General features: G+C 42.3%; 85 protein-coding genes, 1 other RNA gene, 1 pseudogene and 1 riboswitch (2 of these 88 cut by a window edge). Of the genes and pseudogenes, 49 read left to right on the top strand and 38 right to left on the bottom strand.

The genetic code is table 11. The features are described from left to right. From AC3IRT_RS11275 to AC3IRT_RS11200, 16 genes and pseudogenes are all read left to right on the top strand, one after another. A protein-coding gene (locus tag AC3IRT_RS11275) for a RagB/SusD family nutrient uptake outer membrane protein (RefSeq protein WP_489393353.1) crosses the window boundary here: on the top strand, nt 1–651 show its final stretch. Its footprint begins 1,347 nt before the window's first position; the window shows 651 of its 1,998 coding nt (coding positions 1,348–1,998); its start codon lies off the left edge, out of view; it ends in the stop codon at nt 649–651. Nucleotides 652–939: 288 nt separating this feature from the next. Continuing rightward, nucleotides 940–4,128, top strand: a complete 3,189-nt coding sequence (locus AC3IRT_RS11270) for a glycoside hydrolase family 2 TIM barrel-domain containing protein (RefSeq protein WP_489393352.1) — start codon at nt 940–942, stop codon at nt 4,126–4,128. 7 nt (nt 4,129–4,135) lie between these two features. Continuing rightward, nucleotides 4,136–6,148 (top strand): alpha-L-arabinofuranosidase C-terminal domain-containing protein, encoded by a 2,013-nt coding sequence (locus AC3IRT_RS11265; protein ID WP_489393351.1) that lies wholly within the window; start codon nt 4,136–4,138, stop codon nt 6,146–6,148. A 20-nt stretch (nt 6,149–6,168) separates the two neighbouring features. Further along, complete coding sequence (locus AC3IRT_RS11260) at nt 6,169–8,562, top strand: beta-L-arabinofuranosidase domain-containing protein (RefSeq protein ID WP_489393350.1); 2,394 nt, start codon at nt 6,169–6,171, stop codon at nt 8,560–8,562. After that, nucleotides 8,562–9,563: a glycoside hydrolase family 43 protein gene (locus AC3IRT_RS11255; RefSeq protein ID WP_489393349.1), complete on the top strand. Its 1,002-nt coding sequence runs from the start codon at nt 8,562–8,564 to the stop codon at nt 9,561–9,563. The genes AC3IRT_RS11260 and AC3IRT_RS11255 overlap by 1 nt, the downstream gene beginning before the upstream one ends. A gap of 26 nt (nt 9,564–9,589) precedes the next feature. Beyond that, a complete protein-coding gene (locus AC3IRT_RS11250; protein ID WP_489393348.1) occupies nt 9,590–11,494 on the top strand; it encodes a glycoside hydrolase family 43 protein in 1,905 nt (634 codons plus the stop codon). Between the two features lie 108 nt (nt 11,495–11,602). Continuing rightward, nucleotides 11,603–14,035, top strand: a complete 2,433-nt coding sequence (locus AC3IRT_RS11245) for a glycoside hydrolase family 2 TIM barrel-domain containing protein (RefSeq protein WP_489393347.1) — start codon at nt 11,603–11,605, stop codon at nt 14,033–14,035. Nucleotides 14,036–14,103: 68 nt separating this feature from the next. Next, nucleotides 14,104–15,240, top strand: coding sequence for a glycoside hydrolase family 88/105 protein (locus AC3IRT_RS11240; RefSeq protein WP_489393346.1), 1,137 nt, complete (start codon nt 14,104–14,106; stop codon nt 15,238–15,240). Between the two features lie 8 nt (nt 15,241–15,248). Further along, nucleotides 15,249–16,490 (top strand): annotated as a pseudogene (locus tag AC3IRT_RS11235) (DUF2264 domain-containing protein). A gap of 299 nt (nt 16,491–16,789) precedes the next feature. Beyond that, the gene (locus AC3IRT_RS11230) at nt 16,790–17,017 is read left to right on the top strand and encodes a type II toxin-antitoxin system HicA family toxin (RefSeq protein WP_489393345.1); all 228 of its coding nucleotides are present in this window, start codon (nt 16,790–16,792) and stop codon (nt 17,015–17,017) included. Next, a complete protein-coding gene (locus AC3IRT_RS11225) occupies nt 17,002–17,394 on the top strand; it encodes a type II toxin-antitoxin system HicB family antitoxin (RefSeq protein WP_489393344.1) in 393 nt (130 codons plus the stop codon). Before AC3IRT_RS11230 ends, AC3IRT_RS11225 begins: the two co-directional genes overlap by 16 nt. A gap of 147 nt (nt 17,395–17,541) precedes the next feature. After that, nucleotides 17,542–18,417: an AraC family transcriptional regulator gene (locus AC3IRT_RS11220; RefSeq protein WP_489393343.1), complete on the top strand. Its 876-nt coding sequence runs from the start codon at nt 17,542–17,544 to the stop codon at nt 18,415–18,417. A gap of 69 nt (nt 18,418–18,486) precedes the next feature. Continuing rightward, a complete protein-coding gene (locus tag AC3IRT_RS11215; protein WP_489393342.1) occupies nt 18,487–19,638 on the top strand; it encodes an iron-containing alcohol dehydrogenase in 1,152 nt (383 codons plus the stop codon). 1,274 nt (nt 19,639–20,912) lie between these two features. Beyond that, entirely contained in the window at nt 20,913–21,425 is a 513-nt protein-coding gene (locus AC3IRT_RS11210) for a hypothetical protein (RefSeq protein ID WP_489393341.1), read from the top strand. A gap of 232 nt (nt 21,426–21,657) precedes the next feature. Next, nucleotides 21,658–22,326 (top strand): DUF6624 domain-containing protein, encoded by a 669-nt coding sequence (locus AC3IRT_RS11205; RefSeq protein ID WP_489393340.1) that lies wholly within the window; start codon nt 21,658–21,660, stop codon nt 22,324–22,326. 129 nt (nt 22,327–22,455) lie between these two features. Next, nucleotides 22,456–22,734, top strand: a complete 279-nt coding sequence (locus AC3IRT_RS11200; protein WP_489393339.1) for a CBU_0592 family membrane protein — start codon at nt 22,456–22,458, stop codon at nt 22,732–22,734. On the opposite strand, the gene AC3IRT_RS11195 is transcribed toward AC3IRT_RS11200, so the two are convergent. Then, nucleotides 22,727–23,323 (bottom strand): TetR family transcriptional regulator, encoded by a 597-nt coding sequence (locus AC3IRT_RS11195; protein WP_489393338.1) that lies wholly within the window; start codon nt 23,321–23,323, stop codon nt 22,727–22,729. The genes AC3IRT_RS11200 and AC3IRT_RS11195 overlap by 8 nt on opposite strands. A gap of 184 nt (nt 23,324–23,507) precedes the next feature. Here AC3IRT_RS11195 and AC3IRT_RS11190 point away from each other — a divergent pair, with 184 nt between their 5' ends. The 11 genes from AC3IRT_RS11190 (at nt 23,508) to AC3IRT_RS11140 (ending at nt 39,171) form a co-directional block, all read left to right on the top strand. Further along, nucleotides 23,508–26,783 carry a SusC/RagA family TonB-linked outer membrane protein gene (locus AC3IRT_RS11190; protein WP_489393337.1) on the top strand — a complete coding sequence of 1,092 codons (3,276 nt, stop codon included), beginning with the start codon at nt 23,508–23,510 and terminating at the stop codon, nt 26,781–26,783. A 12-nt stretch (nt 26,784–26,795) separates the two neighbouring features. Beyond that, the gene (locus AC3IRT_RS11185) at nt 26,796–28,592 is read left to right on the top strand and encodes a RagB/SusD family nutrient uptake outer membrane protein (protein WP_489393336.1); all 1,797 of its coding nucleotides are present in this window, start codon (nt 26,796–26,798) and stop codon (nt 28,590–28,592) included. Next, nucleotides 28,586–29,434: a metallophosphoesterase family protein gene (locus tag AC3IRT_RS11180; RefSeq protein ID WP_489393335.1), complete on the top strand. Its 849-nt coding sequence runs from the start codon at nt 28,586–28,588 to the stop codon at nt 29,432–29,434. Before AC3IRT_RS11185 ends, AC3IRT_RS11180 begins: the two co-directional genes overlap by 7 nt. A gap of 5 nt (nt 29,435–29,439) precedes the next feature. Next, the gene (locus AC3IRT_RS11175; RefSeq protein WP_489393334.1) at nt 29,440–29,619 is read left to right on the top strand and encodes a hypothetical protein; all 180 of its coding nucleotides are present in this window, start codon (nt 29,440–29,442) and stop codon (nt 29,617–29,619) included. Between the two features lie 1,454 nt (nt 29,620–31,073). Further along, nucleotides 31,074–32,591, top strand: a complete 1,518-nt coding sequence (locus AC3IRT_RS11170) for an ankyrin repeat domain-containing protein (RefSeq protein ID WP_489393333.1) — start codon at nt 31,074–31,076, stop codon at nt 32,589–32,591. A gap of 16 nt (nt 32,592–32,607) precedes the next feature. Further along, nucleotides 32,608–33,081, top strand: coding sequence for a DUF2271 domain-containing protein (locus tag AC3IRT_RS11165; RefSeq protein ID WP_489393332.1), 474 nt, complete (start codon nt 32,608–32,610; stop codon nt 33,079–33,081). Between the two features lie 10 nt (nt 33,082–33,091). Beyond that, on the top strand, nt 33,092–35,308 hold the full coding sequence (locus AC3IRT_RS11160; RefSeq protein ID WP_489393331.1) for a PepSY domain-containing protein: 2,217 nt from the start codon (nt 33,092–33,094) through the stop codon (nt 35,306–35,308). Then, entirely contained in the window at nt 35,308–36,303 is a 996-nt protein-coding gene (locus tag AC3IRT_RS11155) for an FAD:protein FMN transferase (protein ID WP_489393330.1), read from the top strand. The genes AC3IRT_RS11160 and AC3IRT_RS11155 overlap by 1 nt, the downstream gene beginning before the upstream one ends. Nucleotides 36,304–36,432: 129 nt before the next feature. After that, entirely contained in the window at nt 36,433–37,566 is a 1,134-nt protein-coding gene (locus AC3IRT_RS11150; RefSeq protein ID WP_489393329.1) for a DEAD/DEAH box helicase, read from the top strand. 19 nt (nt 37,567–37,585) lie between these two features. Beyond that, nucleotides 37,586–38,500, top strand: a complete 915-nt coding sequence (locus AC3IRT_RS11145) for a hypothetical protein (protein ID WP_489393328.1) — start codon at nt 37,586–37,588, stop codon at nt 38,498–38,500. Next, complete coding sequence (locus AC3IRT_RS11140) at nt 38,497–39,171, top strand: ABC transporter ATP-binding protein (protein ID WP_489393327.1); 675 nt, start codon at nt 38,497–38,499, stop codon at nt 39,169–39,171. The genes AC3IRT_RS11145 and AC3IRT_RS11140 overlap by 4 nt, the downstream gene beginning before the upstream one ends. Before the next feature lie 56 nt (nt 39,172–39,227). Here the strand turns inward: AC3IRT_RS11140 and AC3IRT_RS11135 are convergent, their stop codons facing one another. From AC3IRT_RS11135 to AC3IRT_RS11095, 9 genes are all read right to left on the bottom strand, one after another. Then, complete coding sequence (locus tag AC3IRT_RS11135; RefSeq protein WP_489393326.1) at nt 39,228–41,075, bottom strand: RagB/SusD family nutrient uptake outer membrane protein; 1,848 nt, start codon at nt 41,073–41,075, stop codon at nt 39,228–39,230. A gap of 30 nt (nt 41,076–41,105) precedes the next feature. Then, entirely contained in the window at nt 41,106–44,237 is a 3,132-nt protein-coding gene (locus AC3IRT_RS11130) for a SusC/RagA family TonB-linked outer membrane protein (RefSeq protein ID WP_489393325.1), read from the bottom strand. A gap of 291 nt (nt 44,238–44,528) precedes the next feature. Further along, complete coding sequence (locus tag AC3IRT_RS11125) at nt 44,529–44,762, bottom strand: hypothetical protein (RefSeq protein WP_489393324.1); 234 nt, start codon at nt 44,760–44,762, stop codon at nt 44,529–44,531. Nucleotides 44,763–46,124: 1,362 nt separating this feature from the next. After that, nucleotides 46,125–46,268 (bottom strand): hypothetical protein, encoded by a 144-nt coding sequence (locus tag AC3IRT_RS11120; protein WP_489393323.1) that lies wholly within the window; start codon nt 46,266–46,268, stop codon nt 46,125–46,127. A gap of 73 nt (nt 46,269–46,341) precedes the next feature. Beyond that, nucleotides 46,342–46,605 (bottom strand): hypothetical protein, encoded by a 264-nt coding sequence (locus tag AC3IRT_RS11115; protein ID WP_489393322.1) that lies wholly within the window; start codon nt 46,603–46,605, stop codon nt 46,342–46,344. Nucleotides 46,606–46,748: 143 nt separating this feature from the next. Beyond that, nucleotides 46,749–47,609, bottom strand: coding sequence for a glycoside hydrolase family 16 protein (locus AC3IRT_RS11110; protein ID WP_489393321.1), 861 nt, complete (start codon nt 47,607–47,609; stop codon nt 46,749–46,751). A 30-nt stretch (nt 47,610–47,639) separates the two neighbouring features. After that, entirely contained in the window at nt 47,640–48,920 is a 1,281-nt protein-coding gene (locus AC3IRT_RS11105; RefSeq protein ID WP_489393320.1) for a glycoside hydrolase family 2 TIM barrel-domain containing protein, read from the bottom strand. Between the two features lie 122 nt (nt 48,921–49,042). Beyond that, nucleotides 49,043–50,584: a RagB/SusD family nutrient uptake outer membrane protein gene (locus tag AC3IRT_RS11100; protein WP_489393319.1), complete on the bottom strand. Its 1,542-nt coding sequence runs from the start codon at nt 50,582–50,584 to the stop codon at nt 49,043–49,045. A gap of 26 nt (nt 50,585–50,610) precedes the next feature. After that, a complete protein-coding gene (locus tag AC3IRT_RS11095; RefSeq protein WP_489393318.1) occupies nt 50,611–53,640 on the bottom strand; it encodes a SusC/RagA family TonB-linked outer membrane protein in 3,030 nt (1,009 codons plus the stop codon). 201 nt (nt 53,641–53,841) lie between these two features. On the opposite strand from AC3IRT_RS11095, the gene AC3IRT_RS11090 reads away from it, so the two are divergent. Continuing rightward, entirely contained in the window at nt 53,842–56,739 is a 2,898-nt protein-coding gene (locus tag AC3IRT_RS11090; protein ID WP_489393317.1) for a triple tyrosine motif-containing protein, read from the top strand. 18 nt (nt 56,740–56,757) lie between these two features. On the opposite strand, the gene AC3IRT_RS11085 is transcribed toward AC3IRT_RS11090, so the two are convergent. After that, nucleotides 56,758–59,109, bottom strand: coding sequence for an ATP-binding protein (locus tag AC3IRT_RS11085; protein ID WP_489393316.1), 2,352 nt, complete (start codon nt 59,107–59,109; stop codon nt 56,758–56,760). Between the two features lie 263 nt (nt 59,110–59,372). On the opposite strand from AC3IRT_RS11085, the gene AC3IRT_RS11080 reads away from it, so the two are divergent. Continuing rightward, entirely contained in the window at nt 59,373–59,711 is a 339-nt protein-coding gene (locus AC3IRT_RS11080) for a zinc ribbon domain-containing protein YjdM (protein WP_489393315.1), read from the top strand. Nucleotides 59,712–59,902: 191 nt separating this feature from the next. Then, nucleotides 59,903–60,184 (top strand): hypothetical protein, encoded by a 282-nt coding sequence (locus AC3IRT_RS11075; RefSeq protein WP_489393314.1) that lies wholly within the window; start codon nt 59,903–59,905, stop codon nt 60,182–60,184. A gap of 64 nt (nt 60,185–60,248) precedes the next feature. Here the strand turns inward: AC3IRT_RS11075 and AC3IRT_RS11070 are convergent, their stop codons facing one another. Both AC3IRT_RS11070 and AC3IRT_RS11065 read right to left on the bottom strand, forming a co-directional pair. Then, nucleotides 60,249–60,593, bottom strand: a complete 345-nt coding sequence (locus AC3IRT_RS11070) for a hypothetical protein (RefSeq protein ID WP_489393313.1) — start codon at nt 60,591–60,593, stop codon at nt 60,249–60,251. 130 nt (nt 60,594–60,723) lie between these two features. Beyond that, a complete protein-coding gene (locus tag AC3IRT_RS11065) occupies nt 60,724–61,629 on the bottom strand; it encodes a DNA/RNA non-specific endonuclease (RefSeq protein WP_489393312.1) in 906 nt (301 codons plus the stop codon). An 84-nt stretch (nt 61,630–61,713) separates the two neighbouring features. On the opposite strand from AC3IRT_RS11065, the gene rnpB reads away from it, so the two are divergent. The 7 genes from rnpB (at nt 61,714) to AC3IRT_RS11030 (ending at nt 69,737) form a co-directional block, all read left to right on the top strand. Continuing rightward, an RNA gene (gene rnpB / locus AC3IRT_RS11060) (RNase P RNA component class A) lies at nt 61,714–62,096 on the top strand. 68 nt (nt 62,097–62,164) lie between these two features. Beyond that, nucleotides 62,165–63,520, top strand: coding sequence for a sigma-54-dependent transcriptional regulator (locus AC3IRT_RS11055; protein WP_489393311.1), 1,356 nt, complete (start codon nt 62,165–62,167; stop codon nt 63,518–63,520). A 238-nt stretch (nt 63,521–63,758) separates the two neighbouring features. After that, nucleotides 63,759–64,673 carry a hydroxypyruvate isomerase family protein gene (locus tag AC3IRT_RS11050; RefSeq protein WP_489393310.1) on the top strand — a complete coding sequence of 305 codons (915 nt, stop codon included), beginning with the start codon at nt 63,759–63,761 and terminating at the stop codon, nt 64,671–64,673. A gap of 92 nt (nt 64,674–64,765) precedes the next feature. Then, nucleotides 64,766–65,983 carry a nucleoside permease gene (locus tag AC3IRT_RS11045; RefSeq protein WP_489393309.1) on the top strand — a complete coding sequence of 406 codons (1,218 nt, stop codon included), beginning with the start codon at nt 64,766–64,768 and terminating at the stop codon, nt 65,981–65,983. A gap of 32 nt (nt 65,984–66,015) precedes the next feature. After that, complete coding sequence (locus tag AC3IRT_RS11040) at nt 66,016–67,701, top strand: GMC oxidoreductase (protein WP_489393308.1); 1,686 nt, start codon at nt 66,016–66,018, stop codon at nt 67,699–67,701. Between the two features lie 29 nt (nt 67,702–67,730). Further along, entirely contained in the window at nt 67,731–69,155 is a 1,425-nt protein-coding gene (locus AC3IRT_RS11035; protein WP_489393307.1) for a Gfo/Idh/MocA family protein, read from the top strand. Between the two features lie 12 nt (nt 69,156–69,167). After that, nucleotides 69,168–69,737, top strand: a complete 570-nt coding sequence (locus AC3IRT_RS11030) for a gluconate 2-dehydrogenase subunit 3 family protein (RefSeq protein ID WP_489393306.1) — start codon at nt 69,168–69,170, stop codon at nt 69,735–69,737. A gap of 143 nt (nt 69,738–69,880) precedes the next feature. Here AC3IRT_RS11030 and AC3IRT_RS11025 read toward each other — a convergent pair whose 3' ends face one another. The 6 genes from AC3IRT_RS11025 to AC3IRT_RS11000 form a co-directional block, all read right to left on the bottom strand. Beyond that, the gene (locus AC3IRT_RS11025) at nt 69,881–71,287 is read right to left on the bottom strand and encodes a hypothetical protein (RefSeq protein ID WP_489393305.1); all 1,407 of its coding nucleotides are present in this window, start codon (nt 71,285–71,287) and stop codon (nt 69,881–69,883) included. A 198-nt stretch (nt 71,288–71,485) separates the two neighbouring features. Then, nucleotides 71,486–72,652 (bottom strand): homogentisate 1,2-dioxygenase, encoded by a 1,167-nt coding sequence (locus AC3IRT_RS11020; RefSeq protein ID WP_489393304.1) that lies wholly within the window; start codon nt 72,650–72,652, stop codon nt 71,486–71,488. A gap of 32 nt (nt 72,653–72,684) precedes the next feature. Beyond that, nucleotides 72,685–73,548, bottom strand: a complete 864-nt coding sequence (locus tag AC3IRT_RS11015; protein ID WP_489393303.1) for a flavin reductase family protein — start codon at nt 73,546–73,548, stop codon at nt 72,685–72,687. Beyond that, entirely contained in the window at nt 73,545–74,540 is a 996-nt protein-coding gene (locus AC3IRT_RS11010; RefSeq protein ID WP_489393302.1) for a fumarylacetoacetate hydrolase family protein, read from the bottom strand. The genes AC3IRT_RS11015 and AC3IRT_RS11010 overlap by 4 nt, the downstream gene beginning before the upstream one ends. A gap of 11 nt (nt 74,541–74,551) precedes the next feature. Next, nucleotides 74,552–75,943, bottom strand: a complete 1,392-nt coding sequence (locus AC3IRT_RS11005) for an MFS transporter (RefSeq protein ID WP_489393301.1) — start codon at nt 75,941–75,943, stop codon at nt 74,552–74,554. A gap of 430 nt (nt 75,944–76,373) precedes the next feature. Beyond that, nucleotides 76,374–77,252 carry an AraC family transcriptional regulator gene (locus AC3IRT_RS11000; protein ID WP_489393300.1) on the bottom strand — a complete coding sequence of 293 codons (879 nt, stop codon included), beginning with the start codon at nt 77,250–77,252 and terminating at the stop codon, nt 76,374–76,376. A 395-nt stretch (nt 77,253–77,647) separates the two neighbouring features. On the opposite strand from AC3IRT_RS11000, the gene AC3IRT_RS10995 reads away from it, so the two are divergent. Genes AC3IRT_RS10995 through AC3IRT_RS10985 form a run of 3 tightly spaced genes read left to right on the top strand, consistent with a single transcriptional unit; the run spans nt 77,648 to nt 81,656 of the window. Beyond that, a complete protein-coding gene (locus AC3IRT_RS10995; RefSeq protein WP_489393299.1) occupies nt 77,648–78,292 on the top strand; it encodes a hypothetical protein in 645 nt (214 codons plus the stop codon). 20 nt (nt 78,293–78,312) lie between these two features. Then, a complete protein-coding gene (locus AC3IRT_RS10990) occupies nt 78,313–80,325 on the top strand; it encodes a hypothetical protein (RefSeq protein ID WP_489393298.1) in 2,013 nt (670 codons plus the stop codon). A 5-nt stretch (nt 80,326–80,330) separates the two neighbouring features. After that, entirely contained in the window at nt 80,331–81,656 is a 1,326-nt protein-coding gene (locus tag AC3IRT_RS10985; protein WP_489393297.1) for a hypothetical protein, read from the top strand. Nucleotides 81,657–81,668: 12 nt separating this feature from the next. On the opposite strand, the gene AC3IRT_RS10980 is transcribed toward AC3IRT_RS10985, so the two are convergent. The 4 genes from AC3IRT_RS10980 to tssD all read right to left on the bottom strand — a co-directional run bounded on the left by AC3IRT_RS10980 (nt 81,669) and on the right by tssD (nt 85,021). After that, nucleotides 81,669–82,850: an MFS transporter gene (locus tag AC3IRT_RS10980; RefSeq protein ID WP_489393296.1), complete on the bottom strand. Its 1,182-nt coding sequence runs from the start codon at nt 82,848–82,850 to the stop codon at nt 81,669–81,671. 188 nt (nt 82,851–83,038) lie between these two features. Further along, entirely contained in the window at nt 83,039–83,362 is a 324-nt protein-coding gene (locus AC3IRT_RS10975) for a DUF4870 domain-containing protein (RefSeq protein ID WP_489393295.1), read from the bottom strand. Nucleotides 83,363–83,487: 125 nt separating this feature from the next. Then, the gene (locus tag AC3IRT_RS10970) at nt 83,488–84,507 is read right to left on the bottom strand and encodes a hypothetical protein (RefSeq protein WP_489393294.1); all 1,020 of its coding nucleotides are present in this window, start codon (nt 84,505–84,507) and stop codon (nt 83,488–83,490) included. Nucleotides 84,508–84,514: 7 nt separating this feature from the next. Continuing rightward, on the bottom strand, nt 84,515–85,021 hold the full coding sequence (gene tssD, locus AC3IRT_RS10965; protein ID WP_489393293.1) for a type VI secretion system tube protein TssD: 507 nt from the start codon (nt 85,019–85,021) through the stop codon (nt 84,515–84,517). 314 nt (nt 85,022–85,335) lie between these two features. Here tssD and AC3IRT_RS10960 point away from each other — a divergent pair, with 314 nt between their 5' ends. Further along, nucleotides 85,336–86,301 (top strand): SMP-30/gluconolactonase/LRE family protein, encoded by a 966-nt coding sequence (locus AC3IRT_RS10960; protein ID WP_489393292.1) that lies wholly within the window; start codon nt 85,336–85,338, stop codon nt 86,299–86,301. 86 nt (nt 86,302–86,387) lie between these two features. Here the strand turns inward: AC3IRT_RS10960 and AC3IRT_RS10955 are convergent, their stop codons facing one another. The 4 genes from AC3IRT_RS10955 to AC3IRT_RS10940 all read right to left on the bottom strand — a co-directional run bounded on the left by AC3IRT_RS10955 (nt 86,388) and on the right by AC3IRT_RS10940 (nt 94,366). Then, the gene (locus AC3IRT_RS10955; RefSeq protein WP_489393291.1) at nt 86,388–87,461 is read right to left on the bottom strand and encodes a phytase; all 1,074 of its coding nucleotides are present in this window, start codon (nt 87,459–87,461) and stop codon (nt 86,388–86,390) included. A gap of 22 nt (nt 87,462–87,483) precedes the next feature. After that, nucleotides 87,484–88,488, bottom strand: coding sequence for a purple acid phosphatase family protein (locus tag AC3IRT_RS10950; RefSeq protein ID WP_489393290.1), 1,005 nt, complete (start codon nt 88,486–88,488; stop codon nt 87,484–87,486). A gap of 79 nt (nt 88,489–88,567) precedes the next feature. Beyond that, complete coding sequence (locus tag AC3IRT_RS10945) at nt 88,568–91,369, bottom strand: TonB-dependent receptor (RefSeq protein WP_489393289.1); 2,802 nt, start codon at nt 91,367–91,369, stop codon at nt 88,568–88,570. Nucleotides 91,370–91,564: 195 nt separating this feature from the next. Next, nucleotides 91,565–94,366, bottom strand: a complete 2,802-nt coding sequence (locus AC3IRT_RS10940) for a TonB-dependent receptor (RefSeq protein ID WP_489393288.1) — start codon at nt 94,364–94,366, stop codon at nt 91,565–91,567. Between the two features lie 271 nt (nt 94,367–94,637). Here AC3IRT_RS10940 and AC3IRT_RS10935 point away from each other — a divergent pair, with 271 nt between their 5' ends. Further along, on the top strand, nt 94,638–95,363 hold the full coding sequence (locus AC3IRT_RS10935) for a dienelactone hydrolase family protein (protein ID WP_489393287.1): 726 nt from the start codon (nt 94,638–94,640) through the stop codon (nt 95,361–95,363). Nucleotides 95,364–95,369: 6 nt separating this feature from the next. Next, nucleotides 95,370–96,461 carry an L-dopachrome tautomerase-related protein gene (locus tag AC3IRT_RS10930; RefSeq protein WP_489393286.1) on the top strand — a complete coding sequence of 364 codons (1,092 nt, stop codon included), beginning with the start codon at nt 95,370–95,372 and terminating at the stop codon, nt 96,459–96,461. Between the two features lie 184 nt (nt 96,462–96,645). Here the strand turns inward: AC3IRT_RS10930 and AC3IRT_RS10925 are convergent, their stop codons facing one another. The 5 genes from AC3IRT_RS10925 to AC3IRT_RS10905 form a co-directional block, all read right to left on the bottom strand. Next, complete coding sequence (locus AC3IRT_RS10925; protein WP_489393285.1) at nt 96,646–97,260, bottom strand: deoxynucleoside kinase; 615 nt, start codon at nt 97,258–97,260, stop codon at nt 96,646–96,648. 1 nt (nt 97,261) lies between these two features. Then, nucleotides 97,262–98,257: a tryptophan--tRNA ligase gene (trpS, locus tag AC3IRT_RS10920; RefSeq protein WP_489393284.1), complete on the bottom strand. Its 996-nt coding sequence runs from the start codon at nt 98,255–98,257 to the stop codon at nt 97,262–97,264. Nucleotides 98,258–98,297: 40 nt separating this feature from the next. Then, nucleotides 98,298–100,853 carry a DUF5686 family protein gene (locus AC3IRT_RS10915; protein ID WP_489393283.1) on the bottom strand — a complete coding sequence of 852 codons (2,556 nt, stop codon included), beginning with the start codon at nt 100,851–100,853 and terminating at the stop codon, nt 98,298–98,300. 839 nt (nt 100,854–101,692) lie between these two features. Next, nucleotides 101,693–101,869 (bottom strand): hypothetical protein, encoded by a 177-nt coding sequence (locus AC3IRT_RS10910; RefSeq protein ID WP_489393282.1) that lies wholly within the window; start codon nt 101,867–101,869, stop codon nt 101,693–101,695. 264 nt (nt 101,870–102,133) lie between these two features. Next, nucleotides 102,134–102,658, bottom strand: a complete 525-nt coding sequence (locus AC3IRT_RS10905; RefSeq protein WP_489393281.1) for a hypothetical protein — start codon at nt 102,656–102,658, stop codon at nt 102,134–102,136. A gap of 350 nt (nt 102,659–103,008) precedes the next feature. Here AC3IRT_RS10905 and AC3IRT_RS10900 point away from each other — a divergent pair, with 350 nt between their 5' ends. Then, nucleotides 103,009–104,139, top strand: a complete 1,131-nt coding sequence (locus AC3IRT_RS10900; RefSeq protein ID WP_489393280.1) for a DUF2891 domain-containing protein — start codon at nt 103,009–103,011, stop codon at nt 104,137–104,139. A 9-nt stretch (nt 104,140–104,148) separates the two neighbouring features. On the opposite strand, the gene AC3IRT_RS10895 is transcribed toward AC3IRT_RS10900, so the two are convergent. Beyond that, entirely contained in the window at nt 104,149–104,418 is a 270-nt protein-coding gene (locus tag AC3IRT_RS10895) for a 5-oxoprolinase (RefSeq protein WP_489393279.1), read from the bottom strand. Between the two features lie 46 nt (nt 104,419–104,464). Beyond that, nucleotides 104,465–104,561, bottom strand: a riboswitch (SAM-I-IV-variant riboswitch). A gap of 37 nt (nt 104,562–104,598) precedes the next feature. Further along, complete coding sequence (locus AC3IRT_RS10890; RefSeq protein WP_489393278.1) at nt 104,599–105,477, bottom strand: DUF72 domain-containing protein; 879 nt, start codon at nt 105,475–105,477, stop codon at nt 104,599–104,601. 83 nt (nt 105,478–105,560) lie between these two features. Between AC3IRT_RS10890 and guaA the strand changes: the two genes are divergently transcribed. The 3 genes from guaA to AC3IRT_RS10875 are packed head-to-tail and all read left to right on the top strand — an operon-like array spanning nt 105,561 to nt 109,567. After that, nucleotides 105,561–107,111 carry a glutamine-hydrolyzing GMP synthase gene (gene guaA / locus AC3IRT_RS10885; protein ID WP_489393277.1) on the top strand — a complete coding sequence of 517 codons (1,551 nt, stop codon included), beginning with the start codon at nt 105,561–105,563 and terminating at the stop codon, nt 107,109–107,111. A gap of 11 nt (nt 107,112–107,122) precedes the next feature. After that, entirely contained in the window at nt 107,123–108,385 is a 1,263-nt protein-coding gene (locus AC3IRT_RS10880; protein ID WP_489393276.1) for an ABC transporter substrate-binding protein, read from the top strand. A gap of 9 nt (nt 108,386–108,394) precedes the next feature. Further along, the gene (locus tag AC3IRT_RS10875; RefSeq protein ID WP_489393275.1) at nt 108,395–109,567 is read left to right on the top strand and encodes an RsmB/NOP family class I SAM-dependent RNA methyltransferase; all 1,173 of its coding nucleotides are present in this window, start codon (nt 108,395–108,397) and stop codon (nt 109,565–109,567) included. Between the two features lie 9 nt (nt 109,568–109,576). Here AC3IRT_RS10875 and AC3IRT_RS10870 read toward each other — a convergent pair whose 3' ends face one another. Next, nucleotides 109,577–110,053 carry a universal stress protein gene (locus AC3IRT_RS10870; protein WP_489393274.1) on the bottom strand — a complete coding sequence of 159 codons (477 nt, stop codon included), beginning with the start codon at nt 110,051–110,053 and terminating at the stop codon, nt 109,577–109,579. 137 nt (nt 110,054–110,190) lie between these two features. Here AC3IRT_RS10870 and AC3IRT_RS10865 point away from each other — a divergent pair, with 137 nt between their 5' ends. After that, nucleotides 110,191–110,982 (top strand): C40 family peptidase, encoded by a 792-nt coding sequence (locus tag AC3IRT_RS10865; protein ID WP_489393273.1) that lies wholly within the window; start codon nt 110,191–110,193, stop codon nt 110,980–110,982. Nucleotides 110,983–111,025: 43 nt separating this feature from the next. Here AC3IRT_RS10865 and AC3IRT_RS10860 read toward each other — a convergent pair whose 3' ends face one another. Continuing rightward, nucleotides 111,026–112,234, bottom strand: coding sequence for a pyridoxal phosphate-dependent aminotransferase (locus AC3IRT_RS10860; protein ID WP_489393272.1), 1,209 nt, complete (start codon nt 112,232–112,234; stop codon nt 111,026–111,028). A gap of 115 nt (nt 112,235–112,349) precedes the next feature. Beyond that, nucleotides 112,350–112,724, bottom strand: coding sequence for a DUF1573 domain-containing protein (locus AC3IRT_RS10855; protein ID WP_489393271.1), 375 nt, complete (start codon nt 112,722–112,724; stop codon nt 112,350–112,352). Between the two features lie 314 nt (nt 112,725–113,038). On the opposite strand from AC3IRT_RS10855, the gene recQ reads away from it, so the two are divergent. Next, on the top strand, nt 113,039–115,234 hold the full coding sequence (gene recQ / locus AC3IRT_RS10850) for a DNA helicase RecQ (RefSeq protein WP_489393270.1): 2,196 nt from the start codon (nt 113,039–113,041) through the stop codon (nt 115,232–115,234). A gap of 20 nt (nt 115,235–115,254) precedes the next feature. Here the strand turns inward: recQ and rlmF are convergent, their stop codons facing one another. Next, nucleotides 115,255–115,343, bottom strand: the 3' portion of a protein-coding gene (rlmF, locus tag AC3IRT_RS10845) for a 23S rRNA (adenine(1618)-N(6))-methyltransferase RlmF (protein ID WP_489393269.1). Its footprint extends 787 nt past the window's final position; 89 of the gene's 876 nt are visible here — the last part of the coding sequence; its start codon lies beyond the right edge, outside the window; the stop codon is at nt 115,255–115,257.

The raw sequence follows: 115,343 nt of genomic DNA, 5'->3' as shown, positions 1-115,343 counted from the left end.
CAAGGCTATACCGGTAGTATTACATTCCGCGCGGCAGAAGCATATCTAAACTACATCGAAGCTTGTTATGAAAAAAATGGAAGTATCGATGGTAAAGCGCAAGGTTATTGGAGAACATTACGTACTCGCGCGAAGGTTGATCCTGATTATACCAAAACGATTGCGGCGACCGAGATGAGCAAAGAAACATCGGATTGGGGCGCGTATTCTGCCGGTAATTTAATCAACCCAACTCTGTACAATATTCGTCGTGAGCGTCGTAGCGAGTTGATGGCCGAAGGCTTGCGTTGGATGGATTTGAAACGCTGGCGCGCCATGGATCAAATGGCGCAAACGCCATACCATTTCGAAGGGTTCAAATTATGGGGACCCATGAAAGACTGGTATCAAGCAAGTGCTTTGGTGTTTGGTGCATCTAATAGCAACGCGATTGTGTCTGATCCGGCGCGTAGTGCTTATCTGCGGCCATTAGAGATACAAGGCAGCTCTTTAGGATACAATGGAGCACGGTTTACTATGGCACACTACTTAGAGCCTATTGCTGCTTTACACTTTATTCTTAGTTCGCCAGATAGTTCTCCGGCAACTTCTGTTATTTATCAAAATCCGGGATGGACTACCGCTGGTGGTGCTGCACCAAATGGATTTTAAAAGATCGTTTTTATAGTTGTTTATTAGCCGTAGATCATCCGAAGATGGTCTGCGGTTTTTTTATGTATTGATCCGGTATGAAAGCATTCGCAGTGAAAATTCCACACTTGTCATACATTCGTTACTAGAACTTCACATGACATTCCGTTTCGGTCAATATACACCCTGTTTTGGGTAAAAATGACCCCCTCCATGGCACTCATTTGCTTTTATCTTAGTGCTATTAACACCTACTAGCCGATTTTCAATAGTCGACCGCGTAGCGATATGCAGTCATTTTCGATCGATATGAATAGTACATTGTATAAGAAACTTGTATTTTTTGCCGTAACTGCGCTAGCAAGCGCCACCGCCTTAGCACAATCTAGCGTGACGCTATCTGGATCTGGCGAAGCCAAAACTACGCTCACGGAGGCACAGCGTAAAGGTATTCCATGGTTGGATGAAACCATTGTCGAAGTCAATCGATTACCGATGCGCAGCGACTACTTCGTATACGAAAATCAATCTGCGGCCGACAAAGGAGACTGGAAACAATCCACCAATTATCAAAGTCTCAACGGAGCTTGGAAGTTTAAGTGGGTAGAAGCGCCAGCCGATTTGCCAGCAGGATTTGAAAAGACCAATCATGATGATAGCCAATGGCCGACGTTTCAAGTTCCGGCCAATTGGGAGATGAATGGTTATGGCTTTCCGATGTATACCACGTCCGGTTTTGAGTTTACCTATTTGATCGGTCGCCCCAATCCACCGCATGTTCCGATGGATTTCAATCCTACTGCTGTATATCGTCGGGAAGTGGAGATCGGAGATGATTGGGCTGGCAAGCAGATTACATTACACATTGGCGCTGCCAAATCCAATTTGTCGGTATGGGTGAATGGCGAATACGTAGGGTATGGAGAAGATAGCAAGTTGCCTTCCGAATTTGATCTCACTCCTTTTCTAAAAAAAGGTAAAAATGTTATCGCGCTTAAAATCATGCGCTGGGGCGTAGCCAATTACCTAGAAGATCAGGATATGTGGCGATTGAGCGGCATTACACGAGATTGTTATTTGCTAGCACGCAATAAGGAATACATCTACGATGTGGATATGGTACCTGCGTTGAATAATACCTATGATCAAGCTGTGCTACATGCCCAAGTGAAGCTCAACCAAGTAACAGATAAAGGGCATCAAGTGGCGTTCGTGCTGACGAGAGGAAAAGAAATTATCGGGCAGCAAACTGTACCGGTAGGAAATTCCCCAATCGTGAAAGCAGGTATTCGGGTGGCTAAACCCGCTTTGTGGACGGCAGAAACGCCAAATCTCTACAAAATCACTTCTACCTTGCTCGATGCGCAGGGCAATGTATTGGAAGTTATTCCGACTAGAATCGGATTTAGAAAGATTGAAATTAAAAACGGTCAACTCTTGGTGAATGGACAACCCATTTTAATAAAAGGCGTAAACCGGCACGAGACCGATCCGAAGACCGGACAAGTTATTTCACGTGAATCCATGATTAAGGATATTGAATTGATGAAGCTTTTCAATATCAACTCCGTTAGAAATAGTCACTATCCGAATGCAGAGCTATGGTTGGACTTGTGCGATGAGTACGGTTTATACGTCATTGATGAGGCCAACATCGAGTCGCACGGTATGGGCTACGATCTTTCGTATACCATGGCCAATCGTCCGACTTGGGAAAATGCACACGTTTCTCGGGTGACACGCCTGCAAGAGCGTGATAAAAACCACGCGAGTGTGGTGATCTGGAGTATGGGAAATGAAGCGGGCAATGGATATAATTTCTACAGAAGTTATGTCGCGATGAAAGAGCGGGATACCACCCGTCCGGTACAGTACGAGCGTGCGGTTGTGAATTATGGGGAATTACGTTTCGACTGGAATACGGATCTGAATGTGCCAATGTACGCCAGTCCAGATGCAATGAAAAATTATGTAAAGCGCTATCCGAACCCAACCAAACCATTTATACAATGTGAATACGCACACGCTATGGGTAATTCACTCGGTAACTTTAAGGATTACTGGGATATTATTCGGGAGAATAAAGGTCATTTTCAAGGTGGTTATATCTGGGATTTCGTCGATCAGACCTTTCAGAAAATCAATGTGAAAGGTGATACCGTATATACTTACGGAGGAGATTATGAGCCCAAAGAGGCAATCACCGACTGGAACTTTGCTTCCAAAGGCATCTTTTACGCCAATCGCACGCCTTATCCGCATGCTTGGGAGATGAAAAAAGTCTATCAAGATATTCATACCAGCTTATCGGGCGACGCAGCGATCGATATTTATAATGAGAAGTTTTTTACCGATTTGAACAATGTCAAGGCTGAGTTCGAAATCATTCGCAACGGCAAAAAAGTGTCTTCATGGACTGTTGATCAGTTATTCGTTGATCCACAAAATACGGTGACGTTACCATTCAACTGGGATAAGCAATTGGATGGAGAGACCTTCTTAAACATTACCTATCGTCTTAAAAAAGCTGAACCGTTGATTCCAGCGAATCATATTGTAGCTACGGAGCAATTGGCCTTGGGAGGAGCGTATCCTAAAACGACATCGGTAACAGCGAATGGGAAATTGTCTGCTCATCAAGATCAGTCTGGCATCGTCTTAAAATCCAAAGATGTAGACATTCTCTTTGATGCGAGCACGGGTTCTATCAACAAATTTGTGTACAAAGGAACCGCCTTGATAGAATCATCCTCTGAGTTTAAAGCCAATTTTTGGAGAGCGCCAAATGACAACGATATCGGTGCCAAAATTCCAACAAAGCTAGCTGCTTGGAAAGCAGCTACGCGGAAGACGGAACTGAAAGATATGCGCTTTGAGTTGAAGGACGATCTGGCGCATGTGACGGTACAACAGCAACTTCCATCTGTGTTCGCTACGCTGGAAATAAATTACGTGATTAATGCGGCGGGAGTTATTTCCGTTTCGCAAAAGCTAGCGGTAGATACAGCGCAGGAAATAGGCGTGTTGCCACGCTTTGGTATGCAGTGGATCTTGCCGGCCGGTTTTGAAAACGTCGCCTTCTATGGACGCGGACCGCACGAAAATTATATAGACCGCAATTTCAGCGCACACGTAAGACAATACGACCAAACAGTCGATGAGCAATATTTCCCTTATGTGATGCCGAATGAGACGGGCAACAAAACCGATCTGCGTTGGTACAAAGTGACCAATAAGAAAGGTCGTGGATTACTTATCGCGGCAGATAGTACTTTTAGTGCCAGCGCGCTGCATTACTTTGATGCAGATCTGGACGACGGCGAGAAACGTATTCAGCGCCACGCGGCCGACCTTGTTAAGCGTCCGCAAACGCAATTAAATATCGATTTGAAACAAATGGGAGTAGGTGGTATCAACAGTTGGGGAGCATGGCCGTTGACGCAATATCTGATTCCATATCAAAATTATACCTTTAACTTTCTAATCAAACCATTATAACCTTATTATGGCATTTACCGGAAAACATATTTTCTCTCGAAAAAATCTACTAAAAATAGCGCTGCTAGCGGCAGCATTGCAGGTGCAGTCCAAAGATGTATCCGCGCAGGATCAAAAAACCTTTACGGTGGATATGAATAAGCCGAAAGGCGAGATCAATCCCAATATGTGGGGCATCTTCTTCGAAGATATCAATATGGGAGCAGATGGCGGTATTTATGCCGAACTGATCAAAAACCGTTCTTTTGAGTTTTTTAGACCGATGATGGGGTGGGAAAAGCTGGGTAAAAATACCGAAGCGAGCATGACCATCTTAAATCGGCAGGAAGAAGAACATCAAGCCAATCCACGCTATCTGAGAGTAGATACACGAAAAGCAGATACCACGCTAGGTTTACAAAATGAAGGTTTCCGAGGCATAGGAATCAAAGAAGGTTTGGCCTACGATTTTTCGGTATTGTATCGTCAAGCCAATGCCGGTATTCGCGTTAAGCTAGAGTTATTAGATTCTACGGGTCAGGTGATTGCGGAGACAGCGTTTCAGCCAACCGCAGATGTGCAAAATTGGCAAAGCGCCGAGGCGCGTTTAGTGGCTACCAAAACAGATCCCAAAGGCTCTTTCCGCATGTGGTTTGAAGGCAAGGGCGTGATCGATTTAGATATGATTTCCTTATTTCCAGAAGATACCTGGAAAGGTCGTAAAAAAGGTTTACGCGCCGATATGGTACAGGCCTTGGCAGATCTAAAGCCAGGATTTATTCGTTTTCCCGGCGGTTGTATTGTCGAAGGATTTGATCTTTCGCAACGTTTCCAATGGAAGAAAACGGTAGGAGCGATTGAAGACCGTCAACTCATCATCAACCGTTGGAATACGGAATTTGCGCATCGCTTAACACCAGATTATTTCCAAACATTTGGTTTAGGTTTTTATGAGTACTTCCTGATGGCAGAAGATATCGGTGCCGAGCCGCTTCCTATTCTAAACTGCGGTATGGCTTGCCAATTCAACACCGGCGAATTAGTGCCATTGGATGAGTTGGATCCCTATATTCAAGATGCGATCGATTTGATCGAATTTGCCAACGGTTCGGTGAACACTACTTGGGGTAAAGTGCGGGCAGATATGGGGCATCCAGAACCATTCAACCTCAAATTGTTGGGTGTCGGAAATGAAAACTGGGGTCCTCAATATGTAGAGCGTTTAGCTGTATTCCAAAAAATACTGAAAGAGAAACATCCAGAAGTAGAAATCATAGCCAGTGCAGGGCCGTATTCTAGTGGTGAATATTTTGAATACTTGGATAAAGAGCTGCGCTCGATGAAAGTAGATATCATCGACGAGCATTTCTACCAAGAGCCTAAATGGTTCTTGAATAATGCGAAACGCTACGATAATTACGATCGCCAAGGGCCAAAGATTTTTGCAGGCGAGTACGCCGCACATAGTCGTGCAGCGACGCACGCGGAGCAGCGTAATAACTGGGAAGCCGCTTTGTCTGAAGCCGCATTTCTAACCGGATTGGAGCGCAACGCGGATGTGGTACAATTGGCTTCTTATGCGCCACTATTTGCACATGCCGAAGGCTGGCAATGGAATCCAAACTTGATTTGGGTGGACAATATGAAAGTGTATCCTACACCAAGTTATTACGTGCAAAAAGCTTATTCGACAAATAGAGGTACACATATCTTATCGTTACTTGATCAAGAATCTGCTGTTGCTGGACAAGATAGCGTATATGCTTCGGCCGTGTTAGATGAAGAGCATCGTAACATCACCTTGAAAATTGTGAACGTGAGTGGACAGCCGAAACAGATCGCGCTTAATCTGAATGGTTCGCAAAAGCTGGATAAGAATGCGCAAGTAGAATTTATTACAGCCAATGATCTGGGCGCATTCAATGCGGTAGGTAAAGAGCTACGTGTTGTTCCGCAGCAAACTACCTTACCAGTGAATAAGAAAAAGGTGGATTTGCCGATGCAACCACATGCTTTTTATACCATTAAGATCAAATATTAGATCTGAGCAATCGACGACTTATGTTTAGAAAACGGAATGTGTATTGGATGCTTGCTTTTGCAGCTTTGACGAGTACAACCGCTATGGCACAAGATGGAGCGATAAAGCTGCTCCCCATGAAGCAGGTGCGGTTGTTGGAAAGTCCATTTCTAGAAGCGCAATCGCTAAATCGTAATTACCTGCTGGCTTTGGATGCCGATCGCTTGCTCGCGCCCTTTTTGCGCGAAGCAGGTTTGCCCGAGAAAGCAGCAAGTTATCCAAATTGGGAAAACTCTGGTTTGGATGGCCATACTGCCGGTCATTATTTATCCGGTTTGTCCATGCTGTACGCATCCACGGGCGATAAAACCATACAGAAACGCTTAGAATATGTACTTTCTGAATTGCAGCGTTGTCAAGATGCATTCGGCACTGGATATATTGGTGGCGTACCCGGCAGTACTGCACTTTGGCAAGAGATTAGCAAAGGCGATATTCGCGCGGGTAATTTTGATTTGAACGGCAAATGGGTGCCTTTGTATAACATCCACAAAACCTTTGCTGGTTTGCGCGATGCATATCAAGTGGCTGGTTACTCAGTAGCCAAAGACATGTTGGTCAAGATGACCGATTGGGGGGTAAACGTCATCGATGGACTGAGCGATGAGCAAATGCAAGATATGTTGCGTAGTGAGCATGGCGGTCTGAATGAGGTGTTTGCCGATGTCGCTTTTTGGACTAAAAATCCAGCTCACGTTAGGTTAGCAAAACGCTTTACACAAAAATCCTTTCTAAACCCATTGTTAAGCAGACAAGATCTCCTGACGGGAATGCATGCCAATACGCAAATTCCAAAAGTAATCGGTATCGAACGCATTGCCGAGTTGGAAAATCAAGAAGATTGGCACGATGGCGCGCAATTCTTTTGGGAAACCGTGGTGCACAATCGCAGCGTGGCGATCGGAGGGAACAGCACGTACGAGCATTTCCATCCTTCGGATGATTTTTCGAGCATGGTGACCAGTGTCGAAGGACCAGAAACCTGCAATACTTACAATATGCTCAAGCTAAGTGCGCAATTGTTTCAGCGCACGGGCGATGTACGCTATGTCGATTACTACGAGCGCGCTTTGTACAATCATATTTTATCTTCACAACATCCAGAGCATGGTGGATTGGTGTATTTTACGCCGATGCGACCAGCACATTATCGCGTGTATTCGCAGCCTCAAACTAGTTTTTGGTGTTGTGTAGGCTCTGGATTAGAAAGCCATTCGAAATACGGCGAATTTATCTATGCCGAACAAGATAATGCATTATGGGTCAATTTGTTTATTCCATCGGTACTGACTTGGGAAAAGATGGGCGTGCGCTTAGTGCAGCGACATCAATTTCCGAGTACGGATACGATCAATTTTAAAATACACGCTGATAAAGCGAAAAAGTTTACCCTACATCTACGAAAGCCAAATTGGACAAAAGGGGAGCACGTCTCCCTTTTTGTCAATGGCGTACAACAAAAGATTCAGGAAAGTACAAAAGGCTACCTTGCTCTAGATCGCAAATGGAAAGATGGCGATGAGGTACAATTGGTATTGCCGATGCATGTAGAATTGGAAACATTTCCAGACAATTCCCCGTATCTCGCCTTTAATTATGGACCAGTAGTATTGGCTGGTACAAGTGCAGCGCAAGATGATATCGTCGGATTGCTGGCGGATGATAGCCGTGGTGGTCATATTGCCAAAGGCAAACAGGTTTCTGCCACAGATATCCCCTTATTAGTCGGCGATAAAGCTAATTTAGTGCAGTCGGTCGATTTGATTTCGGCGAAAGACCTTCGCTTTGCACTGCATGTGCAGAATGCAAAAGGGGAGTCGCAAACGCAAATATTGCAGCCATTTGCTCAAATTCACGATGCACGCTATCAAATTTATTGGCCTTATGCCGAATCGCAAAGTGATGCTAAAAGTTATTTTAATCGGGTAAGCGATGCTTATCTGGAGCGGTTAGAAAAGTTCACCATTGATCAAGTACGCGTAGGGCAACAACAACCCGAATCGGACCATGCGATTCAATCTTCGCGATCGACTACAGGTGCACAGAATGGCACACAATGGCGACAAGCCGATGGTTGGTTTAGTTATCAACTTCGGCAATCATCCGGCGAAGCCAAATTCTTGTATATTCAATATTTTGCCGAAGGCGAATATGACTACAACATTTCTATTAATGGCGTGCAGGTCGTGAAATTAATCGCTGATCAGCAGGCGTCGGGGTTGCAACAGCAAACCGTGGCCCTGCCAAAAGAGATACAAACCAATGCAGACCTACTTATTCGTGTAGAAGCTAATTCGGGCAACAAAACCGCGAAATTAACCAATATAAGACTACTCCGGAATAATCTATCTGATACGCCGGTAACCAATTTTTAATGATGAAATCGACAAATAAATCATACAAAAACATTCGAAATAAAGCATTCGTCACCGCGGCCTGTCTGCTAGGTGCGTTTTCGGTGGCATCTGCGCAAGACGCAAGTCAAAAGGTCGTGAAGCAATTCGTGGCAACGGGCAATCCCATTATCAAAGATAAATACACGGCAGATCCGGCTGCGCTCGTGCAAGGCGACACGCTGTGGCTTTATGCTGGCCACGATCTAGCTGGCGGACAAACCAAGTACGTGATGAAAGATTGGTTGGTCTATTCTACCACCGATATGAAAAACTGGACGGAATACGAAGTGCCATTAAAGATTACAGATTTTGCTTGGGCAAAGAGTGGAGATGCGTTTGCTGGTCACGTTACCGAGCGCGATGGTAAATATTATTGGTACATCAGTACCAATTGGTCGGGCATTGGCGTGGCGGTATCCGATTCGCCTACAGGCCCTTTTCAAGACGCTTTGGGAAAACCATTGTTGACGAACGACGATTGTTTTGCATCGAGCCATGCTTGGGCTTGTATTGATCCTGCCGTGCATATTGATGATGATGGACAAGCTTGGATATTTTGGGGCAATCGCGAATGTTATTACGCCAAGTTGAAAGATAATATGATCGAAATCGATGGGGAAATAAAGCAGATCAAATTCGATAAGCTGGATTTTACCGAAGCGCCCTGGGTTCATAAATATAAAAAGAAATATTACCTAACCTATGCCACAGGATTCCCAGAAAAGATCGCCTATGCGATGGGAGATCGGATGGAAGGGCCGTATGAATACAAAGGCCTTCTAAACGAGATTGCGGGTAATAGCAATACCAATCACCAATCTATTGTTGAGTTTAAAGGCGAGTGGTATTTTATCTATCACAATGGTGCCATACAAACCGATGGCAGTAGCTATAGTCGTTCGATATGTATAGATCGTCTGTATTTTAATAAAGATGGCACCATCAAACGTATCCAGATGACCTCCGAAGGAGTCAACTAATTTTTTTAAGACCAATATTTATTTAGATGAGAATAATTATTACCCTAGTCGCCTATTTATTGAGCAGTTCCCTGTTGCTGGCACAATCTTACAAATCTGGACCTGTCGATAAAGATTATGTTGGCTATTTGTTTGCCTATTTCAAAGGCAATGCTGTTGAAGATGAGTCTGTTTGTTTCGCTATCAGTACCGATGGCTACAATTACCGTGCGCTCAATAACAATCAACCCGTGTTGAGTTCGGCTGAGATTAGTTCCACAGGTGGCGTTCGCGATCCGCATATTTTGCGTGGTGAAGATGGAAAATCTTTCTATATGGTATTGACGGATATGACGTCGAGCAAAGGTTGGGATTCGAATCGCGGCATGATTCTGTTGAAATCCAACAACTTAGTGGATTGGGAACACAGCAAAATCCATATTCCGACACGTTTTACGGGAAATGAAGATTTGAAACGCGTGTGGGCGCCACAAACGATCTTTGATCCATCTGTCAATAAATATATGGTCTATTGGTCTATGCAGCATGGCGCTGGGGCAGATATTATCTATTACGCGTATGCAAATGCAGATTTTACCGATCTGGAAGCCGAACCTCAAAAACTGTTTGTTCCTAAAAACCAAAAATCTTGTATTGATGGTGACATCATTCTGAAGAATGGCTTGTACTACCTGTTTTACAAAACAGAAGGACATGGTAATGGTCTTCGCTTAGCGATTACCGATTCCTTGACTTCTGGAAAATGGATCGAGCAACCGGGTTATAAGCAACAAACAACGGATGCGGTAGAAGGATCTAGCGTGTTTAAGTTGAACCATTCGGACAAGTATATATTGATGTATGATGTATATGGCAAGGGCAAATACCAATTCTGTGAAAGTGTGGATCTGGACCGATTTAAAGTGATAGATGAAGATATCAGCATGGATTTTCACCCAAGACATGGCTCGATTATTCCGCTATCGCGGAATGAATTAAAAGCGGTGACCGATCGTTGGGGAACACCAGCAGGAATTCAAGTGCCTGCCGCCAAGAATCCGGTATTGGATGGCTATTATGCCGATCCGGATATTATCTACTCCCATAAAAACAAAAAATACTATATGTATCCTACCAGTGATGGATTTGATGGCTGGGGCGGTTATTATTTCAAAACATTCTCTTCGACTGATTTGAAAAACTGGAAAGATGAAGGCGTTATTTTGGATTTGAAAAAAGATGTTTCTTGGGCTGATCGTCATGCTTGGGCACCGACCATTATTGAGAAGAATAACAAAGGGAAATACCAGTATTACTACTACTTTACGGCAGCGCAGAAGATCGGCGTAGCGGTCGCAGATAGTCCACAAGGACCATTTCGCGATTCAGGTAAGCCGTTGGTGAATAGCAAGCCAGCAGGCATCCAAAATGGACAGGAAATCGATCCAGCGGTATTTTACGATCCTAAATCGAAGAAAAACTACTTGTATTGGGGCAATGGTTATTTGGCCGTCGCTGAGTTGAACAAAGATATGATCTCTCTAAAACCGAACACGACCAAAGTGATGACACCAACGGATGGCACATTTCGGGAAGGCGTATTTGTTATTTACCGCGAAGGAAAGTACTATTTCTTATGGTCGGAAGAGGATACCAGAAGTCCTAATTATCGCGTGCGTTATGGTATTGCAGATTCTCCAACATCGCCTATTCAAATTCCAGAGAATAACCTGATCCTACAGAAGGATGAAGCGAAAGGTATTTATGGTACCGGCCATAATTCTGTGATTCAAGTGCCGGGAAAAGATGAATGGTATATCGTGTACCATCGCTTCTCTTATCCAGAAGGAATCAAGATGGGCGATGCCGCAGGTTTTCACCGCGAAGTCGCGATCGACGCTTTAAAGTTTGATGAGCAGGGTTTCATCTTGCCGGTCATTCCTACTAACTAATTTTTTACAGACAAATTTTTTACAAATAACATGTACTCAAAATTAACCCGATTTCTTGTTGCGAATATCAGCATTTGCTTCCTACTGTTATATAACAGCAATGAGGTAATGGCGCAAGCCGACTTTGGTAATGCGACCAAAATAAATAAGGATTGGCAATTTAAATTAAGCGATCAGACCGATGCGGCTACAGCCGAGAAATTGGATCGCTCATGGCGCGGAGTCCAACTGCCACATGACTGGAGCGTACAGCAACCGCTAAGTCCAAGTTTAGCTAGCGCGACTGGCTATTTGCCGGGAGGCATTGGTTGGTATCGCAAACAGGTTTTCATCGATGCAGACAAGAAAGGTCAACAACTTTACATCTATTTTGAAGGAGTGTATAATCGCAGCGAAGTGTTTGTAAACGGACATTCGTTAGGCAAAAGACCAAACGGATATGTTTCGTTTATGTACGATCTCACGCCACATTTGAAATATGGCGCAGAGAATACCATTGCTGTGCGTGTGGATCATACGCAAGATGCCGATTCGCGCTGGTACACCGGCTCAGGAATCTATCGTGATGTCTGGTTGGTGCAAGCAAACAAAGTGCATCTGGAGCCTTGGGGATTGTATGTATATCCCGAAGTGACTAAAAATAAAGGCACCTTGAAAATAGAAACACCAGTACAAAACCAGTCTGATCAAGCGGTGAATTTGCAAGTAACGCATACTTTGGTGGATGCTGCTGGTAAAACGGTGACTAAGAAAACCACGAAATTAAACGTTCCAAAAAACGGTAAACAAGCAATAAATAGTACACTGGAAGTGCGCGATCCTTTGTTATGGAATCTCGATGATCCTAATCTATATACGTTGGAAACGACCGTGGTGCAAGATGGAAAAGTTGTAGATCAATCGAGCGTTCGTACCGGTTTCCGTACATACACATTCGATGCGAATAAAGGCTTTGCGCTCAACGGAACATGGATGAAAGTCAAAGGCGTTTGTCTGCATCACGATGCTGGTGTATTGGGCGCCGCAGTATATCCTGAAGTATGGCGCAGAAGATTGCTACAATTGAAATCTATGGGTGTGAATGCCATCCGGACTAGTCACAATCCGCAAGCAAGCAGTTTGTATGCTTTGTGTGATGAGTTGGGTATGTTGGTGATGAATGAAGCTTTTGATGAATGGGAATTCCCTAAACGCAAATGGTTGTCGGGTTGGAATGTGGGTACGCCGGGTTTCCAAGGCGCGTTTGATTATTTCAAAGAATGGGGCGAGCGTGATCTAGCCGATATGGTACGTCGTGATCGTAATCATCTTTCCATTTTTGCTTGGAGCATTGGTAATGAAGTAGATTATCCGAATGATCCGTACTCACATCCGATATTGGATGGTGCACAAGGCGGTGGATTTACGCAGCCCATCTTTGGTGGTCATCGCAAAGATGCGCCAGATGCCATGCAATTGGGCGATATCGCTAAGCGATTAGCGGCAGTCGTGCGTCAGCACGATCAATCGCGGCCAGTTACCGCGGGATTAGCAGGCGTTGCCATGTCCAACGAAACGGCGTATCCCGGTGCGTTGGATATTGCTGGCTATAATTATACCGAAAGTCGTTATCAAGAAGATCACACCAAATATCCAGAACGAATCATCTATGGTAGCGAAAATCGTCATGATTATGGCGCTTGGAAAGCCGTAAAAGAGAATGATCATATTTTCGGTCAGTTTTTGTGGACGGGTATCGATTACTTAGGTGAATCGGGTCGTTGGCCTTCCCGTGGATTCTATTCAGGATTGTTAGATTTTGCTGGATCTATGAAACCGCGTGGATATTTTCGTGCTTCCTTGTGGACCGATAAACCGATGGCATATCTAGGTACATATCCAGTGCAAGGCGGTGGCGCCGCTACGGATACATGGTCACAGTTAGAAGCAGAGCAAGGACAAAAACAAGATCAGGCGCCTTCTATGGATGCTTGGCCGGTGTGGAATTATAGCGAAGGACAGCAGGTACGCGTGGTAAGCTACAGTAATGCGCCAAAAGTGTATCTTACGCTGAATGGTCGTAAAATCGGAGCAGAAAAATCGGCTGATGACCGTCATGGTATTGTATATTGGGATATACCTTATGCAGCAGGTACATTGACGGTAATTGGCTTAGATGAATCTGGAAGCGAAATAGTGAAGCACGATCTAAAAACGAGCAAAAGATCTTACGCACTCAAAGTGGTTGAAGGAGCTAATCAGTCGGTTAAGGCAGATGGTGGTCTAGCACAGATTGGCTTACAGATCGTGGATCAAGATGGAGTAGTCGTGCCAATGGCGGATGATGAGATTACGTGTCACATCGTAGGATCAGGGACTCTACTTGGTATGGAAGCCGGAAATAACAGCGATATGTCGGATTATACAGACAATCAACAGCGTGCCTTCAAAGGAAAAATGATGGTATATGTACGTGCTGATGGCAAGCCTTCGGAAGAGATTCACGTGCGACTGACGGCGCCTTGGTTGCAAGCTGCAGAAGTAACGATACCGCTTAAATAAATTAAGATAAAGGATGGAGAAAGGTGAATGTAAAAAGTTCACCTTTCCTGATAATATAGATGGGGATTATGAATTGGAAGAGAATGATAGTTATTGTAGCTGCCGCAATGATTTTCGCGGGCTGCACGAACAAAAAATACGCGATTGACCAAGTCGATAAACAGGATGTCTTGGCTTCGATTCGTTTGGTGAACACGTATTGGCAGCAGAATAACAAACCGCAGAATTGGGCTTTTTGGGATGAGGCGGCTTATCATACTGGTAATATGGCGGCATATGAAGTCACGAAAGATTCCGCCTTTCTGGAGTATAGTTTGATTTGGGCGAAGTCCAATGATTGGAAAGGTGCTAAATCCGACAATATAGAAGATTGGAAATACAGTTATGGAGAAAGTGACGACTACGTGTTGTTTGGCGATTGGCAGATCTGCTTTCAGACTTATATTGATCTTTATCACATAGATAAAGATGAGAATCGTATTCACCGTGCCAAAGAGGTGATGGAATACCAGATGTCGACCCCAGCAGACGATTATTGGTGGTGGGCAGATGGTTTGTATATGGTGATGCCTGTGATGACGAAACTATATGAAGTCACTAATAATCCGATGTACCTAGAGAAATTGTATACCTATTTCCGCTACGCGGATAGCCTGATGTTTGATCAGGAAGCGCATCTTTATTATCGGGATGATAAATACCTTTATCCAAAGCACAAGAGCGCCAATGGAGAGCGTGATTTCTGGGCGCGGGGAGATGGTTGGGTTTTGGCTGGATTGGCCAAAGTACTCGCTGATCTGCCAAAAGAGTACGAGCATCGCCCATTTTTCGAACAGCGTTTTAATCAATTAGCCGCCGCAGTAGCTGCGGCGCAACAACCAGAAGGCTATTGGACTCGCAGCTTGCTCGATCCAGAGCACGCTCCCGGTCCTGAAACGAGCGGAACTGCTTTCTTTACTTATGGTTTGCTTTGGGGCGTGAACAATGGTTATCTGAATGCAGCAGAATACTTGCCTGTGATTGATAGCTCATGGCGGTATTTGCAAAACGTAGCGGTACAAGCAGACGGTTCGGTCGGTTATGTGCAGCCAATTGGAGAAAAGGCGATTCCGGGGCAAGTGGTAGACAAAAATTCTACGACAAACTTTGGTGTAGGAGCGTATTTGTTAGCTGCGACTGAATTGTTCAAATACTTAGATAAATAGGCTTGGTTATGAGGATGCGTTTTGCGGTATGGATAGGTTTTCTTGGGTTAATTTGTTCCGCTTCTTTTGCGCAAAGCAAAGTTGAAAATGCAAATGGAAGTACAGTTGGTTCAGACCGGATGTTTTGGCTAGCAGAGATGGATAAGATGGCGCGTCCAGTCATTCGTAGTTTAGCACACGATAGCTTACGAATCACGATGCCGCAGGTTACTTCCAAAAATGTAGACAACCGTGAGCATCGCATTCAGGTGCAATACTTGGAAGTGTTTGGAAGAGTACTTTCTGGTATAGCGCCTTGGTTACAGCTAGAAGGAGGGGACAAGGAAGAGCAAGCGCTACGCGCTCAATATCGTACATGGGTGCTTCAAGGATTTGAAAATGCGCTAGATTCGAATGCGCATGATTTTATGCGTTTCGATATCGGTGGGCAGCAATTAGTGGATGCATCCTTCTTGGCGCTCGGCCTGATCCGTGCGCCTTGGATTTGGGAGAATCTGTCCAATGATTCACAGATGAAATTGGTAGAATCCATCCGTACTACGCGCCGTTTTCTACCTGTTCATTCCAATTGGTGATTGTTTTCGGCGGTCAACGAAGCATTTTTAGCAAAATATGCCGACTCGTGGGACAATATGCGCGTGGACTATGCATTACGCCAATTTGAACAATGGTATGTAGGAGATAGTATGTACAAAGATGGGGAGCATTTCGCCTTCGATTATTACAACAGTTATGTCATTCATCCATATTTAGGTGCGTTAGTGGATGTGATCGGCACAAAAACCAGCACATACAACCGGATGTTTGAAGATATCAAAAAACGAAATCAACGCTACGCCGAGATTCAAGAGCGCTTGATTCACGTTGATGGCACCTACCCGGCTTCCGGTCGTTCGGTGATTTATCGTGGCGCTGCCTTCCATCATTTGGCAGATATGGCTTTCAAGGATCGTTTACCAGAAAGTTTACCCGCAGCACAAGTGCGCAGCGCCTTGACAGCAGTATTGCGCAAAACCACGGAAAGCCCTTCTACCTATCAGCATGGTTGGTTGACCATCGGCTTGTATGGCGCGCAGGAAAGCTTAGGCGATTTTTATAATAATCAAGGTAGTCCGTATTTGGCAGCAACGGTCTTTCTGCCATTGGGCTTGCCAGAAAACCATGCATTCTGGTCAGATCCCGCACAACCTTGGACGTCTCAACAAATCTGGACAGGTCAGCAAGCAGCTAAAGATCATAGTGTGCACTAAAGATCCGAATCTCAGTCCGTTTTAGTATTTGAAACCTCGTCTTTGCGAAGCCGAGGTACGAGGCTGCGGCAATCTAAAGCCATGTGTTTTTTCAGGTATCTACTTGATCAAAAACTTGATAAGCTATCAATCTTATTAACCTTCTCAACTTTATCAACCTTATTAACTTTCTCAACCTTAATAACCCCAAAAAGTCCGTTTTATCGTACCTCCGCGCGATGACGCTGGGAAGTAACGAAATAAAGTTATACTATTTCTGAAAATTTGTAAAAAGGTATATAAATGTATATCTTTGAAAAATGAAGACCAGTGAGTTTTTACGCTTAGCTAAACGCCATGCATGGCGCTTTTTGAGACAAGGAAAAGGTTCACATGAGGTTTGGGAAAAAGACAATATACAGGTAATAATTCCGAATCACCCTGCAAAAGAGCTCCCCAATGGGCTTGAAAAAAGTCTGAAAACAGATGGGTTTGTAAAAATAACTGATCGGGCTAAAAAGAGATATCACTTATGGAAAAGATCATAAAAGTAATTATTGAAAAAAATGTGGATGGATTTTGGGCGCATTCTTCAAATGTAAGTAATGTGAGTGGGTATGGTGACAGCGTTCAAGCCTGTAAAGAGAATGTGTTTGATAGTATTGAACTAGCGAAAAGCTTGGATGGTAAAAATAAATTTCCTTACGAAAAGTATAAATTGGAGTTCAATTTTGACATTGAATCTCTGTTAGAAAATTACAAGGGAATTCTTTCCAATGTCGCTTTCGAAAAAATTACAGGCATTAATCAAAAACAAATGCATCATTACGCAACTGGAATTAAGAAGCCACGTGAAGCCCAAAGAAAAAAAATAGAAGAGGGGTTACATCAATTAGGTAGAGAACTGCTAGCTATCGAGCTGTAACATGAAATTGTTTTGTTTCTCAATCTTATAAACTTTCTCAACCCCAAAGAAGTTCATGTTGTCGTACCTCCGCGCGATGACGCCATGCTGCAAGCAATTAAATCTTATTTCCTAAGTTTGCACCTCCAAAAATAGTGAGATAAAGAGATGCAGCGATTACAACTAAAACAGCAAATCCAAAAGAGAGAAGATGCTGAAATATCGTTTCGGGTATTTGATTTGGATAGCAAACAGCTGGATGATTACTTACAACCACACCAAAAGGACTTTTTTTGCCTATTTCTGGTGGAAGAAGGCGAACTTAAACTGCACATAGAAGACAGAATATTGACGCTACATAGCGGACAAATTTCCGTCATATTTCCCAATCAGGTACACTTTGTGCAAAGCCGTTCTACATCACTTTCCGGGAAAATCATTTTATTTGAAGAGGTGTTATTTTGTTCAGATATTCTCAAAAACGAATTGAGCCCATACAATGTCAACCTGACTACGCAGCTGAGCAATGTGTTTTTAGTCAAGGCTGACTTTGCTGAAGCGGTACACCTTATAGCGTTGATTCAGCGTATTTATGAAAATCCAAGTTTGGTGCGAAAAGAACAGGCACGTTTTTACATCAAGATATTTTTGCTCAAGCTGATCGAATCAGTGCACGGTCAACATCCGGTTTTGGGCAAGAAAACGCCAGATCAACTGCTGTATGTCGAATTCAAGCGATTGCTCAACGAAAACTATAAAGAGGAGCGAAGCGTACGCTATTATGCGGATCGGCTAGCGATCACACCGAAAAAACTCAATCTCATCACTAAAAAACATTGCAAAGAAACGGCGATTAATGCCATACACAATCGCATACTGACCGAGATCAAAAGGCAATTTATGTTTGCACACATTAGCCACAAAGAAATCGCTTTGGATCTAGGATTCAACTCGCCGGCGGCCTTCAACAAGTTTGTAAAAGCCAAGCTCAACGAGACGCCCACGCAGCTACAACAGGAACTGGCGCAAATGTATAACACATAGTCCCGTCTGGGTAACATCATAGGTCTGTAGCTGATCTATCTTTGAGGCATCAAAACTAAAGATAGAGAAATGAGTAAATTATTTATTGCAGGCGAGGTGTTTCATGGTGCTGGAAGTTTAGCAGAATTGAAAAACCTTCAAGGTAAAAAAGCATTCATCGTAACCGGTGGTAATTCCATGCGCAAAAGCGGGACATTGGATAAAACGGTCGCTTTTCTAAATGAAGCAGGCTTAGAAACTTTCATATTTGATGGTGTAGAGGAAGATCCATCATCAGCGACCAGTTTTAAAGGTGCTGCCGCAATGCGCGAGTTCCAACCAGATTGGATCATTGGATTGGGCGGTTGTTCGGCCATTGATGCAGCCAAAATGATGTGGGTGTTTTACGAATATCCTGATTTGGATTTCGATACTTTATTGAAGCCATTCAACGTTCCAGTTTTAAGAAATAAAGCGAAATTTGTGGCTATTCCTTCCACAAGCGGTACGGGTACAGAAACAACAGGTTTGGCAGTAATCACTGATCGAGAGAAAGGCGTTAAATACCCGATCGTGTCTTATGAATTGACGCCTGACATCGCGATCGTAGACGGCGAAGTATGTGCTTCGATGCCTGCTCACATTACGGCCAACACCGGTTTGGATGCCTTGACACACTGTGTAGAAGCATACGTATCCAATATCGACGACAATTATGCTGACGTATTAGCAAAAGGTGGATTAGAGATCGTCTTTAACAACCTGAAAGAAGCTGTTGCTAATCCGACGAATATCAACGCACGTCAGAATATGCACGACGCTTCGTTTATGGCAGGTTTAGCATTCAATAATGCTTGGTTGGGTATTGTGCACTCGCTCTCACATCAAGTAGGTGCTTTGTACGGTATTCCACATGGTGCCGCCAACGCGATTTTCTTGCCGAATGTCATCCGTTTCAATGCAAAAGTTTCCAAACGTTTTCCAGACTTAGCGAAAGTGATTGGTAAAGAAACTGCTGAAGAATTGGCTCAAGCTATTGAAGGCCTACGCGCTGATGTCAAGAATATCTCTTCTATCAAGGAGTTTGGCATCTCGAAGGAAGATTGGGAGAAAAATATTGATTACATCACACAAAATGCGCTGGTAGATCCGTGTACCGGTTTTAATCCACGTGTTCCCGTATTGCAAGACTTAAAAGATATTTACAATGCCTGCTACGAAGGCGTTGTATACGAAGGTTAATTCTGTGCTCTCGGCTTTTGACGTCATTTTAAGCGGCATGCATTTATTCAAAAATGCATGCTGCTTATGTTTAATGTCTCTCTCTTTCTGCTACCGTCTACTGTATTCTTCCCGGTCGGATGTCAAAGCGTTTATAGGGTATTACTCGCCCATTGATTCGGCATTCCTTCACCTTTTCCGTATTGTTAGTGTATTGGTAGTATAACTCACATAGTCATTTTATGTATCAGTACTGTATTAGAACTGTATTGAAACTGTATCTGGTAAGGTGAGTTAAAGGCGAATATAAGGCGAGACTTGGGTGAAGCATGTGGCAAGGTATGGACGACTATGAGTGCCTATGTCTTAAAAAATCTTAGTAAATTGTTTAGTTATGCTGGATAATAGTTGAATGTGTTATCCAGCCAGTCAAACATGACCTGATGAAATAATTCCTGATTTCCTTCTTGGCAATGCTTTGCCCCCAAGACAGCTCCTTTTCCATTATTTGATATAGACTGTAACGCGTTTACCGGCGTAATAGAACATATCAGATTTAGATCCAGTATGGGTATGTGCCTATCAAAAAAAATGTAATTCGATTATCCATCTATTTTCTTGTTACAATGAAAAAATAAAAACACCATAAAAACTTATAGTAAAACGTTTTAAAAATCCAGAATATTGACTCTTAATATAATTTCAAGAAATAATTTATTATTTAAAGATATCTTTATTTAAATTTATTTAGTTAAACAACTAATTAATCTACGCCTGCTTCTTCTGTTTTTAGTCGTAAAATCATTTAAGAATAACAAATATTATTTAATTCGAAAATTTAACTTACAGTAAAATAAAAAAGATCACTAAAAAATTGTTTGTAGCAGTCATATGTAGTGTTACATTCATTGCCGTTTGGTTTATGGACTTTAAGCATAATCCCGCCGGGATTACGAACTACCAGTTTAATTCTGCATAAGCCCAGTAGGGCAATCCACAAACTTTTAATTTTTCGTTAGTTAACCCGCCAAGATCATCTATTGACATGGTGTTTGGTGGAGGGCAACGGGTAGATGCTACCGCGCGAAATACCAATGTACTTGGAGTTTCTCTAATCTGGACAGAAAATAGATTTGGTCGTAATATTTACCAAGGGCTAATGCTTCCTGGCCAAGTTGCCACATATGTAGACGGAATATTGGCCACTAACCCTAGATATAGCTACACGGGCTCAACCGCTTCTAGCACAGCATCTGTTAGTTTTTCATATACTACAAGACTTTAATCTTACTTAAATGACGAATTTAAAAAAAATCATAAGCGGTACAGCTATATTGGCATTACTAACCGTTTCTTGTCAAAAAACCATTGAAGAAAGCACTATGCCTAATGAAAGACAACTTTTAGAGAATCCAGAAAGTATAGTGATAGCTAGAAAGTTGATAACTAATCGGGATGAGGTGGACATCACTCTTGAAGAGCTTCAAAGTTTTCAAATTAAATTGAACAATAATGAAGATATAGATGGTCCTTTTTTTGGAAAATTCCGAGCGGTATTATATAGGTTCTACAAAAACATCAAAATTGAAAACGGACAAATGATTCCAATAAAAACATCCGCAAAGGAAGTTGGTATATCTCCCGCCATTTTTAACTTCTATATGAAAGATGTGGAACGGCTTAATAAAGAGTCGACAACTATGGGAATCATCCTTGACGATAGCAGAATGAAAAAGCAAATCGAGGAATATCTTAACGCATTAGTGAATCCAACACTTGCAAATGACGTTTTTTTAAAGTCACATTGACGTTTAAAAAAATGATTAACTATTGCTTATAGAGATTCAACACCTAACAAGATCCCCTCCATCCGAGGGGATTTTACATACCACCGCCTCACAGATTAAATCCTCTTCCTGAATATTTTTCAAAGCATCTGCTTTAACAAGTAGATGCTGTTCTTCTACTGATAAATTAAATCACTGAAATTCATTATTATCCATCTCATAAATCTATCAAAATAGTTGTATATTAATATCTATGAAAATCGCTGTTATTCTTGTTGCATTATGCCTAACACAGTTGACGGCAAGCGCTCAGGTCACATCCTTTGTAATCGATGAAGCGCAATTGGATAAACCCTTAAAAGAAACGTTAGAAGCTATATACCAATCAGACCAATCCGTGAGGATGACAATGGCGGAGGCTAAAAGAACGGGAAAACCTGACGTTTATCTGGATAGCCTACAGCAAATTCTTACTGAAACGGATCGGACAAATTTACACGCTGTAAAAGAGATCATTGAAAAGTACGGCTGGGTAAGTCCGTCGCTGGTCGGGATACAAGCTGCGCAAGGATTATTTCTGGTCATTCAGCATGCCGACTTGCAAACACAAGAAACCTATCTTCCGATGATTTTAGAAGCAGAAAAGCAAGGCGATATTTTATCGAGTAATGTAGCCATATTATTAGATAGAGTGGCAATGCGACAGGGTAAAAAACAAAAATATGGATCTCAGGGATTCAGAGACAAGGAATCTGGCCAAGCCTACATCTATCCGATTGAAGATATGGATAATCTCGAGGTAAATCGTAAATCCATGGGATTGCCGCCTATGAAAGACTATGTGAGTGGTTGGGATGTAGAAAAATATAGAAATGAACTTCCTGAAATTGAGGAGATCGTAAGATTGCAGGATATCAAATAGGATTGTTTTTGAACTAAAAATTACATTCCTCATTCCCTCCGGCTGAAATCATATCAATTTCTTAACATGTGAGAAAGGAATTAAATGCATAATTTCACCAGCGAAAAAAAATATGCAATATCTATCTACATGACTAATATAACACCTGAGCTGCTCATCACAGCAACCGGTTGGCTGGGATTTATTTGTTGTTCGACAGCGTTTTTATTGCTAAATAGTAATAAAATCACACCTGACCAACTACTTTACCAAGTGCTGAACATTATCGGCGGCACTGGACTCACGATAAGTGCGATCTACTTCAATGATATCCCAAATATCGCTGCGAACGCACTGTGGATCATTATCGCCTTCTTCGGTTTCTTCCGGTTTTTGATGCTAAAGAGAAATCAAAAAGCAACTAAGTAAGCTGTAGCAATCGATATGCCTCTAGTCGGTAGGTGCTAAGGCGCTCCTCAAAATCGGCTTTGGTAGCGGCTACGCTGAGGTAAAAATAGGCGCCATCGATCAATGCGAAAATAATATCCGCCGCAACTCGCGAAGAAGAGATCGTAATCAATCCCGAATCCGCTGCGGCTTGAATACTATTTGCCAGCGTTTCACGCAGTGCATTCGTAATGGTTTTATATTTTCCACGTACGGCTTGGTCACGAAAGGTCAGGGCATAGCAGCTATAGAAAAGACCGTCATCGAATAATTTGTGCCACTTTCGTGAAAACAAATCGTCAATCAACATGCGTAGTCCATTGACCGGTTCCTTGTTTTGCAGTTTATCCAATCGAAACATCATCAGATATTTCTGTAAAATAAAGTCGATCAAAGCCAGCGTTAGCTCTTCCTTCGTTTTAAAATAATGGATAATAAGGCTCGGATTTATATCCATGACCTTGGCGATTTTCGCGATGGAAGAATTTTCTAATCCTTCCTTTTTAGCTACTCGATAAAACACTTTGACAATCTCCAATTGTCGTGCTTCTTTTATACTTTTTCTTCCCATGTATAGTTGTACAATGTCGCGAAAATAACTAATTGGTCTCAATATTTATTTCATATTTCCTTTACTGTATTCAAATAGATTAAGATTTAACAGTTCGATAACGTGCTATTAAGCAAAAATTTATGTTGTGACTATACTTTTGCAATTAATCAAACATTCATTCAATCTATTAACTCTAAAATTCATGAAATTCGCCCCTCGACGATTTCCTCAAAGACATCAGCATGTGTTCGCACTGTGTGCCTTAATGATGCTGTTTTTACTAAGTAGTATAAGCCATGCTACTGCGCAAACGACCAACACCGTAACTGGAAAAGTTACGAACACGAGGGGAGAAGCACTCCCAAGCGTGACCGTGTCATTAAAAGATACCCGATTAGGAACTACGACCAATGCAAATGGTGATTATCGCATCGATAAATCGCCAGCAAGTGCTGCGATTGTATTCTCTTTGATCGGTTATGAGACGGTAGAGATTCCGTTTGAAGGAAGAGATTCCATCGATGTGATTCTTGTACCCACAGATGGCAGTCTTGACGAAGTTGTCGTGGTAGGATATGGTTCACAACGTAAGGTTAACCTTTCTGGAGCGGTAGATCATATCAGTGCAAAAGTGTTGGAAAGTAGACCAATATCGAATATCGCACAAGGTTTGCAGGGCATGGTGCCCAATCTTAATATCAGATTTAATTCTGGTGCTCCGGGTGAAGCTGCCAATATCAATATTCGTGGAATTACTTCGGTGAATGGTGGCGATCCACTTATTCTCGTGGATAACGTACCAATGTCTTCCGCAGAGCTGAACAGAATTTCACCGCAAGACATTGAATCCTTTTCCGTGATTAAAGATGCTTCCGCCGGCGCTATTTATGGTGCAAGAGCCGCTTTTGGTGTAATATTGGTGACGACCAAATCAGGTAAAGATGGCATAAAAATAAGCTACAACAACAACTTCACGTGGAATACGCCAACCGTAATTCCTGATAAAGTGATTGATCCTTATATATTCTCCCGTGTGCTGCAGACCTCGACAGACAATACACCTTGGAACAATGTACAATACACGGATCAATTTTATCAATATGCTAGAGAACGGTCGAACGACCCATCGATACCGGGTGTACGCCTCAATCCAACCCAACCCGCAGAATGGGAATATATGGGTAACAAAGATTGGACGAGACACTTCTTGTCGGATTGGAATTTCACACAAAACCATGATATGTCTATTTCAGGTGCTAGCGATAAAGTGCAATACTATCTAAGTGCTGGGTACAATAGGCAGAACTCGCCAATCACCTTAGCAGATGATTATTTTGATCGCTACACGATCAGAGCTAAAACGAATTATCAAGCGACGTCATTTCTACAGATTGGTAATAATACGATTATCGGAAATACCAAACGTATCACGCCTTCGCAGATCAGCATGTTTGATATCTACACCGCTTTTCCTACAAGTTATGATATCAACCCCGATGGCACTTGGGCAAATTCAACAGCCGGTCGTGTTAGTGCGCAACTCGTCAATGGTGGGCAGACATCTGATAAAAGACAGGATGTACAATCTACCTTCAATGCGCAACTCGATATTGTTAAAAATATCTTGAAGTTGAATGCAGACTATACCTTCCAGCGCAATACTAGAAATTACAATCGTTTCGTCACACCATATGAAATTGGCTTCGGTCCGAACGACTTGCGTACCGAGGGAACGAGTAGTGCTGCTAGATCCGGTGGTTTTTCCTATTATAATGTCTACAATATCTTCGCCTCGTACAATCAGCAATTCAGCCGACATAACGTATCTGCTATCTTAGGATTCAACCAAGAAGACTTTAGATCCGAACTATTCAACGGACAGATGACGGAGTTGATCTCCAGTAATTTCCCAACACCTGCGCTTGCGACAGGAGAAGCTACTTTTGGAGAAGCAATTGATAAATACGCGTTACGCGGTGCTTTTTACCGTCTCAATTATACCTATGATGACAAGTATATCATAGAACTGAATGGCCGCTATGACGGTACATCTCGTTTTCCAAAAGATAAGCGTTTTGGTTTCTTCCCATCCGGATCTGCCGCTTGGCGTTTAGATCGTGAAAACTTCTTACGCGATGTGGAGCAGATTAATTTGTTGAAAATCCGTGGTTCCTATGGCGCGCTAGGTAATCAAGCCGTGTCTAACTTTGGTTATATTCCTTCGATGGAGGTTACGCGTAGCGGATATCTGATTGACGGACAAAGGCCGCCATTGATCAGCACGCCGGCGTTAGTATCACCTAATTATACGTGGGAGAAAGTCAATACCATCAATGGTGGCTTGGATATCGCCGTCTATAATAATATGTTTTCGGCATCATTTGATTATTATTCTCGCCGCACATTGGGCATGTTGACCGCTGGAGCTACTTTGCCAGGCGTGTTGGGCGCAGCCTCACCACGTGAAAATGCGGCAGATCTAAAGACCAACGGTTGGGAGTTGAGCATCAATTACCAAGATAATTTCCAATTGGCTGGTGATAACATGAACTTCAATGCGCGTTTCTTATTATCCGATTCTTATTCAGAAATCACGCGATTTGCCAATCGTAACAATTCCATTTTAGATTATTACAAAGGAATGAAAATGGGCGAAATCTGGGGTTTGGAAAGTAATGGTTTCTTTCAAAATGAAGAACAAATCGCTAATCTAGACCAGACTTCCCTTATTCCATGGGGAGCGTTGAGCATCGTACCGGGTTGGCCCATGTTTGTAGATCAAGATAATAATGGTGTGATCGAAAAAGGATACACGTTAGGTGATACCAAAGATCTAAAAGTCATTGGAAATAGTACACCACGCTATCAGTTTGGCTTGGATCTAAATGCGAATTGGAAAGGTTTTGATATCCGTGCTTTCTTCCAAGGAGTTGCTAAAAGAGATTATTATCCTCTTGATTATTTGTATTGGGGCGTTTATCAGCAACCTTACGGCAGTATCTATGGGCATTTGCTAGATTTCTACAGACCAAACAATGATTCTGATGTGGATCGGGCAAAACACTCTCAATCGTACTTAGATCTTGGATTGGCAGACCAAAACTTGGATGCTAGATTCCCTGTGCTACAATCTTGGCTGGCAGATCGAAACTTAGGAACGCGTGTAGACCAAGCGCTAGGAACGGCCTTGCCACAAACAAACTACCTGCTCAATGCGGCGTACGTGCGCTTCAAAAACTTAACGGTAGGATATACACTGCCGGAACGCGTCCTTTCGAAAGCATATATCAAGCAACTGCGCGTGTACTTTAGTGCCGAGAACTTGACCGAATGGTCGGCATTAAAAAGATACTTTGACCCAGAGACTATTAATGCAAACATCAATACAGATCCTGTGGCCAGTCCAGGTCGTGAAGGAAATGGTCTGACCTATCCATTTCAGCGTAGCTTTTCGGCAGGAGTACAATTGACTTTTTAACACATACGAGCAATGAGAAAACATTTTAATATATTCACCATAGCATGCGCATTATTGACCTTGTCGTCATGTAATGATAGCTATCTGGATCTGCTTCCAGAAACACAGATTACTAAGGAAAACTTTTTTAAATCGCAGACAGATTTAGAAATATACATACAGAACCTATACAATTTTTCGAGTTCGGGAATCTATGAGGCCGATGCCGGAACGGATAATGCGGGAACTACCGGTAACAACGAAATGAAAAACATTTTGTTGGGCAATGTGAATGCGGCCAACATGACCACGGGCTGGGATTGGGATCAATTGCGGAAGGTTAACTTCTTTCTCGAAAACTTCCGCTCGGCTCAGGTGAGCGAGGAATTATTAGCACATTATGAAGGATTAGCACGGTATTTTCGCGCACGTTTTTATGTGGCAAAAGTACAACGTTTCTCTGATGTGCCTTGGATAGATCAAGTCGTGAATACGAATGATGAAGAGATCCTCACGGCCGATCGAGGAACACGGGCAGGCACGGTAGAAAAGATGATGGAAGACTTTCAGTTCGCGGCAGATCACGTATTGGACAATGCAAAAGCGGGACAAGTCGGCAAATGGGTGGTGTTGCAAGAATTCGGACGCTTCACACTGTACGAAGGGACATTCCGCAAATACCATAATGAACTGAACCTGACTAACACCGCAGATGCATTTTTAACCAAATCGCATCAGTTGAATGAGGAGATTATAAAAAGCGGCAAATTTGCTATTTATTCCACCGGAAACCCGGATAGTGACTATGGAGATTTATTCTTCAATCAAAGTTTGGAAGGCAATCGGGAAGTGATTATGGGCCGTTTCTATGCCAACAATGTCTTGAATGCAAGTGACTGGCCAGGCATGTTTGGTAATTACGAATACTACCCACTCCGCGACTTGATGCAAAGTTACCTGATGAAAGATGGTTCTTTTTACACCAGTCAAACAGGATATCAACAGTTTTCTTTCGTGCAAGAATTTCAAAATAGAGATCCGAGATTGTCGCAAACCTATGCATTCCCCGGTTGGGAATTGATCTATAATAGTACCTATACGCAAGGAGTGGGAATTTATGTGCAGCAATTGGCTAAAAACTTTTCTGGATACCACCAGATCAAGGGCTTTATGAATACGACAGATCAGCAGTTGCGCTATGGTACGGATGTGCCTATCTATCGGTATGCAGAAGTACTATTAAATTATGCCGAAGCAAAAGCAGAATTGGGTATCTTAACGCAAGACGATTTAGATCTGTCGATCAATCCTTTGCGCAATCGGGTCGCGATGCCACAGATGCGCATGTCGCAAGTAGAAGATGCACGATTGGCCAGCCAATATCCTGCGATTACGAGCAGCCAAAAAGCATTGCTTCTGGAAATTAGGAGAGAGCGCCGCGTCGAGCTAGCATTAGAAGGATACCGACTGAACGATATTATGCGTTGGAATGCAGGTTCTTTATTATCGAAAATGCCCGAAGGAATCTACTTTTCTGGATTGGGACGACATGACGTGACGGACGATGGAATCCCTGATATTATTCTATTGCCAGCTAGCGAGTCTATTCCGGCGGAGAGAGAGCGCAACAGTTTGGGTGTTATTATGCAGTATTATCGTGTAGGATCTTACGGACAAGATGTAGGCGTGTACTTATCAGAAGGAACGAAAGGTTTCGTACAGACAGTAGAGCGAGCGCCTACCTTCGAAGCGCCGAAGTATTATTACAGACCGATCCCACAAGATCAGGTTAATTTGAACAACAATTTAAAACAGATATTTGGATGGTAAAATTAACTAAATGGAGTGTCTGCTTGCTAGCGTTGCTAGCAGGTATGACCTATTCGACGGCAACAAATGCACAAAACTTCAAGTTTGCCTTTATTACAGACTTGCATGTACACAGCGATTCTACCTTGGCAGAGGTGCAAAAATTGTTGCATACGTTGCCAAACGACGTGGAATTCGTATTAGGTGGCGGTGATAATGTTGACGTGGATAATCAATCTGCTGAAAAACTTCCTGCTGTAAGATCACGCTATGCAAAGCTAAAACAGATGCTTACTGCGACTACTAAACCCTATTACATGGCCATCGGCAATCATGACCGTTTGCCCGGTAAGATGCGCAACGGTACGAATGATTTTCAACTTTTTGAAGAGGCGTTTGGCGATACCTATCAATCTTTTGAACACCAAGGTGCGAAATTCATTATCTTAAACTCAGTGTATACGGATAGCAGCGGTTATGTGATTCCTACTATGCACAAAGAATGGCTATCTAAAGTACTTCAAAGTACACCGAAAAGTATGCCGATCGTAGTAGTCACTCATGTGCCGTTTCTATCGGTTTATTACCCAGTTTTAGAGGGAAGATACACCGCTACGGATACATTCTCCAACCAAAAGGAAATCATGGATATGTTCGCAGGCTACAATCTACAGCTGGTGTTGCAAGGCCACATGCATCTTTACGAAGAAATAAAGGTGAGAGATGTGGATTACATCACGGCAGGTGCGGTTTCGGGTAATTGGTGGCATGGTCCATTTTTCGGAACAAAACCAGGTTACTTGATCTTGGAAATGAAAGATGGTAAAGTGACTTGGCAGTATAAGGATACCTTCAAATTGTAATGCTTATGAAAGTCCATATATGCAGATATTGCTTACTAATTGCTTTTCAGATCTTCGCCAATCTTGCTTATTCTCAACAGAACGAGCGAACTAAGAAAGCGATCATTGTGATCGAGCGTGTGAATACACCAAATATCGACGCGATCAGCGCAGAAGGAGGAGATGACAAATACCGGGAAAAGTAAAGATTAAAGCAGCTGTAACCAATGATTTCAAAAGCCATAGTGCAGAAAAAGCGGACAAATACGTTGATTTAGGTGAGTATGAAGTGTAGGATAGTAAAGCGGCTATCGATCTACCAACGAGTCTGCAAGGTAGGGCATTGCTCAAAGTAGTGCTGGCGGGCAAGCATAATATCCTCAATTATTGGGTTAGAGAAATAGAATCAATCATGTCGTGACAAACAAAAGGAAGGATTTGTAAAAGTCCTTCCTTTTGTTTTGTGAAGGTCGTTAGCTCGATAACAAGTTAGTATCTCGGCAATTTGACCATGTTCACTTGTCGTTTTGGAAAGAGTTGCATTATTAAAAGTGTATAGTCCTTTTATAATCAGATTGTTAGCAACAAAAAAAGTGTGTAGTGCAAATATGACAAATAGATATTGGTTTATCTTTTAAATGCTTATGAACAATTTGTTATTAATCTAAAGGTGGTATATTTATAGTTTAACAAATTAAATATTTCTTTATTAATTCTATTTCTGTCTGAAATTAAGTGTAACACTGCCGGTCGGCAAAATTTTTATCTCAGAGGTATCAATAAATAGCTGTGGGTATGAGAAAATTTACATTAATTTTTGGGGTGCTATTATTACTTTCTATTCCGTTTATGTATGCACAGATCAACAGCAGCAGGTTGTCAACCCACCGATTATCGTAGAAACCTTATTCGGTACGTATAGATTTGCCGCTCAGGTAAATCTAAATAAATCACTACGATCCATAACAGAAGTTGGTGTTTTTAGCGCCACCGATGTGGCTTCGAGATGGGGTGAGGAGAATTCGATGAAGCTGATGAATCAAATCCACGCTACTTATTAGTTTCCTAAAAGGTTTAAATTACTAACAGGATTTCATCACACACCATTCACCGGATTGCGTCCTTCGACTGCCTTGATGTATTCTTATAATAGCAAATCCTACTTCTTCACAACAGTATCTCGGATTGACGTAGTCCGTAATAGTAATGGGGAAATTTTTTCTATGACAGAATACAAGCCAGAGCTTTCACCATCATGGTCCTTATATACTTATAGTGCAGGCATTATATGTTGTAGAATCGAGGGGCGGAGATCATGAGAGAAGCTACCTTATTTTGAGAGCAGGTCTTACGCACAAAGATTTCCGGTTTGGTTTAGGAGTTAACTTTGATGCTTATGGTCCGAATAGGTTCACAACAGAAAATTATAGAATTTTCGTAGGGATAACCATATTTAATTAAACAGTAACCGCTAAATGCCGCTTTACTAAGGTGAAATATAACCATGTTTATGGAAGCTATCCATCAATAAGATACCACCTCAATTGTAGATTTCTTTCGATCATAACGTAAAAAAATCACTGTTTCAACATATTTATATTAATAATTTGGTTATGTTTGGTTTTTATTTAGACTTATAATAAATAAAGACAAATTATATATGAAGACTTATCAATTAGCCCTACTACTCTTTGGTCTAGGTACGGGTGTAGCCTCGGCGCAAAGCCAGAATATTTTTTTGAACCGTGATTTTTGGGGTAAGAACCCCGATCTAACTGAGGTGAAGACCTTAACGGCAGCAGGAAATAGTCCGTCTGAGTCTAATGCAGCTTCTTTTGATGTGACCACGATGGCCATTAACAGCGGCGCATCTAATGATATTATCTTCTATTTATTAGAGCAAGAAGGTAATCCAGTTGATAAGAAAACACACCATAGTCGCCATTACCTACATTGGGCTGCGGCAAATGGTAATAAGGAAGTGGTTGATTATTTATTGCAAAAAGGAGCTGACGTAAATTATGCAGACAGCTACGGTGTGCCAATCGCAGCCTATGCAGCAGGTGGTGGCAATACCAATACCGCTATTTATGATGCGCTGTTTGCTAAAGGCGTCGATCCCAAGAAAATCTATACAGATGGAGCAACTCTCATGATGTTGGCCGCGCCGAGTGATAATGATCTTGTTTTGGTGAAATATTTCGAATCCAAAGGCCTTTCTGTTAAAGATAGAGATGCGCACGGACGTACCGTAGCAGATTATGCAACCAAATCTGGAAAGACCGATTTAATTGAAAAACTCATTCAAAGTGGATCTGATTTAACGGATAATGCTTTATTCTTTGCTACCCAGGGGGTTCGTCGTGGCGAATCCAACGGTTTGGCTACTTACCAATTCTTGGTAGAAACCAAAGGACTAAATCCGCAAGCCATTAGTCACGACGGCAGTACTGTACTGCATGGCATCGTACGCGGAGGTAATATGGAAATCATCAATTACTTCCTAGGCAAAGGCGTTTCGGTTACCAAAGCCAATAACGATGGTACAACCGCATTGATGTTAGCCGCTGCTGGACAGAATGCAGCTACGGTAGAAGCATTATTAAGCGCTGGCAGCGACGTAAACGCGACGAATGAAAAAGGTGAGTCGGCATTGACATTAGCTATTAGCAATGGCTCACCAGAAATCGTGAAGCAATTGCTAGGTAAAGGTGCTGATGTAGCTTTATTAAACAAAGACGGATATAATCTTGCCTATTACTGGTTCAATTCTTACCGTGGTGGTGCAGAGCGCAGTGCCAATCGCGAAGGCGCAACGCCCGTAGGAGTTAGTCCTTTCGAAGAAAAATTAGCCTTGCTTCAAAGCAAAGGAGTGAATGTAGCAGCGCCGCAATCGGATGGTAGCTCACTTTTTCACTTAGCAGTAGCAAAAGAAAATTTAGCCTTAGTGCAGCAGGCTGCTAAATTGGATGCCGATATCAACGCACAAGATAAGGAAGGTGTAACGGCATTGCACAAAGCTGCCCTGATCGCCAAAGATGACAAGATGTTGAAAGCATTGGTCGCATTAGGAGCAGATAAATCGTTGAAAACTGAATTTGACGAGACGGCCTACGATTTAGCACAAGAAAATGATTTTTTGTCTAACAACCAAGTTTCTACAGATTTCTTAAAATAAACGAATGAATATAGTTATGAAAACACTTCTAGCTTTGGCTTTGGGTGTCAGTTTTATCGCTTCCGCTACTGCACAGTCCAGCAAATATAAATGCATGATTCAGATGAATGCGTACGAGGGCGAAGCAGCCTACGTGATCATCTCTCTGATAAACCCGCAAGGCGGTTACGAAAAAACCTTGTCGGTATTAGGGCCAGACAAACAATGGTACAATACCTTGAAAGAATGGTACAAATTCCAAAATAAAACTAAGGAAAAGCTGCACGCTGTAACAGGCGCTTCGGTAGGTGGTGGTGATCGCGCTATCAAAGTATTGGAAATTGATAACGATAAATTGAACAAAGGCTATAAGCTACGTTTCGAGTCGGCGGTAGAAGAACAGAAATACCATACGACCGATGCGGAAGTCGCTCTGACAACAGACGGCATCACAGTACGCACCAACGGAAAAGGGTACATTCGATTTGTAAAACTGACGAAAGCCCAATAGATTACCCACAATGACATTATCGATTTGGAGATATGCGCACCTTTTGTTGGCGCTCATATCCTCCTTATTTTTGCTCATACTATCCATTACCGGTGTCATATTGGCGTACGACGCGGTGGACGAAAACACCAACTCGCACCGTTCGGACGGATTAGACACCATTTCGATGGCGCAGACCATGCGTATCGTCAAAGATCTCTATCCGGAGATTATCGAACTGTCGATAGACAAACAATCCAGAGTATACCTGGATGCATTGGATTCCGAAAGCGAAGCCGTAAAAGGTTACATTGATCCGCGTAACGGAATGCTCCTCGGGCTAGTAGCCAAAAAAAGTGATTTCATCCAGTGGACAACCACATTACATCGCTCCCTGTTTCTGCACGAGACAGGGCGCATTGTGGTGGGCGTAGTTTCTTTTTTGCTATTACTCATTACCCTGACGGGAATCTTGTTGATCGTAAAAAGACAGCAAGGTTGGCGGCACTTCTTCAAAAAAGTGCACCGCGATTTCTTCGCGCAGTATTTTCATGTGGTTAGCGGAAGGCTGATGCTTCTTCCGGTTTTGATGATTTCCCTGACGGGCACCTATCTTTTCTTGTCGCGCACCGGCATTTTGAATAAAACAGAAGCGGTACAGGAGTACGACCAGGAAAACTGCAATGAGGATGAATGGAGCGATAATCAGCTTGCGCCAGCCGACTTTCCGATCTTTCAAGATATCATGCTCGACGAAGTCGAACGAATAGAATTCCCTTTCTTAGAAGATGATCCAGAAGAATATTTTATACTCACCTTAGCCGATCGGCAGATCACCGTACATCAGCTGAGTGGCGAGCTGGTTTCGGAGACGCGATATGCCTATGCCGCCGTCTGGGAAAACCTGAGCTTGGATCTCCATACGGGGCAAACCAATCGCGTTTGGGCGATCGTGCTGGGATTGGGCGCGCTTAATATCCTTTTCTTTATTTATTCTGGTTTTGTCATCACCTTCCGCCGCACCGGTACGAAGATCAAAAATAAATACCGCGCCGATAATGCCGAAATTATCTTGCTATATGGATCGGAGAATGGCAGCACCTTGGCCATGGCTAATCGGGTGCACAAGCAATTGTTGGATCAAGGCGAACGCGCTTTCTTGACCAATATCGATCAATATGGCATTTTTCCGAAAGCGCGCGAGCTGGTCATTTTTACCTGTACTTATGGTTTGGGCGAAGCACCGAGCAATGGTAAGAAATTCGAACAGCGCTTAGCAGATTATCCGCAACAGCAGCAAGTAGGTTTTTCCGTTCTGGGATTTGGATCTACCTCTTACCCCGATTTTTGTGCCTATGCTCATCAAGTAGATAATGTGCTCGCAGCGCAGCCATGGGCACGGCGTAGGTTATCCTTGCACACGGTGAATGACAAATCGACCATGGATGTGGCCGCTTGGGCGCAGGAGTGGAGCAAAGAAACGCTGATGACCTTGGCGGCAGCCGAAAGCGTATACGCAGCGGCGCAGCCGCGTTTGCAACAGTTAGAGGTGATCTCTAAAACGGATATCAGTGGCGATCAAGATCCCATATTTAAAGTCGTACTAAAGTCCAAGAAGCGAACTCGTATCACCTCGGGCGATCTCTTGGCGATCTATCCCGATAATAACGCGAAAGAACGTTTTTATTCAATCGCTTGTATTGGGGGGAATATACAGCTCATCGTAAAGCTGCATCCGAATGGATTGGGCTCTGGTTATCTCCACCAATTGCAAGTAGGTGAGCATATTGCTGCTCGCCTGTTGGCGAATGCCCATTTCCATCTGCCAAAGAAAGCCAAACAAGTGGCGATGATTGCCAATGGAACCGGAATCGCCCCTTTTTTAGGAATGTTGAGCGCCAATAAAAAGAAACGGGCAATTCAATTGTATGCGGGTTTTCGTTATAAAACACCATCAAACGAAGGTTATGCAGCCTTTGCCAATGAGCAGATCGCACAACAACGATTATCCGGCTACCATGTCGCCTATTCTCGCGAGGGAAATAGTCAATACGTATTGGATTTAATCCGTCGGAACGCGACGTACTTTGGCGCTTTGTTGCGTGATGGCGGTGTCATCATGATTTGTGGCGCGCTGCAAATGCAACGAGATGTAGAAGTAATTCTAGAAAACATTTTAGCGGATGCAGGCATGGCCGATCTCGAACATTACCGAAGTAAGGGGCAATTATTAACGGATTGCTACTAATGCAGCTTGCGCGGATTCACATGGGTCGGCTCACGCTAGCAATATGTGCTTTACTGTTGTCGATAAGCACATTGCCGGCACAGGAAGTAATGCTTACGCGACAAGCTACCTTGATGGGATCCGTTTTTACGATCACGATGGTGGATACCGATTCTGCCAAGACCAACCAACATATCGACCAAGTCATTGCGGAAGTGAACCGGATCGAAAACCTGATTTCGGAATGGCAACCGTACACCCAAATTTCACAAGTAAATCAACAAGCTGGCATTCGGCCAGTGGTGGTAGATCGAGAAGTATTTGATTTGACCAAGCGTGCATTGGACTACTCTGAGTTATCGGAAGGTGCATTTGATATTAGCGTCGCCGGGCTAGATCGGGTTTGGCAATTTGATGGCAGTATGACCGAATTGCCGGATCCTGAAATAGTGAAACATAGCATAGCACAGGTAGGATATCAATATATTGTATTGGATAGTGCAGCCTGTAGTATTTATCTCAATAAAAAAGGAATGAAGATCGGTTTTGGATCTATTGGCAAAGGTTATGCGGCGGATAAAGGTCGAGAATTAATGCAGCAAAAGGGTGTGAAAGGCGGCATCGTGAATGCTTCGGGTGATTTGGCCACTTGGGGAAAGCCGCTTGGCGAGCGCCATTGGAAGATAGGGTTAAATCATCCATTTCGCCAACACAAGATAATGCAGGTGTTGCAATTAGAGGAAGAAGCGGTAGCGACTTCGGGCAGTTATGAAAAATACGCCGAAATCGCAGGCATTCGCTATGCGCATATTATCAACCCAAAGACGGGATATCCATCTACCGGACTTACCAGTGTCAGTATTTATGGACCATCTGCGGAAATGGCGAATGCGCTCAGCACGTCTATCATGGTGTTAGGGTCGCAAAAAGGCAAAGCGCTGATGAAGGCATTTCCTCTTTATAATTATATCTTTGTGACGGATGCAGGGCGCGTCTCGAAAAGTCGGAAGCGGTAAGTTTTTCTAGAATTTTATCGGGATGAAATAGGGTAGCTATCCAGGAAGATCTGTTTTAGCGGCGATTTTCTTCAAGCTATTTAGGGCGTTTACATCCATCTTAATTGTATTTTTTATAAAAAAAACTATATGTCTTTTGAATCTTTAGGCTTGTCGCCTGCATTAGTAAAATCACTGACAAATCAACAATATACACACCCGACTGCGATCCAGCAAACGGCTATTCCTGCTATCTTAAATAAAGAGGACGTGCTTGGGATCGCTAACACAGGATCTGGAAAGACCATGGCCTATGTATTGCCGCTTCTAATGCATATGCAAGATAATTTGGGCGTCAAAAACCGTCATGCGAATATGCTGATATTGGTGCCGACGAGAGAATTGGCAGAGCAGGTCAATACGGTGTTTAAAACCTTTAATCCAGCTTTAACACATCCTGTAAAAACGGTTGCGGTTTACGGTGGTGTTTCTATTAATCCGCAGATGATTGGTATGCAGGGTGTCAACGTACTTATTGCAACACCGGGCAGGCTGCTAGAACTGCTGGACAACAATGCGGTACATCTTTCTAGTATCAGTACTTTGGTGCTAGACGAGGCCGATAAAATGCTGAATCTGGGATTCAAAGAGCAAATGGATCAGATATTAAGTCATCTGCCTGCGAAACGACAGAATATATTGTTATCTGCTACGCTAAGTACGGATCTACAAAGCATCCAGCAGATTGTATTGTCCAATCCAACGGTCATTCAGATTGAAGAGGAAGAAGATTCTATAGAACTGATCAAACAAACGGCCTACCTGATGCCGCCGGAGAAAAAAGGCCCATATTTGCGTCAGCTGATTCAGCAAAAAGAAATGAGTCAGGTATTGGTTTTTGCCTCTTCCGTTTATCAGGTGGATGCCGTGGTCAACAAGTTGAAAAAGAATGGTATTGATGCGCGAGCTATCCACAGTAAGAAAAGCCAAGGTGCTCGGACGGAAGCATTGTCTCAATTCAAATCTGGAAAACTAAGGGTATTGGTAGCAACGGATTTAATGGCTAGGGGAATAGATATCCACTTCCTTCCCTTCGTGATCAACTATGAATTGCCACGGTCTCCGAAAGATTATATTCATCGCATCGGGAGGACTGGGCGTGCAACGCAAAGTGGAGAAGCAATAACATTGCTAACGCATCTTGAGCTGCAGCATTTTGAGGTGATTCAGAAAAAAATGGGCAAAAAGGTGGAGTTAATTGATATCGATAAACCAGTGAACTAGTTTCGTAAATTTCATCTTGATGAAATTCTATTACCGATTACAATTCCTAAGCTTGAAGCGGTCGCTCGAAGAAGCGGGATTGCCAATTGCTGCAGCATTTGTAATACTGATGTTGTGCTATGGAGGTCTTTTTTACGCCGCTAAACAGTCGCCAACGATTGTCTCCCTATTGTTGCTTTTTGTTCAGTACAGTTTGCTGATGTATGTAAATAACAAAGATCGTATTGATTTTTTAAAGCAACTTTTTCGAAGCCGTGATTATGCGCGTTTGCTATTGTATGAAAACATACTAATCACGCTGCCATTGGCACTCGTCGCGGTTTATTCGTCTGTTTGGCTTGCGGTGCTGGGCTTGCTCATTCTTCCGCTGCTTTATCATCAACTATCTGCATGGCATATCTCTGGAGCAAGTATGCCGACGCCCTTTTCGCAGAAACCGTTTGAATTTATTATCCTATTTCGTCGTTGGTGGGTGGTATTATTGCTACTGCATATGCTGCTAGCAATTGCCTTGTATGTCGACAATGAAAATTTGTCGTTTGTACTGTTTTTTGTCCAGATCGTGCTATCCCTGCAAGCTTATGACATAGTCGAAGACGAGCTGCTGGTCTGGAACTATAATTTATCGCCGCAGGCATTTCTGTGGCATAAAATGAAGCGTGGCATTTTGCACTGTCTGCTGTTAAGTACACCTACGCTTTCTGCTTTATTGATCGCATATCCCGAAAATTTGCTGATCATAGGTTTGATTCTATTAGTTGGGCTATTGTTTCTTTTGCTGAGTATCCTGATGAAATACAGTAGCTATCCAAGACGACCTGGCTTAGGGGAGATATTGATTACTATTTCTGCTGTAGTCACGATGATCTTGATTCCCTATCTGTATTATTACTTTTATAAAAAATCGATAAAGCATTTACAAAAATACCTATGATAGCGCTCGCACATCTCCAGAAATACTTTGGCAAAACAGTGGTTTTCGACGGACTCACTTGTCAATTCAATGCCGGCAAGGTGTATGGCATTGTGGGGCCAAATGGTGCTGGTAAAACAACGTTATTTAGATGTCTGGTGGGATTGGAAGAATATGCTGGGGAAATTGTCAGCGCCGAAAATGCGACCAAACAGTACATCGGTTATGTGCCAGCAGAGCCTTATTTTCTACCCAAAATAACCGGTAAAGAATACTTAATACTTTTGCTCGAAACTCGTAAAAAGACCGTAATGCGTGAAGAGGCCTACCATATATTTGACCTTCCGCTGGATCAGTACATTAGCAGTTATTCGACTGGAATGAAAAAGAAATTGGCCTTATTAGGCACGTTGCTGCAAGATAATCAAGTGTATATTTTTGATGAGGTGTACAATGGATTGGATTTCCAGAGTTGTCTGATGGTGACTGATATTATTAAGCGATTGCGCAATCAAGGAAAGGTGATTATCCTAGCATCACACATCTTCTCCTTATTAGAAGAAACTTGTGATTCCATTCTGTATCTAAAAGATGGGCAATTTAAAATGAACAGCAATCAGGAAGACTTTGCGACCTTAAAACAGCATATCTCACATGATCTAAAAGATAACCGCGTAGATTTGTTGTTTTGAAAAAGGCTAGTGCTTTATTCATATTAAGCACTAGCCTTTTTATTCCAGCATTAACTTTAGTCGCCTTCGTCGATCTGATCAATTACATAATCCAAAGGTTCTACGTTGCTTTCTGCGCCGACATAACCAATATTCTGGTTTATATTTCCCTGCGGATTTCCATTAATGGCACTGATCGGTACAGGCCAAAGTACATGATAAGGACTCATCCGATAATTGATCCCAAAGTTGGTACGCACTCCTTTATTATAAAAATCACTTTTGGCCATAACGCGGTCGTAGAAATAGTTGTTTTCGGAAAAGTTGGCTACGCTATACGTTTTGCCTTCTTCCGATGCAGCACCTGTTTTAGCAAATATATACGCAACGCGCGTTACTTCTGTTTTACGCGGTTCTTCATAGTACAACTCCCGTGCACGCTCGTCGAGCACCGCTCCAATATTGACTTCTGCGGTGGTGATGGGCTGCGCGTTGGCACGCGTACGAACTGCATTAATATCTGCAGCGGCGCTAGTCAAATCTCCTTTCCAAACGTACGCTTCTGCACGCAATAACAACGTTTCTGCTAGGCGAAACACGTACCAATCAGAATTACCTCCGGCTGGCTGCACACGCTGCGGATCTTCTACAAATAGTTTGTAATGTGGCCAATCAAACCAGAACCGAATGGTATCGGTAGTCAGCAAACCGCCCGTGGCATTGCGTTTCTGTAGCGGTTGTCCGTAGTTCGGATCGCTGCCTTTTAGGTTCGGCGAATTGTACACTAAATCTTCCATGCGCATCCAGTTTCCGGGCGCGTGTCGCAGGTCGGTATCATCCGTCCACAAACTATGCTGACTGTACCAAGTCGGGCGTACGCGTCCGATTCCGCGTCCATATTGCAACACTTGCGGCAGCTCGATATTGTGTAAATCTGACATCGCGCGATTGCCTGCAGGTGTTACAATGCCGGCATTGCTCCAGAAAGGTAAACCATTCCGCATGGATTGTACGCCTCCCGATTGGTTGCCATCTAAGTTAATTCGGTCGATCACTAAAAATAAGGCTTCGCGATTGTTGGAGAGAGATTTATTCTCCGGTCGATGCAAATCCCAAATCACGTTGCGATTGGCATCGTTTGCCGTAGTTCCAAATCGTGAGGTCATCAAACTGTAGGTGCCACCGTTGATGACATTGTTGGCTGATGCAATGGCGTCGTCAAAGTAGCCGAGTGCTAGATTTACTTTCGTCAGCAAATGGCTAACCGCACCTTTGGTCACCTGTCCTTTATTGACATTGTCGGGCACCCATTCTTGCGCAAATTCCAGATCTTCTTTGAGCTGTTCGAGGATGACTTCTCGCTTCGTGCTATAAAAATCCAACTTCGGTTCGGTCGCCATAAAGAATACGGCTGGCACGTTGCCAAACTGATGTACTAAGCGATAATAGCGCAGAGCGCGATGGAAATAAGCAGCACCTAAAAGGTGATTCTTTTCGGCTTCGTTGGCATAATCTTGTGGTGCATCGATATAATGAATAGCCGTATTCGCGTAACGAATGCCGCGATAGCCTTCTTTCCAATACCACTCAATTCGATTCTCGTATTCGATATTGTCGAGATCGCCGTCCGGCGTAATGGCTTGATTGAGGTCGATCGCTGGCCCGGGTTTGTCGGTGCTGCCTGATACGGCGATATCCGAATAAATCATTTCGGTCACGATAGGAGCGCCATCGCCCATAAATTCAATACGTGCATTGCGCTCGCAAGCGACGAGTGTGGCCCATAAGGCGGCCGAACTTTGAAAGGTTTCGTCGGGGGTGTAGATAGATAGTGGCTTGGGCTCTAAGAAGGAGCGTTTGCAACCTTGCGTGCTTGCAGCTAGCAAGAGCACCGAGTATAATGTATATTTTGAAAACGTGTTCATACGATATGGATCTTTAAATAAATCGTTTCGTTATAAAGTGATGTCTAGTCCGATAGTGTAAAATCTTGGTGTTGGACCCGGGCCATTGTCTGGATCCCATTCTGGATCCCAGAACGACCATTCGGGCGCCCACATACCTGCATTGCGCACATTGGCGAATACACGCAATCCGCGCAGACGCAGACGCTCTAACTTTTCGGCATCGAAACTGTAGGCTAGAGAAATATTGTCTATCCGCACAAAAGAACGCTTGCGATACACATTGAAGCCTGTGGCGCTACCTTCGTTGGAGTTGATTCTTGCCCATTCGTTCGAAGGGTTTTCTGGTGTCCAATAAGGGAACGCGTAACTATTTCTCCGATCGGGAAAGCCATCTCGACTTTTCAAGGAGTTGAACGGCGACTGATGTCCAAATAGTGCATACATAGAGATGGAAGCGGAGAAGTTTTTGAGGAATTGAAAATCATTTCGGAACGACCAACGATATCTGGGCTCGCTAAATCCTAAAAACTGTCGGTCGGCATTGCTAAATCGTCCATCATCATTTACATCTTCTAAGCGATAATCGCCCGGTTGTAAGCCATAGCGTGCCGCTTCTTCTTCCTGTCCTAACTGGTAAATGCCTTGTGCTTTCCAATCCCAGATGGCATCAATCGGTTGTCCGATGAACCAACGGTTTTGAATATCATTGAGTTCCTGACCATCAGGGCCGTAATCACGATAGATATGTTTGATGGCGTTGCGATTCAGTTGAAATAAAGCGGTAGACCGCCAGCTAAAGTTCTCCTTGGAGATATTTAAAGAATTTAACGTTACTTCGAAACCACGATTGCGTACTTCGCCCAAATTGTCCATCACATTATCAAAACCGATTACGTTGGGCAAACTACGCAACACCAATAAGTCGGTAGAATTCATCTGGTAATACTCGAGGTTACCCGACAAGCGGTCGTTGAATAAGGAGAAATCTAATCCGAAGTTATAGGAAGTGTTTCTTTCCCAACGGAAGTTGGGGTTTTGCATACGATTCACCCAGAGTTGGTTCGCTTGGATCACCGTACCATCAGGTCGCACATACAAATATTTACCAGTGGTGAGATCGGCTAATGCTACGTACATATCACGACCTGAGCCCACATCTCGATTTCCGTTGCTACCCCACGATGCGCGCAGCTTTCCATAATTAAACCAGTCCACGTCAAAAAAGGATTCTTCCGAGAATGTCCACGCTCCGGCAATGGAACCGAAGCCCGCTCGTGGATGGCGCTGTCCGAAGGCAGAATAGCCGTCGCGGCGATATGTTCCGGTAATGGTATAGCGATCTTTTAAAGTGTAGACCATGCGTGCCATTAAGGCATCGCCAGTACTATAGCTATCATAACTACCAATAATGGGATTGATACCGTTGCCGATACCGTGATATCCCAGATCATCATTAGGATCAAAATTGTCGTTCGACATGTTGTTGTCCCAGCGTTGTAATTTCTCTGCATTGGCTAGTAAAGTCACGTCAAAGCGGTGAATACCGTCAAATTCCTTATTCCAATTTAGGATATTATCGACTTGCCAGAAGTAGGTCGTGCGTTGCTGGCGGCTCGCTCTTCCTCCAAAAGTGGCCCAGCTTTCGTGTGAGGAACGCTCGTGATTGTAGCGTTCGTACAGCTCTAGGCGTGGTGTGAAATTGGTGGTAAAGGTGAAGCCGAGCGGCAATTTTAGTTTAGCAAAAATAGTGCTGTTCAACGAGTTTGTGCGATCCTTGCGGTCGGTATGAAAGGCATCGTAACCCGGGTTGACGCCACCAGAAACTTCGTTGTTCGGTCGCCACGTCAAGTTGCCATCTGCATCGAATTGATCGCCGTAAGGCGATAGCGCAGTGATCTCGCCCCATGCGTGTGGAATAGCGCTGTCATCTCTAGAAACGGCCTGTAAATTCATGCCTATGGAAAGAAAGTTGGTGACGTTGGCTTCTAAGTTGACTCTGGTGCGCAAGGTTTTGAACCGATCGCCGACGATAATGCCCTCATTATCCAGATAGCCAGCACCGACATAATAGGAGATATCTTTGTTTTTGCCAGACACGCTTAGATTGTGATCCTGTCGCAAACCGTTTTGAAATACTTGGCTGTACCAGTCTGTCACATTTCCATTCATATAATTATCTACTTCGTTGGGTTGCAGATTGAGACGACGTAGCCAAACACGCACGGGATCGCCGGAAGATTGATCGTAACCCAACCAAGTATCCATACTGATATCGCTCGGCAAATTGCGCGGATCATCAAACTGAAAAGGTTGTGCATTTTCATTGATGCTTTTAAACACATCGGACCGCCAGTTGACGAAATCCTGTCCTTGATGCACGGGCTGATCAATAGCCATCGTGGCCAAGCCTATTGTGGTGTTGTAGTTGATTAAGGGTTTGCCTTCGGTTCCTTTTTTTGTGGTAACTAGGATCACGCCAGAAGCTGATTTCGCACCAAATACGGCTGCCGCGCTGGCGTCTTTCAGCACATCCACTGTTTCTATATCTGCGGGATTAATGTCTTCCCAAGCGCCGTAATAAATGGCTCCATCCAATACGATTAGCGGACTAGTTCCGGCGTTGAGCGAAGTTCTGCCACGAATTTGCAGCGAACCGCCGCCTTTGGCGCGTGAACTAAAACCAACATTCAGACCGGCTACATTGCCGCGTAGTGCATCAGTCAATTGTGTTGGGGCTTCGTTCTCGATCTTTTTGGCATTTAAAGAAGAAACAGCTCCGGTGACATCGCGCTTGCGCATCGTACCATAGCCGACGACGACTACTTCATCCAAGTCTGCGGCCACAGCCCCCATCGTAATATCCATTTGAGTTTGGCCTTGCAGGCTACGTTCTACATTTGGATAACCAAGCAAGGAAAATACTAGAATCGCATCAGGTGCTACGTCTTCTAAGATATACTTACCTTCGCTGTCGGTGCTCGTGCCGACGTTGGTACCTTTTACTTCGACAGTGACATTTTGTAAGGGATTATTGGTTTCCGCTTCGCGGACTGAACCTTGCACTTGTATCCCGTTTTGAGCCCTTGCGTGCGTAGATAGGAGAGAAAAGAATACAAATAGTAGCAATAGTTTGCAGGTGACAGCTGCCCAAAAAGGGTGCCGCCTAGAAAACATCATCATAGGGGTAAAATTTTATGTTTATAATCCAGTTAGTGTGACTGACCAACCATAATCGAAGCTGTTTTTCTTCTATAAGAGTTGGATTAACCTCCAGATCATCAGATTTCTAAGAGGTATGGATCAAAAGTAGGGATTCGAATAAGGCGGGGATTGCCATATTGTATCAAAATAGTGCTAAATAGTCTCATCGTCCTTGATGAGATTCAAAGATTATGATAACTAAAAACTACTTAATAAGAAGCTTAAATGTTGTTCGCTATTATTTCTGCGATAGCTTTCGCTTAATGATGGCTAGATTTTCGTCTTTTTTCTGTTGCCGAGTGGCGATCGCCGTTTTGGTAAATTAATGGTGATTTCTAAGAATTTTTCCGTGCGGGTGCGCACCTGTTCTTCCAATAGTTCGTTCTGATTTTGCAGAATATGTTGTTTTTCATGTTCATGCTCTAATGCCTTAGCAGAAAGTCGTTTTACCTCTGACAATTGTAACTGCAAACTGGTGTTGGTCTTGCCAAATTGATAGACCAAATAGGCTGGTATGGACAGTGGGAACGTAATTAAGATGATTAATAGTGTATTTCGACTGTTGCTATCTATAAAATTGTTGATAGGATTGCTTTTGTTTAGAAAGGAAACCAAAAATAATAATACGATATAGGCAAAATACGCTAAAATACCGCCGCCAATAATAAACGCAGATCATTCTTTGGGAAACGTAGCTCGGAAAATAATAAAAAATGATTCTGTCAATACGGCGATTAAATAAAAGGAAAGCAATAGCACGACTATTAATGGTGAAATGACGGCAGATGCAAAGCATAGTGCACCAATCCCAAGCATAACAATATACCTAGCCCTTGTAGTAGAAACAAAACAGTAGCAAATGTACCGCTGCTAAAGCACAAAAGATACCGCTAAGCGGTAGTAGTATGGTGCTGATTTTAATGTTTTTAGTAATTCCTTTTTCATAGTACGCGTTTGCATCGCGAAAGTTGATATTGAGGCTTTTGTAAGAGCGTAGCAACCCTGCCCGAAAGCTGGCATCTAAAGCATTAAAGGCATTTACGATCGGATGACTTTGGTAACGCACGGCAATGACATGAGTACCGGATCTGCTACCGAAAAAGTCTTTGGAAAACGCTTGCTTAATTCGTTCAATTCAGGTTGCCCAGATCCTATTATACCTACGGAATCTAACAATATACCATCCAAATAGATTTCGGATGCGCCATTTTGTGTAATATCCAGACAGATTGGCGTTTTTAATAAATCAAATGTTACGCGAAAAGATAATCGGAGCCAAGCTATTCCGTTTGTATCCAGAGCGCTAGCTGATGATCAGCGAATAGCCGAAGCACCGTCATCGTAATTCGGTAGCTTAAATTGTGGATTATCTTGGTCTATGGTTTTCCAAAGGGAGTCCAGCTCCATGTCTTCCTTTTACTGTAGATTTTTTACAAGGAGCACACGTACAGGCGGTAATAGACTTCTGTGCTAAGCTGGTGAATGTAACACATAAGACCAAAAATGGCAGTGAAACGATCGCTTTATGACGAAGCTGTTTGCTAGCATTTAAAATATTAGGAATTCTGTACGGTCAAAAATGGGTGATGAGGTTAGTTATGATGTTAAATATAGTGCTTTTTTGCAGCTTGTAAACGTTTAAGGCCGCAATTAAAAAAAGAAACACCTGAAGTGGGGAACTTCAGGTGTTTCACTAACTAACCAATTATTAACCTAAATTATGAATACTTGTACATATTCAATACTCGTGCCAAAAAAATCTGACTGTTTATTTTTTACATTTTTTTAACAATATAAACGTAGGCATCGTTAAAAAGTGGTTAATGGCGATTAGAACTGCAAAGACTTCGATAGAATAACGTCGCCTTATTGATTTAAAATGTCGGGTCTTAAATATTCCATCAAATCCGTTTCGGTGTCGAGACCAAACTTTTGTCTGAGCCGATATTTGGTCATGCGTGCACTTTTTGGCTCTACGTTTAGCAGATTAGCGGTCTGTTTTGTATCCATACCAAGGTATAGATAGGCGCAATATTTTAAATCGAGCAGAGTCAATTTCTGCTGTGACTTTTCATTTAATGTTTTAAAAAAAATTTTGGTGTAATTCCTGAATTTGGAATTTTGCTTTTTCAAAATCATTATCAAGCAGGTATTCGTTGCGCAGTATTTCCTGAATATTCATCTCTTTATCTTGCGCTAACTTTTCTTTTTTTTGTTGAAAGACTTCATTTTTATGTTGCAGTTGCAGCTGATTTACCATGACCTCATTTTGAAGTTTTTCCTGCTGTAGTATCAACAGTTTTTGTTCTGCCACTAGGCGACATTGCTCTTCCTTTTCTAATTTCACGTGCAGTTCAACCTCGTTTTTCTCTGTGGTTAGTTGCAATCTCCTATTTAATTACAAGTATTGCTACATGTAATAACCATAAGCCTAATATAATAGCCACCCGATAGGGTGGCTATTATAATATTATCGAAGATGTATTTGTCTTACTTCACCAAATCGTATACGCGAACATAATCTACGGCAAAGGTAGCTGGGAAAGCTTCGCGATCTACCCCTTCAGCACCACCCCAAAAACCACCAACTGCTAAGTTGATTAACCAGTGAAATTTTAGGTCGAAAGGCCAGGCCTTAAACCCAGATCCTTCGTTGGCGAAGGAGAACAATTCTTGATCGTCTACAAAACCTTTGATATAATCTGGCGTCCAATCGATGCGGTATAGATGAAACTGCTCACGCGCATTTTCGATCTTACGGAAAGCCGTTTTTTGAGTGCCTATCGAATGATGATAATCTTTGGTGTGCACGCTGATATGTACCACATCTGGATCATAACCCACATGCTCAAGAATGTCGATTTCTCCGGAATTTGGCCAGCCGCCATAGGTCCAATCCGTAGGAAGCATCCACACCGCAGGCCAAGTACCTTTGCCCGCTGGCACCTTAGCGCGGACTTCAAATCGTCCGTACAGAAAATCTCCTTTTCCCTTACTCACCAAACGCGCAGAAGTATAATCTAGTCCTTCTTTTTGCTCCGGTAGTGCATGGATGTATAGATGTCCGTCTTTGACTTCTACATTTTTTGGATCTGCCTCCGTGTAATATTGCAATTCCTGATTGCCCCAACCATTGTGTAGTGAGCCTACATCGTAAGACCATTTGCTGGTATCGGGCAATCCGGTATTGTCAAACTCGTCGGCCCAAATTGGTTGAGCGCTAAATTGATAGTTTCTAATGCTGTCAGCTGCGCCTTTGGGCGCAACTTCCTGATGATTCGTGACCGACTGGCAAGCCGCAAAAGCGGTGCAAAAAAGTGATAGCGAATATAAAAACGGGATAGATTTCATAGTAAGTGAGTTAAGTTTTAATACGTCGCTTTATTTCTGAACAAAAAAAGGAATATTGGCCGTCGCCACCTTATTATTTCCATCCGATGAATAATAAAACAAACGGTAAGCGCCCTCTTTCTCTGGTGCTGTCAGCACTGCCTTGTCGAAGGATTTTTCTTGTACTAATCCTTCAATGGCATGTGGTCTGTTTTCTCGGTCACCACCTTCTTTCAAATCGGTACTTTCTGCTAATAACTCCCAGCGAGCTGTTAATGGTTGACCAGCTGGATCGGTTACTTTCGCATGTACTGGATACGTAGCGCCTGGTTTCAAATAGATGTGATCGGCAGCTTCCTTTTTATTAATAGTGAATGATTTAATGTGTGGTGCGCGTTTTGCCGGCCATTTGTCCGTCCATAAATATTGCATCACGTCGATCACTTCAGATTGCTCGCCATCTTCGGTGAATAGGCCATACCACGTTGGTGTGCGTTCTTGCTTTTGTCCCCAAAGAAATACATACGAACCGACACAACTAGGATCTTTTGCGATGGAAGCTTCGTAGCGGGCTTTGTAAACTGCTGCTTTCTCACTGCTCGTTTCTTCGATTGAAGCTTTCCAAGGCGTTTGCAAACCTTCCCAATGTCCAGTTGGTCCCCATTCGGTCACCATATACGCTTTGTCCCAACCAAACTCTTTCAATTGCGCCGGTACAGATGCCAGCGTGCCATAGGTTTGTACCGCGATGAGATCTAATGACGGGCATTTTGCCTTTATCAGGTCGATTTCTTTCTTATTTACACCTGCCAGCATCGTGGTGACTAAGTGATGCGGATCTTCTTCATGGATCATGGAAGCAATTCCTTCGACGGCATCCCATACTTTTTCGTTGCTGTAATGCAAGTTCAGTTCATTACCGATTCCCCAAGTTAATAGCGCAGGATGGTTTTTGAAAGTGTTGATTTCTGCGCGGATTCTTTCCAATTGCTTGCTTACCGCTGCGGGATCGTTGTAGTCAAAGCCATGTCTTTCCGTGCCTACACGTAAACCCATGGTTACGGTCAATCCTAATTTTTGAGCTTCATCTAAGATCTGCTGTGCGCCATCGGTACTCCACGTGCGGATGGAATTGCCACCAGTCGCCTTTAGTAATTCTAGCTTTCCGGTTCCACCGGCGCCTAAGATGAAGTAGGGCTGTCCTTCACGCTGAATTTCGAACTTTCCGTTTTTGTCTACAATCTTTACAGGAATTGGGTTTTGGGCGTGAGCTCCTTGGCTGGCTGTAAATATGCCCAAGCACAGCATGGATACTAATTTTCGGATATTCATATCGTGTGTGTGTTGAAAAAGATTACGTAACAGTACGCTACGTAAACAGTATTTGTAAAAAACAGCCTGTGGCTGGATGACGATTACGCGTCGGTAGGCCACAGGCTGATTATTGGTTATGCTTATCTAAAGTTTGGATTAGCATCAATCTGCGTTTGCGGAATCGGAACCGATTCACTCACGCCCGGTACGAATCGCGATCCGAATACCTGCGCAGCGCGACCTGTACGCACCAAATCGTTGAAGCGCTCGCCCCACCATTCGCAGGCAAACTCGGCACGACGTTCGTCGAGAATCTGATCGAGTGTGACACCAGTGATGGCCGGCATATTGACGCGTTCGCGAATCAATCGGAATGGCTCATCACCATTCTGTCCTTTGCGCACTTTGGCTTCTGCATTCAATAATAATACATCCGCATAACGCAAGATGCGCACGTTGTTATTCGCACCATATTCTAGGCGACCTTCGGTCATTTGCGAAGCAGGCAGATAAGCTTTTCCATTGAAATATTTGATGTTGAATGGATTCCCATACACGTTATCTCCACTTGGAGTAACAGCCGGCTGACCGTTTGCACCATATTCTAAGATGGTCGTTTTCAAACGTGTCTCGTCGCCACGTGCTGTCAAGAAATCTACGATGTTTTGTGATGGTGGAATCCAACCTGCCCCAGAGATTGCGCTTCCGCGCTGATCGCCCGAAGGACCTTGCCAACGGAAGAATGTTCCCCAATCTACACCCGGACGTACAATATCGCCTGTCGGCAAGCCAAAATCTGAATATTGCAATTCAAACAACGACTCATTGGATAGTTTGCCCGGTACTTTCCATAATTGGTAGTAATCAGCATACAGGGAAAACATGTTGCTGGTCATGATTTCATTAGTAGCATCCAACACGACGTCCCACTGCGCACTACCGTTGTCATTCCCAGCTAAATCGGCTGCTGCTTTGGCTTTTAGTAACAAAGCAGTATAGCGCGTGACAGCTCCGATGTGAATGGATTGATTAGGTCGCTTATCTTCCAAGTTGGCAGCACAGAAATCCATCTCTTCGACGATCCATTGGCGTACTTCTGCACGGCTGCTTTTGCCGATGGTCGTTAGTCGTGCGATATCGCCGCTGTCGGAGAGAATTGGCACATCGCCAAAAAGACGTGATACCATCAGATGTGCATAGGCCCTCAAGAAGCGTACTTCTGCTTGATATTGTCTGTTTAGTCCTTGTAGTTCGGCATTGTTTGGATCAATACGCTCTGCGAATTGCGCTAACTCCAGCAATGCATTATTGGCACTGATCGCCAAGCTATAATAACTGATCCAAGATTGGTTTAATCCCCAATAGGATTGAATGGTCACATCATTTTGAAAGTTTTTGATGGCCATCAATTCTGGATTATCATTTGGGTCTGGTGCTGCCTGTAGATAATCATCATCACGAATAGCACGTATCGACAAATCGATCCAGTGTACTAGGTTGTCATCCGATGCAGCACGGTATACACCAGATACCGGAGCGTACATCAATTGCACATTGCCATAATTGATCTCTTCCGATCGTTGTTGGTTTTCTAATGGTTTGTCGAGGAATTTTTCGCAGCCACTCAATAGAAGTGCCGTGCTCAAGCATCCCGCCCATAGCATTTGATTATATTTTTTCATGGTTGTATTGCTAAAGAAAGTCATCATTAAAAACTAGCTCTTATTCCTAAACTGTATGTAGCCGCTACCGGGTACACATTGGCATCGAAGCCCATTCCAGATACTTCTGGTGAGAATCCATTGTAATTGGTAAAGATCAATGGACGATCTGCCGTGGCAAATACGCGGAATGGAATAGATGGCGTTAGGTTAAAGCTGTATCCTAACTGCACATTTTGTACGCGCAAATAAGCACCACTTTCGACAAAGAATGAGCTTGCTTGTAGATTCCAAGATGCAACACTTCCTTCTGCCGATGGATAGGTATTGCTACTGCCTTCACCGGTCCATAATCCTTCCATGAACGCAGCATCGGCATTCATCTGCGGATATTTGCGACGCATGGCTCTATTGAGGTTATGAATTTTGTTGCCAGCAACACCTTGTAGCACGACGCCTAAGTCAAAGCCTTTGTATTCAATACCTACATTAAAGCCATAGCTCAACGTTGGTAAATAACTACCTAAGTTGATACGATCGGCCTCATCCAATTCTCCATTACCATTTTGATCCTTGTAACGCAAATATCCTGGTTGGATAGGGGCGCCTGGATTCTGTTGATTATAACGACTAGCGATAGGATCAGCATTGATCTCCGCTTGGTTTTGATATACTCCTTGCACTTCGTAGCCATAGAAATAGTTGATCGGTTGGCCCACTTCGATACGAGATGGGAACTCCGCTGCCCATTCAGTGAAGCCATTCATAATATTGGCCAAACCGCCCAAATCGGTCACCCGATTTTTCAATGTAGTCGCGTTTGCACCGATGCGGTATCCCCAGTCGCCTTTTTTATCTGCCCAATTCAATCCAAACTCCCAGCCGCTGTTGGCCACTGTTCCCCAGTTGCCATACACGCGATCCCACATGAAAGGAATCGGACGACTGAATGCTAAATCTTTCGTTTCGCGGTGGTAGTAATCTACTGTACCGTTCAAGCGATTGTTGAATAAGGCAAAGTCAAGACCAGCATCCCATTCTTCGACCACTTCCCAACGCACTTGCGTAAAGAAACGACCTACACGGTATCCAGGTACACGGCTTCCGTACGTAGAACCGATGCTGCCAAATACACCAGAGAAATTATTTCCGGAGCTGACAATAGCGTAACCCGCATTTGGCTGGATACCATCATTACCCAGCAAACCCCAGCTACCACGAACTTTTAAGAGGTCAAATAGGTTTTGCTCTTGCATGAAATTCTCCCGGCTCAATACCCAGCCCAAACCTACTGATGGGAAGTAACCCCATTTGGTTTGGTATTTTGAACTTCCGTCTGCACGGAATGTCGCTGTCAACAAGTATTTGTTGTCATAATCATACGTACCACGTGCGAATACCGAAACTCCGGCATTGCGAAAACCATTCTCACCGTATCCGGTCGCTGATCCTAAACCTTGCGCACCTTGACCAGCATACCAGAATTCTTGCGAAGGAGGCACATCATTAGCCGATACCCATGTATCTCTCCAACGCTCTTCCCGTGTAGACTGACCTAACAATACGCTCCAGTGGTGCTTTTCTGCCGCATCGCGGTAGGTTAGCAAATTGTCTAGAATATAGTTGGAATTACGGCCTTGTCCCGAACGTAAGTACGAACGGTCAGCACGCTGATTATTATCAATGTAATAAACAGGATTGTACTGAATGTTGTGCGTAGACTGGTATCGCTGGCTTAACTGTGATCGAAAAGTTATCTTATTGTCCCAAAAGTTAGCTTCTAGATAGGCACTTGGCAATACTTGAAAACCTTTGGTTTCATTGTGATTGTAGTATGCTGCCGCAATAGGGTTGTTGAACCAAAAACCGGTTGGGATGCCAAGTGGATCACTAGAACCAAATTTGATCGGATCAGCTAACTCTAATCTATCGTCATACACGGGGTACAAAGGCGATGCAAAATATGCTTGTCTGAATGCCGCATTGTTTGGTTGGAAGTTGTGAAAGTTGTTGATGTGAGCCGTAAAACCAACTTTCAACCAGTCGGTTACGCGGGCTTCGGTTTGCATACGAATGTTGTACTTGCGGTGAAAGTTCTCCGCATCCATAATACCGTCTTGATCGATGTAGTTCAGACCGAAAGCATAGGTGATCTTGTCGCTACCGCCTTGTACATCTATGTTGTGATTGTGAATCAATGCTTGTGACCGCAATAATTCACCATACCAATCGGTATTCATGACCGTTGTATTGCCTGGCTCGTTAAAACGAGCAATGGAAGCATCAACAATGGATTGTCTGCCAATTGCGGCCGCATAATCAGCATATTGCTGGCCGCTACCCATTTTGAGCATATTTGTCGGCGTCTGAATACCCGCATAGCCATTATAAGTAACGCGTGCTTTGGTGTTTAACTTTCCACGTTTGGTGGTTACAATTACCACACCGTTCGCTGCACGCACCCCGTAGATCGCGGCACCAGATGCATCTTTCAAGACCGACATATCTTCGATGTCATTCGGATTTAGGAAGTCGATATTGTCCATAAACATACCATCCACCACGTAAAGCGGACTTTCGTTGTTGAACGAACCGACACCACGAATACGTACGGTAGGTGTAGAGCCTGGCGCACCGCCACTTACGACTTGTACGCCTGGTACAGATCCTTGAATCGCATCCATCGGCGTTGCCACAGTACGTTTTATGGCTTCTTCCATATTCACTGTAGCGACAGGAGCTGTTAAGTCACCTTTACGTTGCGTACCGTATCCGATAACCACGACTTCTTCTACGTTGAATCCTTCGTCGGCGATCATCTGCACATTTACGGTATTGGTTTTTACGGCGACCGACTGACGCATGTAACCTACCGATGTGACGATCAGAGAATCTGCAGATTCGGGTACTTGAAGACGGTAAATTCCATTAGCGCTGGAGCTGGTTCCGCTTCCAGATGCGCCTTTAATCATAATAGAAGCGACTAACGGATGTCCATTTGGATCCGTAATCCTCCCTGTTACCTCACGGCTCTGTGCGAACACCATCGACGACAGCAGGCACTGAAAGGTAACCATAACAAAAATTAGTACACGATGTTTCATGTGTTAAGATTTAGTTTTTGGTTTTGGTTTATAAGTAGAAGTCAAATCTAGAAAAACCGTATAATAGCTACCAATAAACGGACTACTTCATTACTACATCATATACTAAAAATGGGCTTAATTGCTATATTTGTAGCGCTGACGACGTATTCCGATACGTAATTATAAATTTTAATGAAGTATATCTTTTGTTGCTTTTTTGCTGTGATGTATGGCTGGTGCTTGTCAGTTGTTGCTCAAAATAAATTGGGCACACCACTGCTATATAGTTATTCAAAAGCTGATTTTGAAGGAGGCAGTCGTACGTGGCAGATTGGACAAGATAGCCGTGGTCTGATGTATTTTGCCAATAATGAGGGCCTGATCACGTTCGATGGCAATACGTGGTCCAAACATAGCTTATCTAACCAGACGATTGTCCGCTCTTTGTTTATTGATCATCAAGATCGTGTTTACGTGGGCGGTCAAGGTGAGTTTGGGTATTTTCAAGCTGATAATACACGATCGTTAGCATATACTTCATTAAGTCAAAAAATAAGTCAAAAATATGCTGGATTTGCAGATGTATGGAATACCGTCGGATACCAAAAGGCTGTTTTTTTTCGTGCGCATGCGGCCATATTCAGACTTTTGAACGGGAAGATACATGTCTATCCAGCCAACAATCGTTGGGAGTTTATGGGTAGTGCTGCAGGTCGATTGTTTGCACAGGATGCCCAGTTGGGATTGTTAGAATTTGTAGAGGGTAAATGGCATGCACTATATGGAGATGCCAGCCTAAAAAAGCAATTGATAACCGGTGTGTTATCCGCCGATACAGGTGAAATAATTATTACAACTTCTACCGATAGGATGTACATCCTAAAGGGTAAAGCATACGAAAGCTTGCCCACTCGTACCTCTGACGCAAAGGATGTGTACACGCCATCTGTCGCCAAGATCAATGAAGGAGAGTATGTATTCGCATCAGCGATGGAGGGGTGTCTCATTCGGGATGCGCGTGGAAATATTTTACAACGCATCAGTACTGCCGAAGGACTTCCGAATAACAATGTATCATCTGTATTTGTAGATAAGCAGCAGAATATATGGGCTGGATTGGATAATGCTATTGCTTTAATTAGTTATGGAAGTGCCATCAAATACATTCGCCCAAGCATAAAGGCAGATGTAACTGGTTATTCGAGCTACGTGAAAAATAATCAACTTTACATCGCTTCCTCTAATGGATTGTTTGCCGCGCCTTTATCAAAAGATGCGCAGGATCACAGTCAGGTACGTGCACAGTTCAACATGATCGCCGGAACTGATGGTGGTGAAGCATGGCATTTGGGCGAAGTGAATAATAAACTATGGTTAGGGCATAATCGGGGAGTCTTTAGTATAGATAATTTGAAAGCTACACCAATCGCTACGCGAACCGGAACTTGGAACTTTCTCTCGTGGCCTATTGTGAATCAAGATCTAGAAAATTCGCCCAGTACGCTGATGGGCACTTACCAAGGTTTGGATCTTTTTACTCATGAGCCGACTGTAAGTAGGTACGAAGGCGCGCTAGAAGGACATAGAGATTCTTATCGTTTTTTAATGCCAGATACGCTTCACTATATTTGGGCATCACATCCTTACCGTGGAATTTATCAGATACTAGTCGATTCTGAAAGAAAAAGCTACACCACGCAGCTTTTTACGAAGAGAGATGGTTTGCCTTCTTCCTATCAGAATTATGCCTTTCGATGGAACGGCGAGGCGATTTTTGCTACCGAAGCTGGGGTTTATGAGTTTGATCGAAAAGGGAAAGTTTTTAGACCACATGATCGGTTGGATATCTTTGCCGGTATACCTATTCGATATTTTAAGCAAGATGAAGCGGGCAATATCTGGTTCTCAAGTGCAAAAAGAGTAGGAGTGGCCAAATACCGAGCGCGCCATCATCGCTATCAATTGATCTACTTTCCCGAGATTGAAGGGTTGCACACTACTGGTTTTGAGAATATTTATCCTTACAACGCTAATAATACCTATGTGGGTGCAGAGCGCGGTATGCTACATATCAATCTCGAAAAGTATTTGGATAAATTCGCGAAGCCAGAATTAGTTTTTTCAAAAGTATTAGTTGTAGGAGACACGGACTCGCTATTATACGCAGGATTTGGAGATCATACCCCGCTAGATAAATACCACATTCCTGCGTTAGCAGCAGATTACAATAGTTTTCATTTCCATTATTCGTCACCAAGCTATGGGGCGCATGCTAATCTCTTGTATAGTTATCAATTAGAAGGATATGATAATCAATGGTCGGCCTGGGCTACAGAGCGACAAAAGGCGTATACTAATTTACCTAGTGGAGATTACTTTTTTCGTGTAAAGGTAAAGAGCAATTTGGGATTAGAATCCGATGTGGTAAGTTACCATTTTAGCATTTTGGCTCCATGGTATGCCACGCGATTAGCTTGGGTTATATACACGTTATTATTGCTGTCTGCATTCTTTCTAGCTGTACGATGGCAGCGAGCGGCGTGGCTTAATCGACAAAAGAAGCACGAAGAAGAGATTAGCAGAATGCGGTACATTTACCAGTTAGAACTCGATAAAAACGAACGAGAAATTATCAAATTACAGAAAGAACACTTGGAAGATGAAGTGCTGATCAAAACAAAGGAATTGGCTAGTACGAGTATGCAACTCATGGAAAATGCAGGCGCATTGCATAAACTTCGTGCAGAATTGGGTAAGATGGAATCTGGCACTGCAGACGAATCCGATCTAAAACGGATAACAGCTTTGCTCAAAGATGTAGATAAGAATACATTGCACTGGGATCAGTTTGCTGTACATTTCGACGAATTAAATGATGGTTTTCTCCAAAGATTAACCAGCAAACATCCTTCGCTTTCACGGAATGATTTGAAAGTATGCGCCTACTTGCGCTTGCATTTTACCACTAAACAGATCGCACAGTTACAAAGTATATCTGTACGCGGCGTGGAAGTGCATCGCTATCGCATCCGTAAAAAATTGAACGTAGATACACAGATCTCATTAAGCTCCTACCTCAACAGTATCTAACTTTTGAATAGCATCCTATTAATGATGCACAGCTTTCACGCGCAGGTCGAAGTGAAATGTACTTCCTATATTTGGATTACTTTGTAGCTTAAGCGCGCTATCCATCGTGTTAAGTAATTTGTTAGATACCGTGAGCCCCAACCCAGTACCGTCATATTTTCGAGTTAAAGAGCCGTCTTCCTGCGTAAAAGCTTCGAAAATTAAAGCTTGATTTTCTGGCAATATCCCTATCCCTGTGTCGGATACTGAAAATCTTAAGGTTGCGAAGTCATCTTGCTCATCCAATCGATCTACTCGAAGCACAATATCGCCCACTTCCGTAAATTTTAAGGCATTACTAAGTAGGTTATGCAACACTTGACGGAGGCGAACCGAATCCGTCCAAATAAAACGTTGAATTTCAAGCCCCAGATGGCCGGTCAACCTTAATTTTTTTGCGATTGCTTCAGGAATCATCTCTTCTATAGATTCTTGAATGAGTACGTGCAAATCTGTTCGCTCAGCAACTGAAGTCATCTTGTCGGATTCCAGTTGGCTATAATCAAGTATATTATTTATTACTTGCAGCAAGGTGTGACCAGACTTGATGATCAAGTCAATAAATTGTTTTTTATCGGCTTCGCTACTAGAGTGCAATGCGAGTTGCGCAAAACCCAAGATGCCATTAAGCGGTGTGAGCAATTCATGACTCATATTTGCCAGAAACTCAGATTTAGCATTACTTGCAGCTTCGGTCTCCATCTTTGCCGCTATCAGTTTTTGGCGTTGTTCAATACGATGCGTGACATCTTGTGTGAATATCATAATCCCACCTACGCTGCCATCGATAAGATGCCAAGGACGCATTTCCCACGCACAGAAACCTGTAAACTCACTGCCCTCAAACAAGGCGTTGTCTTCTGGATGCTGCTCAACGGCGCCATCGAGAATTCGTTGATGGCGCTCTCGACCTTCTGCCGTGATGAATGGGAAAAGATCATAGTAAGATTTACCAATCACATTTTTGTCCACTAATCGATAATTTTGCAACCAAGCGTCGCTGACCGCAATATACTGCATTTCTTGATTAAGCATCGCCACAGCAGCTGGATTGTGTTGTACAAAGGCTTGTAAAACTGCTCGTGAATTTTCATGCTCCAACTGGATTTTCTTCTTTTCGTCTATATCTTGAAATGTACCATACAAACGATGGCAGCGGCCGTCACGCATTTCAACCTTACCTAAAGAATTTACCCATTTAATTTGGCCATTAGCATCAATAATTTGAACTTCTATTGACCACGGTTTACCAAACGCGATACCATCTGCTATTGCGGCTCTAACCTGTTGTTTAACTTCTTCGTCTTTGTAAAAATCGATAGCGGTATTAATATCAGGTTCATAATCGTCGGGAACAGCATGAATCTGGCGAGTTACCGATGTCCAACGATGTTGGTTGCTATCTAAATCAATCTCCCAACCCCCAATACGTCCTACTTGATTCGTCTCGGATAATAGCTGCGTAGTGCGCTGCAATTCTTTGTTTAATTCTTGTTCATCCGTAATATCACGACCTAAAGCGTACAAATGACCTATCGCATGTTCTAAAGATATCACCCATTCAATATTTCGAAAATCTCCCGCAGCAGATTTTGCACGTGTAGTGATCACCACTTCTGTATCATCTGCAGAAACCGTATTAAATGCATTGAGCACATTTTCCCAATCGTCAGGGTGAATTACCTCTCTCCAGTTCTCGCTTTTGAAAGCATTATCTCCCAATCCTGTCAGTTGGCAAAGGGCAGGATTTATCTTTAAGAAAGGTGTTTCAGGACGATAAATGCAGATCAAATGAGGTGATAAGCGAAACATGCGCTCAAAGGATCGAAATTCGTCTAGTTGTTTTCTGTCGACGATAAGCTCTACGATATTCTCCACTAAAAGGGCAAATGCCCGTTTCTGAACGTCATTCAATGTGCGGGGAGTGCGATCCATTACACACAACGTGCCTAGCTTATTCCCAGAGCTGTCAATAAGCGGATGCCCTGCATAAAACCGAATAGCCGGTGAAGTGGTAATGAGCACATTGTCGGTAATACGTTGATCTAATAAGGTATCTTGTATCTCCAGTAACGTTTCGCCCATCATCGTATGCTGACAAAAAGAATTGGCCAGTGGTATCTTCACTTCCTTGATTCCGACTTTCGATTTAAACCAAATCTCCTCGTCATCTATCAATGTTATCAGTGCAATAGGCGTTTCACATAGGAGACAGGCAAGTTCGGTAATACGGTCAAACTCCTTTTCTTGCAATGAATGAAGAATTTCATAATCCTTTAGAGCAAGGCTACGACTTTCATCATTAGCAGAAACTTGGAGTCGACTAAGCATGGTATGGATGTTAGGTTAAATAGTATGACCTGTACTCGAATTTACGGTAGATGGATATATTGTCGCAAATTAAGCTTTTTTTAAATTATAAAGATCTCAGGGCAATAAAATACATGCGCGTATACTTATTTTTTAAGTAAAATTCTTGTTGCGTTTATGCGCAAGCATCCTATTCTAGAAACTAAATTTAATTCGCTATTTGGGATAATTGTGGTTCAATTGTATCAATATATCGTATCTTTAGCGATCTAAAAAATCAAAGATTGAATACCTTACCCCCCTGCCCAAAATGCCAGTCCGTTTATGTTTATGAAATGGATGAACTATTGATGTGCCCAGAATGCGGACATGAGTGGAATACTGATGAGATTACATCTGATACCAATGAGTTGGTCGTAAAAGATAGTAATGGAAACGTCCTACAAAATGGTGATAGTGTTGTTATTATAAAAAATCTACCTGTAAAAGGCGCACCTAAAGGTATAAAAGCGGGCACTAAGGTGAAGAATATTCGATTAACCGAAGGTGATCACAATATTGACTGCAAGATTGAGGGCTTCGGTGCGATGGCGTTGAAATCCGAATTCGTAAAGAAAGCTTAGTCATTCTAACTAGATTAACGTATTAACTACAATAACATGTACTAATTACAGGTTGCTGCCGGATTAATACGTTTGCATTTTCCGTATATCATTATGTTGTATTCATGAAACATCTTTAGTTATTATGGCGTTATTATTAATATGGGGTTAATTTAATCTTTCATTATATATAACGATTAGGAGGTGAGGATATGAATATTAATTTGGTAACAATGGTGGATCAATATCTAATGTCTAACAGCGTAGTGCAGACCTTGGATCTAGGCGATGTAGAACTTCTTCGTAAGTTTCTTTACAATATAATCTCGTCGGATTTGGACAAGAGTACATTACATCATATTTTATCTTACTGTACCAAAGTATTTAAAGGAAAGATGAGTTTTACCAAAGATTTGGCAACGTTTAGTAGCCGAGCGTTTGACCTGATTTTGTCCAGTCAGCGCAGATTTAAGATATATCAATCCTTAGTGTAGAATGACTTGCCTTATTGTAGAATGACTTATATAGGTGTCATTTTGGATTAGGTTTTTAAATGCGTTATTCGACCAACTTGGTGTCATGTGGGCCTTTAATATGCTGTTTTAAAGCGCCCAAGTTGCCATTATTTTTTGCTGACATCACAATGCTATCTCGCAATTCAAAATTTACCGAGCAATAAAGGGATTGTTCTACACCTGTGGTTTGAAAATCATAAGCTATTATTTTCCTACCATCTCTCAACTCCTGATTGCGCATAGGAGGGCCATATACTTTATAAACTAGTTCTTCATCCTGACCTTTCCATTCTTGCATATAATTGTCAAAACGCGCAAACCTAGCAGCACAAGATGTAAATAATAGGACACCTGCTAATATAGAGAAAATAATTCTGAGGTTTTTCATGTTGAAATGTAGTAAATTTCTCACACATGTCTGTTACCTGATCTTAAATTTCTGATTATGCTTAGAACACATCCGCTTAGATACAGCACATGGTGTCTGTCATAAAACATGAAAATTCTTACAACAAACTTTAAGCAGCGTTATTTAGCTGGATTTCTAATTCATTCTGTGTTTCCGTCGGCAGTTCTGATAGAAAATCATATCCCGTAGCATCTTCAATAGCACGAATCGAGACTACGTATTTTTTCCACGACGAACCAACGTCATTATTGTTAGGTGTATCGATGGCAATAACCTCTGCTTCGCCAGCTTCGATGCGTTGCAAATCGTTGTCACCGTTTGGCAAAATAACCGCAATTTTCCAAATATGAGAAGGGACGGTTATGCGGCCGTGATCTATACTCTCAGCGGTGCCTTGCGTACCTTTTCCGCCTTTACCGTAAGATCCCATAATGACGTAAATCTCATTACCTTCTTCTACGCGTTTACGCAAATACATTTCAAAATTATTCCAGACACGCTGATTATTGTTAGGCGCTTGTGGAAGTATATTGATCATCAGAAAAGTCGATGCATTGGCTTCTTCTGACGTGAGGCGATCGGCAGAAGGACAGTGATGTCCTCGGTCAAATCCAGATCTAGTATAACTTTTCGATTGTACCTGATACCAGCTGTTAGGCAAACCATTATATTCTGAAAAAAGATTGCTTCGCGATGTATTATTTGCTAGTCGTTCTTTATTTACATGCCAACTTACCCAGTTGGGAATTCCTCGATCTGCATCATATGATAAAGTATAATAATGTAGATCAATCAGATAATTGTTTTTTAGTACGAAGGTGGTTTGTGCATTCGAAGGATTTCCTAAAAACATATTGCTGTTTTCGCCTGTACTTGGCGGTACGTCAGTACCTTTCTCGGTAGGAGTTTTTATATTTTTTCCGGACTCAGGCTTGGTTATCCAAGCAAGATCTTTGCAAGCGCCAGCTAGTAGAAAAAGTAATAGGATGAGATAGGGCGTGTAGGATTTCATCATTTGCAGACGAAGGTAAGCGTTTTTTCCGCTTTGTGAGCTTTGGTCGCAAACGTTAATGAATTATTGTTTACTTTTGCCTCCAGAAAGCAAACTGGCTCTATCGCTGCTCTACATGTAGAGAAGAGGAAAGTCCGGGCAACGCAGAGCAACACGCTTCCTAACAGGAAGGCGCATTTTTAGGGATGCGATAGAAAGTGCCACAGAAAATAGACCGCCTTTGCAAAAAGGTAAGGGTGAAAACGTGAGGTAAGAGCTCACGGCTTTGCATAGTGATATGTATCGCGGTAAACCTCGTGTGTTGAAAAACCAAATAGGTTGCAGGCTTCGGAAAAGGTGGCTCGCCTTTTGTCTTCGGACACTTGCAATGGGTAGGTTGATACAGTCTGTGTGCGAATGCAGGCGTAGATAAATGATAGAGGTCCGATCTAGGTTGGGCACAGAACCCGGCTTACAAAGTTTGCTTCTTTTTTGGATTTTATAAGATATATAGGCAGATTTCCTATATATTGACGATACTACTAAATATTTGTCATAGATGACCACAGTACTGATTATTGACGATGAAAGGCCAATCCGGAGTTCACTACGGGATATTTTAGAATACGAAGAGTACAAAGTACTCGATGTAGACAATGGCACCGATGCGTTAGAAATTCTGAAAAAAGAAAAAATTGACTTGGTATTGTGTGATATCAAGATGAATAAAATGGATGGGATGGAAGTATTGAGTACTTCTAAAACTTTCACGGATACGCCATTCATCATGATTTCCGGTCATGGTACGATCGAGACTGCGGTAGAAGCCGCGCGAAAAGGTGCGTTTGACTTTCTGGAGAAACCTTTGGATCTAAATCGCCTTTTGATCACGGTGCGCAATGCACTGGAAAAGGGCTCATTGGTGAAAGAAACCAAGGTTTTGAAGAAAAAAGTTTCTAAGACAAAAGAGATCTTAGGTGAATCGAGTGGAATCTCTTTAATTAAAGATACTATCGATAAGGTGGCACCTACGGATGCACGGGTATTAGTTACGGGAGCTAATGGTGCCGGTAAGGAATTGGTGGCACGTTGGTTGCACGAGAAATCCGAACGCTCCTCCGCGCCTTTGATCGAAGTAAATTGTGCGGCTATTCCTTCAGAATTGATCGAGTCTGAACTATTCGGGCACGAAAAGGGATCTTTTACATCAGCTGTAAAACAGCGGATTGGTAAGTTTGAGCAGGCCAGTGGTGGTACACTCTTCTTGGATGAGATTGGCGATATGAGCCTTTCTGCGCAAGCAAAAGTGCTACGCGCTTTGCAAGAACACAAAATCACACGCGTTGGTGGTGACAAAGAGATCTCCGTAAATGTACGGGTGATTGCTGCAACCAATAAGGATTTGCTTCGTGAGATTGAAGAAGGTAATTTTCGGATGGACTTATACCACCGATTGAGTGTGATTTTAATTCATGTGCCACCATTGAATGAGCGGAAAGGGGATATCCCAATTATCGCACGCGCATTCTGTGAAGAAATTTGTGGTGAATATAGCATGCCAGTTAAAGAGTTTACCAACGATGCGATGAAGGCCTTGCAAGCTTTGCCTTGGACAGGTAATATTCGCGAACTACGCAACATGGTAGAGCGATTAATCATCCTAAGTGGTAAAAATATAACGGCCAAAGAAGTGGAGTCTTTCGCAAATCCTTCGCAGCCTAATTCTAAAAGTCGCAAGATGGTAGATCTAGATGCATTTGATTCTATCGCAGATTACCAGCAGCACGCAGAATCGTTGTATCTCCATTTTCAGCTGGGGAAATACAATGGACGTAAGGATCTTGTGGCACAAGCCGTTGGCTTGTCGAGCACCGAATTAGATACTAAACTAAAGCTGCATAAGCTCGAACAATAGCATACACTCACCGCTGTACTGAAATCATCTTCTGAAGATTTTGAATGGATCAGATTGCGCCATTCGAGAATCGAGCGGAAGATGATTTTTTTTATTTTGTAACCGATTTGTTATCGATGTTATGATTCGAATTTCCTATCTTTCGAGTCATTTACCAATATAAAACAATTCATGAGTGAACACTTACTAGCTGCTGACTGGTCCGTGCATTACGGATCGAATTGTATAAAGCTATGTTATGAATAGAATGGATTTTCTTAAAAAAAGTGCACTCGCCGTAGGCGCGTCAACCGTATTACCACATGGAAATGTGTGGGCTGCCACATCTTCCGACTCCAGTGCCACTTTTAATCTCGATTATGCACCACATCAAGGCATGTTTGCAGCTAGCGCTGGCAAAAACTTTTTGGATGAAATTCAATACATGCATGATTTGGGTTTTCGTAGTATCGAAGACAATAACATGCCATCTCGCTCAGAGCGTGAGCAAACGCAGATCGGTGAGTTACTAGTCAAGTTGGGTATGCGCATGGGCGTATTCGTGGTGCCGAAGGGCGGCAACGGACAGAACACCTTGGCTGCTGGAAAGCAAGAACATCTCGATATTTTCTTGAAAGGTTGTAGAGAATCTGTTGAAGTGGCTAAGCGCGTCGATGCCAAATGGGTAACTGTCGTTCCCGGTGATTATGAGCGCAGACTACCGATCGGTGTGCAAACCGCCAATGTAATTGAAAGCTTGAAACGTGGCGCAGAGATCTTCGAGCCGCATGGTATCAGTATGGTATTGGAACCGCTTAGTGATACGCCAGATTTATTTCTGCGTTTTACCGACCAAACCTACGAGATCTGTAAAGCCGTGGATAGCCCGTCATGCAAGATTTTATACGATGTATACCATCAGCAGAAAAATGAAGGCAATCTCATCAAACTGATGGAGCTATGCTGGAGCGAAATTGCTTATGTGCAGGTTGGAGACAATCCAGGGAGAAATGAACCAACTACTGGTGAAATTAATTTCTTGAATATTTTCAAATGGTTGCACGAAAAAGAATATAAAGGCGTTGTCGGTATGGAACATGGTGTTTCTCAGTCGGGTAAGGCTGGTGAGGAGCGTCTTGTGCAAGCTTATCGTGCAGTAGATTCCTTTCGCTAAATCGTAAAATTGAATTGTTAACACATTGTTATAGATCTTTAGAATCTCGAATTTTTCACTATTTTTAAAAAACAATATTATAAACCACCTGTATGTCATTTGCTATTAGATTTAAGTTGTCTTTCATGATGTTTCTCGAATTTTTTATTTGGGGAGCATGGTTCGTAACCTTAGGCACTTTTGTCAAAAATAATCTACTTGCGTCCGATAGTGATGTAGGTCTTGCTTTTCTTTCGCAATCTATTGGAGCTATTGTCGCCCCGTTTATTATCGGCATGATTGCCGATAAATATTTTGCGGCGCAGCGTATTTTAGGCCTTTTGCACCTCATCGGTGCAGGTCTTTTGTACTATGCTTCTACCTTAACAACTTTCGATGACTTTTTACCGATAGTAATGGCCTATATGGTGTGCTTCATGCCAACATTGGCACTGGCTAATTCCGTTTCCTTCCGCCAATTGACGGATACCGAAAGACAATTTCCAGGTATTCGTGTTTTTGGTACAATAGGCTGGATCATTGCAGGCTTATTGATAGGCTGGTTATCTTGGGAAAAAACAAATTCGCTGCAATTGACCTTTATCTTAGCAGCAGTAGCTTCTGCTATCTTGGCCGTTTTCAGCCTTTTCTTACCGGATACGCCACCTACGAAGAAAAATGAAAAAACGACAGTTGGTGAAATACTAGGTTTGGAAGCTTTTGCTTTGTTAAAAAACAAATCATTCTTATTATTCTTCTTGTCATCAATCGCAATCTGCGTTCCATTAACTTTCTACTACAACTTTACTAATATTTACTTGAATGAAATTGGTATGCAGTCTGCTGCCGCGGTACAGTCGTTGGGTCAAGTATCAGAAACTTTATTCTTGTTAGTAATGCCTTTCTTATTTGTTCGTCTAGGCGTTAAGAAAATGTTGGGTATTGGTATGTTGGCATGGGTGTTAAGATATGTATTCTTTGCCTTCGGCGATGCTGGTCAAGGATATTGGATGCTGGTAATGGGTATTGTATTGCATGGTATCTGTTACGACTTCTTCTTTGTAACAGGGCAGATTTATACCGATAAGCTAGCAGGACCAAAAATTAAGAGTGCGGCACAAGGATTTATTTCATTAGCTACTTATGGAGTAGGTATGCTGATCGGATCCTTGTTGTCGGGCAAAATTGTAGAAAGTTATATTACGGCTGATGGTGGTCATGACTGGGAGACTATTTGGTTAATTCCGGCCGGAATTGCATTTGCCGTATTAGTGATCTTCTTGTTGATGTTTAGAGATACCACAGCAAGAAAAGTAGCTAATGCAGAATAAACAGTATTTGGGAAATTATAAAACACGAGATAATGGTACAAAGTAATACGTATGACGCAATTGTTATAGGTTCCGGAATCAGTGGCGGATGGGCCGCTAAAGAGTTGACGGAAAAAGGCCTAAAAACTATCATGCTAGAACGTGGACGTAATGTAGAACACGTAAAAGACTATCATGCTAATAAAGATACTTGGGAATATGAGCACCGCGGTGGTCGTACTAAGCAGATGGAAGAAGATTATCCGGTACTGCGTCGTGACTACGCCTTAAATGAAAGAAATCTTGATTTCTGGGTGAACGAGAAAGAGAGTCCATATACCGAAGAGAAACGTTTTGACTGGTTTAGAGGGTATCACGTAGGTGGTCGCTCTTTGATGTGGGGACGTCAAAGTTACCGTTTCTCGGATCTCGATTTCGAAGCCAATTTGAAAGATGGTCACGGTACCGATTGGCCGATTCGCTATAAAGATATTGCACCTTGGTACAGCTATGCAGAGAAATGGGCTGGTATCTCTGGAAATAGAGATGGTTTGGATGTATTGCCTGATGGCGATTTCATGCCAGCTATGCCATTCAACGCAGTGGAGAAAGACCTAGTAGAGCGTATCAAGAAAAACTATGGTAGCAAACGTCACTTTATCATGGGGCGTACGGCCAATATTACGGTTCCTCACCACGGCCGTGTCAATTGTCAATACCAGAATCAATGTTGGTTGGGTTGTAACTTTGGCGCGTACTTTAGTACACAATCGTCTACCTTACCTCCAGCTATGAAAACTGGAAATCTAACGTTGCGTCCTTTCTCTATCGTGACGCGTCTTTTGTACGATAAAGACACGCAAAAAGCAACAGGAGTAGAGATTGTAGATGCAGAAACAGGAAAAACGTATGAATACTATGCAAAAGTAGTATTTGTATGTGCTTCGGCATTCAACTCTACTTGGGTACTGATGAACTCGGCTACCGATGTGTGGGAAGGTGGATTAGGAAGTAGCAGTGGCGAATTAGGTCACAACGCTATGGATCACCATTTCCGTTTAGGAGCGAGTGGTCGTATGGAAGGTTACGAAGACAAATACTACTATGGCCGCCGGCCGACAGGATTATATGTGCCACGATTCCAAAATGTACCGGGTGATGATAAAAAACGTGACTACTTACGTGGATTTGGATATCAAGGTGCAGCAAGTCGTGGTCGTTGGTCTGGCGAGGTGGCCGAAATGTCGGTAGGTGGTGCTTGGAAAGATGCGATGACAGAAGCAGGCGATTGGAATGTCGGTTTTACCGCATTTGGCGAGATACTGCCATACCACGAAAACAAGATATCTCTAGACAAATCTGTGAAAGATAAATGGGGATTACCAGTCTTGAAGATGGACATGGAGATCAGAGATAATGAAAAGAAGATGAGACCAGACATGATGTCTGAAATGCAAGAAATGTTGGAATCTGTTGGTGCCAAAGATGTGAATACGTATGATAGTGGATATGGCTTCGGTCAAGGTATTCATGAGATGGGTACAGCACGTATGGGTACCGAATCCACCAATTCTGTTTTGAATAAAAACAATCAAGTTTGGGATGCGAAGAATGTTTTTGTGACCGATGGTGCGGCTATGGCTTCTGGAGCCTGTGTCAATCCTTCACTAACGTACATGGCGCTTACTGCGCGTGCGGTAGACTTTGCGGTAAGCGAATTGAAAAAAGGAAACCTATAAAAACAAAACACCTATAAACACTAAAAAACATGAGTGATAAGAATTCAAGAAGAAGTTTCATTAAGCAGGCAGCAGTTGCTGCAGCCGCTTTTACGATTGTTCCTCGTCATGTCTTGGGCGGATCGGGATTTGTAGCACCAAGCGATAAGCTAATGGTTGCAGGTATCGGTGTTGGCGGAAAAGGCGAAAGCGATATCAAATCTTTCTATGACAGTGGAAAAGCAGAGATTGCATTTCTTTGTGATGTAGATGATCGTCGTTCCGCAAAAACGAGAGGCCGCTTCCCGAAAGCCAAATATTATAAAGATTACCGTGAGATGCTCGACAAAGAGCACAAACATATTGATGCTGTTTCCGTTTCTGGACCAGATCACAACCACGCTATACACGCCTTGGCAGCCATGGAGTTAGGCAAGCACGTGTATGTTCAAAAGCCTTTGACGCACGATATCTGGGAAGCACGTGCGCTTACCGATGCAGCAAAACGCTATAAAGTAGTTACTCAAATGGGTAACCAAGGATCATCTAATGATGGTACGCGTCAAGTAAAAGAATGGTATGAAGCAGGTTTAGTGGGTGATGTACATACCGTATATTGTTGGACGGACAGACCAGTATGGCCTCAAGGTATTAAATGGCCACAAGGAACGGCAGAAATCCCTAAAGAATTGGATTGGGATCTTTGGCTAGGTACTGCTCCACAAAAAGATTATGTAGATCACTTGGTGCCATTTAACTGGCGCGGATGGTGGGATTACGGAACCGGAGCATTAGGCGATATGGGATGTCATTTAGTAGAAGTTCCTTTCAGCGTATTAGGCTTGCAATATGTGCAAGACGTACACGCTAGTGTAGGTACAGTATATGTAGATGAGTTCAAACGTGGGGTATTCCCAGAAAGTTGTCCTCCATCTAGTCACGCTACGATGACTTTTCCAAAAACAGATCGTACTGCTGGACCAGTTACTTTGCATTGGATGGATGGTGGTATTCAACCAGCACGTCCAGAAGAATTAGAAGCAAATGAAATCTTCGGAGATGGCGGCAACGGTATCTTGATGATTGGTACAAAAGGTAAAATATTGGCCGATACGTATGGAGAAAATGCGCGTTTGTTGCCTACTTCACGCAAAGAGCAAGTTGCCTTGAAATACGAACGCGTACCAGGGCAAGCTTCTGGTCACTATGCACAATGGGTAGAAGCATGTATCGCTGGGTATGGTAAGAAAGAGGTAAGTGCACCTTTCGAAATTTCAGGTCCTTTGACAGAGTGTTTGCTAATGGCTAACTTAGCTATCCGTGGTGCCGATATGAACATCGATGGCAAATACCCAGGTCGTAATCTGAAATTGTTATGGGATAATGACAATATGAAAGTAACAAACTTTGATATGGTCAACCAATTCGTGAAGCGTGAATACCGCTCGGGCTGGGAAATGAAATATAAGTTTTAAGCATTAAAGAACATGAATAGAAGAGAAGCCATTCAACGTGTAGCACTACTGATGGGAGGCGCCGTAATCGGAAGCAGCCTATTTTTAGAAGGCTGTACCAGAACAGCGTCCAAGGAAGTCGCTTCACTTTTTGAAAAAGACACGATGAATCTTTTAGGAGATCTAGCGGAAGCGATCTTGCCTAAAACCTCTACGCCAGGAGCCAAAGAGGCAGGCGTAGGAGAGTTCATCCCAGTCATGATTCGTGATTGTTATTCGCCGGAAGATCAAAAAGCTTTTATGGAAGGTCTTGGTAAAATCGATGAACGTGCTAATGAAAAGCACGGCAAAGATTTCCAACAACTAACACCGGAAGAGCAACTCACTTTCGTGAATGACTACGATAAGGAAGCGAAGGAATACCAGAAGAACAAGAAAGAGGAGGATTCTAATCACTTCTTCACGATGTTGAAGCAACTGACGCTTACCGGATTTTTCACTTCTGAAGTGGGTATGAAGCAAGCATTGAATTATGTGAAGATTCCTGGTCGTTATGACGGAGAATTTCCATATAAGAAAGGTGATAAAGCTTGGGCGATCTAAGGTGATATCTGTTTTTTGACCTTACTATAATATTAAAACCTCCGGTATTTGTACTATCGGAGGTTTTAATATTGACTCTTATGCAATAGGCGGTACGATCTTTTATTGTTTTTAGATCCGTTCGTACAATTGATATAATATTATTAAAAGAAAATCTGCGCACCGAGCACATATTCAGATCCGCGTCTAAAGATGGTATGGGTGATATTATCATACATTGGACGATTATCATACTGGAGAACGATTTTCGTACGATGATTATCGATTAGAAAATTTAAACCAGCCTGATAGGTATTTCCCCGCTCATTAACTGCTTCGAAGTCGCGAGAGTACACGGAAGCGAAAGGCTGCAAACGGATAGGGAAAATGTTTGGCAGTAAATATCCTGCCTGAATATACCAAGAATCTCCTGTCCCGGCAAAGGTCTGGCTATTACCAAAACCTATTTCCCGCTGTCCCGTAAAATTTGGATCACCCACTCCAGGATTTATTAACCCGAAATTGCGTAAATAATTTGGACCCATCTTAGAATTAATATAAGAAACATAGGTGGTAACCGCTGAACCTTTTTGTCCGAAAGGGAGATCCAAAAACAAGTCGACTCCCAGAATTGTAATCGGGTGATTGTCAAAAACACCTTCAGTTAATTGAGTTTGTGTTGCATTTGCTGCCGTGTAGAATCCTGCACCTATATTAAATATTCGTTTGCTTCCTAAATAGTTCTGGACAAATACGGAGTAATCTTGGCGCTCCCTTTCTAGAAAGTTGTAGGATACGTATCCACTGTAAGATAGGTTTCCGTCTCTGTTATTATCTACAGCTGGACCATCAAGAGTTGGTACAAGGTTTGTAGCAAAGGGGTTATTGGCAGCAAATCTATACCCTATATCACTCCAGCGCCCCTGAACGAAAACTCCCAATTGCCTGCCGAACTGATCTGTCTGGTCAATGATTGCCGGTGCAGGCATGGCATCTAATGTTAATGTAGCGATGGCAGTGGAGTTGTACAGTCGACTGACACCATTCCACCCATGTAGTCCGGCGCCTAGCACTATCGTAAATTCATTATCTTGTCCACTACTGTTTTTTTCTGGAATAAGAGAGAATTCGTTGTATGCATCGTGTACATAAAATTGAGGACGTTTTCCCGCACCATTGGAACCTGTACCATTGCCTAAACCACCGGTATTAAAGGATTGATTGTTTACGCCAGCATGTAGCAACATTCGGTATCGTGATGATAGGTTAAACATGGCCAGACCACGAACCCTTCGCAACGTCAGATCAGTGGTATATCTTTCGGCTGAGTTATTCACCAGAGTTCCGGGGTTATTTTCAATGCTGCGTATCCAAATCTGGTTCCAAAACATAAATCTAACGTACTGTGAACCGGTACTGTTGAGGTTTACCTTTAATTCTTTTACATCTTTTTCTTCATTATTAATAGGAGGCATATCTGAAAGCTCTACCCGATCTTGAGCTTTCGTAGTTTGACTTAGTATCAGACTAAAAATACCAAGGATGACTGATGTAACGTGTTTTTTATTCATCTTTTTATTGGTTAGTATTAGTGTATTTATAAGACATAACATTCCCATGTCAGTTCATAAGTGCTTTTTGCACCCATCACTCACAATGGCGTTCTTCAAAATTTATGATACGGTTTTGTACTAAAGAAAGGTGGGCACGCAAGCGCGTGTCACAACCTCTACTTTACTTTCTAATTCCGAATATGGAATATCTACAACTTATACTTCTGTGTGCCAACTTTTGGAATAGGACTCATCTGCAATTACCTGCCCTTCAACAGTTAATAAAAGTGGACGAAATGTGTCGATCATCACTGCAAGTTCTTCTGTACCTGTTTTGCCGATGCTATTTTCGACAGTACCGGGATGAGGACCATGTGGTATGCCGCCTGGATGTAATGTCAGCATACCTCGCTCAACGTGGCTACGACTCATAAAATCTCCATCTACGTAATACAACAACTCATCACTGTCTATATTACTGTGATTATAAGGTGTAGGTACCGACTGTGGATGGTAATCATATAATCGTGGTACAAATGAACAAATGACGAAGTTGTGAGCCTCAAAAGTCTGATGTACAGGTGGTGGTTGATGTATACGACCTGTTATGGGTTCGAAATCATGAATGGAAAATGCATATGGGTAGCAGCATCCATCCCAGCCTACGACATCAAATGGATGCGTGGCGTAATGAATAGGGTATAGCAGACTTTCTTTTTTTGTATAGACAATAAAATCTCCATGCTCATCGTGATCCACCAAATTTTCGGGTGTGCGAATATCGCGCTCGCAGAATGGTGAGTTTTCCAGCAGTTGACCATTTTTGCTTACGTATCGCTCTGGATACCGGATCGGGGTGAATGATTCTACAATGAGCAGGCGGTTTGCGTCATCGTCGAAGTGTATCTGATAGATGGTTCCGCGGGGTATGACTAGGTAGTCGCCATAAGAGAAGCTCAATTCGCCATACTGCGTCAATACTTTACCCGTACCTTCATGTACAAACAACACCTCATCTGCATCAGCATTTTTATAAAAATAAGATTGAGAACCTTGTTGTGGCGCTGCTAATGCGATGTGAATATCATTATTGTATAGGATCGTTTTGCGACTTTCTAAATAATCTTCTTCTGGCTTAATATTAAAACCATTCAATGCACGGGCTTTCATTAGATTGCTTCCTTGGGCAACTACTGGTCTGAGGTTTCTAGGCTCATCCACTTGCACTACGGCGGTAGGGATATAGTGGTGATAGAGCAGGGTAGAATCATTTGAAAAACCCTCTGTCGAGAAAAGCTGTTCGGAGTAAAGACTGCCGTCAGCTTTCCGAAATTGGATATGCCTTTTATTCGGCACCTGTCCTCTTTTTTGGTAGTGTGGCATAATTTTTTGATTTATTTTTAAATGATATAATTTTAGTTTTGCGTTTCCCAATGCAGAATGATCTGCCAAGCCTCCGTTAGCTTTCCACCATCCAGTAATTGTGCGATCCGTTCTTCGTAAGCTTTTGCTGCTCCATGCTTATGAAAGATAGGATCATCAAACGCATCATTCCGAGTGGGAATAACGGATACATTGGCCAGCTGCCCACGGTGATTCCCGGTAAGAATCTTACTATGAATCACTTTTTCAGGGAGATTGTCTACACCAATGCCCAATTCGGCCGCAGGTTTAGGAATTGAAAAGAGATATTCCGGTTTGACATCAATGTACCAGTCACCACCTAAACGGGCAACCTGTCGAACTTTCAGTGGGTTGATGCGTCCAGCCTCATCTAATACTGATTCATCTAGGTGCATTTTCAGCACTTCTGCTATCACCAGTATTCCGGCTCCACCTTCCTTACCAAGCTCTTTGATATCAGTGACCCTGCATTCCATTTTTATTTTACTTTCGGCAACAAGAGGTGGCTTTATAACGCCGGCATTTTGCATGGTAAAACCCGCTTTCAAAAACTCATTTTCATCCGATGCATATTCACAACTTGTAAGACTCATCTGGTGAATCATGTCATAATCCACGATATTAATTCCGACCTCAGGTACCTCTGTAATATTGATATAACTGTCTTTCAAAGTGTTTTTGCGACCACTACGCGACGGACTAAATACCACGATGGGAGGATTGGACGAGAAAACATTGAAAAAACTGAACGGACTTAAATTAACTTGTCCTTGTATGTTAATAGTGCTCGCGAAGCAAATAGGACGAGGGGCTATCGCATGTTGCAAATAGTGCTGAGCTTCCGGCACGCTAAGATTTTTAAAATCTATCGTCATGATAATTTTAATTTGGATGCCAAGAGAGATAGGTTGCTAGGATCTGCTACGATGGTATTTTGCAATGTACCTAACCCGTCGATTGACATTTCTACTACATCGCCTGGCTGAAGCCACTGAGGCGTATAATTCGGCTCGTGAAGCAAGCCTGTACCATTCAGTTCCAAAAAGCAACCTGTGCCTACTGTGCCACTGCCTATTACATCCCCCGGATAAATGGAGGTCCCATAAGCACAACGTTCCAGAATTTCACTGAAAGTCCAGTCCATATCTGACATGTTTCCTTCACTCACCTGTTTTCCATTAACATGGCATGTCATTTTTAGATCGTAGCTGAATCCTATATGTCCCGGTTTGCAGCCTACTTTATAAGGCTGCAACTCATCAGGAGTCACTAGCCAAGGACCAATCGCTGTACAGAAATCCTTACCTTTTGCGGGACCTAAGCTTAGTTGCATTTCCTCCATTTGAAGGGTACGAGCACTCATATCATTCATGATCATGTAACCACCAATATATTTTTCAGCGTCTGCCGCCTTAAAGTTTTTCCCCTCACGACATACTACAATAGCAACTTCCAACTCAAAATCTAGCTTTTCAAAATGATCGGGCATGCAAAGTATTTTTCCTGGACCCTGAATACTACGGTGGTTTGTAAAGTAGAAAATCGGAAATTGATCGAACTCTTCAATCATTGGTACGTTCCGATTGCGTCTAGCAGCCGCAACATGTTGTCGGAATGCATATCCATCACGACAGGAAGGTGGCTCAGGTACAGGAGCTAACAAGTTCAGTTCGTATGCATCATAACCCGAGTTCATCTTTTTATCGGCGATAGCTTTTACCTTCCCAATGTTTAAATCCCAATCCTTCAAAAATTCATACATGGATTGCGGTATGGATGTATCCGCGTCATGTAGATCGACGATTACACCATCAAGATACAATCCTAGTTTGTGTTCATTCTTAGTTTGATATGTAACTAATTTCATATTATGTATATTTACAGTTTATTTGCTGGGGATGCTGCTGGAGGAAGCTCATCATCATAATCGTCATCATGCAACTTGTTTTGATACGTTTCCGGTACCCAGCCCATATTAACTACAATAGCTGTCACGATCATAATTACGGGGTACACTAATGATACAAATGGCATTAGAAATGGACCAAAAATAGCGGCTCTTCGTAAAGCTTCGCCGATAAGAGTTGTCGATCCACCTAGTACACCATTACCAATGTTATAAGCAAGCGCCATGCTAGTATATCTAATTTTGGTAGGAAATAGCTCAAGCATAAAGATACCCATAGGACCGTAAACCATCGCGCTGGCAAAGCAAAGGATGAAGGATAGGCCTGCTAGTTTCAGCGTGGTGACGAATGATATAGCATGTGTTACCTGTAACCCATCAGGGTTTCCGATTGCTCCGTAGCCATAAAAGATAATGGGTAGTGCTATTGCACTGAATATAAGACCAGGAACGATAACCTTTTTTCGACCTATTCGATCACTTAGGGCAGAGAAGTAATGAAAAAATGGTACGGAAAACATCGTGGCAATACCAAGAATGAGGATGCTACTTTTCAACTCAATATATGCCGATCGCTGCAGAAAAAATAATGTTAAAAATTGAGCCGATTGCATAATTGTAGCCTGTGCTGCATTTCCGCCAAAAACAGCGAGCATGATTAGACGAAAATTTCCTTTAGTAGCAAATGTTTCCTTGACCGGATTAGTACTAACATTGCCAGCAGTCTTTAATTTTGTATAGATCGGGCTTTCTCCCAATTTTTGACGGATATAATAACTAACCACCACCAACAGTGAGCTTAGTAAGAAAGGTATACGCCAGCCGTATGCTTCAAAGGTTTCGGCAGTCATAAAATATTCTGTTGTGTACACTACTGCCAAACAGATGAGTAATCCTAGTGGGATTGTAGCTTGGATGAATCCGGTATAAAAACCTCGCTTTCCTTTTGGTGCATGCTCCGCAACATAGATAATGCCTCCAGCATATTCGCCACTAACCGCAAGTCCTTGGCACAAACGTAAGACAAGTAACATCATTGGAGCTAGCCAACCTGCCTGATTGTAGGTTGGAATACAGCCGATGAGAAAAGTCGCACCCCCCATGAGCAGTAGCGATAGTAAAAATGACTTCTTACGGCCGCTTTTATCACCAATAAAACCGAAAATAAGGGAGCCAAATGGCCTGATAAGGTAAGATGAAACTACAATGGCCAATGTCTCGAGAAATTTCGAATCACCGTCTGGAAAAAGATGTCTGCTAAGGATAGGAGATAAGATGATCGCCAAGAGAAGGTCGTACCATTCGATGAGGCTTCCAGTTGCTGAGGCCATTATGACCGTTTTAAGATTTTGCTGCTTAGACATTTGTTATAATGGTTATTACTTTATTAATGTGCGTTCTAATGTAGAGGTCACTGCTGTTTACAATTGCATTTGGAACAAAAATGGCATCTCACGTCTGGGTCAAGCTAATTTGACTCATTTTGAGAGGTCTTTGCCAATGAATTAGTAGTATGTCGATAAATATTATATGATAAAGCCCGAAAAAAAGGAACTTTTCTCATTTTTTTAAATCGATTTACAATGAATGATCATTTCGATTTACCTCTCACTAATTTATTTTCGTTGTATTACTTCAGTTTATAAAAGTTCACGTGTATAACAGGTCCACGCGCCGCTTGTGACGGATAATATCGAATTCGTGATCGAATTGATTAACTTTCGTAAAACTAAAGATAGTGGTGAGTGAAAAAAAGGTAATTAAAAAGAAAATAATGGTAAAAATAGTAGAAGGCTAACGTGAGATGCGGCGTGCCAATTCTTTATCGCGTCTGTAAAGCGTAGGAGATACACCGCTATGTTTTTTAAAATACTTAGTAAAATTGGTGGGTTCGTCAAAGCCAAGACTGAAGCTGATTTCTTTAACGGATTCCGTACTGTAGTTCAGCATGCGGCGAGCTTCCGTGAGCATGTATTCAATAATGTATTCTTTAGGCGTTTTCCCTAAGGCAGTAGCACTAATCTGACCCAAGCGTTGTGTTGACGTATCCAGTATTTCCGCATAATCTTGTACATTAAAATGTTCTCGGTAATTTTTGGCTACCAAGCTTTTAAAAGCCATTATATCCTGAAAATCTTTACGAACCATGTCTTTTACTTGTTGTATCACTTTTCCCCGTTCCACAAATAGAATGAGATTATATAGCATGTTGAAAAGGATTGCATGCTGAAATTCATCAGGGTCTTTTTTTAACTCTTCGGATAAGCTACGAAATATGGTCTGTACTTTGATATGTGCCTCTTTAGACTGTATGCTTTTTACTTGTGCGTAAGCGCTGTTGAAAATATTTAATATAGGGAAGAAGGCGCTTTGCGGAACGAAATCTTCCGTAAACGCTATAATTTCACCTTCAAATCCTTGGTGACTATCGAAATGGTGAATTTGGTCAGGGGCTAAATAGATTAATTGATTTTTCTGGATTTGGCAAAGATTCTGATCTATGTGATAGTCAAGGATGCCGTCTGTCACCCAGATCATCATGAAATAATATGTTCGATGTGGTCTTAGTAAAATCTCCTTTCCAATGTCTATATGCGAGTCTAATGCTGAGACAAATAAGTTCTGACCAGAATTTGAGAGCGGCTTGAAGGCTAACGTTTCGATGGTTTTCATTTAAAATCGCTGATTTTATCCATGCATATTTATACAATTTAAAAAAAATACTGCTAACATTAAGATGAAACTTTTGCTTGTCAGCAAATCGCTACACCCCAAGATTTATGCTCGGTCTCTAACTAGGCGCCAACAAGCCATCTGTTAGAAGTTAATGATGAACTCTAATTTTACTACCACAAAAGTATGAACACTAAACGCGTGGAATAATTTTACTATTTAGGTAAAAAAATTTATATATAAGAATATTTGCACCAATTTTGCGAACGATTAACTACCATTTCAGGTATACTGAGTATGTTTCATTATTTTTGGTTTCAAATTTGATGTTGGGAGGTCATCCTACCTTACGTATATTTTATATGATTGCATATTTTAGTCGTTTGCTCATAATAATGAGTTCCTGCTTTTTGCTAAGCGGATGTTTTGATATAGTCGAAGAAGTGGCGCTCCAGTCTGATGGTAGTGGTACGATTAAAGCCACCATAAACCTCAGCAAAAGTAAAAACAAGGTAGCATCTCTGATGAAATTAGAAAAGGTGGATGGTATGAAAATCCCGAAACCTGCAGATATTCGCAAAGAAATGACCGAAATCGTCTCGATACTACAGAAAACTCCAGGTATATCCAATGTGCAACATTCGCTAGACTTCACAAATTTCATCGGCACCTTGTCGTGTAAGTTTACCTCTGTCGAAACCCTGAACGCATTTACCCGTACTTTATCTAAGCAACTCGCAGTCGATATTAGTGGCTACTCCAGCTTTGCCTACCAACCTAAAACCGGCGTTTTTGAACGTAAATCTAACTCTAGTCCAGAAGCCAAGAAAAAATTGGAATCATTAAGCCCAGAAAGCAAAAAAAGCTTCAGTGATGCCTATTATTCCGCTATTTATCGGTTTGACAAACCGGTTAATTCTGTTTCCAATGCGCAGGCAAAAATCTCTCCCAATAAGAAAGCAATTATGATGAAAGTGCCTGCTCTACAAGTCATAGAAGGCCGAGTAAGTCTATCCAACAAGATTCAACTAAGTAATTGATATAAGTAGTACAATTTCATATGAAAATTAAATCTATCATAACGGCGTTTTTGCTGTTGCAAACCATCCTGTATGTGCAAGCACAGGATTTGATCAACAAGGTGCCAGCAGAGGCCAATGTGCTCATTACGGTAAATACCAAGGCGGTATTCAAACATCTCGCAATAGATGATGTCAATACTTTTTTCAAAAAAGTAGGTGTATTCGATTCAATCAGTGCGACTGGAAGTGACACATTTAATAAACTCGAAGATGTAGGGATTGACTACGATGCAAAAGCCTATTTTTATATGCAATCTACCGATAGCGTACAGTTCTTTGGTGGATTGTTACCCTTGGTGGATGCCAACAAATTTGAATCTCTTCTCGGACCTGATCGTCAGATAGAAATGATCAATGGCTTGAAAAGCATTTACAATAAAGATCGCACCATTCGCGTAAGCTGGGACAACAACACCGCTTACGTATTAGGCGCAAGCTTCTTTGAGCACTACTTTGAATCGCCCGAAGTACGCGAACGCTATATGCTGCCAGAGCCAGTAGCAGAAGCTTATCCGTCCTATGATTATTTGCCTGAGTACGACGAGTATGCGTACGACGCAGCGATTCCAGTTGATTCTGTCTACACAGAATACGATGATTGGGCAGCTGATACTGCCGTAGCAGCAGATTATTGGGATGACATCGCCGACACGGTAGCTGTTTTATCAGATACTTCCGAAGTTCAAATCATTACCGTAGCACCACCTCAATTGCCGGAGATGTACGATGAAGTCGATTCTGTACTCGGCCAAGAAGAATATGCAGATGATTACTACTTGAATTACCGCCGTTATACGACCACGCGAGATTCCATGATCAATACCTTATTGAGCCAATGGATTGATGAGCGTATGCAAGAAATCACAACGGGTGCGATTTCTTCTTATGCCAAGAAACATAAGGTCGGAAAGATGGGGGATGATGTGATCGCCGACCTTCGCTTGCAAGATTTTGGTGCAATATATCAATCTTATCTGCCAGCACACTTACTTTATAGTGTGGTAGGCATAGGGAAGATGCCAAAAATAGATTATGGTATCGAGATGGTGAGCGGACAAATGGTTGTCGAGGGCAATAAGCTAGTGATTCGTGGCGATGCTACATTGGATAAGGAGATGAGCCGCTACTTCAAAGCGATCTATTCGAGAAAGATGAATCGGAAGTTCCTTCCACATCTAAACGAAGATATTCTTGGTTTTATGTCTTTTGCGATGGATACCGAGGCTTACATCAAATATATGCCACAGATCTTCCAGCGGTACTATGGGCCGATGGCAGGTCGGTATGATAAGTATGTCGACCTTACGGCATTATTCTTCGATGTTATTCTCGACGAAAAGGCCATTGGAAAAGTATTCAAAGGCGATAACCTCTTGGTTTTACACGGTGTAACGCCAGTAGAAGTGAGCTATACGGACTATGTGTACGATGAAGACTATAATTATCAGGAAGTAGAGAAAACCAAGACCGAACAGGTGCCAGACTTCCTGTGGATGTTTTCTTCGGACGATACCCGCATCTTCGAAAGATTGCTTGAAGCGGGACAGGGTGAACTAAAGATAGAGAATCTCAATGGCGTATATGCGCTACCAAAGTCATACGGATCGGCTTTGCAGTTGTATTTCTTGATCAAAGACGGAATCGTATTCGTAGGTAGTAATCAAGAGAAAATGCAAGAGATCAATACGAATAAGTATCAAGGAAAAGGATACAAGCCATACATGGATATCGCTAAAAAAGATGCATTTTCAGTTTTGTTCAACACAAAAAAGGCACCTGAACTGTTTGATCGAATGGATATACCTGTAGAGCGTCAATTGCGTTCTACGGTAGAAGAACTCGGACAGTACGGCGACTTTACGGTAAGGTCTTCGGGCATTAAAGGAAATAAAGTTTCTGCCGAGCTATCTATTGTTTTTCCAGATCGCAAGGGCAATGCATTGGCATTCTTATTTGATTTGTTGAATGAGTTTGTTCCTACTATAAAATAAAAAACATGAAAAGATTTGTACGAGTAATAGGTTGGATTGTAGTGCCATTTGGCGTAGTTGCCTTGGCGCTCATTCTTTTCTTCTCGTACAGACAGATACGTTCGCAATCACAATCGGTGCATCGCGATGCCACCGCAATTTTGGAAATCAAATCGGATCAAATTTTCCGAGAATTGGCAGGCAATGCTTTGTGGCATCCAACCGCTTACTTTGGAAGCGCACGAGATACCTCAGCAAGCACGGAGCTTCGAAAGCTACGTCCTTGGAATTTGGGTGTTTCTTTGCCCGCGAATCTCTATTTTTTCGATACACCTGCCGGTGGAGCGGCGTATTTCAGTATCCTTCCGATAGATGATTTATCGCGCCTGCAGCAGGTATTCTCAATTATCGGATTGCAGGTCGATCTGCAATCCGATAATTCAAATCTATGGTCTGGAAGTACAGAAAACAAAAGCTTTTATATTGTTGCCGACGTGCAACATGTCGTTTTCGCGTGGAACCCTACCAAAACAGACGGTATAATAGAAACCATGCAACAACTTCTGAATTCACAAGATGATCTTATAGAAATAGCTGCTCTGAAAAAGAAACGTTCTAAATCTGCAAAGGGAGATGTGATTTTTTGGCAGCGAGGCAAAGAGACTTTCTGGTCACTGGATTTTAGTGCTGGTAAAATAACGGTAACAGCATTGCTCGATGATGCAGCACGAAGGTTTAGTAATAAGCCTATCGGCACGACCTTTCCAGATGATAATATCTTGTCGATGCGACTTCAGGCAGACATTCGCCCTTGGCTAGTGCAACACCAAGAAATGCTGCAAGCACAAGGACTTCCTTGGCAAGATATCGAGCCTTATCTAGGTAATTACTGGGAGTTGCAGTGGAAGAATGAGGCCGTGATACAGGCAGATACCATCATTACATACGATTATGATGACAATTTTGAAATGGTGGAAAAGCGTGAATTGCGAAATGAAACCGTCCCTGCTATAACATTCTCCTTCATGGCATCGCCACATCTCTTGTCGTACTTGCCAGAAAAGATGTTTTATAAATTTTATAAAAATCAAGCCGGCCAATTGCTACGTTTGAGCACCAACAGCTCGACAACCGATCGGTCGGAAGAACTCGTGCCACAAACGGATCTATTCTATTTGCGCTATCAACAACCCGAAGTATGGGCGGCACCGATACCACTGCCCACGTGGTTTACGAAAATTCAACAAGCGACGGCAACAGGTACACGCCAGACGGAGACGAACGTGCTCTTATCAGGAACGGTCGAATTCAAAGATGCAAATCTGCATCCTATCAAACAGTTGTTGGATTGATGATCAGACGGTTTACGTGTTTTTAAAGACTGGAAGGATAGTACACATGGCACACAACACAATTCCAAACAAAGAGAATACGCCGTACGAAAAACGTAAGCTCGACAATTCTGCGATGTAACCAATCAGCGGTGGGCCGATCAAGAAGCCGAGGTAACTCAAACTAGAAACCATCGCCAGTGCCATACCAGAAGAAATGGTTGGATGTTTTCCAGCTACGGAATACACTACGGGCACATTGCACGCAACGCCAAGGCCTACGAGCATAAAACCCAAAGTGCTTGCTATCAAACTAGGGTAGCAGACGGCAATTGCCATTCCCACAAACATCAAGATACCGCTACCTTGCAGCATCCGTTGTCGACCAAATCGCGAAAGTGCTTTATCTCCAACAAATCGAGCCAAGGCCATCATCACCATAAATGCCGCATAGCCCAACACAATTAAGCTTTTTGGTGCATGAACGACTTCATCGAAATAAACACCAGACCAGTCAAACATAGCGCCTTCGGTAGCCATGCTGCAGAATCCAACAACACCTAAAGAAATCAATAACTTATCGGGCTTAAAGGCAAAACCGCCTTTTTTAGTTTGTATGCCCGATGGCGGTGCCAGATATTTCCTGTTCAACAGATTCAGCGTCCATACAATACCGGTAATGATTAGAAAATGCGTCTCTATGGAGAGCTTCAGCGTCATACATAATAAGCCAATCAATGCACCCGTAAAGCCAGCAATGCTCCACGTGCCGTGAAAAGATGACATGATCGACCGCTCATAAATCCCTTCGGCCAATACGCCTTGTGTGTTTACGGAGATATTGCACATATTGCCAATAATGCCGAAGAAAAGTAGCGCAGCCCCCAAAGCCCACATATTGGGTGCAAGTGCAATCGTAAAAAGGTTGGCTACATATAAGAAACCAACGATGGGAAGCAAGCGGTGACTGCCATATTTTGAAACTAAGCGTCCGGACAAAGGCATAGTCAATAACTGACCGATTGGAAGCATGAGCAATACTGTACCTAGTTGCGCTTCCGAAAGTCCTAAATGCTGTTTGATAGTCGGGATTCTACTTGCCCAAGAAGCAAATGCAAGTCCTTGACAAAAATAAAAGGCAGCTACGGCCAGACGGATTCTACTCTTATTCAGCGAAATGTCTACCGTATCTTGGTTGGCGTTGGATACCGTCATGATGTTTTATAGATGTGCCGCAAAGGTAATCAAAAGCATACATTGTCAAAACGTTAGATCGGCAATTTTCGAAAACGTGTAGTCCGCCCTTAAATGAAGTTTGTCTTCTACATCGGAACATGATAATAGATTCCTCCAATCGCCCGCTCGCTTAGTATGGTCTTATGGTATAATAGATACTTAGGAGATTAATCTAGAAATGTAAATTGATCTTCAAACAAATGTCCGATCAGCGGCAGTGGTTTGCGAACTTGATTAACGGCATTCAAGATGCCAAGCACGATAAAAATCACGAAGATGATACCGATAATGTTGGTAATAAATGCTAACGCAGCAATAACACTAACCAACAGGTATCCTACCGCGTTGATGATCACGCTTGTCAATAGCAAACCGAAACCTTGTTTCAAGTGATAAAGACTTAAACTGTCGCGTTGATCTTTACCAAGAAAATAGGCGATAAACCATAAAATGCCGAGATAACTTAAAATGGATTGGGTTTTAGAGTTCATGTTTTTCTTTTTAAGGTGATGTAAATGGAAGTTTGTTACCGTGAATATAATATATGTCTTGCAATTTATGATTTGATAAGCTATTATTCAATACGTCCTTATATCTAAGCGCCAACAAAATCAACTTAAGCCAATTCTTCCTTAGAAAAGGTGGTGTCTGACAGGAGCATTACCTGATTAAACTCTTGAATAAAGCGTTCGACGTTCTTTACGCGGTAATAAGAAGCAACTTCTAATTCAATCACCTTATTGCTTTTCGGTACATCCACGAAATGTAGATGTACCGAAGTACCTGTGTAGATCATATTAGTGGTGTGACGTACAGCCTGTACTCCTAAAAAATGATCAAAACGATATTCTTTATTCATGTAAGAAAAAAGTGCTGTCCTTTTCAAAGTGCGCTGTTGAGGATCAAAGATAAATTTGATAAAAACACTGTTGACAAAAACAACAATCAGCAATAAGATAAATACCTGTGCAATATGGATACCGATGGTTTTCTCGGATACGTCTAAGGCAATCCATAGCGACATGGTGATAAATAATAACCCATACAACACATTCGATAACTTAGCGCCTTGCACCACATATTGATCTCCGTCTTGCTGGAAATATCGCAACGAAGTCACCGACACTGCTTCTGGATTGTGTAATTTTTCGTGCTGATCGAAGAACGCATGTATTTCAGGAATCACCTCGCTCACAAAAGCTAGTGCATTTTTATCATTTGCTTTGCTATATCCTGATGTTACGGCAATGCCTCGGCCATATCGCGCTTTTTTACGGAACAATTTGTAGCTATAGCCACCTAATCCACTCTGATTAACTACATTGATACCGTGTAATTCGCTAAACGGAATACGTCTAGTTGTAATTATTCCTAACCATTTATGATATAGTATACCCGATTGATTATCAAAAATTAAACAATTCCGAGTCGATGTGCCGAAAATAATGACAAATAGTAGCCAAGGCAAAGCGATTGGCCACAGCGACTTCAAATTTTCATGCTGATTATAAAGCAGAACGAACAATCCAATCCCCAGCAACAATAAGAAAATAGCTATCATGCTGAACTTCCGTTGAGGGTAAAGCACAATACGGTTAGGTGTGATCTCCCAACGTGTTTGATAAAAACGTTTCATACAGGTCTTACTGCTCGATGTTTATACCGTTGACAGCGATCTCTTTACAACTAAAAGTCATCGCAGAATTGCCGTACGATTCACCATAGGTAGACATTTGCTGTGAAAAACTCTGCACAGCAGCATCTTTGAAGGTAATTATGCGGTCTGGCGTGCGCGCGAAGGTGTCTACAACGGTTATTTTGCCATCAAAGCGCGTCTGTTTTTTAGAGAATACGCGCAGCATATCATCACTGATTTGATGTGCATCTACACCGAGGTAAATGTTGCCACCATAGTAATCGGTTGTCGTCGCTTTAACAGTATCTTTCGCTGTTAACGCCGCTGTCTCCACATTATCAGGGTTACGAGAGAATGAAGTACTGACTCCTGTCAGATCTGTTACAATTTCTTTTCCTTCGAAAGTGATGGTCAACTGTATTTTTGTCCGATTTTCATTTTGTTGGGCAAAACCTTGAGTGGTCACGATACTCAAAAATGAGAGCATCAAGATAATTACAAATGGTTGTTTCATAAATTGACGATAGATAGTGAATTTTTGTAATCACAATAATTATTCCATAAAAGACCTAAAAAGGCGGTTTGCAACCGGATCTATTCTACCTATATAGTCCACAAAATCTATGTGCTGACCTGCTTAATTCTTAAGTGCCGACAGAATCTGACTGCACTTCTACTAAATTAGTTGTAATGTAGAATTTTATAGTTTAAGCGGCGTTTAAATTCAACGCCTTCAACATATCAGTGCGAAAGACTTGCATGCTTTAGCCGTGAAAGTTATATTTGATATATATGACGTTGATTAGATACATTTTATGCAGCTTTTTCATGCTCCTTTCTTTTTTAGCAAAAGGTCAGACTTATTCTACAATTGGAAAAATAGAGAGCTTTGATCCCATCTTCAAAAATATCATTGATCCTGATCAAGTCATAGAAATATTGGCAGATAATATGAAATGGGCTGAAGGCCCAGTTTGGGTGCCTGAGCATGACTTTTTGCTATGCAGTGACCCAACACGGAATACCATCTATAAATGGAGTGTTGACAATGGTTTTCAACCTTTTTTAATGCCGTCCGGTTATACAGGTGTGCATCCCTATAGCAGTGAGCCGGGTTCCAATGGTTTATTAATTAATCACGCTGGTGAACTTGTTGCTTGCGAACACGGAGATCGACGTATCTCAAAGATGTCTTTAAGCAGCGGCGGTAAGGTTACGCTCGCAGATTCATGGGACGGTAAACGATTGAGTTCACCGAATGACATTTGTCAGCAAAGTGATGGATCTTACTTTTTCACAGATCCGCCTTATGGTTTGCCAGATCGCGATTCAGACACCACCAATCGAGAAATTGATCAAGATGGCGTATATAAGATATCGCCAGATGGCGAGGTCGAGCAGATTATCTCCAATGTGCAAAAGCCAAATGGCATAGCTTTGTCGCCGGATGAGTCGACATTATATGTTGCTTTGAGTGATCCCAAGAAACCTTATTTACTAGCTTACGCATTAGCAGAGGGGAAGATCATCGGATCTGGCAAAGTTTTATTTGATTTTAGTACGCATTTTTCAGAAGAAGGAGCAGTGCCCGATGGCTTTAAAGTGGATGATCAGGGGAATATATTTGTCGGAGCGGGCAAAGGAGTTGCTGTAATTAGCAAAGAAGGAAAACTACTAGGTCGTATACATATCGGTGTAGCAACAGCAAATTGTGCTTTTGGAGTTGATAATTGGTTATACATCACCGCTTCGAATTATTTGCTCCGTGTTAGGCTCAATACTCTTTCACGGTAGCCATTTTCCGGCCATTGTCATTATACCGTTCAAAAAAAATGGGCTTATCGTTTCTGATAAGCCCATTTTAATATAGACCGTAGGATTTATTTTTTTACGGGATTATTATCAATCCATTGCTGGATGATACGCCAATCGTAATAATGGAATATGCGGCTGTTGCTCATTGTCACCAACATGCCTTCTGGGAATTTTGGCCCAAGATTTAAGTTGATCGCATCGGCACCATCGCACTCTACGGCAGATACGGGGATTTCGGAAAGCAAGATATGCGCGTGTGGATCAGCCGCTGTTCCTGCTCTATCGTATACTAAGAAAGAGTTTTTCTGTTGGTCTGATACCAAGATATATCCAGCGCCATTTTCCTTTTTATAAATCGCAATACCTTCGTGATCGCGCAAAGCATCTTTTTGACCAAAGAAAGCTAATTCATCATTGCCACGAGCAGGATCAGCGTAATACTTGCGAATGCCAGCCGTTTCGTCTGAATAGTACACGTAGCCCAACTCATTATCTACGGCAATCGCTTCAATCTCTTTATTGCCACTGTACGTGCCAAATTTGCGAACTACTTCGCCCCGTACAATGCCGTCTTGATCTGCAGAAAGTTTGTATTGCCAAAGGTAAGTGCCCGAAGGACCAGTCTTGCGTCCTACAATAGCATAAATCGTGTGGTTGGTAGAATCCGCTTTATGCGTGTATAAGGCGATACCCATGCCATCGCGCTCGTCTTCGCCTTGCTCGCCTTCAAAAATTTGAATGCCACCATTGTCGATTGGTTTCAAGTCAGGCAGAGAAAAGATGCGGATCGTATTTGATTTCCGCTCTGTCGTAACAGCAATATCGGTTTTTACGGCATTGATGTCCAAACCATAGGCCACGTCTACATTATTTGGGCGTTGCATATCTAAAAATTTATTGACGATTTTTCCTTCCAGATCATAGAGGTATAGACCGCCGCCTACTTCCTTATCCGTACCGATCACCAGACTTTTGGTTGGATCAGTAGGATGTATCCAAAACGCAGGATCGTCTGTGTCGTGTTCCGTTGGTTCAGTTATGATTGTTGGTTTTAATGCGTTGGGAGCGACGCTGGCTAAGCGATCGCCACAAGAAGTTAGCAAACAAATCGCTAAGCTAAAGGTGATTATTTGTTTCATTTGTGTTTGTTAAAAAAGTAGATTATTTATTCGAGTTGTGCTTATATAGTACAGCAGCCCCTTTAGGATCTGCTTTCACAACGTGAACCGTCAATTGGTTTTCCACGATAGAAAATGTCATAAAGCCGGGTTCTGTGGCTGCGAAGATCGTGCCTTCACGTTCGCCGGATTGGCGCACCTCGCTGCCTGCGCCAGAAAGATATTGCGTGGTATATCGGCCAACTGGCTTGATGATTTGCAGATCGTGTTCATGGCCGCAGATATACGCATCCACCTTATATTTGTCAAATAGATCGGCAAACTGCTGCTCGAAAAGTTTCGTGTCTGTACTTTCTTTGCGTACGCCTCCACTGTAGAGTGGATGATGACCTAAAACGACTTTCCACGTGATCGAAGGATCATTCTTGGCGAGTTCGTTTTCCAGCCATTGGCGTTGCGCGGCTGTATCTTGCTCGGCAATTTGAAGGTATTTTTCTGGATTTTTGTGATAGCTCTTGATGAATGGATTGGTGTCGATTACAAGCATTTGCAATTTTTTGCCATTTTCCAATTCAAATGTCTTGCTATAGTAGCGATCAGGCATATTCCATCTTCTGCTCACCTGAGAATAATCGATCTGTGCCTGAACATTACCGCGGTAATCATGATTACCCAAAGCCACATACCAAGGGCGGTACAAGCTGGGATCTTTATAAATCTCTTCAAAAGAGGAGATCCAATGATAATCGCGCGTGCTCTGTACGCCATCTGGATAAAAATTATCACCGACAGACAGAATAAAATCCGCATCGAGCACGACCGTAGCTTGTCCCATTTCCCGAGCTACATCGCGCTGGTAATAATCTCCCACACGACCAAAATCGCCGACTACCACGAAGTTGAAGCTATCTTCCTGATAGGTGATGCCTGGAATATTCTTTCCGGAATAACCCGTTTGTTTTTCGTACTCAAAAGGAGTTACCTGCTCTTGCGCATGGCCGGATAGGCATACGCCGATCGTTAAGAATGTAAATAGTAGTTGTTTCATGTTCGTTATCGTGTTTAAAGCAAATGCAACAAAACCGAAGTTTTGTTGCATGGTGTTGAGTCATGGTATTAGCGAGGTATTACAGGTCAAACTTAAGACCAAGTGTATATCTTGCACGGTAATATTCTAACTGCATCATACGCTCTGTGGTACCTTGATAGTAACGCAAAGGCTGGTTTGTCAAGTTATTGGCCTCAGCAAAAATACGCAGTTTCGGAGTGATCTTGTAAGACGCATTCGCATCTAAGAAAAACTGCTTATCGTAATAGGCATCATTAAACGCCGATGCACCAATTTCATCCAGATATGCTGCCGCAAAGTTACTTGACAAACGTGCTGAGAAGCGACTATTCTCCCACGAGATAGACGCATTGAACATATGCGGAGCAGTTCTTGGAAGACCAAGACCCGTACGCTCTTCACCATCGTCGTTGGTAATGCCTTTTGCTACTGATTTGATGTACGTATAGTTAGCATATACACCAAAACCTTTTAAAAACTTACCCGGTAAGAAATCCAATTGACGTTGGAAAGCCACTTCCAATCCATATACATCCACGTTTTCGCCATTACGTGCTTGCACAAATGTCCATTGGTCGGTAGCATTTACAGGAATAGGATTGGAGATTCCTGGAAATGCGCTGGCAAACTTCGCATTCGTATAATTCACATCGCTATAATTGTAAATGAAGTTTTTCATTCGTTTATAGAAAACACCTCCAGACACCAAGCCGACATTTTGGAAATAGTTTTCCGCCATAAAGTCGAAGTTGTGCGAGTAAGTCGCTTTCAAGTTCGGGTTACCAGCCGTAATCTCTCTTTCTTCTGGAACACTGTTTACATAAGGCGCTAGAGCGTAGTAGTTTGGTCTAGCTAAGCTTGTAGTGTATGCAACGCGCAAGATAAAATCATTGGTGACATCATGTTTGAAAGAGATGCTTGGCAGAATGTTTACATAGCTGTTTTTATTGTTGACAGCACCCAGCAAATCTTCTTCACCTTCTACATAGTTACCTGTATAGTCAATCTTGGTCAATTCCATACGGGCTCCAATAATCATGGAAGTGCGTTCGGTGATGTTTTGATCCCAACGTACATAATTGGCAAAGATCAACTCTTTCGCATTGTAATTTACGGCTAAGTACTCGTCTGGTTTTGTGGTTTGGGTAAATAAAGCTGGATTTGCAAAGTCTAATCCGCCTAGAAAACGTTTATCGACAAACGATCCCGGCGTGTATTGACTACCAGCAGCGTAGTTGTCACCGCTCCAATTCTCCAACGGCAGCGTACTCATATTTCCAAAAGCCGTAGTTGGCTTGTAGTTATAAAAGATATTGTCACGTGATTTCGTTTTAGCACGCAAGCGCGTACCTACGCGGATACGACCTTTTTGTTCGGATATGACACTAAACGGAAAACGTACATTGGCTTTAAATCCAAATTCGTCTTCAGCCGTATAGTTATGGTTTTCTGTTAATTGATGCAGGTTGAAGATAGAGTTATCTTGGTATGGATCTACGACCATTGGCCTGTATGTATCGCTCAAATCTTGGTCTAGGCGTATTTTGTCAGGCGATTGGTATTGTATATAGCGTTCGTTAGGACGATCTTCCAACGCTTTGGAATAACTAGCTGCCCAGTCCAGATCTACAACAGAGCTTAGCAAATGCTCTCCTTTGACAGAGAAATTCATTACCTTCTGTGTTTCTAATCGCGTATTGTCATTCTGGCTGTTTCCGATACCGCCTTTAGTCTGTCTACGCACACGTCCGGTATAACTTTGAATATCATCATTCCAAGTCAGCCCAGTGTATCTCGTACGGTAACGGTTCTCACGATCATCACGCCAGTTGTAGATAGCGTTCAACTCGATGCGGTTACGAGAGTCAATTTCATAATCTGTTGCCAAGGATACGCTTCGGCGAATCCGTTGTACATCGTACTTGCGGATATCCATTTCGCTCATCGCAATACGTCCGTCTTGGTCTCTCCAAGTCGCTTCTACATTATCCGAACCAAAGTTTTGCGCTTGCAAAGTACCACTTACTACGACGCCTAGCTTATTATCCATAAAGCGATTTCCATAAACTAAAGCGCCATTATACAAACCTTTTCCGCGAATAGGCGCGTAGCCGCCACTCATCGTCGCCGAAAAACGTTGCTTGTTTGGTACGGCGCGTGTAACCAAATTTACCGATCCACCAATGGCATCAGCATCCATATCTGGTGTGAGCGTTTTATTGACTTCAATGCTAGAAATCATGTCAGCAGGAATCAAATCCATTTGCACGTTGCGGTTATCGCCTTCGGCGGATGGAATACGGTCGCCATTGATCGTCACCGAGTTCAATTCAGGAGAAAGACCACGTATAATGATGTTGCGGGCTTCGCCCTGATCATTTTGCATCGTGATGCCGGGTACACGTTTTAGGGCATCACCAATATTCTGATCTGGGAAGCGACCTACCTGATCAGAGGAAATAATATTCGTGATGTTGCTATTATTTTTTTGCTGGTTCAAGGCTTTTGCCTGTCCTTTGGCAATATCACCAATCACACTGATTTCATCCAGTGAATGACTTAATGGCTGAAGCAAGATCTGCAAATTTTCTTGTTTACCATTGGTCGTAACCTCTTTTCTGTACACTTGGTAACCCATGTAATTTACGGTAATGGTATAGGTGCCAACAGGCACGCCTAAGAATTCGAATGATCCCGTCGCATCAGACACGGTGTGTCGATTAGTTTCTTCTAGTCGAAGCGTAGCGCCCGGTAACGAAAAGCTATCAGTAGCATCAAGTACTTTTCCTTTTAAGATGGTGGTTTGCGCAAACGCACTGGAACACAGTAGTAGTAAGGCAAACGTGTAGAATAATTTCATGTAGGTATCTGATTTTCCACAAAACTATTACCTCTACAATAAGTGTGAGTTATTTACGTGTTAAGCTTAAGTTAAGCATAGTGTAGATGAACCGATTTTTAGACTCATTTCGTATCAGATGTGATTTTAATTTACATTTTTTATGTGGTCAGCGTGAACAAATAGTTAGCTCATATAATTTCTATACGTGAAAAATCACAAATCAACCTTAATACCTAGTGTATACCGCGCGCGATAATACTCTAACTGCATCATACGTTCTCTGCTTCCTTGGTAGTATCGCAATGGTTGATTGGTAAGGTTGGTGGCTTCTGCGAAAATCCGTAGTTGCGGTCTGATTTTGAATGCCGCGTTCGCATCTAAGAAAAATTGCTTGTCGTAATATACATCTTCAAAATACGTTCCCCCAATACCATCCAGATATGCTGCCGCAAAATTGCTCGACACGCGCGCGAGGAAACGTTGGTTTTCCCAAGATATCGATCCGTTGAACATATGAGGAGCTGTTTTTGGCAAAGCAAGACCGGCACGATCTTCTCCATCCACAATCGTAATACCTTTAGCAATAGATTTTATATAAGTATAGTTCGTGTACACCCCAAAACCCTTTAAGAACTTGCCCGGAAGAAAATCCAATTGTCGCTGAAAAGCGATTTCCGTGCCGTATAAATCGACAGAACGGCCGTTGCGCGATTGTCTAAAAGTCCATCTGTCTATATCATTGGCGTTGATTGGATTGGGTAGATTTGGAAAGTCAGCGGCAAACTTTTCGCTCGTATAGTTCAAATCTCTGTATCGATAGACAAAGTTTCGCAAACGCTTGTAGAATATCCCACCAGAAACTAAACCAATATTTTTGAAATAATTTTCGGCCATCAAATCATAGTTGGTAGCGTAGGTTGCTCGCAGATTTGGATTGCCTGCCTCGATGTTTCTATCTTCCGGAAGACTATTTACAAATGGCGCTAAGGCGTAATAATTCGGGCGAGCCAAACTGGTTGTAATAGCGGCACGTAAAATGAAATCATCTGTAACCTGATGCTTTATTGTGATGCTGGGTAGCACCGTCAAATAACGATTTCTGTTGCTGATGGTTTCTAAAAGATCTTGTTCATCTTGCACGTAGTTGCCGGTATATTCTAGCCTCGTCCATTCTAGACGTGCACCGATAATTACGGCGGTACGATCCGTAATGTTTTGATCCCAACGCACATAATTCGCGAATATCAATTCTCTAGCATTGTAATTGACGGCTAAAAACTCCGAAGGATCTGGAACTTCCGAAAACAAATCTGGATTCGTCAAATCCAACCCACCCAAAAATTGCCTCTCTACAAACGAACCGGGCGTGTATTGGCTGCCTGGGCCAAAGTTTTCCCCAGACCAGTTCACTAAAGGTAAAGTACTCATATTACCGAACGGCGGAATAGCGGTGTATCGATAGAATATATTGTCGCGCATCTTTGTTTTGGCGCGTAAGCGCGTACCGATCCTAAGTCGACCTTTCTGATCTGTAATGACACTCAGTGGAAACCGAATGTTCGCTTTAAATCCAAATTCATCTTCTTCAGTATAGTTATGATTTTCCGTTAATCGATGAAATGTAAACTGTGAGTAATCTTGATAATTGTCTACTACAAAGGGCTTGTAAGGATCACTTATGTCTTGATCGAGGCGAATGTTATTCGGCGATTGGTATTGAATATAGCGCTCATTGGGTCGCTCTTCCAACGCTTTAGAATAGCTTGCTGTCCAGTCAAAGTCAAGTGATGAAGTGAGTAAGTGCTCGCCTCGGGCAGAGAAGTTCATCACTTTTTGCGTTTCCAGACGGGTATTCCTAGTGGCGTTATTATCCAAACCGGCTTTGGTTTGCCGGCGCACACGACCCGTATAACTTTGAATATTCTCATTCCAGATCATGTTATTGTACCGCGTTCGGTAGCGGTTTTCGCGATCATCGCGCCAATTATATATGGCATTGAACTCTACACGATTTCTAGCATTAAACTCATAATCGCTAGCCACGGAGAAACTTCTGCGTATCCGCTGCACGTCATATTGTCGGATGTCCATTTGGCTTAGTCCGATTCGTCCATCCGTGTTGGCCCAGATCGCCTGTATATTGTCCGAACCATAATTTTGTGCTTGTATGGTTCCGCTCATCACGATGCCAAGCTTATTTTCTAAAAACCGATTGCCGTATATCAAGGTGCCATTGTACAATCCTTGTTCCCGAATAGGAGCATATCCACCACTTATCGTAGCCGAAATGCGCTGTTTGTTTGGTGCTGCTCTTGTCACGAGATTGACTGATCCGCCGATAGCATCAGCGTCCATATCAGGCGTGAGCGTTTTATTTACTTCAATACTAGCAATCATATCTGCTGGTATCAAATCCATTTGCACATTGCGGTTATCGCCCTCTGCCGAAGGAATGCGATCGCCATTAATGGTGACAGCGTTTAATTCTGGAGCCATCCCACGCACGATCAAATCCCGGGCTTCGCCCTGATCATTTTGAACCGCAATGCCTGGTACACGTTTTAGTGCGTCGCCAATGTTTTGATCTGGAAAACGACCGACTTGATCCGAAGAAATGATGTTGGTAATATTGGTATTGTTCTTTTGCTGATTCAAAGCCTTGGCTTGGCCTTTGGCCATGTCGCCAATCACGTTTACTTCGTCGAGTTTTCGACCGATCGGTTGTAGCAATATCTGCATGGTCTCTTGTTTGCCGTCGGTCGTAATCTCCTTCTTGTATACTTGATAACCCATGTATTGGACCAAAATCGTATACGTTCCTGCACGCACTGCCAAAAATTCGAACGAGCCCGAGGCATCTGTCACCGTGTGTCGATTGGTGTTTTCCAGGCGGAGTGTAGCACCAGGTAAAGAAAAAAGGTCACTAGCATCTATTACTTTGCCTTTTAGTACAGTGTATTGCGCGTATGCATGGACGCCAAGTGTTAGAAAAAATATAATAAAAATAAATTTCATTATGAGATTATTATTTAACTTCAAAGTTATATTATAGATTAAAAATTTATATTAAGGATCGGTTACGCTTAGGTTAAGATGGGTTATGTTGCACAATGTTTCGTCTTGTCAAGAACGAAATGTGTGAAAAAATAAAAAACCAGATTAATGGTATAAGGCAAACTGTAAAATAATTACTGGTATATATTTTGTGTAATTTTGATAGTTTAGGTAATAAAAATAATAATTCATCTGATTAAATAATTAAGTCATGAAGAAATGCTTCTCCCTTATGTTACTACTAATTATCGGTCACTTATCTATTCAAGCGCAGGAATTAAAACCCGTGGATTATCACGATGGAGATCAAAAACTTTCTGGTTTAGTAACTTCCAATGCTGGTCAGAAACTACCAGGTGTACTCATATTGCCGGCATGGAAAGGGATTGATAAGGAAGCTAAAGCTGCCGCTCTAGCGCTAGAAAAACAAGGTTATATTGCTATAATTGCTGATATATATGGTGAAGGGAATATCCCGGCAGATAATAAGGCAGCCAGCAAAATAGCATCCCAGTACAAAAATGATTATAAAGCCTACCAGCACCGTATTGCGCTTGCTCTAGACGAGCTAAATAAGACTGGAGCGAATGATCAGAAAATAGCGGTAATAGGATATTGTTTTGGTGGTACCGGTACATTGGAAGTGGCTCGGGCCAATATGAAAGTCGATGGTGTGGTTTGTATACACGGAGGTTATGCGAAAGATGCAAAAAGGGTAAATGAAACGATTCATACAAAAGTGCTAGTGGCACATGCTGCTGATGATAAATCCATTTCAAAGGCAGATTACGATTATCTCGTACAGGAATTGAACGATGGTAAGGCAGATTGGCAAATCATTACCTATGCTAATTCGGAACACACCTTTACAAATCCGGCATCCAATGATTATAACCCTGTTATGGCACAGCGAGCATGGGATCATACTTTGTTGTTTTTGAAAGAAATATTAAAATAATTACGAATGAAAACCTATTTAATTTTATTGAGCATAATCTTGCTTTCTCTGCAAAGCTGTATCGATGCAGCGACTGAAAGTGACTTGATCGAAGTTGCGAAATTTGATAAAAGTATGGCCATCGGGCTGAGTGTTAATCATAGTGATCGGCTGTTTGTATCATTCCCTAATTACGATGGTGCGGGCAATCTGGCTTTGGCCGAGGTAATCAATGGTGAGTTGGTGCCTTATCCAGATATGCAATGGAACAGCAAAGGATCTTATGAAAATCATTTTCTGCGTGTACAGGATTTGTTCGTGGATGCCAAGGATTACTTGTGGGTGCTGGATTCCAAACCAGGTACAGCTGGAAACATTTTTGCTGATGGAACAGAAGAAGAGGAAGGTTTATTTAAGTTGTTGAAAATCAATACCCAAACAAATCGGGTTGAAGATACCTTCTTTTTTGACGACTTGGATATGTCTGCCTCCGCACTCAATGATGTGCGTATCGATACGGACAAGAACTTGGCCTATCTTTCTGACCCAGGTTTAGCTTCTATTGTTGTTTTAGATTTACAAACTAAACAATCTCGTAGCGTACTTGCACGTACGGCATTCACACTGGCAGATGATATTGCCTTAGCATATGATGGTGTCAAAATGCAAGATAAAGATGGTCAGCCATTTTCTTCAAATATCAATAGCATTGCCCTTACGCAAGACTTTAAATACTTTTATTTCAAACCCATCAATAAGCAAAACCTGTATCGTATTGAGACGAGCCTTCTAGCCAATCCGCAGCTTAATGATGCCGACTTAAAGGACAAAGTAGAAGATTTGGGTGAGGTGGGCATCACGCATGGAATGATCGCTGATGAACGAGGTAATGTCTATTTTGCTTCATCCGAGGAATATGCGATCGCTTACATTACGCCTGAAGGCGTTAGAAAAATCTTAATTGAAGATCCCAACCTAATATGGTCAGATTCTTTTGGTATCAGCTCAGACAATTACTTGTATTTCACCTGCGCACAATTGCAACGTTTGCCGCAGTGGAATAATGGTGAAGATAAAACGGAGTATCCGTACCGGGCATTTAAAGTAAAATTGCCATGATGAAAGTGTGTCGGTCGCGGACTCATCAGAAAGTAACTTCTATAAAACGTCAGTAGAAGGTTGATCGTTCCATATATAGTCTAAGGAGAATGCCTCAAAATCTCTTTTATAGAAATTTTGGGGCTCACAAGGCTTCAAACTATGCTATGATATGCTCTATATTAACATACCTAGCAAGAAAACCCTAAAACAATCCAAATAATTCTGCTTCAATTTTTTGGATTACCAGGCCTAGATCTTCGGGATTTTGCGCAAAATCCAAATTATCCTTGTCTAAAATCAATAGCTTTCCTTCCTTATAATTACCGATCCATTTTTCGTATTTGTCATTGAGTTTAGAAAGGTAATCTAGGCGAATGCCTGATTCATAGTCGCGGCCGCGTTTTTGTATGTTATTGACCAAAGTAGGTACCGAAGCACGCAAATAGATCAATAAATCTGGTGGTTGGATATAATGTACGATGCTTTGAAAAATATTACTATAATTTTCAAAATCACGGGCAGACATTAAACCCATATCGAAAAGATTCTCCGCAAATATGTAGGCATCTTCATAGATCGTACGATCTTGGATCATGTCGATGCTACGATTTTGCAATTCCACAATATGGCGAAATCGGCTATTCAAGAAGAATATCTGCAAATTGAACGCCCAGCGTTTCATATCGCTATAAAAATCTTCGAGGTATGGGTTATTTTCTACCGCTTCAAACTGCGGTTCATACTTCAGGTGGCGTGCTAGTAACTCCGTTAAGGTTGTCTTGCCAGCACCTATATTTCCTACTACAGCTATATGCATTTTATATCGTCTTCAATCCAATAATTTCACGAACATCTTTAATGGTGCGGTCTGCACTCGCAGCAGCTTTTTCTGCCCCCAATCTAATAACTTTACTCAAATAATCCTCATCGGCAGAGATTTCTTCGATTCGCGAGCGAACGGGTTCCGTAGCTAGAACCATATCTTCCGCTAGCTGCTTTTTGAAGTCTCCGTAGCGAATTGCACATTTGTTGTATAAATCATCAAAATGAGTATACGTATCAGCAGAAGATACTACCTTCATTAAATCAAATAGATTCTGAATCGACTCTGGTTTAGGTTGGTTTTCGCTCGTAGGACCAGAGTCAGATACCGCACGCATTACTTTTTTTCGAATAACATCCGGACTATCCGATAAGTATACACAGCTAGCATCGCCGTTTGATTTACCCATTTTTCCTTGGCCATCTAAACCTGGGATTTTAACCAACTTGTCAGAATAGCTAAAAGCAAAAGATTCTTTAAAATAATCCACTTCATATAACCTATTGAAGCGATTGCCAAATGTACGGGTCATTTCCAGATGCTGCTCCTGATCCTTGCCAACTGGAACTTTTGTAGCGTGGTGAATCAAAATATCACAAGCCATTAATACGGGGTAGGTGAGTAGTCCAGCATTTACATTATCAGGATTGGCTCTTACCTTATCTTTAAAAGCTGTTGCACGTTCCAGTTCACCCAGATAGGCATTCATATTCATGTAAAGATACAATTCAGCTACTTGCGGTACATCAGATTGTACGTAGATAGTCGATTTTTCGGGATCGATGCCAGCTGCTAGGTATTCTACAACTACTTGGCGCACGGTACGGCTCAAATCACCCGGTGTAGGATGCGTGGTCAACGAATGCAAATCTGCAATAAAGAAGAAACAATTGTATTCTTCTTGCATCTTCACAAAGTTGCTCAGCGCCCCATAATAATTGCCGAGGTGTAATTTCCCGGTACTTCTAATTCCACTAACTACGGTTTCCATAATAGTACGAAATTAAGAAAAAATCAGTGCTTCTGAAAGGCTAAAAGTCAAACTTGAATCGAGCACGTATACCCCAAGTGGGTACATTAGGGTGATCAAGGTAAGACAATCGCTTCACTGCATCAACACGTAATATTTTGAAAATATTGGCTACACCAAAACTGGCTTCCATGTATGGAGATCCTTCGAAAGTGTATGAAGATACTACGCCATCTGTATTGCGTTGCCAAGCATACACTTGGTCGGAAATATCTGGATTGTTGCTGTCACGCAAGCCACCGTAGATCCCTTTGAAACTGAAAACCTCTCGCAGTTTTAGTTTTTTTAGTAATGGAATTCTATTGAACAAGAAACCATTCATATAATACTGCACTTGCAAAGCAACATGCTTATCAGATACGAACTCCATAAAGTTCATCAAGTTATAGGAACTTAGCTGATAGGCATACGTTTGATTGGCACGATGTATCGTAAGTAAAGGATAGGGAATGTTGTTTCCGAGAATATATGTACCATCGATATTGACATCTGCATAGCCGAATTGTGAAAGATACACACGTTTGAATGCGGTGGCCATAAAATTATGATAGTTGTATTCTCCATTTAATACGCCCTTGAGCCCTGCTGTATAGTTCAAGGTGAAAATCGGGAATTCATTGAAAATCGGTGTACGATAGGTTTTTCCTTGATAAAATTGCTCATTGGGTGCCCAGCGAATACCTACATTAAACTCCGTAGTATTGAGTTCTGAAACCCTACGTATAGTACCATCGGGTTGCATTTGCTCGTACGAAAGAACACCTGCTGGCATCTGTTTCCACAAATTCAATCCGGAGGTAATGGCAAAATTACCCTCAAATTCTGCTTTATAATCCAAACGGTACTGGTAATTGTACAAGTAACTCAAATCTTCACCCCGCTTGAAGGAAAGCAACACATTATCTTCCTGAATGAAATCTAGATTCTGACCTGGAATCTTGGTGTCGTATGATGCAGAAGCGCGAATATAATGCTGTGGAAATTTGTAAGGGGATCTCTTGTTTAGGGAGTATGTACCACTTACAAAGTATTTCCATTGTTGATCTCTCGTACCGTAGGCACCAAATGCTTCCATATAAAAGCGTTCGCTAAATAATTCCGTAGTACGCCCACCTACACGCAAACGTAATCCTTCTACTGGATTGTACGAATAAAACGTATTGACAGGACCGACCTCTACTGGACCAAATTGCTTATAACCAGAAAGAACGAGAGCGGCGATATCCATAAATCGATTGAACGAAGCCATTGTCTGTAATCCTTCAATGTTCGAGTATACAGTAGCTTCACTTGCTGACAGCGGCTCCGGTCGTATGGTGTTCCAATCGACCGGAGTCTGATCGTCAGTTGGTTTAATATCTTTATTCTTCGCCGTTTGATAGATGCTATCCGGTTGGACAAGTCCGCTAGTGTAATTCTCCAGCATTACCACGCGTGAACCACGAATACCCTTGCCTTTTTCAGTTAGTGAGAATTCAATATCTAGATTGCTTTTCGTCAGATAGTATTTCTCCTGATTGTCCTTGTCAAAGAAAAGCTCGATATTGAGTCCGCGGACAAAATTGAGATTGATCTCTTTGCTCACCGTCATATTGGCATACCTTACGGCGTAATGCCCGTCCATCGTGACGTGGAGTTTGCCTCTAAATAAGAGACTATTTTTATTTCTTGGGAAAAAGCTCAGCTCGACGAGTTGCTCTGCGCCATTTGTAATCGTGTCCGTGATATAAAACCGATAGAAAGTGGGAGCCGTATTGGCGATCGGACTTAAAAATTGATTCGTTAGAATGGTCACGTTGTTATCGTAAATTTCTACTTCATCATACAGGCGCTCCAAATAATTGCTCAAGCCTGAATTATCGACAAAGCGCGCATCAAAATCAGCCTGCTTCTGAGCTATTATCTCTTGAGAAGAGGTTTTAGGATCTTTACGGAAGTAATTCTTCGAATACTTTTCTTCCATAAATGCCGGCAAAATATAGGACGAATCGCTTGTGCCTAACGTGTCCGACTGAAACAGGAACTGATAGTTCTTGAAAATCTTGCGGTTCTTAAACTTTTCGCTAAGATTACTTAACCCCAATACCAATTTCTCATATTGATTATATTCTACATAATCCTGACCTGTTAATCGGTTCTGATCGCGATGTGCTACTACCTGACGAATAAGCTCTACCGCTGGATTATCTTTATTAGAATACTTTACCCTTGGCGCTTTGACAGATACTGCTTCGATCGCATTTTGCGCATATAAGAAAACATCTTCATATTGCTCTTTCTCGTCGCTTAGGTCGACTTCTCGGGAGTCGTATCCGACAGAGCTGACCAATAACTTACGTTGTGGTCCGGTGATTTGCAAGGTGAATTCGCCTCGCTCATTACTAGCCGTGCCATAAGAGGTAAGGCCAACTACGTTGATACTGGCATAAGGAATGGGTTCCAAAGAATAGCCATCTTTGATTTTTCCTGTTATAGTAATCGTTTGGGCAGCGCTAGAAAGCGCTAACAGCATTACCCCAATGAGCGTAAATACTGACTTAAAATATGCATTATTCATATATATAATACTACTATCTGACTATCAGGGTATAATATTCAGTCTGATAAGTAATGCAAAGGAAGTGCTATTTTGCGAAATAAAGAAGCAAGTTTTACACTTTGACTTTTTTATGATAATGGGTCAGTTATTTGGTGTGTAAATCCGAGATTGGAAGCCTCTGCTATGCGAGGTCGGGGGAACTTATTTTAGATATTTTCACCATTTGGAAAGTCTCATGGCTTGAGCATATAGACAGCATAGAAGCTATCAAGATATTTAAATTGCAGCGAACAGGTTACTACTGCTGCGGCAGTACATTAAATATTATCTATGTCTTTTGTCTTAAAAAATGTTAGCTGGAAGCCTTTTATCGCTTGTATCACTGCATTATAGCCCATCGAAGCAACAATCTGAGCTATTCAGCGACTCCATTGGGTGCGTTCAAAAGGGAAAACATCATTTAAATTGTATATTAAAGATTGTTCGCTCCGTTTGTTTCGTGAAGGTAGGAGAGAGATACTTCATGCGAAGCCGCGGTAGGTTACAGCACTTTTATTCTGATGTATTGAAAGTCGCCGTTGACGCTGCTGTCTGTCGTCCAGTAAGAATTGACATGATTCACTGCCGCATACAAATATCCGTCAGCTGCCTATAAAATTTGGATGATTTGTGGCCTTGCATCCAGTTTTTGAAGCTGGCATGCATTACATTATTTATTTTATTGTTGGTAGATATTATTAAATTTTTCCTGTTTCAGCATGAATCTAGAAATCTGATATGACAGCGTTGCTAGGATTTATACTGATTTTTTGCGAGTTGACTACTCAAATGTGACAAGAAATTAGAACTATTTAGATTTACCAAGATTCTTTACCGTCACCATTTTTGTCACCATCCTTTTTTCGTGGCGTAGCCTTTTTCGCTTCACGCGGAGCTTCAGAATGAGCAGCAATCCAGTGCTCGGTTGTAATGGTATCTATTCGAATAACAGGCGCTATGTACTTTGATTTCTTTTGGTCTTTTTTGTCTTTCATGGGTATTGTGGTGCTGGATTCTAAAGATGTTATCCAGAGTTAAAGAGTTAAAGTTTAAAATTATGATTTTTGGGCATTACGTTTAGTAATGTATCTAAATGGACGAAAATTTCCGACCCTCATACCCGTAAATCATAACCTTTTGACATGTTATTGCCAGCCAAAATAGTACAAATAACAAAATCATGTTAGCAAACCTAATATGCTTAATTACGATGTTTTTCGCTAAGTACAAGTAATGAACGGCGCAGAAACAATGTGATTTTACTGGTAGCGTGTGTCAGCTAATTGAACTACAAGATTATTATGCCAGTACAGTTTTAGTATGCTGCTATACGCCTTAAGCATTATTTCACTCCGACCGAAAGAGAATACTTTAGAAATATTACACAAATTTTGTTGTGGATTTTCCTCTTGGGTGTCTTGATTGCCATTAAATAGTTTACTGATGTATGTCTTGCTGTTTTCAAGGGTGTCTTCCAGTTGCAAAATGCCATCTACATGTGTAGTAAGGTGCTTCTTAGCATTGTACTCCGCTTGAGTGTTAATAACAAGTATTATTCGCGTTTTATATTGAAGATTTCGCAGATTTTGAATGCGATCAATAGCCTCTTCTCCTAAAATGTTACTATTGATAAATAAGAACGAAACTGTTTCTGCGCTGAGAATGAGACTTGCCACATCTAGTGTTTCAGCTTCAAGCACTGTAATATCAACAACACATTCTTTTGCTACAAGAATTGTGCTATAGCGGCATAAGCTGCTTGAATCGGCGAATAAGACTTTCATAGTTGTAAGCTAATAAGTGCACTGGAAGTTAATAATGTCATAATTGTTTGTAACGTTAATATTACTAATATATTGATTAATATAGCTAATTTTTGTTATTTTTTTTGATTTAAAAAAAGTATATAATTCATTTAAGATGGTGGAAAATATCCATAGACATATTTTCTTTATAAGGACGCTAATATGTCTTTATTAGCAATTGTCTAGATTTAAGTTCTCTCCATATTTAATTTTACAGTTATCACTCATCCTATTTGATATCTCAACATGTTATAAGGAAATGATTTGTACGCATGAAAAATGTATTTACTATCTTTATAGATTGTACAAATAACTAATTGCCATTAAATATGTTTGCATATTTCAATTTAAATCGCATTTATTTTTTCTTATTAGCTGGGATCGTTAGCGGCTCGCTATTCTCCTGTCAAAATTCTGAACAGGCAAAGGAAGAAGGTAATTCAGTAGAAGCGCATCCAAAATTTGAATTAAGTGCTGAGCAAGCGAAAACAATCTTTGAGATGCCGGTTCACTGTATTACGGTAGAATATCCGAATAAGTTGGGACAATCTATTGGTAGCGATGCAGATCTAAAACCGCCGCGCGTATTGCGGCCTATCTTTTACGGCTGCTATGATTGGCATTCCTCTGTACACGGTTATTGGTCTATCATAAAGCTGCTGAAATCTTTTGATGATCTAGATAGCCAAGGTGAGGTGCGTGCTACATTAAATGCCTTGATTACCGACAATAATGCGGCTATTGAAAAAGCTTTCTTTGAAGATAAACATAACTTATCTTTCGAGCGCACCTACGGGTGGGCGTGGTTATTGAAGCTGCAGGAAGAGTTGTTGACTTGGGAAGATGCGGATGCGAAAAGATGGAGCCAATCCTTGCAACCCATGGTCGATCTTTTGCGCGGCAAATTGTTGGACTATTTGCCCAAATTGGTTTATCCAATTCGCAGTGGCAAGCACGATAATACCGCTTTCGGATTATCCTTGATGTACGATTATGCCCTTACGGCGAATGATCAAGCATTGGCTGATGCCATCACAGAGCACGCGATACGGTTGTATCAAGAAGATAAAAACTGTGATTTCTCTTATGAGCCGAGCGGATCAGACTTTCTTTCGCCCTGTCTGGAAGAAGCCTATTTGATGAGTAAGGTATTGGATAATAAAGCGTATAAAACTTGGCTCAACGAATTTTTGCCGCAAATGTATGCCGAAGATTTTAAATTGGAGCCAGCTATTGTTAAAGATCGCAGCGACGGCCAGTTAGTACATCTCGATGGTTTGAACTATAGCCGAGCTGCTTGTCTGTATGGTATTGCACGCCAAGTTCCTGCATTAGCACATTTGCGTGATATCGCGGATGCACACCTAGACTTTACATTGCCCAACCTCGGTAAAGAGGACGATTATATGGGCTCGCATTGGCTAGGCACATTTGCGCTCTATGCGATCACGCATCAATAAACGACTTCATCAGCAGGCGAGGGGAATCAACGTATTGTCCTCGCCCAACTCTACTGGTACCAGTTGTACGGTTGTGAATCCGTCATCATGTGAAATGATACGGGATAAATTCACGCCTTTGAGTGCGAGGCTATTGAGCACAGCTGTTCTAAAGGCTGCTTTCTGTGTGCCCCACGAAGCATTTCGGACAAGATCGTTATTCAAGTTAACGAGTTCTTTGATAGAGTAATTGTGAAAATTTTGAACCAAATGCTGGTACAGTTCGTGTGGAGTTTGCATACAATAGAATTATTAAAGGTGAAACCATCAATCGTATTCTGAACGGCCATTTAATCTGTTTTGGAATAAATCCCGTATTATTAAAACCACCGTGGTTCTGCGAACTCGGTTGGTATTGCACCGTGCAATTCTAAATACTCTACAAACTTAGTAGACTATTTAGTGAACTCCAAATAAACTTTAAAATAATTTGTCACCATTTGGTAATTTCAAATTCAAGCCAAACGATTTATTCATCAATTGGATAAAATGATCGGCTAGGAGTGGGGATGCTTCCTCCATATTTTGGTGAATGAAGAAATACAACTTTTGTAAACCTGCTTCTCTCCATTCGCCGATGCGCTCCACCCATTCGTCCAAGCGCGTGTAATCCGACGGAACATTGGCACCCACATAACGTACAAAGGCAACAGGCGTGGTGAGTCGCATGTGCAATAAATCTCGCCGTCCGGCGGTATCCACAAGGATGTTGGTTTTATCTGTTTTCTCTAGCAAAGCGAAATAACGCTCGGCGACCTCTTTATCCGCAAACCAACCTTCGTTGCGCACTTCAATAGCGAGGGGATATCCAGCAGGGAAGTTTTCTAGAAAGGATTCCAATCGGTCAAAATCTTTGGGCTTATAGTTATCGTGCATCTGTAGAAATGCCATGCCCAACTTGTCCTCGAATAGTACCGCCGAGTCGACAAATGCTTTTACCTTTTCATCGGTATTCAGCAGGCGGCCATAGTGACTAATGGATTGTGGTATTTTTGGAAAAAATTTGAAATCCTTACCTGTTTTACCTTTCCAAGTTTCTACCTGCTCTTTGGACGGAGAGTTGTAAAACGTGGCATTCAATTCGATCGAATTAAACTTCGTCGCATAATAGGCCAATTCATCTTTAGTACCTCTCGGATAAAATCCTTTCAATTCTTTCTTGTTCCATTTGGCGCAGCCCACATATACTTCAAAAGGCTCATCAGACTGATGCTTTTTTAGTAATTCCAGCGTAGCTGAAGGTGTTTTGGGTAAGGAAAAATCGATGGATGATGGGTCTGTAACGCTGCCAAATTTCATGTCTATTTATTAAGAATAGTGTAAAAGCTAAGGTAAGAAGATTTCGCCGTGTAAAAATCATCCTGAATATGTAACTTTGCGTCATGTCAGAAAAAATTATTATCCTCGATTTTGGGTCACAATATACGCAGTTGATCGCGCGTCGCGTGCGCGAATTGAACGTATATTGTGAAATTCATCCTTTTAATAACATTCCTGCCTTCGATGAGACGGTTAAAGGTATCATTTTTTCAGGTAGTCCATATTCCGTTCGTCAGGAAGATGCACCACAAGTAGATTATTCTGCCATGATGCGGGATTATCCTGTATTAGGTGTTTGTTATGGTGCCCAATATCTGGCTCAACATTCTGGCGGAGAGGTATTGCCTTCCGAAATCAGAGAATACGGAAGAGCAAACTTGTTATTTGTAGATCAGGAAAATCCTTTGATGACGGGCATCCCAACGCAATCACAAGTGTGGATGTCGCATGGAGATACGATTAAAGAGGTGCCTTCTACTTTTCGGGTAATTGCTAGTACCGACAAAGTGCGTGTAGCAGCGTATCACATTGAAGGTACACGTACGTATGGTATTCAATTTCACCCAGAGGTAACGCATAGTACAGATGGTCAAGTATTGGTGAAGAATTTTGTGGTAAATATCTGTGGATGTACACAAGATTGGACCGCTGATGCGTTCGTCGAGATGACTATTGAAGATCTGAAAACACAGTTAGGTGATGATCACGTCATCATGGCGCTATCTGGCGGTGTGGATTCTACGGTAGCTGCCGTATTGCTACATCATGCTATCGGCGACAAATTGCACTGTTTCTTCGTGGATCACGGGTTATTACGCAAAAATGAATTCCAAGAAGTGCTAGATTCATACGAGCACATGGGATTAAATATTAAAGGCGTCAATGCCAAAGATCAATTTTATAGCAAACTTGCTGGTGTATCTGATCCAGAGCAAAAGCGTAAAATCATTGGAGCTTCTTTCATTGATGTATTTGATGATGCTGCAAAGCAAATTCAGGCCGAGTTGCCAGAAGGCGTAGAAGCGAAATGGTTGGGTCAAGGTACGATCTATCCAGACGTTATCGAATCGATATCTGTGAATGGCCCTTCGGCTACGATCAAATCGCACCACAATGTGGGCGGATTGCCAGATTATATGAAACTGAATGTCATCGAACCATTGAGAACCTTATTTAAAGATGAGGTAAGGCGTGTCGGAAAGACATTGGAAGTAGATCCTACGATCTTAGGCAGACATCCATTCCCAGGTCCTGGATTCGGTATTCGTATTTTAGGCGATGTGACGGAGGAAAAGGTACGGATTTTGCAAGAAGCTGATGACATCTACATTCGGAATCTTCGTGAGTCAGGATGGTATGACAAAATCTGGCAAGCGGGCACGATTTTCTTGCCAGTACAATCTGTTGGTGTCATGGGCGACGAGCGTACCTACGAGCATGTAGTCGCTTTGCGCGCTGTGGGTTCTTTGGATGGAATGACGGCAGATTGGATTCATTTGCCGTACGATCTGTTAGCAAAGATTTCCAATGAGATTATCAACCACGTGAAAGGAATCAACCGCGTAGTATACGATATTAGTTCAAAACCACCCGCAACGATAGAGTGGGAATAAAATAAAGAAAAATGAAGTGTACTTATCTAATAGGTTTTTTTGCAGCCGCCTTGGCGGTGTCATCTTGTTCGCCAAAAACGACAACAGGCGTTTTACGAGCACCCGGACAAACAACGGGTAAGGTAGATGGTACCAAAGATCAGCCGGAAGCAGGTCGTGAAGATAAGTCGCGAGATGCTGATGTAGTGCTATCTAGCAAAGCAAAAATGTATCCGGGCGGAACGATTGCGTTGGTTTTACCATTTCAGTTGGATCGTGTAGCGTCTAGCGCTCTCTCGGAAGAAGATGTCAAGCGCTCTGCCTTAGCGCTTGATTTCTACCAAGGGTTTCAGATGGGCTTGGAGCAAACAGCTAAATCAAACAAGCGTGTAGAATTACAAGTGTTGGATTCCAGAGATAATGCCGGCCATAACGCCAATCTTGCACAATCTCAAGAAATCAAAGATGCAACTTTGATCGTTGGCCCAGTTTATCCGGCCGAAATCAAAGCATTCAGCGCAAGCGTGAACCCTAATAATCGGGTATTGCAAGTCAATCCTTTGGCGGCAACCATGCCGACAGAATTCAACCTGCCGAATTTGGTATCCGTAACACCGCCGATCAGTATTCACATGCGCGCCATATCTGCCGAGTTGACCAAAAACTACAAAGAAGGCGATGTTATTCTAATTTATAATTCGGCTAACAGTGATCATCAGCAATTTATCCAAGGTTTTCCGGCTGATATCAAAGAACGCTTACCCTATGCAGAGGTTATTTCGGTATCATCACCCTCAGAACTGAACGACAAATTGAGTTCGCGCGCGGTGTACCATATCGTTAGCGGTACGACCGATAGAAATCAGCTCAAAGCATTATTAAATGTGATGGATGAGCGCTCCATGTCAGATAATTTGGAGTTCCGTTTGTACGGTCATCCACTTTGGAGTCGTGTAGATTTTAGTTCGTACAGCAACTTTACCTTCTACCGTCCGGTCATTTCTTCTGAAAGTCATTTGAATCCATTGTCCCGTGCTACGCGCGATTTCCAATCGTCGTATAAAAATGCATACGGCATAGAACCCTCTGATCATGCCTATAAAGGATATGATTCGGGTCGATATTTTGGTAATTTGTTGCAAAAATATGGATCAGATTATGCGGAGTATATCAATAAGGAAACTTTTGAAGGTTTGTACAGCAACTACAAATTCAATCGTAATGACCGTTGGGGTTATGTGAATTTTGGCGTAAGCCTGATGGAGTACCGCTTCGGGCAATTTCAAGCTCGATAAGAATAGAATATGCTGGAAAAACGCGTCATGCATCAAATCCGGAATGCCGTCAAGGTGTTGGAAAGTTATCAATACGGAGAGCCACTATCGCGGTTTCTCACGAAGTTCTACAAAGCGAACCGACAAATGGGATCGACAGATCGCCGTATTACGTCACGGTTGTGCTACAATTATTTCCGACTTGGAGGTGCATTTACGGATTTAGATATCGAAGAAAAGTTGGTTGTAGCAGAGTTTCTTTGCGAACAACAAAGTGATGTGGTATCGGTTCGATACCCCTCTTGGAATGCGGAGATCGTTAAATCCGTGACGAAAAAAATCGCGTTGGTTGAAGAGCGTTACGGCAAATTTTTGCAGGATGTTTTTCCAGCCTTAGCGCAATTATCGTCTGCGGTTGAAGCAGCTGAATTTGTTCCAAGTCTCTTCGTGCAGCCTAAGTTATATATTCGCGTGAAACGTGCGAAGCTCACAGAAGTGTTAAACGTTTTGAAAGCTGCTAATGTAGTACACGAGCATATAGGCAAGCAAACCATTGCCTTTCCCAATGGATTTAATGTAGCAAGCATCCGCGAAATAGCAGGTATGTATGAAGTGCAGGATCTTTCTTCACAGCGTACAGAATCTGCGCTGCAACTGCAAGCTGGAGAACAATGGTGGGATTGCTGTGCCGCTTCGGGTGGCAAATCACTCATGATGTTAGATCATTGCCGGGATATCCAACTGCTGGTGTCGGATGTGCGATTTACGATATTACGTAATCTGGAAGAACGTTTTGATCAAGCTGGATTTCGACCAAGTGATTACCGTCAGAAGATTTTGGATTTGTCGAAACCTGTAACTTACCTCATGCAAGGCGAAGAATTCGATGGGATTTTAGTCGATGCGCCATGCAGCGGTTCAGGAACTTGGGGGCGTACACCTGAAATGATGGTGCAATTTGACGCTAAGTCTTTAACTCGATTTACCGATTTGCAACGCGACATAACAAAAACTGCCCTCCCATTTTTGAAGTCAGGAGGACAGTTTGTTTATATTACCTGTTCCGTATTTGCGGAAGAAAATGAAGCGATTACTTCTTATATACAACAGGATCTAGGTCTGCAGCTTATCAAGCAAGAGCACTTGCTTGGTTACGGTGAGCAGGCAGATTCCATGTACATTGCTCAGTTTCAAAAAGTCTAGGATAGGATCCTAATCCTCTTCCTGATCATCATGTGCAGGTACAACTAATACCGGGCATTTTGATTTGCGAATCACAGATTCTGCCACAGATCCAGATAAGAAATGGTCGAATCCTGTCCGTCCATTTGTGCCCATAATAATGAGGTCAGCTTGCCATTCGTCTGCTGTGGTCAATATTTCATCGCGCACGGTACCAATCGTATTGAATATCCGTACCTCTTTTGCTCCAGAAAACTGACTGCGCAAGCCTTCCAAACGTCGTTCTGCCGCATTTTGCTGCACTTCAGAAACTTCGGGCACCACGATCGGCTGTTGGCCCAATAATGGATCTGCACCAAAATTGGCCGGTGCCGTTACCGGCGTTACAGTTAACAGAGCCAGAGTAGATTGCCATCCATTAACCAGTTGCTTTGCATATTCCACTGCTTTCTCAGAACACGGACTGTCGTCCAATGCGATTAGTATTCTCTCAAATTTGTTTTCCATTACCTAAGTAGCTTTAGTTATGTTCTTAATGACACAACCGATCAGATAGTTTGTTTGTTTTGATGCTGTTGAAAATATCCCAATTTTATCGAAAATCATCCTATGAAGTACTCAGAAAATACCAGTAACTTGCCGTAATGAAAAGACAGGCCGTTTGTAATCTATCCGTTATTCCGCTTCGATCGGAACCTTCGCATCGTAGTGAGCAAGTGTCTCAACTACTTTTTGGAGAATATTTCACCATTTTAGAAGAACGAACGGAATGGATCATGATCAAATGTGCCGATCCTGCCTACGAAGGCTGGATTCAACGCGGTCAATATGCCACGATAGCAGAAAGCTCTAGCGATTTTCATATTGTCGACGTAGCCGATGCTGTGGTGCGTATTGGCGATAAAAAACCATTTCCGTTATTGCATGGGTGTGTTTTGCCAAGTGCAGAACAACTGACCTTGGATGGAACAGCTTGCCGAATCGAAGGATCATTGCGCAAACCGACTATGTTCGATTTTACAGCGGAATTTCCGAAACTCACGGACTATTATCTAGGAGCTCCCTATTTGTGGGGCGGCCGCAGTCGCTTTGGCGTGGATTGCTCCGGCTTGATGCAATTGATTTATCGCCATTTCGCGATCTCGCTTTACCGAGATGCTTCTCAGCAAGCCTCTCAAGGAGATATTGTAGATTTTTTGCAAGAAGCAAATGCCGGTGACTTGGCATTTTTTGATAATGAAGAAGGGCATATCACGCATGTCGGAATCTTGTTGAATAAGGAAACTATTTTGCATGCTTCGGGATCTGTGCGCATCGATCGTATAGACACTACGGGTGTTTACCATAGCGGATTGAAAACGTACACGCATCGCTTGCGTATTATAAAACGCATACTCACGGAAGAACTGCTAAAACCAGAAGATTCTGTTGAATAATGAATTCAACAGGATCTTCAGATCTTTTTTATGAAAAGCTCAGTTATGCTGATGTGGTCGTTCTTCCGGGATAAGCGGCTAACGCTTTTTCCAAACAAACTAAGGCTTTCTTTAACTCGTCAGTATGTAATACATAGGCCAAACGAACTTCGTTTTGTCCCGCATCACTCGAGCTGTAGAAACCTGCCGCCGGGGCCATCATCACCGTCTCATTTTCATGTTCAAACGATTCTAGCATCCATTGACAGAATTTATCAGAATTGTCAATTGGAAAACGAGCTACCACATAAAATGCGCCACCTGGGTTAGGACAATACACGCCTGGTAATGCGTTTAATCCTGCTACCAATAGATCTCTTCTTTCCGTATATTCTTCCAAAACCTCATCAAAGTAACTTTGCGGTGTATCTACCGCGGCAGTAGCTGCAATCTGTGCTACCGCAGGAGGAGATAGACGCGCTTGTGCAAACTTCAAAGCAATTTGATACAATTCGGTGTTTTTGGTAATCAAACAGCCCAAACGCGCACCACAAGCGGAGTAACGCTTAGAAACAGTATCGAAAATCACGACATGATTTTCTAATCCTTCCAAATGCATCGGTGAGATGAATTCTTTACCATCGTAGCAGAATTCGCGATATGCCTCGTCCGCAAAAAGATATAAATCGTATTTCAGACATAGTGCTTTCAATGCTTCCAGCTCTTCACGAGAATATAAGTAACCGGTCGGATTGTTAGGATTACAAATGACGATTGCTTTGGTTTTGTCGTTGATGACTTTCTCAAAGGCCGCAATACTTGGCAAAGCAAATCCATCTTCGATGTGCGACATAATTGGTTGGATCACCACATCGGCTGGGCAAGCAAAACCATTGTAGTTGGCGTAGAACGGCTCTGGAATAATGAGTTCATCACCCGGATTTAAGCAGGCCTGCATGGCAATGGAGATCGCTTCTGATCCACCATTGGTTACCAAGATCTGATTCGCGCTCACATTGTAGTCCAACTTGTTGTAGTATTCTACCAACTTGTTGCGATATGTGCTTGTACCTTCCGAAGGCGTATACGCCCACACATCAAAGTCAATATCGCGGATTGCTTGCAGCATTCCGGCAGGTGTCTTGATATCAGGCTGACCGATGTTTAGGTGATAGATTTTTTTACCTTCTTTCTTTGCTTGATCGGCAAATGGCGTCAGTTTTCGGATGGGAGAAGCGGGCATCTGATGCCCGCGCGATGATATAGTTGGCATAGTACTATTTAATTTTGCGCTAAGTTACTAAATTCCTGCCTTGCGTTTGGAGCAAAAAAAAGCTACTCCCATTACAAGAGTAGCTTTTTACAGTATTTTGTGTGAATAGCTTAATCTATTCTACGTTGCCTTTAATCGTTAAATTTTTCACCGGTGTATTGGTGTTGGATTTTACGATGAATGATTTTGTAAATGGACCTTTCACGCTCGCATCATAAGTCACGTTGATGGCTCCAGTATCACCTGGTTTAACAGGCGCTTTTGTGAAATCTGCTACCGAACATCCGCAAGTAGGTCTTACTTCCGAGATGATAATAGGTGAATCACCGCTGTTAGTGAAAGTAAATTCATACGACGCAGGCTTGTTGTGTGGAATCTTACCGAAGTCATGCGTCTCCGTGTTGAAATTAAATGTGCCTTGTACCAATGACATAGAAGTCAGTCCGACAAGGGCTACTAACGCTACAATTACACTGCTTATTTTCTTCATCTTAACTAGTTGTTTTACGTATCCTACTTCAATTCTTAGACCAAAAGTATCTTTTTGAGTTGGTAAATTGTATTTTTTCCGCCTTTACATATATAAATATTACACTTTGAGCACGCTTCACTTGTATAGATATCTTATCTGCCGTTGGCTACACCAATGGGCGATCGATCCTACAGATGATCTTTTGCACAATATCCATTTGCTCTTTCGTATTGGTTTTCACCAAAAAATCTGTAATTTTATATAACAGTATTTGGGACATGCACGCATGGTTTTGTCGTGCTTTCACACATCTATATATTTCATCAAATTCTATGGATATAGAAAAATCACTATTTGATAACTTGCAAGAATTTTTTGGGTTTGATACGTTCAAAGGTGATCAAGAAGCGATTATTACGAATGTTTTAAACAAGAAAGATACATTTGTCATCATGCCAACGGGTGGTGGTAAATCTATTTGTTATCAACTTCCTGCCTTGATGAGTCAAGGAACTGCTATTGTCATCTCCCCATTAATCGCTCTGATGAAAAATCAAGTCGATCAGTTACGAGCTTTTGGTGGGAGTGATAGCATTGCACACTTCTTGAATTCTTCCTTAACCAAAAGCGACATTGCACGCGTAAAGGAGGATGTAGTATCAGGCAAAACCAAGATGTTGTATGTAGCTCCCGAATCGTTAGGAAAAGAAGATAATATCCAGTTTTTGCGCAATATTACCGTCTCTTTTGTGGCGGTGGATGAAGCGCATTGTATTTCGGAGTGGGGACATGATTTCCGGCCAGAATATCGTAAGATTAGACAAGTTATCAATGGTATTGGCGAAGGCATACCAATCATTGCATTAACCGCCACGGCAACGCCCAAAGTGCAGTCGGATATCCGCAAAAACTTGCAAATGAACGATGCTGCGTTGTTTAAATCGTCATTTAACCGCACTAATTTATATTACGAAGTACGCCCGAAACGCGACGTGGTCAAGGAAATAGTGCGCTTTATTCGCAACAACGCCGGCAAAACAGGAATTGTATACTGCTTGAGCCGGAAGAAGGTGGAAGAAATTGCGGAAGTCTTAAATATTAATGGCATCAAAGCATTACCGTATCATGCAGGTCTGGACGCTAAAGTGCGTGCTGATACGCAGGATAGATTCCTGATGGAAGATGTGGAAGTCATTGTGGCAACAATTGCGTTCGGTATGGGAATCGACAAGCCGGATGTTCGTTTCGTCATTCACCATGATATTCCAAAATCCATGGAAGGCTATTATCAGGAAACTGGTCGTGCTGGCCGAGATGGTGGAGAGGGAGTTTGTGTCGCATTTTATTCTGAAAAAGATATAGAGAAGCTGACCAAGTTTATGAAAGATAAGCCCGTAGCCGAACGGGAGATTGGTACGCAGATCCTCAAAGAAGTCATTGATTATTCGGAATCTGCTGTTTGCCGAAGAAAACAAATTTTGCATTACTTTGGTGAGTCTTTTGATGAGACCGGTTGCAATAATATGTGCGATAACTGCCGATCTGCACGCACATATCTGGACGCAGAAGCGCCGATATTGCAAGTGTTGGGCTTTATCAAGGAGCAAGGCGATAAATTCGACGATCATCACATCATTAATGTGTTGATGGGACAGAATAATCAACCGGTTTCTTCCTACAAGCATGATCTACATCCGCTTTTCGGTACGGGAAAAGAGCAAGGTGTTATCTATTGGAAATCGTTGATCCGACAGGCGGAATTAGCAGATTTTATTAAAAAGGATATTGATCACTACGGATTATTGATATTGACGGATTCGGGGAGTAAATATTTGGTAAATCCATACCCGATGAAGTTTGTACTCAATAAGCCGATAGAAGCCGCGGATTCTTCGGGAACTGCCATGGGTTTGGTGAATTCCGCTAATAGTGCGTTAGATACGGCCTTACTACAGTTGTTGAAAGATTTGCGTAAGAAGATCGCGAAACAAAAATCGTTGCCTCCATTTGTGATCTTCCAAGATCCTTCATTGGATGAGATGTGTACGCATTATCCGATCACGATCGATGAACTAAAGCAAATTCATGGTGTAGGAAGTGGAAAGGCCGTTAAGTTTGGTGCGCCTTTCGCAGATCTGATCCGAAAGTATGTGGATGATAATGGGATAGATCGGCCACAGGATTTGGTGATCAAAAGTACAGCCAACAGATCAGCCCTAAAGGTATCGATTATTCAAAATATCGACCGAAAAATTGGGCTGGATGATATCGCATCATCCAAAGGTATTAGTTACGAAGATATGTTGCGAGAGGTAGAATCGATCGTTAACTCCGGTACAAAACTCAATATCTCGTATTTCGTGGATGAAATGATCGATCAGGATCGTCAAGATGAGGTATACGAATATTTTCTGTCAGCAGATATCGATACCGTGAAAAGTGCGCTGGACGAGCTGGGCGAAGTCGATTATACGTACGAAGAAATTCAGTTAATGCGCATCAAATTTATGTCGGAATTAGGCAACTAATTTGATGCGCAGTTACTTGCTTAGCGTACGCGCCAAGCAAGTAGTCTTGAAATTTTCTGCCCTTGTTGCATCGGGATTATCTCGATCTGGGGCACTTTATGATATTCTA

Source organism: Sphingobacterium sp. KH_072 (assembly GCF_057837975.1).
Note: the sequence above shows the minus strand (reverse complement) of the source record. Positions and strands in the feature narration are given on the sequence as shown.

What these genes read in the sequence shown, in the direction of transcription:
- AC3IRT_RS11105 (WP_489393320.1), bottom strand. Translation starts at nt 48,920, where the DNA reads ATGAATATCCGAAAATTAGTATCCATGCTGTGCTTGGGCATATTTACA.
- AC3IRT_RS10905 (WP_489393281.1), bottom strand. Translation starts at nt 102,658, where the DNA reads ATGAAAGTCTTATTCGCCGATTCAAGCAGCTTATGCCGCTATAGCACA.
- AC3IRT_RS10955 (WP_489393291.1), bottom strand. Translation starts at nt 87,461, where the DNA reads ATGAAACAAATAATCACCTTTAGCTTAGCGATTTGTTTGCTAACTTCT.
- AC3IRT_RS10985 (WP_489393297.1), top strand. Translation starts at nt 80,331, where the DNA reads ATGAAAAGATTTGTACGAGTAATAGGTTGGATTGTAGTGCCATTTGGC.
- AC3IRT_RS11215 (WP_489393342.1), top strand. Translation starts at nt 18,487, where the DNA reads ATGAGTAAATTATTTATTGCAGGCGAGGTGTTTCATGGTGCTGGAAGT.
- AC3IRT_RS11070 (WP_489393313.1), bottom strand. Translation starts at nt 60,593, where the DNA reads ATGAAAAACCTCAGAATTATTTTCTCTATATTAGCAGGTGTCCTATTA.
- AC3IRT_RS11210 (WP_489393341.1), top strand. Translation starts at nt 20,913, where the DNA reads ATGACGAATTTAAAAAAAATCATAAGCGGTACAGCTATATTGGCATTA.
- AC3IRT_RS10980 (WP_489393296.1), bottom strand. Translation starts at nt 82,850, where the DNA reads ATGACGGTATCCAACGCCAACCAAGATACGGTAGACATTTCGCTGAAT.
- AC3IRT_RS10960 (WP_489393292.1), top strand. Translation starts at nt 85,336, where the DNA reads ATGCTCCTTTCTTTTTTAGCAAAAGGTCAGACTTATTCTACAATTGGA.
- AC3IRT_RS11190 (WP_489393337.1), top strand. Translation starts at nt 23,508, where the DNA reads ATGAAATTCGCCCCTCGACGATTTCCTCAAAGACATCAGCATGTGTTC.
- AC3IRT_RS10875 (WP_489393275.1), top strand. Translation starts at nt 108,395, where the DNA reads ATGCTGGAAAAACGCGTCATGCATCAAATCCGGAATGCCGTCAAGGTG.
- AC3IRT_RS11145 (WP_489393328.1), top strand. Translation starts at nt 37,586, where the DNA reads ATGAAATTCTATTACCGATTACAATTCCTAAGCTTGAAGCGGTCGCTC.
- AC3IRT_RS11180 (WP_489393335.1), top strand. Translation starts at nt 28,586, where the DNA reads ATGGTAAAATTAACTAAATGGAGTGTCTGCTTGCTAGCGTTGCTAGCA.
- AC3IRT_RS11020 (WP_489393304.1), bottom strand. Translation starts at nt 72,652, where the DNA reads ATGCCACACTACCAAAAAAGAGGACAGGTGCCGAATAAAAGGCATATC.
- AC3IRT_RS10930 (WP_489393286.1), top strand. Translation starts at nt 95,370, where the DNA reads ATGAAAACCTATTTAATTTTATTGAGCATAATCTTGCTTTCTCTGCAA.
- AC3IRT_RS11050 (WP_489393310.1), top strand. Translation starts at nt 63,759, where the DNA reads ATGAATAGAATGGATTTTCTTAAAAAAAGTGCACTCGCCGTAGGCGCG.
- AC3IRT_RS10890 (WP_489393278.1), bottom strand. Translation starts at nt 105,477, where the DNA reads ATGAAATTTGGCAGCGTTACAGACCCATCATCCATCGATTTTTCCTTA.
- AC3IRT_RS11255 (WP_489393349.1), top strand. Translation starts at nt 8,562, where the DNA reads ATGATGAAATCGACAAATAAATCATACAAAAACATTCGAAATAAAGCA.
- AC3IRT_RS11120 (WP_489393323.1), bottom strand. Translation starts at nt 46,268, where the DNA reads ATGGATACAAAACAGACCGCTAATCTGCTAAACGTAGAGCCAAAAAGT.
- AC3IRT_RS11195 (WP_489393338.1), bottom strand. Translation starts at nt 23,323, where the DNA reads ATGGGAAGAAAAAGTATAAAAGAAGCACGACAATTGGAGATTGTCAAA.
- AC3IRT_RS11140 (WP_489393327.1), top strand. Translation starts at nt 38,497, where the DNA reads ATGATAGCGCTCGCACATCTCCAGAAATACTTTGGCAAAACAGTGGTT.
- AC3IRT_RS11075 (WP_489393314.1), top strand. Translation starts at nt 59,903, where the DNA reads ATGAATATTAATTTGGTAACAATGGTGGATCAATATCTAATGTCTAAC.
- AC3IRT_RS11175 (WP_489393334.1), top strand. Translation starts at nt 29,440, where the DNA reads ATGAAAGTCCATATATGCAGATATTGCTTACTAATTGCTTTTCAGATC.
- AC3IRT_RS10900 (WP_489393280.1), top strand. Translation starts at nt 103,009, where the DNA reads ATGTTTGCATATTTCAATTTAAATCGCATTTATTTTTTCTTATTAGCT.
- AC3IRT_RS11030 (WP_489393306.1), top strand. Translation starts at nt 69,168, where the DNA reads ATGAATAGAAGAGAAGCCATTCAACGTGTAGCACTACTGATGGGAGGC.
- AC3IRT_RS11230 (WP_489393345.1), top strand. Translation starts at nt 16,790, where the DNA reads ATGAAGACCAGTGAGTTTTTACGCTTAGCTAAACGCCATGCATGGCGC.
- AC3IRT_RS11160 (WP_489393331.1), top strand. Translation starts at nt 33,092, where the DNA reads ATGACATTATCGATTTGGAGATATGCGCACCTTTTGTTGGCGCTCATA.
- AC3IRT_RS11045 (WP_489393309.1), top strand. Translation starts at nt 64,766, where the DNA reads ATGTCATTTGCTATTAGATTTAAGTTGTCTTTCATGATGTTTCTCGAA.
- AC3IRT_RS10910 (WP_489393282.1), bottom strand. Translation starts at nt 101,869, where the DNA reads ATGAAAGACAAAAAAGACCAAAAGAAATCAAAGTACATAGCGCCTGTT.
- AC3IRT_RS11090 (WP_489393317.1), top strand. Translation starts at nt 53,842, where the DNA reads ATGAAGTATATCTTTTGTTGCTTTTTTGCTGTGATGTATGGCTGGTGC.
- AC3IRT_RS11250 (WP_489393348.1), top strand. Translation starts at nt 9,590, where the DNA reads ATGAGAATAATTATTACCCTAGTCGCCTATTTATTGAGCAGTTCCCTG.
- AC3IRT_RS11005 (WP_489393301.1), bottom strand. Translation starts at nt 75,943, where the DNA reads ATGTCTAAGCAGCAAAATCTTAAAACGGTCATAATGGCCTCAGCAACT.
- AC3IRT_RS10950 (WP_489393290.1), bottom strand. Translation starts at nt 88,488, where the DNA reads ATGAAACAACTACTATTTACATTCTTAACGATCGGCGTATGCCTATCC.
- AC3IRT_RS10915 (WP_489393283.1), bottom strand. Translation starts at nt 100,853, where the DNA reads ATGAATAATGCATATTTTAAGTCAGTATTTACGCTCATTGGGGTAATG.
- AC3IRT_RS11245 (WP_489393347.1), top strand. Translation starts at nt 11,603, where the DNA reads ATGGCGCAAGCCGACTTTGGTAATGCGACCAAAATAAATAAGGATTGG.
- AC3IRT_RS10940 (WP_489393288.1), bottom strand. Translation starts at nt 94,366, where the DNA reads ATGAAATTTATTTTTATTATATTTTTTCTAACACTTGGCGTCCATGCA.
- AC3IRT_RS11055 (WP_489393311.1), top strand. Translation starts at nt 62,165, where the DNA reads ATGACCACAGTACTGATTATTGACGATGAAAGGCCAATCCGGAGTTCA.
- AC3IRT_RS11150 (WP_489393329.1), top strand. Translation starts at nt 36,433, where the DNA reads ATGTCTTTTGAATCTTTAGGCTTGTCGCCTGCATTAGTAAAATCACTG.
- guaA (WP_489393277.1), top strand. Translation starts at nt 105,561, where the DNA reads ATGTCAGAAAAAATTATTATCCTCGATTTTGGGTCACAATATACGCAG.
- AC3IRT_RS10880 (WP_489393276.1), top strand. Translation starts at nt 107,123, where the DNA reads ATGAAGTGTACTTATCTAATAGGTTTTTTTGCAGCCGCCTTGGCGGTG.
- AC3IRT_RS11085 (WP_489393316.1), bottom strand. Translation starts at nt 59,109, where the DNA reads ATGCTTAGTCGACTCCAAGTTTCTGCTAATGATGAAAGTCGTAGCCTT.
- AC3IRT_RS11040 (WP_489393308.1), top strand. Translation starts at nt 66,016, where the DNA reads ATGGTACAAAGTAATACGTATGACGCAATTGTTATAGGTTCCGGAATC.
- AC3IRT_RS10865 (WP_489393273.1), top strand. Translation starts at nt 110,191, where the DNA reads ATGAAAAGACAGGCCGTTTGTAATCTATCCGTTATTCCGCTTCGATCG.
- tssD (WP_489393293.1), bottom strand. Translation starts at nt 85,021, where the DNA reads ATGAAACAACCATTTGTAATTATCTTGATGCTCTCATTTTTGAGTATC.
- AC3IRT_RS10855 (WP_489393271.1), bottom strand. Translation starts at nt 112,724, where the DNA reads ATGAAGAAAATAAGCAGTGTAATTGTAGCGTTAGTAGCCCTTGTCGGA.
- AC3IRT_RS11165 (WP_489393332.1), top strand. Translation starts at nt 32,608, where the DNA reads ATGAAAACACTTCTAGCTTTGGCTTTGGGTGTCAGTTTTATCGCTTCC.
- AC3IRT_RS11010 (WP_489393302.1), bottom strand. Translation starts at nt 74,540, where the DNA reads ATGAAATTAGTTACATATCAAACTAAGAATGAACACAAACTAGGATTG.
- recQ (WP_489393270.1), top strand. Translation starts at nt 113,039, where the DNA reads ATGGATATAGAAAAATCACTATTTGATAACTTGCAAGAATTTTTTGGG.
- AC3IRT_RS11110 (WP_489393321.1), bottom strand. Translation starts at nt 47,609, where the DNA reads ATGAAATCTATCCCGTTTTTATATTCGCTATCACTTTTTTGCACCGCT.
- trpS (WP_489393284.1), bottom strand. Translation starts at nt 98,257, where the DNA reads ATGGAAACCGTAGTTAGTGGAATTAGAAGTACCGGGAAATTACACCTC.
- AC3IRT_RS11130 (WP_489393325.1), bottom strand. Translation starts at nt 44,237, where the DNA reads ATGATGATGTTTTCTAGGCGGCACCCTTTTTGGGCAGCTGTCACCTGC.
- AC3IRT_RS11155 (WP_489393330.1), top strand. Translation starts at nt 35,308, where the DNA reads ATGCAGCTTGCGCGGATTCACATGGGTCGGCTCACGCTAGCAATATGT.
- AC3IRT_RS10870 (WP_489393274.1), bottom strand. Translation starts at nt 110,053, where the DNA reads ATGGAAAACAAATTTGAGAGAATACTAATCGCATTGGACGACAGTCCG.
- AC3IRT_RS11170 (WP_489393333.1), top strand. Translation starts at nt 31,074, where the DNA reads ATGAAGACTTATCAATTAGCCCTACTACTCTTTGGTCTAGGTACGGGT.
- AC3IRT_RS11265 (WP_489393351.1), top strand. Translation starts at nt 4,136, where the DNA reads ATGGCATTTACCGGAAAACATATTTTCTCTCGAAAAAATCTACTAAAA.
- AC3IRT_RS10935 (WP_489393287.1), top strand. Translation starts at nt 94,638, where the DNA reads ATGTTACTACTAATTATCGGTCACTTATCTATTCAAGCGCAGGAATTA.
- AC3IRT_RS10970 (WP_489393294.1), bottom strand. Translation starts at nt 84,507, where the DNA reads ATGAAACGTTTTTATCAAACACGTTGGGAGATCACACCTAACCGTATT.
- AC3IRT_RS11100 (WP_489393319.1), bottom strand. Translation starts at nt 50,584, where the DNA reads ATGAAAAAATATAATCAAATGCTATGGGCGGGATGCTTGAGCACGGCA.
- AC3IRT_RS11205 (WP_489393340.1), top strand. Translation starts at nt 21,658, where the DNA reads ATGAAAATCGCTGTTATTCTTGTTGCATTATGCCTAACACAGTTGACG.
- AC3IRT_RS11025 (WP_489393305.1), bottom strand. Translation starts at nt 71,287, where the DNA reads ATGAATAAAAAACACGTTACATCAGTCATCCTTGGTATTTTTAGTCTG.
- AC3IRT_RS10895 (WP_489393279.1), bottom strand. Translation starts at nt 104,418, where the DNA reads ATGCAAACTCCACACGAACTGTACCAGCATTTGGTTCAAAATTTTCAC.
- AC3IRT_RS11225 (WP_489393344.1), top strand. Translation starts at nt 17,002, where the DNA reads ATGGAAAAGATCATAAAAGTAATTATTGAAAAAAATGTGGATGGATTT.
- AC3IRT_RS11260 (WP_489393350.1), top strand. Translation starts at nt 6,169, where the DNA reads ATGTTTAGAAAACGGAATGTGTATTGGATGCTTGCTTTTGCAGCTTTG.
- AC3IRT_RS10860 (WP_489393272.1), bottom strand. Translation starts at nt 112,234, where the DNA reads ATGCCAACTATATCATCGCGCGGGCATCAGATGCCCGCTTCTCCCATC.
- AC3IRT_RS11035 (WP_489393307.1), top strand. Translation starts at nt 67,731, where the DNA reads ATGAGTGATAAGAATTCAAGAAGAAGTTTCATTAAGCAGGCAGCAGTT.
- AC3IRT_RS11240 (WP_489393346.1), top strand. Translation starts at nt 14,104, where the DNA reads ATGAATTGGAAGAGAATGATAGTTATTGTAGCTGCCGCAATGATTTTC.
- AC3IRT_RS11200 (WP_489393339.1), top strand. Translation starts at nt 22,456, where the DNA reads ATGACTAATATAACACCTGAGCTGCTCATCACAGCAACCGGTTGGCTG.
- AC3IRT_RS11065 (WP_489393312.1), bottom strand. Translation starts at nt 61,629, where the DNA reads ATGATGAAATCCTACACGCCCTATCTCATCCTATTACTTTTTCTACTA.
- AC3IRT_RS10945 (WP_489393289.1), bottom strand. Translation starts at nt 91,369, where the DNA reads ATGAAATTATTCTACACGTTTGCCTTACTACTACTGTGTTCCAGTGCG.
- AC3IRT_RS11270 (WP_489393352.1), top strand. Translation starts at nt 940, where the DNA reads ATGAATAGTACATTGTATAAGAAACTTGTATTTTTTGCCGTAACTGCG.
- AC3IRT_RS11220 (WP_489393343.1), top strand. Translation starts at nt 17,542, where the DNA reads ATGCAGCGATTACAACTAAAACAGCAAATCCAAAAGAGAGAAGATGCT.
- AC3IRT_RS11135 (WP_489393326.1), bottom strand. Translation starts at nt 41,075, where the DNA reads ATGAACACGTTTTCAAAATATACATTATACTCGGTGCTCTTGCTAGCT.
- AC3IRT_RS11185 (WP_489393336.1), top strand. Translation starts at nt 26,796, where the DNA reads ATGAGAAAACATTTTAATATATTCACCATAGCATGCGCATTATTGACC.
- AC3IRT_RS10990 (WP_489393298.1), top strand. Translation starts at nt 78,313, where the DNA reads ATGAAAATTAAATCTATCATAACGGCGTTTTTGCTGTTGCAAACCATC.
- AC3IRT_RS11095 (WP_489393318.1), bottom strand. Translation starts at nt 53,640, where the DNA reads ATGGTTACCTTTCAGTGCCTGCTGTCGTCGATGGTGTTCGCACAGAGC.
- AC3IRT_RS11015 (WP_489393303.1), bottom strand. Translation starts at nt 73,548, where the DNA reads ATGACGATAGATTTTAAAAATCTTAGCGTGCCGGAAGCTCAGCACTAT.
- AC3IRT_RS10995 (WP_489393299.1), top strand. Translation starts at nt 77,648, where the DNA reads ATGAGTTCCTGCTTTTTGCTAAGCGGATGTTTTGATATAGTCGAAGAA.
- AC3IRT_RS11000 (WP_489393300.1), bottom strand. Translation starts at nt 77,252, where the DNA reads ATGAAAACCATCGAAACGTTAGCCTTCAAGCCGCTCTCAAATTCTGGT.
- AC3IRT_RS10925 (WP_489393285.1), bottom strand. Translation starts at nt 97,260, where the DNA reads ATGCATATAGCTGTAGTAGGAAATATAGGTGCTGGCAAGACAACCTTA.
- AC3IRT_RS10975 (WP_489393295.1), bottom strand. Translation starts at nt 83,362, where the DNA reads ATGAACTCTAAAACCCAATCCATTTTAAGTTATCTCGGCATTTTATGG.